104 protein-coding genes and 2 pseudogenes (2 of these 106 only partly in view) are annotated in these 115,343 nt (G+C 31.4%); 64 read left to right on the plus strand and 42 right to left on the minus strand.

Translation table 11 applies throughout. From position 1 onward, the window contains the following. The 3 genes from ACJJVO_RS15160 to ACJJVO_RS15170 form a co-directional block, all read left to right on the plus strand. A protein-coding gene (locus ACJJVO_RS15160; RefSeq protein WP_405575622.1) for a sulfatase crosses the window boundary here: on the plus strand, positions 1 to 1,162 show its 3' portion. 677 nt of this gene lie to the left of the window's left edge; 1,162 of the gene's 1,839 nt are visible here — the last part of the coding sequence; its start codon lies off the left edge, out of view; the stop codon is at positions 1,160 to 1,162. Between the two features lie 374 nt (positions 1,163 to 1,536). After that, positions 1,537 to 3,489 (plus strand): T9SS type A sorting domain-containing protein, encoded by a 1,953-nt coding sequence (locus tag ACJJVO_RS15165; protein WP_405575624.1) that lies wholly within the window; start codon positions 1,537 to 1,539, stop codon positions 3,487 to 3,489. Between the two features lie 224 nt (positions 3,490 to 3,713). Beyond that, a complete protein-coding gene (locus tag ACJJVO_RS15170) occupies positions 3,714 to 5,060 on the plus strand; it encodes a sulfatase-like hydrolase/transferase (RefSeq protein WP_405575626.1) in 1,347 nt (448 codons plus the stop codon). Between the two features lie 188 nt (positions 5,061 to 5,248). On the opposite strand, the gene ACJJVO_RS15175 is transcribed toward ACJJVO_RS15170, so the two are convergent. The 4 genes from ACJJVO_RS15175 to ACJJVO_RS15190 form a co-directional block, all read right to left on the minus strand. Further along, positions 5,249 to 5,713 carry a GNAT family N-acetyltransferase gene (locus tag ACJJVO_RS15175; protein ID WP_405575628.1) on the minus strand — a complete coding sequence of 155 codons (465 nt, stop codon included), beginning with the start codon at positions 5,711 to 5,713 and terminating at the stop codon, positions 5,249 to 5,251. Continuing rightward, complete coding sequence (locus ACJJVO_RS15180) at positions 5,714 to 6,571, minus strand: hypothetical protein (protein ID WP_405575630.1); 858 nt, start codon at positions 6,569 to 6,571, stop codon at positions 5,714 to 5,716. It lies immediately after the preceding gene. Between the two features lie 69 nt (positions 6,572 to 6,640). Beyond that, positions 6,641 to 7,453 carry a 3-deoxy-8-phosphooctulonate synthase gene (kdsA, locus tag ACJJVO_RS15185; RefSeq protein ID WP_405575632.1) on the minus strand — a complete coding sequence of 271 codons (813 nt, stop codon included), beginning with the start codon at positions 7,451 to 7,453 and terminating at the stop codon, positions 6,641 to 6,643. A gap of 90 nt (positions 7,454 to 7,543) precedes the next feature. Further along, a complete protein-coding gene (locus ACJJVO_RS15190) occupies positions 7,544 to 7,903 on the minus strand; it encodes a hypothetical protein (RefSeq protein WP_405575634.1) in 360 nt (119 codons plus the stop codon). A 211-nt stretch (positions 7,904 to 8,114) separates the two neighbouring features. Here ACJJVO_RS15190 and typA point away from each other — a divergent pair, with 211 nt between their 5' ends. Then, entirely contained in the window at positions 8,115 to 9,911 is a 1,797-nt protein-coding gene (typA, locus tag ACJJVO_RS15195; protein ID WP_405575636.1) for a translational GTPase TypA, read from the plus strand. A 119-nt stretch (positions 9,912 to 10,030) separates the two neighbouring features. On the opposite strand, the gene ACJJVO_RS15200 is transcribed toward typA, so the two are convergent. After that, positions 10,031 to 10,978, minus strand: a complete 948-nt coding sequence (locus ACJJVO_RS15200; RefSeq protein WP_405575638.1) for a glycosyltransferase family 2 protein — start codon at positions 10,976 to 10,978, stop codon at positions 10,031 to 10,033. 32 nt (positions 10,979 to 11,010) lie between these two features. Further along, positions 11,011 to 12,597: a hypothetical protein gene (locus tag ACJJVO_RS15205; RefSeq protein WP_405575640.1), complete on the minus strand. Its 1,587-nt coding sequence runs from the start codon at positions 12,595 to 12,597 to the stop codon at positions 11,011 to 11,013. A 221-nt stretch (positions 12,598 to 12,818) separates the two neighbouring features. On the opposite strand from ACJJVO_RS15205, the gene ACJJVO_RS15210 reads away from it, so the two are divergent. Then, a complete protein-coding gene (locus tag ACJJVO_RS15210) occupies positions 12,819 to 13,373 on the plus strand; it encodes a methyltransferase domain-containing protein (RefSeq protein WP_405575642.1) in 555 nt (184 codons plus the stop codon). A 4-nt stretch (positions 13,374 to 13,377) separates the two neighbouring features. On the opposite strand, the gene ACJJVO_RS15215 is transcribed toward ACJJVO_RS15210, so the two are convergent. Further along, positions 13,378 to 14,529 (minus strand): glycosyltransferase family 2 protein, encoded by a 1,152-nt coding sequence (locus ACJJVO_RS15215; protein WP_405575644.1) that lies wholly within the window; start codon positions 14,527 to 14,529, stop codon positions 13,378 to 13,380. Continuing rightward, positions 14,519 to 15,823, minus strand: a complete 1,305-nt coding sequence (locus ACJJVO_RS15220) for a hypothetical protein (RefSeq protein WP_405575646.1) — start codon at positions 15,821 to 15,823, stop codon at positions 14,519 to 14,521. The genes ACJJVO_RS15215 and ACJJVO_RS15220 overlap by 11 nt, the downstream gene beginning before the upstream one ends. 136 nt (positions 15,824 to 15,959) lie before the next feature. Here ACJJVO_RS15220 and ACJJVO_RS15225 point away from each other — a divergent pair, with 136 nt between their 5' ends. Genes ACJJVO_RS15225 through ACJJVO_RS15240 form a run of 4 tightly spaced genes read left to right on the plus strand, consistent with a single transcriptional unit; the run spans position 15,960 to position 20,642 of the window. After that, complete coding sequence (locus tag ACJJVO_RS15225) at positions 15,960 to 16,937, plus strand: GNAT family N-acetyltransferase (protein WP_405575648.1); 978 nt, start codon at positions 15,960 to 15,962, stop codon at positions 16,935 to 16,937. Then, on the plus strand, positions 16,934 to 18,034 hold the full coding sequence (locus tag ACJJVO_RS15230) for a DegT/DnrJ/EryC1/StrS family aminotransferase (protein ID WP_405575650.1): 1,101 nt from the start codon (positions 16,934 to 16,936) through the stop codon (positions 18,032 to 18,034). The genes ACJJVO_RS15225 and ACJJVO_RS15230 overlap by 4 nt, the downstream gene beginning before the upstream one ends. Next, positions 18,035 to 19,345, plus strand: coding sequence for an O-antigen translocase (locus ACJJVO_RS15235; RefSeq protein WP_405575652.1), 1,311 nt, complete (start codon positions 18,035 to 18,037; stop codon positions 19,343 to 19,345). It abuts the gene before it with no gap. A gap of 10 nt (positions 19,346 to 19,355) precedes the next feature. Next, positions 19,356 to 20,642 carry an O-antigen translocase gene (locus tag ACJJVO_RS15240; RefSeq protein ID WP_405575654.1) on the plus strand — a complete coding sequence of 429 codons (1,287 nt, stop codon included), beginning with the start codon at positions 19,356 to 19,358 and terminating at the stop codon, positions 20,640 to 20,642. Between the two features lies 1 nt (position 20,643). Here ACJJVO_RS15240 and ACJJVO_RS15245 read toward each other — a convergent pair whose 3' ends face one another. After that, positions 20,644 to 21,783 (minus strand): glycosyltransferase, encoded by a 1,140-nt coding sequence (locus ACJJVO_RS15245; RefSeq protein WP_405575656.1) that lies wholly within the window; start codon positions 21,781 to 21,783, stop codon positions 20,644 to 20,646. Between the two features lie 131 nt (positions 21,784 to 21,914). On the opposite strand from ACJJVO_RS15245, the gene ACJJVO_RS15250 reads away from it, so the two are divergent. Beyond that, positions 21,915 to 22,997 carry a glycosyltransferase gene (locus tag ACJJVO_RS15250; protein ID WP_405575658.1) on the plus strand — a complete coding sequence of 361 codons (1,083 nt, stop codon included), beginning with the start codon at positions 21,915 to 21,917 and terminating at the stop codon, positions 22,995 to 22,997. A 9-nt stretch (positions 22,998 to 23,006) separates the two neighbouring features. Continuing rightward, positions 23,007 to 23,414 carry a sugar 3,4-ketoisomerase gene (locus ACJJVO_RS15255; RefSeq protein WP_405575660.1) on the plus strand — a complete coding sequence of 136 codons (408 nt, stop codon included), beginning with the start codon at positions 23,007 to 23,009 and terminating at the stop codon, positions 23,412 to 23,414. On the opposite strand, the gene ACJJVO_RS15260 is transcribed toward ACJJVO_RS15255, so the two are convergent. The 11 genes from ACJJVO_RS15260 to ACJJVO_RS15310 form a co-directional block, all read right to left on the minus strand. Then, positions 23,399 to 24,322, minus strand: a complete 924-nt coding sequence (locus ACJJVO_RS15260; protein WP_405575662.1) for a glycosyltransferase family 2 protein — start codon at positions 24,320 to 24,322, stop codon at positions 23,399 to 23,401. The two genes, ACJJVO_RS15255 and ACJJVO_RS15260, sit on opposite strands and share 16 nt — an antisense overlap. Beyond that, entirely contained in the window at positions 24,322 to 25,212 is an 891-nt protein-coding gene (locus tag ACJJVO_RS15265; protein WP_405575664.1) for a glycosyltransferase family 2 protein, read from the minus strand. Before ACJJVO_RS15265 ends, ACJJVO_RS15260 begins: the two co-directional genes overlap by 1 nt. A 16-nt stretch (positions 25,213 to 25,228) precedes the next feature. Continuing rightward, on the minus strand, positions 25,229 to 25,912 hold the full coding sequence (locus tag ACJJVO_RS15270; RefSeq protein WP_405575666.1) for a cell division ATP-binding protein FtsE: 684 nt from the start codon (positions 25,910 to 25,912) through the stop codon (positions 25,229 to 25,231). Positions 25,913 to 25,987: 75 nt separating this feature from the next. Continuing rightward, positions 25,988 to 27,169: a tryptophan synthase subunit beta gene (gene trpB, locus ACJJVO_RS15275; protein ID WP_405575668.1), complete on the minus strand. Its 1,182-nt coding sequence runs from the start codon at positions 27,167 to 27,169 to the stop codon at positions 25,988 to 25,990. A 242-nt stretch (positions 27,170 to 27,411) separates the two neighbouring features. After that, positions 27,412 to 28,035, minus strand: a complete 624-nt coding sequence (locus tag ACJJVO_RS15280; protein ID WP_405575670.1) for a phosphoribosylanthranilate isomerase — start codon at positions 28,033 to 28,035, stop codon at positions 27,412 to 27,414. Between the two features lie 86 nt (positions 28,036 to 28,121). Then, positions 28,122 to 28,910 carry an indole-3-glycerol phosphate synthase TrpC gene (trpC, locus tag ACJJVO_RS15285; protein ID WP_405575672.1) on the minus strand — a complete coding sequence of 263 codons (789 nt, stop codon included), beginning with the start codon at positions 28,908 to 28,910 and terminating at the stop codon, positions 28,122 to 28,124. Continuing rightward, positions 28,907 to 29,899, minus strand: a complete 993-nt coding sequence (gene trpD / locus ACJJVO_RS15290) for an anthranilate phosphoribosyltransferase (RefSeq protein WP_405575674.1) — start codon at positions 29,897 to 29,899, stop codon at positions 28,907 to 28,909. Before trpD ends, trpC begins: the two co-directional genes overlap by 4 nt. A gap of 2 nt (positions 29,900 to 29,901) precedes the next feature. Next, a complete protein-coding gene (locus ACJJVO_RS15295; protein WP_405575676.1) occupies positions 29,902 to 30,468 on the minus strand; it encodes an anthranilate synthase component II in 567 nt (188 codons plus the stop codon). 1 nt (position 30,469) lies between these two features. Further along, complete coding sequence (locus ACJJVO_RS15300) at positions 30,470 to 31,870, minus strand: anthranilate synthase component I family protein (protein WP_405575678.1); 1,401 nt, start codon at positions 31,868 to 31,870, stop codon at positions 30,470 to 30,472. 290 nt (positions 31,871 to 32,160) lie between these two features. Continuing rightward, on the minus strand, positions 32,161 to 32,730 hold the full coding sequence (locus ACJJVO_RS15305) for a YceI family protein (RefSeq protein WP_405575680.1): 570 nt from the start codon (positions 32,728 to 32,730) through the stop codon (positions 32,161 to 32,163). Positions 32,731 to 32,732: 2 nt separating this feature from the next. Continuing rightward, positions 32,733 to 33,191 (minus strand): MarR family winged helix-turn-helix transcriptional regulator, encoded by a 459-nt coding sequence (locus ACJJVO_RS15310; protein ID WP_405575682.1) that lies wholly within the window; start codon positions 33,189 to 33,191, stop codon positions 32,733 to 32,735. Between the two features lie 102 nt (positions 33,192 to 33,293). On the opposite strand from ACJJVO_RS15310, the gene ACJJVO_RS15315 reads away from it, so the two are divergent. The 6 genes from ACJJVO_RS15315 to ACJJVO_RS15340 all read left to right on the plus strand — a co-directional run bounded on the left by ACJJVO_RS15315 (position 33,294) and on the right by ACJJVO_RS15340 (position 38,398). Next, positions 33,294 to 33,764 carry a TlpA disulfide reductase family protein gene (locus ACJJVO_RS15315; protein WP_405575684.1) on the plus strand — a complete coding sequence of 157 codons (471 nt, stop codon included), beginning with the start codon at positions 33,294 to 33,296 and terminating at the stop codon, positions 33,762 to 33,764. Positions 33,765 to 33,771: 7 nt separating this feature from the next. Next, complete coding sequence (locus ACJJVO_RS15320) at positions 33,772 to 34,383, plus strand: thioredoxin family protein (protein WP_405575686.1); 612 nt, start codon at positions 33,772 to 33,774, stop codon at positions 34,381 to 34,383. Between the two features lie 134 nt (positions 34,384 to 34,517). Beyond that, positions 34,518 to 34,832, plus strand: coding sequence for a rhodanese-like domain-containing protein (locus ACJJVO_RS15325; protein WP_405575688.1), 315 nt, complete (start codon positions 34,518 to 34,520; stop codon positions 34,830 to 34,832). A 13-nt stretch (positions 34,833 to 34,845) separates the two neighbouring features. Further along, positions 34,846 to 35,256 (plus strand): rhodanese-like domain-containing protein, encoded by a 411-nt coding sequence (locus ACJJVO_RS15330; RefSeq protein ID WP_405575690.1) that lies wholly within the window; start codon positions 34,846 to 34,848, stop codon positions 35,254 to 35,256. 155 nt (positions 35,257 to 35,411) lie between these two features. Beyond that, positions 35,412 to 37,808, plus strand: a complete 2,397-nt coding sequence (locus ACJJVO_RS15335; protein ID WP_405575692.1) for a protein-disulfide reductase DsbD domain-containing protein — start codon at positions 35,412 to 35,414, stop codon at positions 37,806 to 37,808. A 161-nt stretch (positions 37,809 to 37,969) separates the two neighbouring features. Beyond that, positions 37,970 to 38,398: a peptidylprolyl isomerase gene (locus tag ACJJVO_RS15340; protein WP_405575694.1), complete on the plus strand. Its 429-nt coding sequence runs from the start codon at positions 37,970 to 37,972 to the stop codon at positions 38,396 to 38,398. 87 nt (positions 38,399 to 38,485) lie between these two features. Here the strand turns inward: ACJJVO_RS15340 and ACJJVO_RS15345 are convergent, their stop codons facing one another. The 3 genes and pseudogenes from ACJJVO_RS15345 to ACJJVO_RS15355 form a co-directional block, all read right to left on the minus strand. Next, positions 38,486 to 40,021: a sulfatase gene (locus ACJJVO_RS15345; RefSeq protein WP_405575696.1), complete on the minus strand. Its 1,536-nt coding sequence runs from the start codon at positions 40,019 to 40,021 to the stop codon at positions 38,486 to 38,488. A 32-nt stretch (positions 40,022 to 40,053) separates the two neighbouring features. Next, positions 40,054 to 40,559 (minus strand): annotated as a pseudogene (locus tag ACJJVO_RS15350) (DeoR/GlpR family DNA-binding transcription regulator). 36 nt (positions 40,560 to 40,595) lie between these two features. Further along, the gene (locus ACJJVO_RS15355) at positions 40,596 to 40,802 is read right to left on the minus strand and encodes a DeoR family transcriptional regulator (protein WP_405575698.1); all 207 of its coding nucleotides are present in this window, start codon (positions 40,800 to 40,802) and stop codon (positions 40,596 to 40,598) included. Between the two features lie 67 nt (positions 40,803 to 40,869). Between ACJJVO_RS15355 and ACJJVO_RS15360 the strand changes: the two are divergent. The 6 genes and pseudogenes from ACJJVO_RS15360 to ACJJVO_RS15385 all read left to right on the plus strand — a co-directional run. Further along, a pseudogene (locus tag ACJJVO_RS15360) lies at positions 40,870 to 41,034 on the plus strand (aquaporin); the annotation flags it as partial. A gap of 28 nt (positions 41,035 to 41,062) precedes the next feature. Further along, positions 41,063 to 43,924, plus strand: a complete 2,862-nt coding sequence (locus ACJJVO_RS15365) for a triple tyrosine motif-containing protein (RefSeq protein WP_405575700.1) — start codon at positions 41,063 to 41,065, stop codon at positions 43,922 to 43,924. Between the two features lie 382 nt (positions 43,925 to 44,306). Then, the gene (locus ACJJVO_RS15370; protein ID WP_405575702.1) at positions 44,307 to 47,321 is read left to right on the plus strand and encodes a SusC/RagA family TonB-linked outer membrane protein; all 3,015 of its coding nucleotides are present in this window, start codon (positions 44,307 to 44,309) and stop codon (positions 47,319 to 47,321) included. 19 nt (positions 47,322 to 47,340) lie between these two features. Continuing rightward, positions 47,341 to 48,954, plus strand: a complete 1,614-nt coding sequence (locus ACJJVO_RS15375) for a RagB/SusD family nutrient uptake outer membrane protein (protein ID WP_405575704.1) — start codon at positions 47,341 to 47,343, stop codon at positions 48,952 to 48,954. Positions 48,955 to 49,038: 84 nt separating this feature from the next. After that, on the plus strand, positions 49,039 to 49,842 hold the full coding sequence (locus ACJJVO_RS15380) for a glycerophosphodiester phosphodiesterase family protein (RefSeq protein WP_405575706.1): 804 nt from the start codon (positions 49,039 to 49,041) through the stop codon (positions 49,840 to 49,842). Between the two features lie 213 nt (positions 49,843 to 50,055). Next, the gene (locus tag ACJJVO_RS15385) at positions 50,056 to 50,889 is read left to right on the plus strand and encodes a universal stress protein (protein WP_405575708.1); all 834 of its coding nucleotides are present in this window, start codon (positions 50,056 to 50,058) and stop codon (positions 50,887 to 50,889) included. A gap of 78 nt (positions 50,890 to 50,967) precedes the next feature. Here the strand turns inward: ACJJVO_RS15385 and ACJJVO_RS15390 are convergent, their stop codons facing one another. The 13 genes from ACJJVO_RS15390 to ACJJVO_RS15450 form a co-directional block, all read right to left on the minus strand. After that, positions 50,968 to 51,417 carry a hypothetical protein gene (locus ACJJVO_RS15390; protein ID WP_405575710.1) on the minus strand — a complete coding sequence of 150 codons (450 nt, stop codon included), beginning with the start codon at positions 51,415 to 51,417 and terminating at the stop codon, positions 50,968 to 50,970. A gap of 125 nt (positions 51,418 to 51,542) precedes the next feature. Next, entirely contained in the window at positions 51,543 to 52,916 is a 1,374-nt protein-coding gene (locus tag ACJJVO_RS15395; RefSeq protein ID WP_405575712.1) for an MBL fold metallo-hydrolase RNA specificity domain-containing protein, read from the minus strand. A gap of 3 nt (positions 52,917 to 52,919) precedes the next feature. Beyond that, complete coding sequence (locus ACJJVO_RS15400) at positions 52,920 to 53,771, minus strand: ATP cone domain-containing protein (protein ID WP_405575714.1); 852 nt, start codon at positions 53,769 to 53,771, stop codon at positions 52,920 to 52,922. Between the two features lie 138 nt (positions 53,772 to 53,909). Beyond that, positions 53,910 to 54,317 carry a hypothetical protein gene (locus tag ACJJVO_RS15405; protein ID WP_405575716.1) on the minus strand — a complete coding sequence of 136 codons (408 nt, stop codon included), beginning with the start codon at positions 54,315 to 54,317 and terminating at the stop codon, positions 53,910 to 53,912. Between the two features lie 47 nt (positions 54,318 to 54,364). Then, on the minus strand, positions 54,365 to 55,219 hold the full coding sequence (locus ACJJVO_RS15410; RefSeq protein WP_405575718.1) for a universal stress protein: 855 nt from the start codon (positions 55,217 to 55,219) through the stop codon (positions 54,365 to 54,367). A 96-nt stretch (positions 55,220 to 55,315) separates the two neighbouring features. Next, positions 55,316 to 56,155 (minus strand): universal stress protein, encoded by an 840-nt coding sequence (locus ACJJVO_RS15415; RefSeq protein WP_405575720.1) that lies wholly within the window; start codon positions 56,153 to 56,155, stop codon positions 55,316 to 55,318. A 68-nt stretch (positions 56,156 to 56,223) separates the two neighbouring features. Beyond that, entirely contained in the window at positions 56,224 to 57,051 is an 828-nt protein-coding gene (locus ACJJVO_RS15420) for a universal stress protein (protein ID WP_405575721.1), read from the minus strand. Between the two features lie 74 nt (positions 57,052 to 57,125). Continuing rightward, positions 57,126 to 57,968: a universal stress protein gene (locus ACJJVO_RS15425; protein WP_405575723.1), complete on the minus strand. Its 843-nt coding sequence runs from the start codon at positions 57,966 to 57,968 to the stop codon at positions 57,126 to 57,128. A 15-nt stretch (positions 57,969 to 57,983) separates the two neighbouring features. Then, positions 57,984 to 58,832 (minus strand): universal stress protein, encoded by an 849-nt coding sequence (locus ACJJVO_RS15430; protein WP_405575725.1) that lies wholly within the window; start codon positions 58,830 to 58,832, stop codon positions 57,984 to 57,986. A gap of 375 nt (positions 58,833 to 59,207) precedes the next feature. Further along, positions 59,208 to 59,594, minus strand: a complete 387-nt coding sequence (locus ACJJVO_RS15435; RefSeq protein WP_405575727.1) for a hypothetical protein — start codon at positions 59,592 to 59,594, stop codon at positions 59,208 to 59,210. A 6-nt stretch (positions 59,595 to 59,600) separates the two neighbouring features. Beyond that, entirely contained in the window at positions 59,601 to 60,449 is an 849-nt protein-coding gene (locus ACJJVO_RS15440) for a universal stress protein (protein WP_405575729.1), read from the minus strand. An 87-nt stretch (positions 60,450 to 60,536) separates the two neighbouring features. Further along, positions 60,537 to 61,580: a response regulator gene (locus tag ACJJVO_RS15445; protein WP_405575731.1), complete on the minus strand. Its 1,044-nt coding sequence runs from the start codon at positions 61,578 to 61,580 to the stop codon at positions 60,537 to 60,539. After that, the gene (locus tag ACJJVO_RS15450; protein WP_405575733.1) at positions 61,577 to 63,082 is read right to left on the minus strand and encodes a PAS domain S-box protein; all 1,506 of its coding nucleotides are present in this window, start codon (positions 63,080 to 63,082) and stop codon (positions 61,577 to 61,579) included. Before ACJJVO_RS15450 ends, ACJJVO_RS15445 begins: the two co-directional genes overlap by 4 nt. 155 nt (positions 63,083 to 63,237) lie before the next feature. Between ACJJVO_RS15450 and ACJJVO_RS15455 the strand changes: the two genes are divergently transcribed. From ACJJVO_RS15455 to ACJJVO_RS15505, 11 genes are all read left to right on the plus strand, one after another. Beyond that, a complete protein-coding gene (locus tag ACJJVO_RS15455; protein ID WP_405575734.1) occupies positions 63,238 to 63,648 on the plus strand; it encodes a hypothetical protein in 411 nt (136 codons plus the stop codon). A 102-nt stretch (positions 63,649 to 63,750) separates the two neighbouring features. Beyond that, positions 63,751 to 64,365: a WG repeat-containing protein gene (locus tag ACJJVO_RS15460; RefSeq protein WP_405575736.1), complete on the plus strand. Its 615-nt coding sequence runs from the start codon at positions 63,751 to 63,753 to the stop codon at positions 64,363 to 64,365. 36 nt (positions 64,366 to 64,401) lie between these two features. Continuing rightward, positions 64,402 to 65,517: an efflux RND transporter periplasmic adaptor subunit gene (locus tag ACJJVO_RS15465; protein ID WP_405575737.1), complete on the plus strand. Its 1,116-nt coding sequence runs from the start codon at positions 64,402 to 64,404 to the stop codon at positions 65,515 to 65,517. Further along, entirely contained in the window at positions 65,517 to 66,779 is a 1,263-nt protein-coding gene (locus tag ACJJVO_RS15470; RefSeq protein ID WP_405575739.1) for an ABC transporter permease, read from the plus strand. Before ACJJVO_RS15465 ends, ACJJVO_RS15470 begins: the two co-directional genes overlap by 1 nt. A 1-nt stretch (position 66,780) precedes the next feature. Then, positions 66,781 to 67,455, plus strand: a complete 675-nt coding sequence (locus ACJJVO_RS15475) for an ABC transporter ATP-binding protein (RefSeq protein ID WP_405575740.1) — start codon at positions 66,781 to 66,783, stop codon at positions 67,453 to 67,455. A gap of 84 nt (positions 67,456 to 67,539) precedes the next feature. Continuing rightward, complete coding sequence (locus ACJJVO_RS15480) at positions 67,540 to 67,752, plus strand: hypothetical protein (RefSeq protein WP_405575742.1); 213 nt, start codon at positions 67,540 to 67,542, stop codon at positions 67,750 to 67,752. Beyond that, the gene (locus tag ACJJVO_RS15485; RefSeq protein WP_405575744.1) at positions 67,752 to 68,636 is read left to right on the plus strand and encodes a DnaJ C-terminal domain-containing protein; all 885 of its coding nucleotides are present in this window, start codon (positions 67,752 to 67,754) and stop codon (positions 68,634 to 68,636) included. Before ACJJVO_RS15480 ends, ACJJVO_RS15485 begins: the two co-directional genes overlap by 1 nt. 1 nt (position 68,637) lies before the next feature. After that, positions 68,638 to 68,934, plus strand: a complete 297-nt coding sequence (locus ACJJVO_RS15490) for a chaperone modulator CbpM (RefSeq protein WP_405575746.1) — start codon at positions 68,638 to 68,640, stop codon at positions 68,932 to 68,934. Positions 68,935 to 68,944: 10 nt separating this feature from the next. Continuing rightward, positions 68,945 to 69,865: a mechanosensitive ion channel family protein gene (locus tag ACJJVO_RS15495; RefSeq protein WP_405575748.1), complete on the plus strand. Its 921-nt coding sequence runs from the start codon at positions 68,945 to 68,947 to the stop codon at positions 69,863 to 69,865. A gap of 11 nt (positions 69,866 to 69,876) precedes the next feature. After that, positions 69,877 to 71,838: a heavy metal translocating P-type ATPase gene (locus ACJJVO_RS15500; protein WP_405575749.1), complete on the plus strand. Its 1,962-nt coding sequence runs from the start codon at positions 69,877 to 69,879 to the stop codon at positions 71,836 to 71,838. Between the two features lie 124 nt (positions 71,839 to 71,962). Then, a complete protein-coding gene (locus ACJJVO_RS15505) occupies positions 71,963 to 72,433 on the plus strand; it encodes a pyridoxamine 5'-phosphate oxidase family protein (protein WP_405575751.1) in 471 nt (156 codons plus the stop codon). A 218-nt stretch (positions 72,434 to 72,651) separates the two neighbouring features. Here the strand turns inward: ACJJVO_RS15505 and ACJJVO_RS15510 are convergent, their stop codons facing one another. The 3 genes from ACJJVO_RS15510 to ACJJVO_RS15520 are packed head-to-tail and all read right to left on the minus strand — an operon-like array spanning position 72,652 to position 75,190. Then, positions 72,652 to 73,644, minus strand: a complete 993-nt coding sequence (locus ACJJVO_RS15510; RefSeq protein WP_405575753.1) for an MlaD family protein — start codon at positions 73,642 to 73,644, stop codon at positions 72,652 to 72,654. Next, positions 73,641 to 74,411: an ABC transporter ATP-binding protein gene (locus ACJJVO_RS15515; protein WP_405575755.1), complete on the minus strand. Its 771-nt coding sequence runs from the start codon at positions 74,409 to 74,411 to the stop codon at positions 73,641 to 73,643. Before ACJJVO_RS15515 ends, ACJJVO_RS15510 begins: the two co-directional genes overlap by 4 nt. Beyond that, complete coding sequence (locus ACJJVO_RS15520; protein ID WP_405575757.1) at positions 74,408 to 75,190, minus strand: MlaE family ABC transporter permease; 783 nt, start codon at positions 75,188 to 75,190, stop codon at positions 74,408 to 74,410. Before ACJJVO_RS15520 ends, ACJJVO_RS15515 begins: the two co-directional genes overlap by 4 nt. 241 nt (positions 75,191 to 75,431) lie before the next feature. On the opposite strand from ACJJVO_RS15520, the gene ACJJVO_RS15525 reads away from it, so the two are divergent. The 15 genes from ACJJVO_RS15525 (at position 75,432) to ACJJVO_RS15595 (ending at position 97,415) form a co-directional block, all read left to right on the plus strand. Then, the gene (locus ACJJVO_RS15525; RefSeq protein ID WP_405575758.1) at positions 75,432 to 75,641 is read left to right on the plus strand and encodes a hypothetical protein; all 210 of its coding nucleotides are present in this window, start codon (positions 75,432 to 75,434) and stop codon (positions 75,639 to 75,641) included. Between the two features lie 82 nt (positions 75,642 to 75,723). Continuing rightward, a complete protein-coding gene (locus tag ACJJVO_RS15530; protein ID WP_405575760.1) occupies positions 75,724 to 78,060 on the plus strand; it encodes a chondroitinase-B domain-containing protein in 2,337 nt (778 codons plus the stop codon). 26 nt (positions 78,061 to 78,086) lie between these two features. Further along, positions 78,087 to 79,109, plus strand: a complete 1,023-nt coding sequence (locus ACJJVO_RS15535; protein ID WP_405575762.1) for a polysaccharide lyase family 7 protein — start codon at positions 78,087 to 78,089, stop codon at positions 79,107 to 79,109. Between the two features lie 9 nt (positions 79,110 to 79,118). Then, positions 79,119 to 81,002, plus strand: a complete 1,884-nt coding sequence (gene gndA / locus ACJJVO_RS15540; RefSeq protein WP_405575764.1) for an NADP-dependent phosphogluconate dehydrogenase — start codon at positions 79,119 to 79,121, stop codon at positions 81,000 to 81,002. A gap of 31 nt (positions 81,003 to 81,033) precedes the next feature. Further along, a complete protein-coding gene (locus ACJJVO_RS15545; RefSeq protein ID WP_405575766.1) occupies positions 81,034 to 82,308 on the plus strand; it encodes an Nramp family divalent metal transporter in 1,275 nt (424 codons plus the stop codon). 119 nt (positions 82,309 to 82,427) lie between these two features. Continuing rightward, complete coding sequence (locus ACJJVO_RS15550) at positions 82,428 to 84,773, plus strand: polysaccharide lyase 6 family protein (protein WP_405575768.1); 2,346 nt, start codon at positions 82,428 to 82,430, stop codon at positions 84,771 to 84,773. Positions 84,774 to 84,775: 2 nt separating this feature from the next. Then, positions 84,776 to 87,055, plus strand: coding sequence for an alginate lyase family protein (locus ACJJVO_RS15555; protein WP_405575769.1), 2,280 nt, complete (start codon positions 84,776 to 84,778; stop codon positions 87,053 to 87,055). A gap of 107 nt (positions 87,056 to 87,162) precedes the next feature. Continuing rightward, positions 87,163 to 87,537, plus strand: coding sequence for a cupin domain-containing protein (locus ACJJVO_RS15560; RefSeq protein WP_405575770.1), 375 nt, complete (start codon positions 87,163 to 87,165; stop codon positions 87,535 to 87,537). Between the two features lie 303 nt (positions 87,538 to 87,840). Beyond that, positions 87,841 to 90,927 (plus strand): SusC/RagA family TonB-linked outer membrane protein, encoded by a 3,087-nt coding sequence (locus ACJJVO_RS15565; RefSeq protein ID WP_405575772.1) that lies wholly within the window; start codon positions 87,841 to 87,843, stop codon positions 90,925 to 90,927. 22 nt (positions 90,928 to 90,949) lie between these two features. Further along, entirely contained in the window at positions 90,950 to 92,371 is a 1,422-nt protein-coding gene (locus tag ACJJVO_RS15570; protein WP_405575774.1) for a RagB/SusD family nutrient uptake outer membrane protein, read from the plus strand. Positions 92,372 to 92,386: 15 nt separating this feature from the next. Then, positions 92,387 to 93,403 carry a PKD domain-containing protein gene (locus tag ACJJVO_RS15575; RefSeq protein ID WP_405575776.1) on the plus strand — a complete coding sequence of 339 codons (1,017 nt, stop codon included), beginning with the start codon at positions 92,387 to 92,389 and terminating at the stop codon, positions 93,401 to 93,403. A gap of 9 nt (positions 93,404 to 93,412) precedes the next feature. Next, positions 93,413 to 94,342 (plus strand): polysaccharide lyase family 7 protein, encoded by a 930-nt coding sequence (locus ACJJVO_RS15580; protein WP_405575778.1) that lies wholly within the window; start codon positions 93,413 to 93,415, stop codon positions 94,340 to 94,342. Between the two features lie 164 nt (positions 94,343 to 94,506). After that, entirely contained in the window at positions 94,507 to 95,220 is a 714-nt protein-coding gene (locus tag ACJJVO_RS15585; protein WP_405575779.1) for a FadR/GntR family transcriptional regulator, read from the plus strand. 10 nt (positions 95,221 to 95,230) lie between these two features. Then, on the plus strand, positions 95,231 to 96,625 hold the full coding sequence (locus tag ACJJVO_RS15590) for an MFS transporter (RefSeq protein ID WP_405575781.1): 1,395 nt from the start codon (positions 95,231 to 95,233) through the stop codon (positions 96,623 to 96,625). Between the two features lie 28 nt (positions 96,626 to 96,653). After that, entirely contained in the window at positions 96,654 to 97,415 is a 762-nt protein-coding gene (locus tag ACJJVO_RS15595; RefSeq protein ID WP_405575783.1) for an SDR family NAD(P)-dependent oxidoreductase, read from the plus strand. 57 nt (positions 97,416 to 97,472) lie between these two features. Here the strand turns inward: ACJJVO_RS15595 and ACJJVO_RS15600 are convergent, their stop codons facing one another. Beyond that, a complete protein-coding gene (locus tag ACJJVO_RS15600; protein WP_405575784.1) occupies positions 97,473 to 98,492 on the minus strand; it encodes a LacI family DNA-binding transcriptional regulator in 1,020 nt (339 codons plus the stop codon). Positions 98,493 to 98,639: 147 nt separating this feature from the next. Between ACJJVO_RS15600 and ACJJVO_RS15605 the strand changes: the two genes are divergently transcribed. The 4 genes from ACJJVO_RS15605 to ACJJVO_RS15620 are packed head-to-tail and all read left to right on the plus strand — an operon-like array spanning position 98,640 to position 101,764. Continuing rightward, positions 98,640 to 99,686, plus strand: a complete 1,047-nt coding sequence (locus ACJJVO_RS15605) for a PfkB family carbohydrate kinase (RefSeq protein WP_405575786.1) — start codon at positions 98,640 to 98,642, stop codon at positions 99,684 to 99,686. A gap of 3 nt (positions 99,687 to 99,689) precedes the next feature. After that, positions 99,690 to 100,358 carry a bifunctional 4-hydroxy-2-oxoglutarate aldolase/2-dehydro-3-deoxy-phosphogluconate aldolase gene (locus ACJJVO_RS15610; RefSeq protein WP_405575787.1) on the plus strand — a complete coding sequence of 223 codons (669 nt, stop codon included), beginning with the start codon at positions 99,690 to 99,692 and terminating at the stop codon, positions 100,356 to 100,358. A gap of 3 nt (positions 100,359 to 100,361) precedes the next feature. Further along, positions 100,362 to 100,877: a LacI family DNA-binding transcriptional regulator gene (locus ACJJVO_RS15615; protein ID WP_405575789.1), complete on the plus strand. Its 516-nt coding sequence runs from the start codon at positions 100,362 to 100,364 to the stop codon at positions 100,875 to 100,877. A 44-nt stretch (positions 100,878 to 100,921) separates the two neighbouring features. After that, a complete protein-coding gene (locus tag ACJJVO_RS15620; protein ID WP_405575790.1) occupies positions 100,922 to 101,764 on the plus strand; it encodes a DMT family transporter in 843 nt (280 codons plus the stop codon). A gap of 16 nt (positions 101,765 to 101,780) precedes the next feature. Here the strand turns inward: ACJJVO_RS15620 and ACJJVO_RS15625 are convergent, their stop codons facing one another. Further along, positions 101,781 to 102,674: an AraC family transcriptional regulator gene (locus ACJJVO_RS15625; RefSeq protein WP_405575792.1), complete on the minus strand. Its 894-nt coding sequence runs from the start codon at positions 102,672 to 102,674 to the stop codon at positions 101,781 to 101,783. A 186-nt stretch (positions 102,675 to 102,860) separates the two neighbouring features. Here ACJJVO_RS15625 and ACJJVO_RS15630 point away from each other — a divergent pair, with 186 nt between their 5' ends. The 6 genes from ACJJVO_RS15630 to ACJJVO_RS15655 all read left to right on the plus strand — a co-directional run bounded on the left by ACJJVO_RS15630 (position 102,861) and on the right by ACJJVO_RS15655 (position 109,073). After that, positions 102,861 to 104,345 carry a BCCT family transporter gene (locus tag ACJJVO_RS15630; protein WP_405575794.1) on the plus strand — a complete coding sequence of 495 codons (1,485 nt, stop codon included), beginning with the start codon at positions 102,861 to 102,863 and terminating at the stop codon, positions 104,343 to 104,345. 206 nt (positions 104,346 to 104,551) lie between these two features. Then, entirely contained in the window at positions 104,552 to 105,211 is a 660-nt protein-coding gene (gene nfsB, locus ACJJVO_RS15635; protein ID WP_405575795.1) for an oxygen-insensitive NAD(P)H nitroreductase, read from the plus strand. Positions 105,212 to 105,238: 27 nt separating this feature from the next. Further along, positions 105,239 to 106,078, plus strand: coding sequence for a DUF4437 domain-containing protein (locus ACJJVO_RS15640; protein ID WP_405575797.1), 840 nt, complete (start codon positions 105,239 to 105,241; stop codon positions 106,076 to 106,078). Between the two features lie 114 nt (positions 106,079 to 106,192). Next, positions 106,193 to 107,056 carry an AraC family transcriptional regulator gene (locus ACJJVO_RS15645; protein ID WP_405575798.1) on the plus strand — a complete coding sequence of 288 codons (864 nt, stop codon included), beginning with the start codon at positions 106,193 to 106,195 and terminating at the stop codon, positions 107,054 to 107,056. A 128-nt stretch (positions 107,057 to 107,184) separates the two neighbouring features. Continuing rightward, complete coding sequence (locus ACJJVO_RS15650; protein ID WP_405575800.1) at positions 107,185 to 108,147, plus strand: 2OG-Fe(II) oxygenase; 963 nt, start codon at positions 107,185 to 107,187, stop codon at positions 108,145 to 108,147. 134 nt (positions 108,148 to 108,281) lie between these two features. Next, a complete protein-coding gene (locus tag ACJJVO_RS15655; RefSeq protein ID WP_405575802.1) occupies positions 108,282 to 109,073 on the plus strand; it encodes an SDR family NAD(P)-dependent oxidoreductase in 792 nt (263 codons plus the stop codon). A 53-nt stretch (positions 109,074 to 109,126) separates the two neighbouring features. Here ACJJVO_RS15655 and ACJJVO_RS15660 read toward each other — a convergent pair whose 3' ends face one another. Continuing rightward, a complete protein-coding gene (locus ACJJVO_RS15660) occupies positions 109,127 to 109,510 on the minus strand; it encodes a winged helix-turn-helix transcriptional regulator (RefSeq protein ID WP_405575803.1) in 384 nt (127 codons plus the stop codon). Between the two features lie 225 nt (positions 109,511 to 109,735). Between ACJJVO_RS15660 and nfsB (ACJJVO_RS15665) the strand changes: the two genes are divergently transcribed. The 5 genes in view from nfsB (ACJJVO_RS15665) to ACJJVO_RS15685 are tightly spaced (at most 32 nt apart) and all read left to right on the plus strand, a layout consistent with a single transcriptional unit that may run on beyond the window. Then, on the plus strand, positions 109,736 to 110,389 hold the full coding sequence (nfsB, locus tag ACJJVO_RS15665; RefSeq protein ID WP_405575804.1) for an oxygen-insensitive NAD(P)H nitroreductase: 654 nt from the start codon (positions 109,736 to 109,738) through the stop codon (positions 110,387 to 110,389). Positions 110,390 to 110,412: 23 nt separating this feature from the next. Beyond that, positions 110,413 to 112,194 carry an alpha/beta fold hydrolase gene (locus tag ACJJVO_RS15670; protein ID WP_405575806.1) on the plus strand — a complete coding sequence of 594 codons (1,782 nt, stop codon included), beginning with the start codon at positions 110,413 to 110,415 and terminating at the stop codon, positions 112,192 to 112,194. Positions 112,195 to 112,223: 29 nt separating this feature from the next. After that, positions 112,224 to 112,847, plus strand: a complete 624-nt coding sequence (locus ACJJVO_RS15675; RefSeq protein WP_405575808.1) for a putative quinol monooxygenase — start codon at positions 112,224 to 112,226, stop codon at positions 112,845 to 112,847. 32 nt (positions 112,848 to 112,879) lie between these two features. Beyond that, a complete protein-coding gene (locus ACJJVO_RS15680) occupies positions 112,880 to 114,451 on the plus strand; it encodes a carboxymuconolactone decarboxylase family protein (protein ID WP_405575810.1) in 1,572 nt (523 codons plus the stop codon). A gap of 18 nt (positions 114,452 to 114,469) precedes the next feature. Beyond that, positions 114,470 to 115,343: the 5' portion of an NADP-dependent oxidoreductase gene (locus ACJJVO_RS15685; RefSeq protein ID WP_405575811.1), read on the plus strand. It continues 65 nt past the right edge of the window; 874 of the gene's 939 nt are visible here — the first part of the coding sequence; it begins with the start codon at positions 114,470 to 114,472; the stop codon falls past the right edge of the window.

A 115,343-nucleotide genomic window follows, 5' to 3' on the forward strand; every position in this document is an offset into this window, starting at 1 on the left:
TCGATTAGTACACACGCCTATTCAAACACGTAGTGAAGCTTTATTGCGTAAATACTATGATAAATTAGGTTTAGAGTACCCAAAAAAGAATGATATGTGGGACGAAAAGGGTCAAAAAAATGCCTATTATGCTGCTATGGTAGAAATGATAGATCATTACACTGGTCAACTGATTACATATCTTGAAGAAACAGAAGATCCAAGATGGCCAGGACATATGTTAATCGAAAATACCTATGTTATTTTTACTTCAGATAATGGTGGTATGGAACAACATACAAAAGAAATTATTACAGACAACTATCCTTTAGACAAAGGAAAGATAAATGCAAAAGAAGGTGGTGTAAGAGTACCACTAATCATAACAGGACCAAATATTGCTGCAAATACAGAATCTAATGTTATGGTAAATGGTGTGGATTTCTATCCTACGATACTAAGTTGGACAAACACTCCAAAAGATGCAAATCAAATATTCGATGGTGCTGATTTGTCTACATTACTAGATAAAGACCCAACAGATGCTAAATTAGTTTTAGATCCTGAAACCGGAAAACCAAGAAATACGATGATGTGGCACTTTCCAAACAGCGCTATGCAATCTACATTACGAATTGGAGATTTTAAACTTGTACGTGAATATAAGGCTACTAAAGAAAAAACAGATTTAGCCTTATATCAATTGTACGAAAATGGTTCTAAACGTGTGGATATTGAAGAATCTCAAAATCTAGCAGAAAAAATGCCAGAGAAAACAGAAGAGATGAATCGTCTTTTAACAGAACGATTAGAAAAACTAAATGCAAGATATCCTTATTTAAATCCAACTGGTAAATCTGCGTTACCTAATAAATCTAAAATACCTACTGTTGTTGAGCATGGCATAGATGGTAAAAATGTTTGGTTAAAATATAAAAACAATGGAGCTAAGGTGGTAAAAGCAGAATTAATTTATACAACTAATGGTGGTGTACGTGGTGAAATTTGGTTTCCTGTTTCTATGAATCTTAGAGATGATAATGTTTCTGTAACTTTACCAAAAGGCACAACGCACTATGTTTTTAATTTAATTGACGAAAACAATTACTTAATAGGTTATCCTGATGGTGGCTACCAAAAAACTACTAAAGTATTTGCAACTAAAGCAATTGCCGTTAAATAATTAAAATTATTTCTTATTTAAAGAAGCACCATAGGATTTAATTCTATAGTGCTTCTTTTGTTATTTATTCATATTACCTCAACTATATCATTACTAAAACGCAATTCAGAGGCTATTGAAACCACTATGCAAATCTGCTTAATTTAAATAAATGGTCGATTTAAGTCTCGCTTTGGTTAAAGGGTTGAATTAAAATACTATATATAAATAATAGCACTATTCCACTGTATAACGTAAAATTGGTAGTATAGAGCAATGATTTAGTGAATGAGAGAAAATGTAGTTAAGTCTCTAATCTTATTTTTACATGGTCTTCAAACTATGAAAATGATGATTTATTTGGAGGCTATTAAATAAATTAAGCAATTACCGTTATGTCAAAGTTTTTATATTTTTTTTTATTTTCAATATCATTTGTACAGATTTCTAATGCACAATTTTTGTGGTTAGAAGATGAAACTAATACGCGTAAAATTGAGTTTAAAGCCGAAGAAGATGTACCTACAAATTTAACAGGAAACATTCCAAACCCTAATACTTCAGGAATTAATACACACACTATTGTCTCTAAATTTAATAGAGTTGAAGGTACACAAGATTTTTTGGAATTTAATTTATTCAATTACGTAACAGATTTAACCGATTATACAGTTACGTTTAAAGCCTATATTGATATACCTACTGAAGATCTAACTACAAACAATTCAAAATTAAGAGTGTTTTTTGATAGTTCTGATGAAGGACAACGTGTTTTTGAACAACTAAATTTTACAGTTGGACAAGAATGGGAAACGTTTACGTTTCATTTTGAAAATGTTGTGGTTCCACATGTTGATGGCTATGATCTTATGACAATAGGTTTTGCTAATGGTAGTGTAGAAGAACCAGCCATGACTTACTATATTGATGAGATATACGGATCAACAGATCAAACCGCTACCGTAGGAAATCATCCAGCTGCTTGGTTACAAGGTTCATGGGGAGTTACATTTCCTGTTTTTGGTGGTGAAAGGTTAGATGGAGAAGTTGCTACAGGCCATGACCCATTAGGAGGTGCGCAAGAGGTTGTTGCTGAACTTCCAGCTGCAGGGCACGTTATTACAAACCTTAGTTATTTTGCACACTCTCATTATTTTACAATGAGAGATAATACTAATGTAGATGTAGCTACAGAGATACACGAAAGTTTAGTTCCTAGTGCAGAGAATCAACAAATCATGCTGGACGTCTTGCAAACATTTAAAGATGCAGATAAGAAGATTATTTTGTACATATCTTCAAACTATTTAGATAGAGCAAGTGATGAAACGAAAGCGGCTTGGGTAGATTATTATACAGCTAATTTTAATGGAGATGAATATTTAGCTTACAGAGATTTAGTTCAAGGATTTATTCCTGCGATAGCAGAGTATGCTGATGGATATTGGTTTGATACAACAGGCGCACTTCTTGACGATGGAAATTTAGAAGATTTTGTTCAAATGTTTAAAGATGCCGATCCCGGAGCTGCTATGTCAGTATCTGAGTTTGGTCATAAGCATTATATAGATGGCGTATTAGTTGCCGTTGATTCTGATGGATTTGATGATGAAGATGAAAGCGACTATGATGTATCAAACTTCAGAGGAAACAATACTTCTCAAGATTTTACAAGAGGACATGTCTCTGCGTTAGCTGGTGGTGCTCCGCCAAATTCTTGGGGATACGAAGAGTTTACATTACCTGCTATGGTTGGTAATCCTTGGTCAATGTATGAAAAAAAACAAGTATTAAAACATGCATGGTTTCCCATTAGAGATAAATGGCATGTTAGTTCCGCAAATTTAATATTTGGAATAGAAGATGCTTACAGATTTACTAAAATTCTAATAGATGCTCAAGCAGGCGTTACATTTGCAACTACAATATCTAATGCTAATGCTGATGAAGGCCATATGATGGCTGATGAAATGCTTATTATGAAAGCAATTAACGATAGACTTCTTTCTAGCCCTGTACCCGATTTTGAACCATATGTAAGACCTGATGGGGCTTATCTAGTCGGTGAAACGCTAAGCACTAATTCATATGATTTTACTAATCAATCGGATGTTAAGTTGTATCCCAACCCAGTAGCTGATCGACTCACAATTTCTAGAACAACTACAGATATAAATAACATAACGGTCCTAAACGTACTAGGAACTAAAGTACTGAATAAAACATGGACTAATGGAACGACGACCACGCAATTAGATGTATCTACTTTAAATTCAGGAATTTACTTTGTTAAACTATCGAATGGGAATAATTATAGCATCACTCGAAAAATAATAGTATCCAATTAAAAATAAGTAATACCAAATGAATTATAAAATGAGACTAAAATAATTTGGATTATAGCGTTCACAGACGATTAATAAAATCTAAGCATAGCCATAAGTCTACGGTTCTATTTTATTATGAAGTATGTGAGTGATAGAAGCAAATTATTAGGCTTATTTTATGGTTTATTTGGTATAATCGCAACTAATATAATTTTTGATAAAACTTTTTTAAATAAACTAATTTTATGATGAGAAACACAACACTACTTTTATTATTCAGCATTCTTTTTTTAACACAAATAAATGGTCAAGAGATAATTAAACCAAATATTGTTTTTATTTATGCAGATGATTTAGGCTGGCAGGACACTCAGTTGAATGATGTTGGGGATGTTGTTCCTTGGGAAACACCTAATATGTTAGCATTGGCTGAGGATGGAGCTAATTTTTCACAAGCCTATGCTTCAGCACCAACTTGTGCACCGTCAAGAGGAGGTACAATGAGTGGTAGAATGCCTCTTAAAACCAAAATGACTCATGTCGCAGGAGGTCAAATACCTAAAGTGAAACTTACAAATAAAACTATCGAGTCGTATTATCCTGGTAGATTACAACTCGATGAAGTTACCATAGCTGAAGCATTAAATCCTTTAGGATATGTATCTGGTCATATTGGCAAATGGCATATGGCAGCTAATCACAATATTTATCCAGAAGCTGTAGATCAAGGGTTTGATTACCAAGACACTGATAGAGGAATTACGAGATCCATGGGAGACCGATCAGTTGATTTTGCTACAGATGCTGTAGATGATCCTTATCGGTTAGATGCAGATGGAAGACCTTATGACGCTGTAACAGAACTAGCATTGGATTTTATGGATGATAACAAAGAGGAACCCTTTTTTCTATACATGGCTCACTGGTTAGTTCACTCACCAATACAAACAAGAGATTTAGCATTACTAGAATATTATTGTGATAAATTAGGAATTCCTGTGCCTACAACCGATGCAAATATTACCACTCCAGGCCAAACAAATCCCTATTACGGAGCGATGATTGCGAGTTTAGATTGGAGTTTAGGGAGAGTAGTAGATTATTTAAAAGTTACTGATGATCCAAGAAATCCAGGGATGAAATTATTTGATACAACGTATATCATATTTGCGTCAGATAATGGAGGTGCAGAAAATCATGGATCAGAAATTATAACAGATAACTTTCCTTTAGATTTAGGGAAAACCCACACCAAAGAAGGCGGTTTGCGTACGCCATTTGTTATAACTGGACCTGGTATTGTAGAAAATCAAGTATATGATAACATAGTTTCTCATTTAGATTTTTATCCTACAATTATGGAGGTTAATGAAACTTGGAACATAGAAGGTATTGGAAGTAATGCAAAAATTTATATATTTGACCGTTATGGAAAGCTGTTGAAACAATTGAGTCCTGATGGAAACGGTTGGGACGGTACCTACAATGGTAATGCAATGCCAACCAGTGGCTATTGGTTTACAGTAGAGTATGACGAACCTTTAACAGGAGTCCGTAAAGAATTTAAAGCCCATTTCACCTTGAAACGATAAAGAGGTGAATTTCTAAAATAGAAAGCCTGAGCATATTAATATGCTCAGGCTTTTTTTTATATGTTTTTTTGAACTCAGTTAAATAATAATGGTCAAGAAGACTATTCTGAGTTTCAGAATGAAATAATTATTAGAATAAATATTAAGGAGGATTTTTGAATTTATATAAAATCCATATGTAGTGTTATTTAAAACACTTTCTCTACTAAATAATTTTCAAAAGTAAGACCTTTAAAATTCTTCTTTTGTTTCTTTATTATTTCATAATACTTATTGTCAAAAAACGGTAAAGCTGTTTTGCTTACATCAGATTTTATAACTTCAAAATCATTCATCATAACTTGAGATTCTATGATGCGCAATAGTTTAGAACCAATACCTTGACGTTGGTAGTCTTTGTGAACAAATAAGCCATCAAAATAATTACCATTTTTTAAATAGGCAAAACCAACTATTGTTGCGCCAATTTCAGCAAGAATAAAATATTGTTTGTTAATTCGTGTTTCCCATACGTCAATATCATCAGCTTCAGAAGCCCAAATACTGATATGTTTTTCTGAGTAATCTTTGGTATTAATATGTGTAATTGTATTTCTGAAAAGTGCTGTAATTTCTGGAATGTCTGTTATTTCAGCTTGTCTAATTTGTATCATTTATAATTTAAAAATACCACCAAATGAAATGACACGTTGAAAAAAGTAAAAGCTTTGCTCTGCGTGCTCTGATGTGTTGCTTGTTGTTCTTATGTCTTGCATGTTTATGTAGCCTCCTTTAGCATCTAATTGGATGAAAAAATGCTTTAGTACCAAAAGGTTTAATCCAATATTTGCAGATAATCCATAGCCAGATACATGGAACTCGTCGTATCTCTCTTTTTCTAAAAGTGTCGTATTTGTTTTTGGATATAATACTCCAGCTCCAAGGCCTTCTGTTATATTTATTTGAAAAACATCTGTATTTTGAATTCCGAATATTGAAGAAATATCATCAAATCTGGCAAACTCCGCATAAACATAATTAAGACCATTTGTGTGTTCAAATTTTAACATATCCGAAGAGATAAAAACGGGTTCATTATTATACACACCATTATAAATGCTTCCAGATTCATCCGTAGGCAAATCAATATAGCCATTAATAGTTCTATTTCTATTTCTATGCATTACATATTTCATATGATCTACTCCGAACGCTACAGTGTAATGATCTGATATAAAATAACCAAGTTTAAAATTCGTTTGCGGAATGGTCATCCTAGTTGGATTTATATAATCTACATGCCAACCTTTTGGTTTATCTTTTGCAGTTGCATCTTTAATTGTAAAGTCGTAACCGTCTCCTTTAAACCTTATATCTGATTTTGAATAAGAATCCCTATTGCCACCCCAACTAACAAAGAATTTACCTTTGTTGGAAGATGTGTACTTTAAAGTTTCTTGTGCTTGAGCATATGAAATTGACGAAAAAAACGCGAGTCCTAATACTAGGATAATCTTAATATATTGAGTCATATTTATCTTATGAAAAACTAACAGACGTAAGAGTAATTACTTACTTACATAATAGATCTAGAAAAAATATTAAAATGAATTAATTGTTTTTCTTATGGCAACTAAATTGGTGAGTAAACTTTCCAAGTTATCTAAATGTAACATATTGGCACCATCGCTTTTTGCGTTTGCAGGATCAAAGTGTGTTTCTATAAATAAACCATCAACGTTATTAACTATTCCAGCTCTTGCTATAGTTTCTATCATATCAGGTCGTCCACCAGTAACTCCAATGCTTTGATTTGGCTGTTGTAAAGAATGGGTGACATCTAAGATGGTTGGAGCATATTTACGCATTGTTGGGATGCCTCTAAAGTCTACAATCATATCTTGGTAGCCAAACATGGTGCCTCTATCTGTAATCCATGCTTTTTCGTTACCAGCATCTTTTACTTTTTGTACAGCATGTTTCATTGCTTCAGGACTCATGAATTGTCCTTTCTTTAAATTAACAACTTTGCCAGTTTCAGCAGCAGCAACTACCAAATCGGTTTGTCTTACTAAAAATGCAGGAATTTGTAACACATCTACATATTCTGCAGCCATTGCCGCATCAGATGCTTCGTGTATGTCTGTCACTGTAGGTAGGTCAAAAGTTTCAGAAACTTTTCTTAATATTTTTAAAGCTTTTTCATTGCCAATACCAGTAAAACTATCAATTCTACTTCGGTTGGCTTTTTTAAAACTGCCTTTAAATATGTATGGAATTTCGAGTTTATCGGTAATCGTTATTACTTTTTCAGCAATACGTAATGCCATGTCTTCGCCTTCAATGGCACATGGACCACAAAGTAGAAAGAAGTTATTAGATTCGGTGTGTTTTAATTTTGGGATAGTAATCAAAGTTTCTGACTTAAATTGTTAGGCCGCAAAGATACAATTATCAAAGCTTAGTTGAAACAATGTTTTATATATTCAGTTTTCTATTTGATTTTAAAACAACTTTCTAATACTATTTCGCACCATCCACAGGGACATTATAAAATTTCCTACAACTAAAATTCCACCAAAGAACAATATTTTTTTTGATGATTCTGTCCAATGAATGATGTTTAATAAATCAAATAAATAGGCTAGAATTAAGTAAGACGATAAGCAAACAAAAACAATTCCTAAAGAAAAATTTAATTTTCTGCTTGGCTTAATTAATTGCCACAAAAATGGAATTCCAAATAATAATATAGGATAAGCTGAAATACCTTCGAGTTTATTTATAGTTGTAAACCAATATGTAATTACCGACAAAAAATAGAGGTAAGGGATAAACTTCGTGTATTTGCTAATGGTATGCATCTGCTAATTATTAAGGGTTCAGATTGGTCTGCAAAAAATAAAGTTGTAACAGCTAATTAGAGTTGAATTTTTTAAATATACTTTGCGCTATGTATCAATAATTTAACGAAAGATACAAACTGAAATTACTTGAAAATGAAATAATAACATATTTTTAACGTAAAAAGAAGAATAAGACGTACATTTGCACGCTTAAAAATCAGCATCAGTTATGGCTAATATTAAAAATATTGCAATTATTGCACACGTCGATCACGGAAAGACAACATTGGTAGATAAGATTATGTATCACTGTCAATTATTTCGTGAAAACGAAAATCAAGGAGATTTAATTCTTGATAATAACGACTTAGAAAGAGAAAGAGGTATTACCATAACTTCTAAAAATGTTTCTGTAGTATATAAAGGTACTAAAATTAACATCATTGATACTCCTGGTCACGCCGATTTTGGTGGTGAAGTAGAACGTGTATTAAACATGGCAGATGGTGTTGTATTATTGGTAGATGCCTTTGAAGGACCTATGCCACAAACACGTTTTGTATTACAAAAAGCGATTGATTTAGGTTTAAAACCTTGTGTGGTTATCAATAAGGTAGACAAAGAAAACTGTACTCCAGATGAAGTACATGAAAAAGTTTTTGATCTTATGTTTGAGCTTGGTGCTGAAGAATGGCAATTAGATTTCCCAACCGTTTACGGTTCTGCTAAGCACAACTGGATGAGTGACGATTGGAAAAACGTAACTGACAATGTTGAACCATTATTAGATATGGTTATTGAGCATGTTCCAACTCCTGTTTTTGAGGAAGGAACAACACAAATGTTAATTACATCTTTAGATTTTTCTTCATTCACTGGTCGTATTGCAATTGGTAGAGTGCAAAGAGGAAACATTGTAGAAGGACAACAAATCGCTTTAGTAAAAAGAGATGGAACGGTTATAAAAAGTAGAGTGAAAGAAGTGTTTATTTTTGAAGGTTTAGGACGTAAGAAAGTAGAACGCGTTGAAACGGGTGATATATGTGCCCTTGTTGGTATAGAAGGCTTTGAGATTGGAGATACTGTTTCTGATATAGATAACCCTGAAGGTTTAAAATCTATTGCGATTGATGAGCCTACAATGAGTATGTTATTTACAATTAATGATTCTCCTTTCTTTGGAAAAGATGGGAAATATGTAACATCTCGTCATATTAAAGATCGTTTAGAAAAAGAATTAGAAAAGAACTTAGCATTGCGTTTAGGAGAAACTGAAACAGCAGATAAGTTTATGGTTTTTGGTCGTGGTGTATTACACTTATCGGTTTTAATTGAAACGATGCGTCGTGAAGGTTATGAATTACAAATTGGACAACCACAAGTTATCATCAAAGAAATTGACGGTGTAAAATGTGAACCAATTGAAGAATTAACAATTGATTTACCTGAAACTGTTTCTGGTAAAGCTGTAGAGTTTGTAACAAAGCGTAAAGGTGAGTTACTAAGTATGGTGACTAAAGGAGAGCGTATGGTATGTGAATTTATGATTCCTTCTCGTGGTATTATTGGTTTACGTAACCAATTACTAACAGCAACTGCTGGTGAGGCAATTATGGCACACCGTTTTAAAGAATATCAACCTCTTAAAGGTGAAATTCCTGGACGTATTTCTGGATCATTAATATCTATGGAAAACGGAACAGCTATTCCTTACTCAATTGATAAGTTACAAGATAGAGGTAAGTTTTTCGTTGAGCCAGGTGAAAATATTTATGAAGGTCAAGTAATTGGTGAGAACTCTCGTCAAGATGATATGTCTGTAAACATTACAAAAGCTAAAAAGCAAAGTAATGTACGTAGTTCTGGTGCAGATGATAAAGCTAAAATTGTACCTGCAATTAAGTTTTCATTAGAAGAGGCTTTAGAATATATTCAAAAAGATGAATATGTTGAAGTAACACCAAACTCTTTAAGACTGCGTAAAATTTACTTAAAAGAAGTAGATCGTAAGCGTAATAAATTTTAAGCGTAAGTTTAATTTATAATATTATAAAAAGAGAAATACTGAAAAGTGTTTCTCTTTTTTTGTTTAATAGTTTAAGAATAAATTCGCTTTAATTTCAAATTTCAGAAACAGTATAATATTTAATTTTTATAACTGGTAATTTCTCTGATTTTGTAAGGACGAGCATTTTGAGTCTCGTAATACGTGCGCATTTGTAAATCTATTACAATCCCAGTTGTAAATAATTGAATGCCCACAAGAACAAATAACACTCCTAAAATTAATATGGGTCTATCACCAATGTCATTTCCCATAATTTTTTCGATTAATAAATACACATTAATTATAGCACCTAATGCAAAAAAGAAAATACCAATGTTTCCTAATAAATATAATGGCTTTTGAAGGTAGTTTCTTTGAAATAAGATAAGTAAAATATCATTGAAAACTTTAAATGTTCTGCCTAAACCATATTTAGATTTACCATAAATTCGAGGATGATGCTTTACGTTCATTTCCCCAACTCGTGCACCATTAAGATATGCCAGTAGACTTATAAACCTATGCATTTCTCCGTAGAGATTTAGTTCTTTTGCTATGTCTTTCTTAAAAACCTTTAAAGCACAACCATGATCTTTGATATTTAGTTTGGTTGCTTTTCTAATTAAAAAATTGGCAATTTTTGAGGGTAGTTTTTTTATGAAATTGTCTTTTCTTTTGTTTCGTATGCCTACAACAACATCCCAGTTTTCGGTTTGTAGTTTTTGAAGCATTGGTAATATATCTGTTGGGTCATTTTGTAAATCACCATCTAGTGTTATAATAAACTCACCTTCAGCATTGTCAAATCCTGCTGCCAAAGCTGAACTTTGACCATAATTTTTACGAAATTCAATAAGTTTTACCTTAGGGTGATTTAGCTTTTTTATTTCGTTAACTGTTTTATCAGTAGAAAAATCATCTACAAGAATAATTTCAAATTCATGCTCCTTTAAGGCTTCATCAATATTTTTAAGTAAGAGTTGTATATTTTCTTCTTCATTAAAAAGAGGTATGACTAAAGAAAGTAAAGTGTCTTGAAAATTCATAATTAAACTTGTGTTACAAAGCTATCATTTTTTTACTTGGGTTGTTGATAAACTCTAAAGTGTTCTTGTTTTTCCACAAGCTTCCAATGTTTTACCACGTACATAGTAAGTAATGAAGTTTCTTCGTAGTTGTCTTGATGGTTTTCAAAATTCTCAATAAAAATAGTCAAGTTTTTATCCCTTAACATTTGCTCATATTTTTCTAAATTGTCTGCCAGATGATGATTAAAAACCCAATCAACACCAATTGGATTTACTGTATTTGTTATATAATGCCCTAAAGTCATTGATGGTAGAATAGTATAATTATCATATTTATTAGACAATGCTTTCAGTGCTATATATTTGTCAAACGTTTTTTTGTTTGTTTTGATGGTTTTTAAACGCGGAAAAACATCACCTAAAGGATAAATTAGTTTGGATCTTGGTTGTTCTCGATACGGAAATTGGTATCCATAATAGAAAGTACCAACATATAGGCTAGTTATTAATAAAGCTGTCCATTTTCTTATTGAGAAAGTTTCTCCTAGGCATATTAATGCTACAACTAAAATTGATGGTGTTGAAAAATCTATTGGTGTATTATAACCATTACTTATAGAAGCACACCAAGACAATGAAAAGAGCAATATTAAAATAGTATACTTTTTATCTTGTAGAGATTTTATTAAAGAAAAGAGAAAACCTAATATCCATAATAGGTGAATGATACCATATTTTACAGGTTTGTATATACTTTGGTATTTATAGTATAGCCAAACAAGTACTAAAACGATTAATACATTTGTTATTAAAAAGGTGATATGTTTTGAAGTATATTTTTTTGCAAACCAAAAGGCTATTATCGCGACGACTATATATAGAATATGAAATTTAACAGCTAAATAATACGATTTTATACCTGTCTTTACTAAACTAGAACCTGAAGTAAAGCTAAACATTTGGTCAATAAAGGGCTGTAATGCATCTTGTGACCAGAAAAATAAGATATAGAGTGAAGTAAATAATAGTCCGCTAACGGTTAATGTTAAAAAGGCTTTTGTCTCTTTTCTGTAGATAAGAAATAACCCTACAAGTGGTGGGAAAAAATAAAAAGATTGTTTGCATAAGGCTCCTAGGAAAAGGAAAAATGTTCCAATTACGATCCATTTCCATTCTTTAAAGTTTTTAGTAATAAAAAGCAAACCTAAAATACTAAAGAAAAGACCATCAACAGTATTCCAAGGCATTGGCGGATAATTATGAATAGAAACTAAGGCTCCAATAATTGCAATAAAATAAATATATTTCTTAGGCAATTTTAAAAACCTAAAGGCTATTATACTAGCCCAATAAGAATATGTAAATACTTGAAAAAAATATAAGTATCTATTAATTAAATACGCATAATCCTCAGTTAAATAGAGTGGTAGAGAGTGAAAAAATGGGGAAAGAGCAGGTTTTATATATACAAAGTCTCTATGTGGAAAATAACCATTATACATGCTCCAAGATATACCAAAAATGGAACCCATGTCTCCTTCTTCAATGCCATATGGTCCATATACCAAAATGTAAAAAAGTATTAATGCAAAAAAAAGGTACTTAAAAGGATTCTTATAAATTTCAGTAAGTAACACAGGATTTATTTTCTGCTAATATAAAATATTAAGCAGAATTAATTGAAAATAGTTCTAGACATTAAGTTTGTGATTTTATTTAAATATATTGGATAAAAGACTTTATGACTTGTCTTAGAGATATATTTATAATTTTTATTTTTAGTAAGATTCATTATGTTTTAAAAAAGATAAATTACTTTTTTATTGTATTATTGGAGTTGACACAATTTTAAATAGAGATGAAATTTATAGACCGTTTTTTAAGAAATTGGAGAATTAAAATGGTCAAGCCCTATATCAGAGCTAATGATAGTGTTTTAGATATTGGTTGCTTTGATGAAACTTTATTTGAGAAATTGAAAACAAAACCAATTTTATCGAGTATAGGAATAGATCCACTATTACCCCAACCTATAGAAGGTGAAAATTACACTTTGTTACCAGGTAAGTTTCCAGATGATTTAAAGAAAAAGCAGACCTTTGATAGCATTACGATGCTTGCTGTTTTAGAACATATTCCTACAGATGAGCAAGTTCAGCTTAGAGATAATTGTTGCCAATATTTAAATACAAAAGGTAGAATAATTATTACAGTTCCTTCTCCTTTTGTAGATCATATTCTTTGGATTTTGACAAAGTTGAAATTAATAGACGGAATGTCTTTAGAAGAACATTATGGCTTTAAGGTTAAGGATGTTCCTGTAATATTTAATTCTGAACAACTAAGACTTATAAAGCATAAGAGATTTCAATTGGGCTTAAATAATTTGTTCGTTTTTGAAAAAATAAGATGATTTTTTACTTTTTTAAACCCAAAACACTAAAGAAAAAACTAAACAATATGGTTTGAATACCAAGTTGTAAGGAAGTTATAGCAGGAATTATTATTCGTAAAGTGGTACTTTTATCTAAGTGACCAAATTCTGTGTCTTCCCACGACTCTAAACCTTTGAAGCTTAAAAATACGCCTATAATTAAAAGTATAAATCCAAAGATTAATCCTTTTTCGAGATTAATAAATTTAAAAAGTTTATTGTATCGATTAGACTTTGGAAGTAACTCGTTTTCAACTGCAAAAACTTTAGTTAAGCCATAGAAAATAATAAATTGAATTCCCACTAAAAGAAATGCAGAAGTATAAAGTAAAGTGTGTATGTCTAATGTAAAATGGCTAAATTCAATAGGATTTATAACGAGGATAATAGACATTACAAGTCCAATTACAGCCAACAACATTCCTGGATATAAAAACAACCAATTTGGTGCATACAGCATTAAAAAACGCAAATGTCGCCACCCATCGCTCCATGTTTTTAGATGAGGAGCTCTTGTTCTACCATCTTTATGTAGTTTTGTTGGGACTTCAGCAATTGATAAATTATTCAGTTTGGTTTTTACCACCATTTCTGAAGCAAACTCCATACCTGAGGTTTTTAAATTCATGGTTTTATAAGCTTTTTTAGAAAAACCTCTTAAGCCACAATGAAAATCACCAATATTAATTTTAAAGAATAATCGCCCAATAAAAGATAATATAGGATTGCCTAAATATTTATGTAAAAATGGCATCGCGTCTTTTTCAATGCCACCTTTAAAACGGTTTCCCATCACTAAGTCCTTGCCATTTCTCAGCTCTGTCAAATAAGGCATTAGGTTAGAAAAATCATAGCTATCATCTGCATCTCCCATTATAACATACTTACCGCTTGCTGCTGTAATTCCAGCTTTTAAGGCACTTCCATAGCCTTTCTGTTCAGCATTAATAACAATAGCACTAAGAGATGTCGCAATTGAAATAGAACCATCTGTACTGCCGTTGTCTGCAACAATAATTTCTCCAATTATCTGGTTTTTATTAAGAAAAGATTGTGCTTTGTTAATGCAAATAGCAAGTGTTTCCGCTTCGTTTAAGCATGGCATTACAATTGAAAGTTCTATATTATTGCTCACGTTTTAATAGTTTGAGTGTACTAATAAACAACAAAAATAATAAAGCATAGTTGTAAAATAAATAACGTTGTATAGAATGGCTAGCAAAAGCAATAAAAAGGGCATTAGATAAAATAAGCGACGATAATAAAAATAGAATTGCATATTTTTTCTGATAGTAAAATGTTGTTTTTATTAAGCTGAAAAAGAATATTATTACCACAAAAAATAGAAGTAATGGGGAATAAAAACCGTAAGTAAGATTAGTGTAAAAAAGCCGAACCCATTTATTGAAATGAGCTTTAATTAAAGTAAAGGTGTAAACTTTACAAGCTGCTTCAGTTTCAAAAAAAGGATAAGAATTTGCTTGGTTTTCACTCCAGTCCTTAGGTACAGTTTTTTTAAAGTAATATGAAACACCTTCTTCTCTAACGGTTTGGTTGCATATTTTGGGTAAATTTTTATGAAAGAACACATAGTCTTCTTCTGGTGTTTGATTTGGTTTTAATAGAAGATCTTTTTTTGTTAACGTGCTATAACTCATTTTAAGAATTTCACGATAATCTTTTTGATCAATAAGTAAATAATCTGTAGTGTCAGAAATATAAATAGGTGCCGTAGATGCGCTAGTGAAACCTAAAGGTGTGGGTTTAAAAAAACCATCTTTTAGTTTATGATAGGTACGTTCAGAAATGCTTGCAACAAGTATGATACCACAAAATACAGTAATAGTTAATATATGTTTTTTTTGAAAAAGTGATTTCCTATACATTAAAAAGTAGACGCCAGCGAAAATTAAAGTAGAGATTAAGAATTGACTTCTTATTGACACTAATAGAAGAAATATAATGACATAGAGTTTAATGTCTTTTCGTTTGTTTTTAAAAAGAATATTTAAACCAATAGCTATAAATAAAAGATATAACCCATAACCTAATCCTTCTGAACATAAATTATTTGCTATGAGTAAAGGTGGAAAAAAAGGAATCAATAAAATTCCAACTAAAATAAACTTTAAGACTTTGTTTAAATTAAAGATGGATGAAACTTGTTTATAAAAATAATGAACACCAAACAAACTTACTATAGCATGGACGAATACTACAAATTCTTCAAAATATGACCCGAAAACATAACTAAAACTTTTTATAAAAACCACATAGCCCATTTGTCTATATGGCATGGCTCTTAAGTAGCTGTAGGTGTCAAATGAATAGATGTAATCACTAAAAAGGCAAAAGATTAAAACGCAAAAATAAATAACCAATAATAAAAGGTTTTCTGTACTTAGTTGCTTAAATTGTTTAGATAACATTAATGGTTTGAGAAAATTAAAGTTGCAAAAGTAAATCTAAATAATTTAATCATTAATAGTTAGATATATTAAAGTCTTTAAAGAATTTTTCTTCGCTATAAATGGCTTAATAGAAAATTAGGATTATTTTTGATTGATGTCAGATTATAAAGTCACCTTATATAAATCTTCAGATAAAGAACTCTGGAATGATTTTGCCCTAAAAAGCAATCAAGATACCTTTTTGTTTCAAAGAGATTTTATGGATTATCATAGCCATACATTTCAAGATTTTTCATTAATGGTTTCTAAAAAAGGAAAACTATTGGCTTTATTACCAGCTAATTTAGTTGAACAATCGTTGTATTCGCATCAAGGATTAACTTATGGAAGTCTCATGTATTCTAAAGGATTTAAAACTATAGACTTCATTCATGTATTTAAAGCTATTTTAGAATTTTTAGATCAAAAAGAAATCAAGTCTTTAACCATTAAAGAGCTTCCAGCGATATATCTGCATAACGAAAGCAATAATTCATTAGTCTATTTATTATTTAAATTAAAAGCGGAGTTGTTGAGAACAGATTTACATTCTGTGGTAAACATGAAGTATAGAGCCTATTCAAATAGTAGAAAAGAAGGTGTGAAAAGAGCCATTAAATCGAATTTAAGAGTTGAAGAATCGCAAAGCTTTGAATTATTTTGGAATTCCATTTTAATTCCAAATTTAGAAATTAAACATCAAGTTAAACCCGTGCATAGTTTAGAGGAAATCACACTTTTAAAATCTAGATTCCCAAATAATATTAGACAGTTTAATGTGTTTTATAAAGATAAAATTGTTGGTGGAACTACCATTTTTGAAACTCAGAATGTGGCGCATTGCCAATATATATCTGGCAATCAAGATAAAAACGAACTAGGAAGTTTAGATTTTTTGCATCATTATCTAATTGAAGATGTGTTTGCCAATAAGCCTTATTTTGATTTTGGAACTTCCAATATTAATTTAGGCCAACAGATAAACGAAGGGTTGCTTTTTTGGAAAGAAGGTTTTGGAGCTCGGTCCATTCCTCAAGGTTTCTATAAAATTGCAACAGAAAATTATAATTTATTAGATACTATTTTGGTATGATAAAATTTTTAGACCTTCATAAAATTAATAACCGTTTTAGAGAAGAATTTCAAACCTCATTTAGCAAATCGTTGGATGATGCTCACTTTATCCTAGGTGATAATGTTACCAATTTTGAAAATGAATTTGCAGCATACTGTGGTACAAAATTTTGTGTTGGTACTGCAAATGGGCTAGATGCACTGACGCTGATCTTAAAAGGCTATATTCAACTTGGAAAATTAAAAAAAGGAGACAAAGTTATTGTTCCTGCTAATACGTTTATTGCGACAATTTTGTCAGTTCTTCATGCAGAGTTAGTACCTGTTTTAGTAGAACCCGATCCTAAAACTTATAATATTTCTATAGATACAAATAAAACTATATTTGTTGATGCTAAAGCTATTATTATGGTTCACTTATATGGCCAATTAGCAGATGCAGAAAACTTCAAAAAAATAGCAAAAGAATTTAATTGCCTTTTAATAGAAGATGCTGCTCAGGCACATGGTGGTGTTTCTAATGTTATGAACTTAAAAGCAGGGAATCTGTCAGATGCAGCTGCATTTAGTTTTTATCCAAGTAAAAATTTAGGAGCGCTTGGTGATGGAGGAGCGGTAACTACAAATGATAAAAAACTCGTTGAGGCACTAAAGTTATTACGCAATTACGGAAGTAAAGAAAAGTATAACAATAAAATTATTGGTTTTAATAGCCGTTTAGATGATATGCAAGCGGCTTTTTTAAGTATAAAATTAAAGACTTTAGATGCAGATAACGATATACGTAGAGGTATAGCAAAAGCCTACTTAAACGGTATTAATAATATTAAAATAAAACTTCCATTTTATGACGGATCTAAGAATCATATATTTTATGCTTTTGTTGTAGAAGTTGATGATAGAGCAGATTTTACCAAGTTTCTTAAAAAGAACGACATAGAATATTTAATTCATTATCCAATTCCACCACACAAACAGGAGGCATTACAATCATTTTCGTATTTTAATTTGCCGCTTACGGAAAAGATTCATAAAAGAATTATAAGTTTGCCAATGAGTCCTGTGATGATTGAAGAGGATATTCAAACAGTAATTAGAATTTTAAACTCCTACTAATTGAAAAAATTTTTTAATTACATAAATAACGAAGTTTTAATTAAAGCAGCGAATCTAAACATGGCTAATCTTAGCCTTAGAATTGTAGCCGGAATTTTAATTTCTAAGTTTATTGCTATTTACATTGGGCCACAAGGGATGGCACTTGTTGGGAATTTGCGAAATTTTTTAAGTGTCTTACAAAGCATAGCTATTTCTGGGCTTTACAAAGGAGTGGTACGAACTGTAAGTCAGGTTAAGGATAATGCCATTGAGCTCACCAAAACCTTATCTACTGTTTTTTACTTCGGCTTTTTCTCATCTGTTTTCTTAGCGTTTTTGTGTTATTACAATGCAGAGTTTATTAACGATCTTATTTTTTCTTCAAATTACAATTATAGCTATATCATTGAAACGTTCGCTATTGTCTTGCCTTTCTATGCTTTAAATATGTTTGCATTTTCCATTATGAATGGATTTTCTAAACACAAATATTTATTGCTTATTAACATATTAGGTCAAATTTTAGGCCTTTTGGTAACTTTACTTCTTATTTATCAAGAAAATATTGATGGAGCATTGTTGGGTATTGTTATTACACCAGCACTTAATTTGCTTATTACTATAGTTGGTATTGCATTTAGAAAAAGTTTGATATCATCTATTAAAATTACACAGATTAGTTTAGAGGTCTTAAATAAGCTAAGTCCTAATATGATAATGGCATTAGTAAGCGCTATTGCCATGCCAATTGTTATGATTATTATTAGAAACTATCTTATTGATGAAATAGGAATAAAAGCGGCAGGTTATTGGACGGCTATGACAAGAGTTTCTGATTATTACCTTATGTTTTTTAACTCATTAATGGCACTTTATATCTTACCTCGTTTTTCTGAAATAAATACCAAAAGTGCATTTAGAAAAGAAGTATTTAGTTTTTATAAAACCATTATGCCTGTGTTTTTAGTCTTATTGTTAATTATATATTTAAGTAGATCGTTGCTTATAAATGTATTGTTCACTGAAGATTTTAGGCCTGTTGAAAATTTATTTGGTTATCAAATATTAGGAGATATTGCTCGTGTACTCTCTATGGTTATTGCTTACCAGTTTTTAGCTAAAAAGATGTTTACACATTTTATAATATTAGAAGTGTTCTTGTTCATTATTATGTATTTCTCTAGTATTTACCTCATAGATGACTTTGGACTTAAAGGAGCCGTAATGGGTCATTGTTTAAGTTATTTTATGTACTTCGGGATAATATTATTACTATTTAGTAGTTCTTTATTTGGCGTTCTCACAGAAGAAGGTGCTAACGATAATTAAAAATTAATACGTGAAGCTTCCAAAATTTATTAGTAATAATATAGTGCTTAAAATTACGTCGCTTAATGCGGTTGTTATTACTATTAGATTAGTTATTTCTGGGTTTATACAATGGTTGCTTGCTACTACAGTTGGTGCAGCTGGTATTGCTAACATTGGACAAATTAGAAACGTAATTCAAATGCTTACAAGCACATCTACGCTTGGAACATTTAATGGTGTAGTAAAATATGTGGCTGAATTTAAAAAGGATCGGCCAGAACTTTCTAAACTGTTTTCTACAGTTACTATTTTTATTGGTATTGGGTCGTTTATTTCTGCGGCTGTACTATTTTTTGGAGCCTCTTTTTTTTCAGATTACCTTTTTAGTTCACAAGACTATATTTATATATTTCGACTCTTAGCTGTTATCGTTCCTTTTGTTGGAGTTAATCGCGTAATTGGAGGTGTCGTTAGTGGTATATCCGATTACAAGCGGTATGCAAAGATTGAGTTGATCACTTATATCCTAGCGACTTCAGCAATTGCTATAGGTCTCTATTATTTCGATTTAAAAGGTGTAATCATCGCCATTGCAATTGCACCAGTGATTCAGTTGCTAGTTGTTATTACTGTATTCGGAAAAACTTTAAAAACGTATCTAAATTTTAAGTCTCTCAGCTTAAATCTTAATTATAAAAATAAGCTATTAGCTTTTGGCTTAATGTCTTTTATTTCTACTTTTCTTCTTAGTTTTATTGAGTTAGATATAAGGACTTTAATTTCTGAAGAAATAAATATAAATGAAGCTGGTTATTGGACAGCCATTACCTTTATTTCTAAAAATTATATGGTATTTGCCTCAGGATTATTCACTTTATACGTATTACCAAAATTTGCTAGTATACATGCTAGCGATGAATTTAAGAATGAAGTTTTTAATATTTATAAAACGATTCTTCCCATTTTTGGATTGGGAATGGTATTAGTTTATTTGATAAGAAATTATATCATTCAAATTATTTATCCAGAATTTACAGGAATGGAGCCTTTGTTTAAATGGCAATTGTTAGGAGATTTTATTAGATTAGGTGCTCTTGTTTTATCGCATCAGTTTTTAGCGAAAAGTATGGTGAAAAGTTTCGTGATTACAGAAGTGATCTCTTTAGCTTTGTTTTTTATATTATCTAAAGTATTTATTCAATATTATGGTACAGAAGGTATTGTGATTGCTCATTTTGTGAGGTATGTTATTTACTTTATAGTCGTTGCTTTTATGATAAAAGTGTACTATAACAAATCGGCTAGAGAACAATAAATTAGGTGTGTTCCTCCCAAGTTTTTAAATACATTTGAGCACAAGAGATATAATTGTGATGTCGCTCTACAAATTGTCTGGCATTAGACGAAATTTCTATGATTTTATCAGGATTTAAAATTAGCCATTCTAACTTACCTGCAATTTTTTTAGCGTCTGGTAGTGCATTAATAGCAATAGTATCTTCTTCAATATTATAGTATTCTAACCATTCTTTTTCTGCACCTGTAAAAACGACTTTCCCTTTTGCCATAGCCTCTAATGCATTAAAACCTTGGTCGTATGCATAGATTTGGTCTAGCATAATGTGAGCTTCGTTATACGTTTTTATATATTGATCATATGGTAGACTACGTACAGTGATAATTTTTATTTTGTTTGCATACTTTTGGTTGATAATAGCTAAGGCATCTTCAAAAATATCATTCCCTTTTTTAAAGTAGTTGTTGGAGTTAATACCGTGAAATATTACAATTTTATCTTCAATATCTAATTTTTTAAATTCTAATTGTTCAGTATTTATGGGATTTGGAATAAGTCCTAAATACTTAGGATGATTTAATAAAGGCAAATGATAATCTAAATCTGAAGCAATAACACCTTTAATAGATTTATAAATATGATGGTGAAGTGCTTTAAAATCGGGTTCTAAGAATTTTAAACCATAACTGCTTATAAATTGATCTTTTCCATTTAAATAAGGAGTAAGAATTGAATATTTCAGTTTCTGATCATGAGCATATTTTACACTAATGTAATCTGTACCACAAGACAAAAGGAAGACGTTTTTGTTCCAACTAGATATTAAATCGAAAATTGTTTTCTCAATATCTGGAGTACATAAAAATGAAGTTTCGTTAATAAATTGAACCACATCAAATCCATTAAGTTGTGGTTTTAAATCAATAATTTGCTTTTTTACATAAAGAGATTCAAGATCAATTTTTGTGAATCTATAAATAAGATTCTTCAATTTTTTTAATAATCCTTTTGTGTGTCTTTTGTTAATAGGTAAATCCACATCGTAATTTTTGAAACCATCTTTTGCGGCTACAATTGTGACGTCGTGGTTTAGGTATTCTAATCCTTCTTTTAAAGAATTGTGAAGCCTACTATATTCACCTACTAATAAAATTTTCATGTGCTAAAGCTAAAAACTTATTTTTTAAAATGGAGACATGGAATAATTAGTTAATAATATTATTCTGCGCGTGTGTTCCAAATATAGATGTTTCATTTATATTATTACATTTGTCTCAAAGATACTTGTTAATGATAAAAGCCAACAAAAAAAAGATTTGCATTGTAGTTTCTTCCTTGGGTAAAGGAGGTGCACAACGCTCTTCTGGCTTGTTGTCTCAGATGTTATACGATGTTGGTTTTGATGTGCATGTGGTTAGTGTACTTAATAACATTGAGTTTCCGTACAAAGGGAAATTGCTCAATTTAGGAGAGTTAAAAGATAAAGATAATTCTGCTTTAGGACGTTTTAAGAGGTTACGTGTTTTAAAGGCCTATTTTAAGAAACATAATTTTGATTATGTTATTGATAATAGAACGAGAATAGGTTTTTTAAAAGAATTTATAATCTCTAAATTTATCTTCACACCAAAAAAAACGATTTACTGTATCCGTAGTTTTAAAACAGATAGTTATATCAATTCTAATCCATTTTTAGGGAGGCTTTTATATGGTAATGCCTATAAAATGGTTGGTGTTTCTAAAGTTATCGTAGAAAAAGTAAAAGAGATTTATAATTTTGAAAACGTCACTTCAATTTATAATGCTATTTCTGCGGAAGATGATCATTTAAAAACTGAAACTAATGATACTTACATTTTATTTTTTGGAAGATTAGATGATGATGTTAAAAATATTTCATTGTTGCTAGAGGGCTATTCAAAATCTATATTACCAAGTAAGAATATTAAACTCAAAATTTTAGGAGAAGGAAAGGATTTAGAAATGTTGAAATTGAAATCAAATGATTTAAAGTTAGCTTCTAATGTTCAATTTTTAGGACATTTGTCTAATCCTTCGGCATTAGTAAAATCGGCTTTGTTTACAGTTTTAACAAGTAAATATGAAGGTTTTCCTAGATCTATTATAGAATCCTTAGCGCTTGGAACACCTGTAATTTCAGTAGATTGTAAATCTGGACCAAATGAAATTATTACGCATAATACCAATGGATTTTTAATAGAAAATAATAATCCTAAAGCAATAGCCGAAGCAATGAATCGTTTTATTGAAGATAAAGAATTATACTTACAATGTAAAAGCAATGCTAAAGGCAGTGTTGCTCATTTTTCTGAAGCCAATATTGTAAAAGAATGGCAAGCACTTTTAAAGTAAAAACGGAGTATGAATACTATAAACAACGTTAAATTAATAGACATCCCAAAGGTTCACGACGAACGTGGTTTTCTAGCTGTCATTGAGAAAAGCACTATTCCATTTACCATAAAACGTGTCTATTATTTATACGATGTGCCAACAGAAAGTAGTAGAGGAGGACACGCTCACAAAAATCAACAATCCATTATTATTGCACTTAGCGGAAGCTTTGAAGTTATTGTAGATGATGGCAATTCTAAGAAACGCATAATGCTCAATAAACCAAATCAAGGATTATACATTCCAACTCATATTTGGCGAGAAATAGAAAACTTTTCTTCGGGTTCTGTATGTTTAGTTTTAGCTTCTACGGAATATGACGAGGCAGAATATATTAGAGATTATGAGGTGTTTAGATCTCAACTATTGGGATAGTATATTTTCTCACCTTTTAGAGATTTTATTTTAAGAAATAATCTCAATAACCATTTAGGACTTTTCAATAATAGATTTTGTTTTAGGTTTAAATTATCAGTATTTAAATGAGATGTATAATAGGCGAAATGCTTTTTATCATTTTGTAACTTACTTAGTAATGCCATTGAATATCTATTTTTGTCTAAAAAGGCTTTTAAATCTTTGTTTTCTTTTTCTTCATTTAGATATTTATCAAACTTAGATTTCTTGCTTAGTTCAAATGTAGTGTTAGACAAGCTTGAGGCATAGAAATTATAATTAGCCAATTGTTTATTGATAAATACAATATCAAAATACAACCCAAAGCGAATCCACATATCAGTATCCTGTCCTGATACAATTGACGTATCAAAAAGACCAGTTTTAGCTAAAACAGATTTATTAAAGACAATGCTTGAGCTATGAATTAATGAGTACGCCTTACTTGCCTCAAAATAATTGTAAGTTCCGTAAAGTTCTTTTTGATTAAAACTATAATTTACAGGGACAATTTTAGATTCATATCTCTGCGCGAGACCAGCCGTAAAAATTTTTATATTTGGGAAATTACAAATGGCATCATACATAAATTGTAGATATGTTGTTTCCCAGGAGTCATCACCATCTAATAATGCAAGATAATTTGCTGATGCTTCATTTATTCCAATATTTCGGGCATTTGAAACACCTTGATTTTCAATTGTTATGAGTTTAATACGTTGGTCATTAATTGTTTTAATAATGCCTTCGCTAGAATCTGTAGAACCATCATTAACAATGATAATTTCAAAATCCTTATAGGTCTGATTTAAAACACTGTTAATTGTGTTTTTAATGTATTCTGCTTTATTGTATACTGTTATTATGACTGAAAAATAAGGCTTCATTATTTGCTAATAGTTAAAGTGCAAAGGTAGCCCAATTTATAGAATTGAAGCAACGTTAAGTTTGGGTTACCGCTTAAAAGTTGCTTTTTTATAGATGTATTTGATAGCTTAAATAGACCACCAATTATTTTTGTTAATCTAAAAGATGCAAGTTTTCTATAGAATTCTAATAAACTATTATCAGTGACAATAGTTTTGTGTTTTAGATTGAATTCATAAAGGGTTTTTACAGCTTTTTCTGTTTTATTTAAAAATGTAATGTTGTCGTCTAAACCTATATGCGTCGCATTATTATTAATATGGATTATTTTTATGTGATTAGCTTTCATAAAGGCAGCAACATAATTATCATAACCATACCCTTCGTTTTCTACTTTAGAATTGATATCTATAAAGGTTGTTTTTTTTATTAGAAAATTCCCAGAAATAGCCACTTTATAAGGTGATTTATTTCTTAGTTTGGCATCAACGTTTTCATAATTTTTGCCGTATTTCCAGCGTAAAATATATTGTTTATCTGGTTGTTTTATAGCATAACTACAACCACCATAAATAGCATCATAATCAGAGTTGATGAATTTTATATAATCTGAAATAAAGGTAGAACTCTCAGGTATTACATCAGCATCTAGAAATAGAAGCCAATCGTATTTTGCCATTTCAGCAAGCGATTGTCTTGTCGTAATTCTTCCTCTATTAACTTTTGATATTACATGTTTAGCTTCACTAATTGTACTAATTACGAGGCTGTTGTCTTCAATGTGTTTGGTAGAGCCATCTTCGTAGCAAATAATTTCAAAATCCGTAGAGATAGATGTTAGCTCTAGTTTTAAAGCTTGAAAAAGTAGATTAACATTGTAGTTGTATGTTGGTATTAAAATGGAAATCACATTAAATGTCTAGATTTTAGTTTTTCCTTTGTACAACTTCAAACACCTTGTTTTCGTCACATTTTAAAGTTTTACTTGGATATTTTAGAAGCAAAGCATAATCATGAGTTGCCATTAAAATGGTATTCCCATTTTTATTAATGTCTTGAAGAACTTCCATGACTTCAATACTGGTTTGAGGATCTAAATTTCCTGTAGGTTCATCTGCCAATATAAGTTCAGGATCATTTAATAAAGCACGTGCTATAGCAATACGCTGTTGCTCTCCACCAGAAAGCTCATGAGGATATTTAAAGCCTTTAGTTTTCATGGCTACTTTATCTAAAACCGTTTCAATTCTATCTTTAATACGGTCTTTTTCTTTCCAACCAGTAGCTTTTAAGACAAATTCTAGATTGCCATTAATAGTTCTATCTGGCAACAATTTAAAATCTTGAAATACAACACCCAACTTTCGTCTTAAAAAAGGAATGTCTTTCTCTTTCATGGCTCTTAAATTATAATCAACTACAGAGCCTTCACCTTCAGTTAATTGTAAATCACCATAAAGTGTTTTCATAAAACTACTTTTTCCGCTTCCTGTCTTTCCAATAAGATAAACAAAATCGCCCTTTTGCATTTCAAAATTTACTTTAGAAAGCACCATACTTTCACCTTGATAAATTGTAGCATCTTTAAGCTCTAAAACCGTTTCGGACATATTATGAAGTATAAAATAATTTGGTATGTGTAAATGTATTGCTTAAAATTTCAAATGGCAAATTCTAAAAGCTAATTACAACTTAAAATAATCAATATAATTCTGTAAATCTTTGTCTCCTCGTCCAGATAAATTTAGAACTACGATATCGTCTGGTTTGAATGTCTTATGCTCAAAAACAGCTAGTGCATGAGAGCTTTCTATTGCAGGAATAATACCTTCTAGTTTACATAAATCTAGTCCAGCTTTCATGGCATCGTCATCTGTAATGGCAATAAATTCTGCACGACCAGTTTTATATAAATTGGCATGCATTGGACCAACACCAGGATAATCTAAACCTGCAGATATTGAATATGGTTCTGTAATTTGGCCATCATTAGTTTGCATTAATAGGGTTTTACTACCATGAATAATCCCTTCTTTACCTAAAACAGAAGTGGCAGCACTTTCTCCAGAATCTACTCCTAATCCAGCAGCTTCTACTGCAATGATATTTACATCTTCGTTATCTAGGTAATGATAATAAGTACCTGCAGCATTACTGCCTCCACCTACACAAGCGACCAAATATGTTGGGTCTTCTGTACCTTCTTTTTCTAAAAGTTGGCTTTTTATTTCTTCTGAAACTACAGCCTGAAACTTTGCAACCATATCAGGATAAGGATGAGGACCAACCACACTGCCAATAATATAATGTGTATTCACAGGATTATTAATCCAATCTCTGATAGCTTCATTAGTAGCATCTTTTAATGTTCTACTGCCAGATAAAGCAGGAATCACAGTTGCGCCTAACATTTTCATACGTGCGACGTTTGGTGCTTGGCGTGCGATATCAATTTCTCCCATATACACGATGCATTCTATTCCCATTAACGCGCAAACGGTTGCTGTTGCCACACCATGCTGACCTGCTCCCGTTTCGGCAATAATTCTATTTTTACCAAGACGCTTTGCCATTAGGATTTGACCAATAGTATTATTGATTTTGTGTGCTCCTGTATGGTTGAGGTCTTCACGCTTTAAATATATTTTTGTGTTATATTTTTCTGAAAGACGTTTGGCAAAATAGAGAGGTGAAGGTCTGCCAACATAATCTTTTAATAAGGCATTAAACTCTTCTTGAAATGAAGGTTCTGCCATTATTTTTAAATAGTTCTGACGTAATTCTTCTACGTTTGGATAAAGCATTTCTGGTATGTATGCACCTCCAAATTCTCCGTAGTAGCCTTTTTCGTTGATGTTGTAACTCATTGTTTTTTGTTTATTATTTTCTATTCTTTGTTCATTTTGTCTTGATACAAAACGAACCAAAAAATCACAATCAAAATTAGGAAATTGCTAAAGCAACATTCTCTTTCAGAACTTCGTGCTTAAGGCTTCGCCTCGCATCTTCGTTCTTTCGTTCATTATTTCTGAATTTTGATGTTTTCCGACTATGTCGAAATTTGGGACATTCATATTTACTAAACCTTGTTTTTATCCCAATTTGTTTTTCATTTTTTGCTAACTGCTAATTTGTTTTTAAACGTGTTCAATCCCTTAATATTCTTTAAACCAGGTTCTATTTCAAATTTACTATTGACATCTAAAGCATAGCAGTATTTTGAAGCCGAACTTTCTTTAAATTCTTTTATTTTTTCAATTTCATTTAATCCAATTCCTCCACTTAAAAAATAAGGTTTTGTTGAAGGGTAGTGGTTTAGCACATTCCAATTAAAAGTATAGCCATTTCCTCCTGGTAATTTTCCTTTGGTATCAAATAAATAATAATCGCAAACTGTTTCATAAGGTTGAAGTATATCAAAATTAAATTCGTTTTTAATACTGAATACTTTAATCACTTCAACATTGTTTATTTTTCCACAATATTCTGGTGATTCATTTCCATGAAGTTGAACGGCTTGCAAATTAAACTGTTTTATTTTTTCTAAAACGATATCTAATTCTTCATCAACAAAAACACCAACCTTTTTTATAGAATTTGGGATTTCTGGTATTATTGAATCAAAATATCTCGCAGATTTATCGTAGAATATAAAGCCCAAATAGTCTGGCTGCAGATTTGCAACAGCTTCTATATTGTCTTTATATTTCATGCCACAGACTTTTAGTTTCATTTTATTCTCGCGAAAGCGAGAATCTCATCTCGCATTCGACTTTTAAAATTAATCTTTTTCTCTTTCAATTTTAGATCTGCTAGGTTTTATAAACCTGCTAGTTCTTTTATAAATTTCGCAGCACTTTCTCCAGGATTATCCGTTTTCATAAAATTTTCACCAATTAAAAAGCCTTTATAACCATAAGGTTGTAGCTCTTTAATCGCCTCAACAGAGCTGATGCCGCTTTCTGATACTTTTACAAAATCGTTAGGAATTAATTGACTCAATTGTTTTGAAGTGTCTAAACTGACTTCAAACGTTTTTAAATTCCTATTGTTTACGCCTAACATATCTAATGAAGGCATAATAGATTTGTGTAATTCTTCTTCGTTGTGTACTTCTAATAAAACATCGAGATTTAAGCTTTTTGCTAATTCTGAAAATTGCTTTATTTCTGCTCTGGTGAGAATAGCTGCAATTAATAAAATAACGTCTGCACCATAGGCTTTAGCTTCAAAAATTTGATATTCATCTATAATAAATTCTTTTCTTAAAAGTGGAAGATTACAGCTTGCTCTTGCTAACAATAAATCGTCGATGGCTCCTCCAAAATATTTTACATCAGTTAAAACAGACATTCCGCAAACGCCTGCATTTTCATAGCCACTAGCAACATCTTGAACATTTAAACCTTGATTAATAACTGATTTTGAAGGTGAACGTCTTTTGTGTTCTGCTATTATACCTGTGTTACTTGCTTTTAAATTTTGGGCAAGAGAATTGGTTTTTCGTTCAAATAGAACAGATTGTTCTAATTGATATACAGGAATTAAAGATTTACGTAAATCAACTTCTTTACGTTTGTCTATTACTATTTTGTCTAAAATATTCATTTACTAAGTTCTATAAGTTGGTCTAAAGATGCTTTTGCTTTTCCGCTCAAAAGCGATTCTTTGGCTAACTGAAATCCTTCTTTATGAGGAATTTGCTTTGCGGTAGCAATCGCTAGTCCTGCATTAGCATAAACGACATTGTTTTGTGCTTCTGAGCCTTTTCCGTCTATTATTTTAACGAATAATTTTGCAGCTTGTTTTACTGTGTTTCCACCAAAAATTGCAGATTGTTCAATTTGATCTACGTCTAAATCAATAGGTTCAAATAAGGTTTCGGAAGTATTGGTAATTACTTTAGTTTTTCCTGTTAATGAAATTTCATCATAACCATCTAAAGCATGAACGACAGCATAGTTTTTATCAGTTTCTTGATATAAATAACCGTAAAGTCTTAACAATTCGAGATTAAAAACTCCTACCATTTGGTTTTTTGGAAATGCGGGATTTACCATTGGTCCTAGCATATTAAAAAAGGTTTTTACACCTAATTCTTTTCTAATTGGTGCAACGTTTTTCATTGCAGGATGAAATAATGGTGCATGCAACACACAAATGCCAGCTTTGTCTATACTTCGTTTTAAAAAATCAATATCGTTAGTGAACTTAATACCTAAGCTTTCCATAACATTAGAAGAACCACAGGCTGATGATACACCATAATTACCATGTTTTGTAACGTGGACTCCTGCACCAGCTGTTACAAAAGAGGATAATGTAGAAATATTAAAAGTGTCTTTTCCGTCGCCTCCTGTGCCGCATAAATCTATGGTATTATAGTCGTCTAAATCTACAGGAACACAAAGTTCTAACAATGCATCTCTAAAGCCTCTTAGCTCATCTAAAGTGATGCTTCGCATCATATAAACGGTTAAGAAAGATGCTATTTGACTTTGGTTATATTGACCAGCTGAAATGTTTACCAAGACATTTTTTGCTTCTTCACTAGAGATGCTTTCTTGGTTAATGAGTCTGTTTAGTAATGCCTTCATACTTAAGAATTAATCCAGTTTTTAAGAATGGTTTTACCGTTTGGTGTTAAAACGGATTCAGGGTGATATTGCACACCTTTTACGTCATAAACTTTATGTCTTAATGACATTATTTGACCATTTTCATCAAAAGAAGTGGCTTCTAAACTATCTGGAAGGTTAGAATTTACAACCCAAGAGTGATAACGACCAACTTCAAAGGTTTCTCCTAATCCATCAAATAAAGATTCGTCATCAACTGATAATTTAATTTCGGTTGCAACACCATGATATACATTGTCCAAATTTTCTAATGTGCCACCAAAAACTTCGCCAATAGCTTGTTGTCCTAAACATACGCCTAAGATGCTTTTTGTTGGTGCATAAGTTGCAATGATTTGCTTTAATAAACCTGCTTCATCAGGAATTCCTGGTCCTGGTGATAACACTATTTTATCAAATGCATCTACTTCGTCTAGTGTCAATTTATCATTTCGTTTTACAATAACTTCACAATCTAAATCCTCTAAATAGTGGACTAAATTATATGTGAAACTGTCGTAATTATCTATAACTAATACTTTTTTCATGTTAAATATCTTTTGCCAATTCAATAGCATTGGTTAAGGCTCCAAGTTTATTGTAAACCTCTTGTAATTCACTTTCAGGATTTGATTTAGCGACCAATCCGGCTCCTGCTTGCCAGAATAATTTATGATTCTGACTTAGAAATGTTCTAATCATAATAGCATGATTAAAATTGCCGTTAAAATCCATAAATCCAATAGCTCCACCATAATACCCTCTACTGGTTTTTTCGTATTTCTCTATCAGTTGCATCGCTTTATGCTTTGGAGCACCACTCAATGTACCTGCCGGAAATGTATCTGCAACCACTTGCATAGTATCTGTGTTTTTATGTATGGTTCCGGTTACTTTACTGACTAAATGAATCACGTGAGAGAAAAATTGAACTTCTCTGTAATTCTCTACTGTTACGTTGCTACCGTTTCTACTTAAGTCGTTTCGGGCTAAATCAACTAACATAACGTGTTCGCTATTCTCTTTATCGTCTTTTATTAATTCTTCAGCAAGTTCTGCATCCTTAAGGTCATTTCCACTTCGCTTAAATGTGCCTGCAATTGGGTGTATTTCTGCTTTTCCATCACTGACAACAAGTTGCGCTTCTGGCGAACTTCCAAATATTTTAAAATTCCCGTAGTCGAAATAAAACAGATAGGGTGAAGGGTTGATACTTCTTAGGGCTCTATATACATTAAATTCATCACCACTAAATTTTTGTGAAAATTGTTTTGATAATACCAATTGAAAGACGTCTCCTCTGCCACAGTGTTTTTTTGCTAATTCTACATGTTCTTTATATTCTTCATCGGTAAGATTAGATTCAATATCACCTTTGGTATTGAAGTCGTAAGAAGCATATTGTCTGGTCTGAATTAATTGTAGAATATCATCAATGTTATTTTCAGTATCAAAACAATGAGCAAAAATATAGGCTTCGTTTTTAAAATGATTTATGGCAATGATGTTTTGATAAACTGCATAGTACACATCTGGTATGTTTACTGAATTTTCTTTTTTTGAGATGTCTATATCTTCAAAATACTTTACAGCATCATAAGATGTGTAACCAAAAATACCATTATTTATAAACTTGAATTCTTCATTGGTATCTACTTTAAAACGTTGTGTGAATTTGTGAATTTCTTCAACGACACCTACAGTATCTACAAAATTAGATTTAGAACTACCATCAGGATAGGTTTGATAAATGGTATCTCCTTCTACTTTAATAGAAGCAATAGGATTACAGCAGATGTAGGAAAAACTATTATCATTGGCATGATAATCACTACTTTCTAACAGAATACTATTAGGGAATTTATCTCTAATCTTTAGATAGATGCTAACAGGTGTTATAGTGTCTGCTAAAATCTTTTTATAATGTGTGTATAAACTAAATGTTTTCATTGTTACTGAATTTATTTTCAGAATCTTATTAATACAAAAAAGGCTTGTCGTGAATGACAAGCCTTTTTTCTATATGATTACATACCAAGGATTATTTCACGAACATGAGTTTGAGAAATTCCACCACCAAATATGATTTGTTATTGTTTTCATTTGAATGTCAAATATAGAAATGAAAAGTTGGATTACAAATTAATTAAGATAAATTTAAAAAAAGATTCCTGTAAAAGTGAATTTTCACAAAAGCAGGAATCCTAATCTAAACGTTGTTATTAATAGTTATTAGGGTATTAAAACTCTAATGTTACATTTAAATCGAAGTTGTCATAAATCGCTTTGTCTTTTAAGTCATCAAAAAAGCTAGAAGAACCATATTTAATATCATATTCTGTTCTATCAACTTCTAAGTTGGCAGTTGCAATATTTTCTTTAACAGTCATTGAAAATTCAACAGCTTTAGTGGTTTCTTTAATTGTTAAGTTCGCTTTAATTTTATAAGAACCATCTTTTCCTGAAACGTTTATAAATTCTAGTTTAGCAGTAGGGAATTTTTCTACACCAAAGAAATCAGCAGATTTTAAATGGCCATCTAATTTCCCTTTGTATTCTCCTTCTAAATCTGTGCTGCTAATTGAAGTCATATCCATTATAAATGATCCACCTGTTAAAGTTTTATCATCAAAAGTTAACGTACCACTTTTTAAGTTTATGGTACCCTCATGCTGACCTGTTACTTTGTAACCTTTCCAGATAACTTTACTTTTTTCAATACTTACTTCTTTTTCTGTTAAAGCTGTAAATGACATTAGCGATACAGCTAAAATTAAAAGCATGCCGATTTTTGAATTTTTCTTTTTCATAATTATTTCTTTTTTAGTTTTATTAAAAGGGTGTTTAATTGCATTAACTCATCTTGAGTTAAGTTTTTTGTGATATTTTTTTCTGTATTATCTATTATTGGATCAATTGTTTCTAAAGCTTCTAAGCCTAAATTTGTTATTATAATTTCTACTTTTCTTCTGTTTGTTTTACAAATAGTACGTTTTACAAATTTTTTTTTAATCAACTTATCTACTAGTCGAGTGGTATTGCTCATTTTACTGATCATACGTTCTTGTATGTCTTGTAGATTAATGGCATTTCCTTTTTGACCTCTCAAAATTCTAAGAACATTAAATTGTTCTAAGGATAAATCATAAGGTTTAAGTTGTAATAAGAAATCATCTTTAATCCATATGCCTGTATGAAAAATGTTTATCACAGTCGCTTGTGGTAAAGATAAATTAGCTTTTGTTTTTAATATTTTATTTAACTCTTTCATATACAATAATTGTATATACAAATGTATATGTTTTATTATAACAAGAAATTAATGTTTTGTTAAAATTTTAGAGTTGAAGCTTTTGATCAATAAATTTATAGAATGAAACAAATGCTAGTTATCTTTTTAATTACAGTACTTACATATCAAAGCAATAAACTTGAGGTTTATGATTATGATGGTTTAGAGCCTTTAATAAATAAAAAAGATGATAAAGTGCATGTTGTAAATTTTTGGGCTACTTGGTGTGGACCATGTGTAAAAGAGTTGCCTTATTTTGAAGCTATTAACTATAAATATAAAAACGAGAATGTAGAAGTGCTTTTAGTGAGTTTAGATTTTCCTAGTAAATATGATTCTGCATTAAAGCCTTTTATAAAAAACAATAATTTAAAATCTAAGGTAGTTGCCTTAAATGACACGGATCAGAATCGTTGGATTCCGGCAATAAACGAAAATTGGTCTGGTGCCTTACCAGCTACTATTATTTATAACGGAGATAAAAGGCTATTTTATGAGCGCTCTTTTACAAAAGAAGAGTTAGAAAATGAACTAAAACAATTTTTAAATTAAAATGATTATGAAAAATGTAAAATTACTTGTTGTGATGGTGTTGTTATTTTCACTGTCTGCTTTTACAAACTATACCAATGATAAAGGTTATAAAATAGGTGATATTGCCACAGATTTTAATTTAGAAAATATAGATGGTAAGATGGTGTCTTTAGCAAATTACAAAAAAGCTAAGGGTTTTATAGTTGTGTTTACTTGCAATACTTGTCCTTATGCTGTGGCTTATGAAGATAGGATAGAGGCCTTAAATCAAAAATATGTAGATAAAGGATATCCGGTAATTGCTATAATGCCAAATAATACGGATGTTAAGCCAGGCGACAATATGGAAGCAATGCGAGAAAGAGCAAAAACTAAAGATTTTTCATTTCCTTATTTAATGGATAAAGATCAGCAGATTTATCCTCAGTATGGAGCAACTAAAACTCCCCATATTTATTTACTCCAAAAAACAGATAAAGGAAATGAGGTAAAATATATTGGAGCTATTGATGATAATTATCAAGATGCTGAGTCGGTAAAAGTAAAGTATGTAGAAGATGCTGTAGATGCGTTATTAGAAGGTAAGACTATTAAAGTTACAGAAACAAAAGCTATAGGTTGCTCTATAAAAGTATAGTCCTATGTATTATATGCTGAACTGAGTTCAGATTAAAAATGTTAAAAAATGACCCGTTGTGTAACACTTCGGGTTTTTTTTCGTCTATATGATAAGGAAATGTTAATTTTACAAAAAAAATAATAAGACAACATATGGCAGATTTATCGCAAGACGAATGGACAAAGCAACTTGAATCAGATAATAATTCAGTGATTTTAGATGTTAGAACACAAGATGAGGTTGATGAAGGTATGATTCCTAATGCTATAAATATAGATATTTATAAAGGTCAAGGTTTTGTATCTGAGCTAGAAGAGTTAGATAAAACCAAAAACTACTATGTGTATTGTAGATCTGGTGCTAGAAGTGGACAAGCCTGTGGAATAATGAATCAATTGGGTTTTAAAAACGCTTATAATTTAGTAGGTGGTTTTATGGCATGGCAAGGTGAGGTTGTACAGCAATAAAAAACTAATAATTATGAGAAAATTATTTATAATCTGTTGTCTTTCTATTGGGATAGGCTTAAGTACAAGTTGTGCAGATGGTACAACAGATTCTGATGACGTTAAATTAATAACAGCAGCAGAAATGCAGTCTATTTTAGAGATAGAAGAAGTGCAGTTAGTGGATGTGCGTACACCAAAGGAGCATGAAGAAATTCATATTGTAAACTCACAAAACATAGATTTTAAGTCTCCTACTTTTGATGATGATATTTCAAAATTAGATAAGAAAAAACCTGTTATTTTATATTGTAAATCTGGTAGAAGAAGCTCAAAGTGTGCTAAAAAGATGAAAGACGCAGGATTCGAAAAAATATATGATTTAGAAGGTGGTATTTCAAAGTGGAAACATTCCGATAAATTAAATATTAAAGTTAAATCGTAATTACTGATACATTCTTAATAAAAAAACCGAACATAATGTTCGGTTTTTTTATTGCCATAATTCATTTCTTAAACTCCTAAGGTTTTTATAAATTAGGCGTCTGTTAACTAAAAACAGAAACACATCTATTACATTTGTAAATTAACATGCTGTTTATGACTTTAAAAAAAGTACTCTTGCTATGTCTTTTGGCATTTTCTTTTTCTTTCAATTTAAATGCTCAAGTATTTGATCCTGTAAAATGGGAAACCAAAACTGAAAAAATTTCGGATACAGAATACGATTTAGTTTCTATTGCAACCATTGATGCTGGTTGGCATTTGTATTCTCAAGATGTGCCAGAGGGTGGTCCAATTGCTACAGGTTTTACTTATAAAACAAATAAAGGTGTTGAGCTAGTTGGTGAAACTTTAGAAGAAGATGGTCATGTAATTGATGACCCTGTTTTTGAAATGAAAATTAAATTTTTTGAAAACAAAGCAGAATTTAGACAGCGTATTAAGATTCTAAATAAAGAATTATCTATTGTTGAAGGAGAAGTGGAATTCATGGTCTGCGACGATGAAAAGTGCATGCCTCCAAATTTCATTGATCTTCAATTTAATTTAAAAGATGCTAAGCTAGTAAAAGAGGATTCTTCATCAACTACTTTGAATTTTGGTAACACTGAATCAAAAATATTCGAACCTGTTAAATGGGATACTTCAGTTGAAAAAATTAGCGATTTAGAATATATTCTTGTTTCTAAAGCGACTATAGATGAAGGTTGGAAGTTGTATTCGCAAAAAGTACCTGAAGGTGGTCCAATCCCAACAGGATTTGAATATGCAACTGATAATGGTGTTGAATTAATTGGAAGCACTATAGAAGAAAAAGGAAAAGAAGTTATGGATAAGGTCTTTGAGATGAAGATCAAATTCTTTAAGAATACTGCTGAGTTTAGACAGAAAATAAAAATTTCAGATATAAACATATCCAAAACTTCGTCTGAAGTTAGTTTTATGGCATGTAATGATGAACGTTGTTTAGCACCAACATATTTCGATTTAGAATTCGATTTAACTAAAAGCGTTGCTGTAAAAAAAAACGTAAATAATTCTGATTCTGAAAAAGAAGGAGAAAGTAAAGGACTCTGGTCTATCTTTTTTATTGCTTTTTTATCTGGTTTCGTAGCTTTGTTAACACCTTGTGTATTTCCAATGATACCAATGACGGTGAGTTTCTTTATAAAACAAAGTCAATCTAAAGCTAAAGGAATCCGAAATGCAATTATTTATGGGTTGTCAATTATAGTAATCTATGTTTTATTAGGTACAATTATAACCGCCATTTTTGGTGCAGATGCATTAAATGCTTTAGCCACCAATGTGTGGTTTAATCTCATTTTCTTTTTGTTATTAATTGTGTTTGCCATGTCATTTTTGGGTGCTTTCGAAATTGTTTTACCAAATTCTTGGGCAAATAAAGCCGACAGACAAGCAGATAGAGGAGGTCTTGTAGGGATCTTTTTTATGGCATTAGCATTGGCTATTGTATCTTTCTCATGTACAGGTCCTATAGTGGGAACTATTTTAGTAGAGGCAGCTTCTAAAGGTGGTGTTGCTCCAGTTATTGGTATGTTAGGTTTTTCATCTGCAATTGCATTACCATTTGCTTTATTTGCAGCTTTTCCTGGATGGTTAAATTCGCTACCAAAATCTGGTGGTTGGTTAAATACAGTAAAAGTAGTTTTAGGATTTTTAGAATTAGCCTTAGCATTTAAATTTTTATCTCAAGCGGACTTAGTATTGCAACTTCATTTTTTAGAAAGAGAAGTGTTTATTGCGATTTGGATAGCTGTATTTGGAGCATTAACATTATATCTTTTTGGAAAAATTCAATTACCACACGATTCCCCTTTAAATCATATTTCAGTAGGTCGATTAATGTTTGGTTTAATGACTCTAACATTTACTATTTATATGATTCCCGGACTTTGGGGAGCGCCTTTAAATTTAATAAGCGCATTTCCACCACCTTTAGATTATTCTGAATCACCTTATGGTGTCGGTAATGCAAAAGGAGGAAGTTCTGCAAGTCATTCAGATTTACCAGAAGGCGCACATTTATTAGCTCCTCACGACATTTTAGCCTTTAACGATTATGACCTAGGCTTGGCTTATGCTAAAAAGGTCGGTAAGCCTGTGATGTTAGATTTTACAGGTTGGGCTTGTGTAAATTGCCGTAAGATGGAACAAAATGTTTGGGTAGAACCTACTGTGTTATCCAAGTTGAAGAATGATGTTGTTTTAATTTCATTGTATGTAGATGAACAAATTGATTTTCCGGAAGGCGAAGCACCAGATTCAAAATTAAGACCAGGAAAAAAACTAAGAAATAAAGGGCAGAAGTGGAGCGAGATGCAGACTATTCGCTATAAAACAAATACGCAGCCATATTATGTGCTAATGGATCATAATGAAGTCAATCTAAATGAACCTGTAGCATATACACCCAATTATGAAGAATATAATAGTTGGTTAAAAGAAGGTATTAGTAATTTTAGCAACTAGATCTTTATCAATTGCATATATTACTCAGCTAAAATTGTTTTCTTTATTTTTTTAATCCAAGTTAAGTTTTTCTTAAATACTCAGGAAAGTTGAGTTATCATTCTTTATTCTCTGTTATAAATAATAAGTTTGCAACTTATTTAAAATGAAATCAGAAATTTATGAGTCAAGTAAAAGAAAATGATACGGTAAAAGTACATTATATAGGAAAATTAAAAAGCGGACAAATCTTCGATAGTTCTTTAGAGCGTGAGCCTTTAGAATTCACTTTAGGACAAGGTATGTTGATTCCTGGTTTTGAAAAAGCAGTTATCGATATGAAAGTGAATGATAAAAAAACTGTTGATATTCCTGTAGCTGAAGCTTATGGAGATGTTATTAAGGAATTATTTCATAAAGTTGAAAAAACACAATTGCCACCAGAAATGGAACCAGCAGTTGGTTTAGGTTTAGCATCTAGAGATGAAAAAGGAAATGAGCATCAGTTTAGAATTGTTGAGGTAAATGAAGATCATGTTATATTAGATGGAAACCATCCTTTGGCAGGTCAGGAACTAGTTTTTGAATTAGAATTAGTAGAGATAAAATAATTGAATTATCGCTTAAAGTAAAAACCTGTGAAATTAATTTCACAGGTTTTTTTATGTTTTAAAATTAGTATTAATTAAATGTGGTAATTAATGGTCTTCAAGGTCTTCGGTGCTCTGATTAGTTTCTTTTAATATGTTGGCATCACACCAAGCGTTGTAAGCTTCTTGTAATTCTTTTACTTTGTTAGGGAATTTTGAAGACAGGTCATTACGTTCTCCTGGATCAGCTTCAATATCAAATAACTTTATAGTTAAATCGTCTCTAATTGGAGCTAAATACTGTGCAGAAGGGTCGCTCTTCCAATGGTTTTCTTTGGCGTTGGTAATTTTCCATTTTCCTTTTCGTGCAGCCCATGTTTTTTGCCATTTCCAAACTAATAATCGTTCTTCATTTGGTTCAAATAAATCAATACCATCAATATTATTATCAGTAATTGTTATTCCTGCAACTTTAGCTAGTGTTGGTAAAATATCAGTAGCAGAGACATAACGATTCTCAATAGTGTTAGGTTCAATATTTCCAAGCCAACTTACAGCCATTGGGACACGTATACCTCCTTCCCATAGGGAATATTTTCCACCTGTTAAAGGTGCATTATTAGAGCCATTTAAAGGTGAGCCACCATTATCTGATATAAATACTATTAAGGTGTTTTTGTCTAGTTCAGTTTCTTTTAAAACATCTAAAACACGTCCAATATTATCATCTAAACAATTCAAATTAGCGAGGTAATATTTTCTTAAGTCGCTTGTGTTTATAGCACCAACTCTAGAGTATTTATCGTAGTAAGCCGAGTAGCTTCCTTCTTTATGGTTGCCGTAAGCCACTAAGCTGTCTGGATCGTAATTGGCGATTTCCTTTACATTATACTTATCCAAATATTTTTTTGGTACTTCGTGGATTAAATGATGCACAGAACTATATGCTAATGTTAAAAAGAAAGGTTTATCATGTTTTCGCTTTAGGTAGTCAATAGATTCATTTGTTAAGATATCGGTAAGGTAGCCTTCTTCATAACTTTTTTCACCCATATTATGCATCAATGGACCTAACAATGCACTAGTGCCATATGGATCTGGTGTACGATCTTTTATACTTTGTGAATTAGCCCAATAATCATGTGCATGAGCAGAAAACCCTAAGAATTCATCATAACCATGATTTAATGGGTATTCTCTAACGTCATTTTTATGAAAATTCTGGCCTAGATCGTTTTTACCAATACGCGCAGTGTGATAACCAGCTTCTTTAAGATATTCTGGAATTGTTTTTACATCATCTGGTAATCCTGGTCCCCAACTTGCTGGTTTGTCCCAACGAAATTGATTTTTTCCTGTGATAATACCAGCACGAGATGGGCTACAAACTGGTGCTGTGACATAAGCTTGTGTGAACACTTTACCAGATTTTCCTAAACGCTGAATATTTGGAGTAGACACAGTTTTATCGTGATTTTTAAAAGGTGTAAAATCAGCATAGCCTTGATCGTCAATAACAATTAAAAGAATATTTGGTTTTTCGCTTAGTGCTGTGTTTTTATCGATTGAAGTTTCGCTTTTCTTTTTTTCAGAATTGCAGGACAGCATTAAAGTAAAGGTCAACAAAATTAAAAGATGTTTCATAGAATAAATGCTTGTGTTATTCAATTTTAGAGTTAGTTAACAATGGTTACTTTTATCTCTTTTTCTTCCAGTTTTTTTCGTTTTATTTCAGAGATCCCTTTATCGGTAATTATTTTATTAACCTGAGAAAGGTCACATATTCTGGCAAAACTCTTTTTGCTAAATTTTGAAGAATCTGCTAGTATAATAACTTTTTGTGCAGCATTTTTTGATTGAGTTCAGCTTCTTCTAAATTTGTAGTTGAAAGGCTGTATTCTAAGTCAATCCCATCAACATCTAAAAATAATTTACTGCAAGATACATTTTTTAAAATGTATTCTGAGTAATTCCCGATAACTGAAGCTGAACTATGTCTTATATAACCACTAAGTTGAAGAATTTCAATATTCTTATCATTTAAAAGACGCAACACTACATGCAGAGAAGAAGTGATAACAGTTAATTTGTTTTTTGCTTTAATGTATTTAGAAAAGGCTTGAACGGTTGTTCCTGAGGTAATTAAAATAGAGTCGTTTTGTACAATGCGCGTAGCTGCCAATTGTGCAATGCCATTTTTCTCTTCAACAGAATTTTTTTATTTATCTAAATCGTTACGTTCATTTATGTAAGGGTTTTCTAATGAAGCGCCTCCGTGCGTTCTGTGTAATAACCCTTTTTGTTCTAAAAGCTTTAGGTCTTTTCTGATGGTTACTGCAGAAACATTTAGAATTTCACATAGTTCTAGAACTTTAAGGTGCTTTTCTTTGTCTAATTTGTCTAGTATGTCTTGGTGTCTCTTCATGCTTTGTTTTTTCAAAACTAATTTTTAGGAGTTTAGAGCTTAAGGTTAAGAAATATAGCAAAACGGAGGTTATGCTATTAATCCTGCAAGAGATTTAGGTCCAAGAATTATGCATGCTATTTTAGCTATAAAAAATAAAGCCAAAAGTGATTGGTCTTATGCTTAGATTCCAGTATTTAGACCATTGGTTGGTGGTGCTTTAGCAGCGTTATTGGTGCTTGTGTTATCATAGCTTGTACATGTAACATTTTACAGATCAAATGCCAATTCAGTTAGAATTGGCATTTTGCTTATTTTATAATGCCATTTATTTTTATTTTAAGAAGAAATGGTATAATATTATCTTTATGACACTGATGAAAAATATTCTATCCATATTAAGTTTGTTTTTAGTCTTGATTTTGCAAAGTCAAGAGTTGCCTCCAATTGAAACATTTACAACTTCAGATTATAATGGTGAGAATCAAAATTGGATGATTTCTCAGGATTCTAATAATTATATCTATGTTGCCAATAGCTTGGGTTTGCTTGAGTTTAATGGTTCAGAATGGATACCATATAGATCGCCAAATAATACTATTTTAAGGGCTGTAAAGGTTATTGGAGATAAAATTTATTCTGGTTGTTATGAGGAATTTGGTTATTGGGAACGTAATGAATTTGGTCAGTTAGATTATACGTCTCTAATACCAGAATTAGGAAATAAAATCTTGAATGATGATCAGATATGGAACATAATAAGCTATGATGATTGGGTGCTGTTTCAAGCAGGTCATGCTTTATATTTCTACAATAAAACATCAAAAAAATTTAAAACTATCATTTCTAAAAACATTATTTACAAAGTGTTTAATGTAAATAATAGAATTTATTATCATGTAGATAATGAAGGTATATATGTTTTAGAGGAGGGAAAGCCAAAATTAATGGTTAATGATAGTACTGTTTTGGAAGATAGAGTGATCGGTATTTTTCAAAATGAAGATAAACTAATTATGCTTTCTCGTAATTCTGGTTTTTTTGAACTATATGATAATAACATACAAGAATGGAATGTAGCTTCAAATGAAAGGCTTAAGGCGTTAAATGTTTTTAGTAGTATTCAATTAAAAGATGGAAGTTTTGTTTTAGGAACAATTTCTAATGGTTTGGTGAAAATAAATAGAAATGGAGAGATTGAATATGAAATAAATCAAAAGAAAGGTTTAGCTAATAATACGGTTCTTTCGTTATTTGAGGATAGAAAAAGCAATGTATGGACGGGTTTAGACAATGGTGTAAATTGTATAAATGTAAATTCGGCTATAAATACATTTATAGATTATAATGGTGATATTGGTACTGTTTATACCACTTTAATTTTTAATAATTTTCTTTATGTTGGTACAAATCAAGGGTTGTTTTATAGATCGTTAGATTCAAAAAATCAAGATTTTAAGTTTGTAAAAGGTACAGCAGGTCAGGTTTGGAGTTTATTTAATGACAATGATGGAAACTTGTTTTGCGGACATCATTTAGGAACATTTTTAATTGAAGAAGATCAGTCAAAAAGTATCAGTTCTATCTTAGGCGCCTGGAATTTTAAAACAGTGCCTAATCATAGCGAGCTTTTACTTCAAGGTAACTATGATGGTTTATATGTGCTTCAAAAAAAAGATAATTCTTGGGAGGTAAGAAACAAAATAGAAGGCTTTAAAAATTCATCACGTTTTTTTGAAATCAACGATATTAATCAAATTTTAGTTAATCATGAATATAAAGGAGTTTTTAGAATACAGTTAGACAGTACATTGCACAAGGTAATTGACATAAAGCCGCAGTCTGAATTAGCTTTAGGGAAAAACTCAGGATTAATTACTTATAAAGATCAAATTATATATACTTCTGAAGATGGTGTATTTAATTACATTAAAAGTGAAGAAAAATTTGAAAAAGACGTTGCCTTAAGTGAGAAGGTTTCACCATATAAATCTGTAAAAATGGTTGTAGATCAGACAGGGAAATTATGGTTGTTTTCAGAACATAATATTAGTTATATAGATAATGATAATCTCACAAATCAACTAGAGATAACAACCATTTCAATTCCGGCGAGTCTAAGAAATGGAGTACTAGGTTTTGAGAACATTCAGCATATTGAAAAAGAAAAATATGTTATAGGTACGTCTAATGGTTACTTAACTATGGATTTATCTCAACTACAGAATACATCTGAATATGCTATTCATTTAAATTCAGCAAAAATTATAGACTTTAATGATAACATTACAGATTTACCAATTAGGGTTGAAGGTGATTTTAAGCACAAAGAAGGCTTGTTAGTTTTTGATTATTCCGTGCCAGAATATAATAAGTTTCTAGATGTTAATTATCAGTACAAATTAAAGGGGAAAATGGATCGATGGAGTGCTTGGTCAAAACAATCAAGTATTCAGTTTGAAAATCTATCTTTTGGAGATTATACCTTAGAGGTTAGAGCTAAAGTTGGTAATAAAGTAACCGAAAACAACGTTAATTATCATTTTAATATTAATAGACCATGGTATTTCTCTAATGTAGCTATTTTATTTTATGTATTACTACTTGTGATTATTGGGTTATTAATTCATAGAGCTTATAAGTTTTATTACGAACGGATCTTAAAGCACGAGCATATAAAAAGTGAGCGCGCTTTTATTCAAATTAAAAATGAAAAACTAAATCAAGATATAGAAGGTAAAAATAGAGAGTTGGCCATTTCTACAATGAGCATTATAAAGAAAAATGAGCTGCTTCGTAAGATTAAGAAAGAGTTAAAAACAACAAAAAACAAAGAAGATGTTGCAAGTGCTATAAATCTAATTGATACTAATTTAAATAACAATAAAGACTGGAAATTCTTTAAAGAGGCTTTTAATAATGCAGATAAAGATTTTATGGATAAAATAAAGGCTGCACATCCTGACTTAACACCTAATGATTTAAAGTTTTGTGCCTATTTAAGGTTGAATTTGTCTTCTAAAGAAATGGCACCATTACTTAACATATCTATTAAAAGTGTCGAAACAAAACGTTATCGCTTACGCAAAAGATTACAATTACATCATGATGATTCATTAGTTAATTATATCTTAAAATTCTAACACCTCGACATCCTTCTGTTTTACCACGACTTTACCACGACAGATGCTGTAACACCCCTAAATTAGGGCTTTTTTTTGCGAATTATGCAATTCATTAGAAGTATAGTGTTTGTAGTGTTTACCGTTGTTTTTTTTACACTACAATTTATTAAATTTTACGATGTTGGTTTTTTATCGAGGTGATAATTATCATATTAACAATTTGTTAGGATTAAATTTACAATAACTTAAAATTGCAGAGGCTTAAGTGAAATTAAGTATTCTATAATTTTGGTGACTAAATAAATAATTAATCAAACCAATATTTATGAAATTAAAATTTCAAAGATCAAGAATTGAAATATTCTTTTGTCTTTTTTTATTGTGTAGTTCGTTCGCCCTCATGGCTCAAACCACAATGAAAGGAAAAGTGCTTTCTGGCTCAGACAATATGCCTTTACCAGGTGCGTCTGTTATTGAAAAAGGAACAACCAACGGAACGCAAACAGATTTTGATGGTGCATTTGCTCTAAATGTATCAAGCGAGTCTTCTGTAATCGTTGTCTCTTATGTGGGATTTAAAACAAAAGAGGTTGCGTATAAAGCAGGTGACATCATTGTTATTTTAGAAGACGACAACGCTTTATCAGAAGTGGTAGTAGTAGGTTATGGTACACAGAAGAAAAGTGATATTGTAAATGCTGTTGCAACTACAGATTTAGATAAGGCAACATTGTCACCTACATCTGATGTTAATGAAATGTTACGTGGTAGAATAGCTGGTTTACAAGTAGACGTAGGAGGAGGAACATTAAGACCAGGTGGAACTTCAGAAATTCTATTTAGAGGTAGAGGTTCTATTGAAGGTAATACTAGTGCTATTTACGTTGTAGATGGTATTGTTAGAGAAGGTGGTATTGAAGATATTGATGCAGATGATATACAGTCTGTAGAATTTTTAAAAGATGCTTCGGCTCAAGCTATTTATGGTACTAGAGGCGCTAATGGTGTTGTTTTAGTTACAACTAAAAGAGGAAAAGCAGGTAGTTTAAGTGTTAGTTATCATGGTTTTTTAACAACAAAAAAGATTGAACGAAATTTTGATGTTTATAGTGGTCAAGAATTTGCGCAGTTAAGAAGAGAAGCTGTGAGATCTACAAGATTTGATGATAGTTATGCAGATGATGTTATTGATAATGTATTCACAGCAATTGAATTAGATAATATTAATAATAATCGTTTTGTAGATTGGGAAGATGAGTTAATGAGAAATGGTGTAGTAAATAGCCAATCTATTAGTATCAGTGGTGGTACAGATATGACTAAGGTTTTTGGTAGTCTTAATTACTTTAAAGAGGATGGTATAATACCAACTTCTAATTATACTAGAAAAACATTTCGTTTAAATGTAGATCAAAAGATTTCTGATAAGTTTTCAGTAAACTTTGACCTGAATTTTTTAAATGACGATACTGATAGAGCTGCTAATGTAAATGTAATTACAACATCTCCTTTAGGAAGTGCTTACAATGATGATGGAAGTATTACAAGGTTTCCAAGTGGTGAAGAATTATCTGCTGTAAATCCATTATGGAATCTTCGTGAGCAAAATAATGAAGAAAAAGGAAATGACTTTGTGGTTAACATAACTCCTATTTGGCAAATCACAAATGATTTACAATACCAATTAAAAGCTAACTTTAGTAGAAAAACATCTGAAAGAGGTCAGTATTTATCTTCATTAAGTTCTGCAGGTGATGATGTAAGAGGTATTGCAAGAATTGAAAATCAATTAACAGAAGGTTATTTAGTAGAAAACATTTTAACTTACGATAAGACTTTAGGTGATAAACATAAAGTTAATGCGACGTTAGTTCAGTCAATTCAAGAGCATAGATATAGTCGTACATTTACTGAAGGACAAGGTTTTGGTAGTGATGATCTTGGTTATGAAGGTATAGATTATGCTATTGGTAATATTACTGTAGACAGAAGTGAATCCCCATTTAATTTAGCTTCATTTATGGCTAGGGTTCGTTATGGTTTTATGGATAAGTACTTGTTTACTGGTACTGTAAGAGGTGATGCTTCTTCTACACTTGGTGAAGGGAAAAATGGTGATGATAAAAAATGGATTTGGAATCCAGCAGGATCTTTTGCATGGAAAATTCATAATGAAAGTTTTTTAGAAGATGTTAATTCTATACAAGAATTAAAATTTAGAGCGAGTTATGGTTCTTTAGCTAATGCACCAAGTGGTCCTTTTAGATCTTTGTTTTTAGCACAAGGTGAACCATATATATTTGATGGAGAAACGGCATCAGGAAATTCGCCTTCAACCATTTTACCTAATCCAGATTTAAAATTTGAGAGAATAACAACGTTAAACTTTGGTTTAGATTTCTCAATATTAAATAGAACATTTGTAGGTAATATTAACTGGTACGATGCTAGAACTAATGATTTGTTATTAAAAAGAGGAGTACCTTCTACAACAGGTTATTCATTTTCTTATTTTAATGCAGGTGAAATGCAAAATACAGGTTTAGAATTAGGTTTAACTGCTAATATCATTAATACCGATGATTTAAAATGGTCTGTATCTACTAACTGGTCTAATAACAAAAATGAAATATTAGAACTATATAATGATGGTGAAGGTAATGCTGTTACTGAGGATAATACATATAATTACTATGTAGGGCAACCAGTGGGAGTTATTTACCAATATGAGTTTGATGGTATTTGGCAAGAAGGTGAAGATTTTGCAGGTTCTGCTCAAGCAGATCCAGAATCAGCATTACCGCAACCAGATTTAAGAGCAGGTGATATTAAAATTAAGGATGTTAATAGTGTAGATGAAGATGGAAATGTAACCAAGGGTCCAGATGGTAAAATTACTCAAGAAGATCGTGTTTTTATAGATCCTAATCCAGATTGGTTTGGGTCATTATCTACAACTATAGAATATAAAGGATTCGATTTACTTTTAGATTTCTATATTGTTGAAGGAGCTACAAAAGTGAATCCATTTTTAAATAGTTACAATAATGGTGGAACATTACAAGGTAAATTAAATGGTGTTAAAGTAGATTATTACACCCCAGAGAATCCATCAAATTCATTTCCAAGACCAAATTTTGAAGCACCAGATCAGTATTTAAATTCTTTAGCAGTAAAAGATGCCTCTTATGTAAGATTAAGAACAGTAAGTTTAGGGTATACGTTATCTGATAATATAGTTTCTAAATTTAATTTCGATCAGATTAGATTTTATGTAACTGCAACTAATGTGTTTACAGATACAGATTATATAGGTTATAGTCCTGAAGTAAATATTAGAGATACTTTTTCTAGTGCAGATACAGGTTATCCAGATGCAAAGTCATTCACATTTGGTGTAAGAGTTAAATTTTAATTAAAAAAAGAATAATATTATGAAAACGAAGTTTTTTTATTCAAAAATAAAGGGGAGTCTGCTTCTATGTATGGCGTTACTCTTCGTAGTGACTTCTTGTGAAGATTACTTAAAAGAGGAGCCTAGTACATTTATTGATGCAGATTACATTTTTACTACTGAGGAAGGTTTAAAGTCTGGTGTGGTAGCTTTATATAAATTTGAAAGAGACCGTTATGATAACAGTACTGAAGATTTTATGGGATCAGTACTAATGTCATCTAGAAGTGATTTGGTTTTTTCGAGATCTGGTTACACAGGTTTAATGGGACGTTACGAAAGAGGTACTTCTCCAGTAGATCAAGGCTCTAACTTTGCATCGACATTATTTTGGAAGCATTTCTATAATATGACTAATAAAGCAACTGCTATTATTAACGCTGCTGATGAAATAGAAGGCATCGATGAAGATGCAAGAAAGAAAGTATTAGCTGAAGCTAAATATTTTAGAGCACATTCTTATTTTTATTTATACAGAATGTATAATAATATATTTGTAACTACAGAAACGGTTACAGTAGACAATGCATTTAATGTAGTAAACGATAGGTCAACTGATGCAGAAATATTTGGACTTATTAATAGTGATCTTGATTACGCTATTGAAAATTTAGATTGGATAGATACTTTTGGGCGTGTTACTAAAGGTACAGCAAAACATGTGAAAGCAAAAGTGGCTATGTGGCAAGGTGATTGGACAGAAGCTAAAAATCAAGCGTTAGATGTTATAGAAGGACCTGGTTCACCTCACAGTTTAGTGTCTAGTACGGCAGATGTTTTTGCAGGTGATAGAAATAATTCAGAAGCTTTATTCGTAATTCAATCTCAAGACGATGTACTTGGTGGTGGTAATACAACTATGATGAATGCAAATTATGTGACGCAATATTTTAATATTTCTGGTATAGAATCTAATAATGAGCAAGGAGGTCGAGGCTTTTCTAGAATTTTACCAAACCTATATTTGTTAAACCTTATAGCTGAGGATCCAAATGACACAAGAGATGATGACACTTACTTTAGGTTGAAATATTATTATACTTCAGGTGACCGAATTGGAGAGGAAGTAGATAATTATGCGCCTATTACAGATTTAAACAATCCAAGTAGTAATTATGCAACATATTACCAAAGGATGCATCCATCATGTATTAAGTTTTCACAAGAGGATGGTAATGCAGATTCTTATTTAATAAGAGGTAATGTAATGGTTTATAGATTAGCCGAGACGTATTTAATAGCAGCAGAAGCTATTATGAGATCTTCAGGAGATCCATTACCTTATATTAATGCTGTAAGAACTAGAGCAGGTGCTGCACCAGTGACTAGTGTAAATCAACAAACTATTTTAGACGAGCGTGCAAGAGAGTTAGCTTTTGAAGGGCAACGTTGGTTTACCTTAAAAAGAATGGGCCAAGATGTAATTGATTTTCAAATAACAAATTATGCAGGTGACGGAGAATATTTCCCTGCAAATTTAGGTTCTAAAGATCCTAGAGAAAATTGGCAATCATATTATATCAACTGGCCAATTGCTCAAAGAGATTTAGATTTGTTAGGCCCAGATTATCCTCAGAATAATGGATATAATTAATTGTAAGAGTTAGTTTTTTTATATGCAAAATGGGCAAGTTCTCTTGCCCTTTTGTTTTTTATTTTGCCTTTAATATATTTACCTATGCGTTACTTAATTATTTTATTTATGTGTATTGGATTGGCGTCATGCAATTCAAATTCAAAAAAATCAGAAATTGTTTTTGCTGATAATCCAGTAATTGCGCACAGAGGTGCGTGGAAAGCTAAAGGCTTACCAAAAAATTCTATAGCAGCTTTAAAAGAAGCTATACACCAAAAATGTACTGGCTCAGAATTTGATGTTCGAATGACCTCAGATGAAGTACTAATCGTTACTCACGATGCAGATTTCGGAGGTTTAGATATTGAATCTTCTACTTACAAAGAGCTAGCAAAACACAAATTATCTAATGGAGAAACACTACCAACTTTAAACGATTTTATTTTAGCAGGTATAACTGATAATACATCAACGGGTTTAGTTTGTGAAATAAAGTCTTCAAAAATAGAGGGTCGTAATATACGTATTGCAGATAAGGCTGTGGCAACAGTAAAAGAGCTAAAAGCGGAAGCTTATATCGCTTACTATATTAGTTTTAGTTACGACGTTGTAAAACACATTAAAAAAATTGATCCTAATTCTAAAGTCTTATATCTCGATGGTTCTAAATCTCCAGGTGAATTAAAAAATGATAATATAAACGGTTTAGATTATTTAGTATGGAAACTAAAGCAGAAACCAGAATGGATTAAGGAAGCCAAAGATTTAGGTCTTAAATTAAACGCATGGACAGCAAATAAGCAAGAAGATATTGATTGGTTATTAAGCAACAATTTTGATTATATTACTACTGATGAACCAGAATTGACTTTTGAAAGATTTAAAACATCGTCAGCTAACCAGTAATTTATTTGAATTTTTACGGTTAATAGTTTAATGATTGAATAGGGTGGCGTGTGAATAACATAGAGAATAATTTCTAAAACAAAGTGTGAAAAAAAAATCATAGTCATTAATGAAAAACAAAATTTTGTTTTTTAATTAAAGCATGAAAAAGTGTATGATTTTAATCATTTTGAGACTCATTGATTTTGGTTAATTTTATACAAATCAAAAACGATGAAACAGATTCTCTTACTCACAGATTTCTCTAAAAATTCTCTAAACGCCATACATTATGCTTTAAATTTATTTAAAGAAGATAATTGTAACTTCTATATTTTACATGTAGAAAATTCTAAGGCATATATAAGTGATGACTTAGTAATGGGAGGAGGTCAAAGTATTTATGATTCTATTGTCAAAAAATCTAAAAATAGATTATTAGAACTCATAGATCACCTTAAGTCTGAGTTTCATAATGCCAAATTTACGTTTCAAGAAATCATAGATTTTGATGGTTTAACGGAAGCCATAAACCAAGTTACAACATCTAACCATATCGATTTAATCGTTATGGGAAGCAATGGAGTAACTGGAGCAAAAGAGATTGTTTTTGGTAGTAATACCATCAATGTTATCAGAAACGTGTATTGCCCAACTTTAATTGTTCCTGAGGGATTTTCATATATAAAACCATTAGAGGTATTATTACCTTTAGATTTAGATGATACATTAAATAGCAATGCATTTTCAGAACTGCTAAAGTTTACCGAAAGGTTCAGTGATAAATTACATTTGTTAAGAATGATTCCTAGTGATGAGGTTTCTCAAGAATTAGAAAATGACACAAAGTATATTGGTGCTTTTATAAAAGGTTTAGATTATGCTTATCATGTTATTGAAGAGGTGCCTATGGATTATACGGTAAGTTGTTACACGCAAACTCATCCTATTACCTTAACCGCATTATTGGTTCAGAAAGAACGTTTTTTTGAACGTTTTTTTACAAGTTCTTCCACCTCTAAAATAAGTAATAAGTTGAGAGTGCCTTTATTAGTCTTTCATTCTTAAATGTACAATCAATAATTTTAGACATAGAAATTCAAATCAAATCTAATTAATAGACATGTTTAAATAATAGCATTTATATTATTTGTTGTCTAACAAATGATTCCTTTTGTCTTCTTTTTTAATATTTTTTATAATATCAAAAAGTTGAGTTTTTAGGTTTCTATAATTAGTTTGAAATTCTTTAATTTCACTAACTAAGCCTTTATGCGAATCTCTATATGCCTTTTCTTCTTTAAGTTGATTAACACCATCTACAATGATCTGAAGCTCATTTTCGTGAACCTTTATGGCTTCAATCAATAAATTATTTCGCTTTTGAGATCTATTGAGTACATCGATAACTTCTATGTTGTCTGAAAATTTTTCAGGTTCAATGAGCTGTAGTGTATAAGATTTAATTAAATCTTCAAAAAAAAGATGTTCATCTCTAATAAATAGTAACTCTGAGAGCCATTCTTTAGATGCTTCATGCATTTCTTCTGCACTTAGCCATTCTACATATTTTGAATTTGTTTGTGTTGTTTTCATGATATTAGGATTTAAGTGATAACGAAGATTAAAATAAGGTTATGCTGCTTATTTAATTCTCTTAGACTAAAAATATAAATAACCACTATATTTTGAAATGATATAGGTCATTTTTTCAAACGCTTTTAAAGCACTATTTTTTCTACATCTGTAATTTTAGGGATGGTAACATTCCAATGATATGTGTCTTTTATTTTTACTCTAAAAGCATCTAAAGCTGCTGGTTCACCATGAATTAAATATACATTTTCGGGTATATTTTTAATGTTGCTCATCCAATTAATTAAATCATGTTGATCTGCATGTGCAGATAAACTTGCTATGTTTTTAATTGTAGCTTTTACAGGATAATATTTTCCAAAAAATCGAATTTCGTGCACGCCATCTTGTAATTGTCTACCACGTGTGCCTTCTGCTTGGTAGCCTACTAATAATACCGTTGTAGAAGGTTCGTCTATAAGTTGTTTTAAATACGTGAGTACACGTCCTCCGGTGACCATTCCGCTACCAGCAATAATAATTTTAGAGCGATTATCATCAATGGTTTCCCAGGTTTCTTTATAAGATGCTACAATGTTTACATGTTTGCACATGGCATTATAATCTTCATCAGATAATTTATGCCATTTTGGAAAACGTTTAAATACACTTAATACATTATTGCCCATAGGACTATCAACAAAAACAGGTATGTTAGGAATTTTGTTTTTTTTGTACAACTGCCATAAAATATACATTAAGGTTTGTAAACGTTCTACAGCAAAACTAGGAATGATTAAGTTTCCTTTTTTTTCTAAGGTTTCAAGAATTATGTCAGTTAATATACCTTCAACATCTTCTTTTGGGTGTAGTTTATCTCCATAGGTACTTTCTATAAATAGAAAATCTGCCCATTCTGGTCGTTTTGGATCATTAAGTAAATAATCATTAGATCTGCCAATATCTCCCGAAAACACAAAGCGTTTACTATTAATGTCTAATTCAATAAATGTAGCACCAATAATATGGCCATTATATTGAAATCTATATGAAATATGTTCAGACAGTATTATCCATTTATCTGGTAATTGCGCCTCAAATAATGCTATTGTTTTTTCTGCTTCTTTTACAGTGTAGAAAGGAAGTGCTGGGTTGTGCTTGCTATACTTTTCTTTATTAGCTTTTTCAGCTTCTTCTTCATGTATTTTTGCACTATCTTTTAGTATTATTTCAGCAATAGCAAGTGTTGGTGCTGTTCCTATTATTTTACCACTGAAACCTTGTTTTAATAATCTTGGTAAGTAACCAACATGGTCTAAATGGCCATGTGTTAATAAAACCACATCAATAGATGAAACATCTACAGGAAGATCACTCCAGTTGAGTTCGCGTAGTTCTTTTAAACCCTGAAACATTCCACAATCTATAAGAATGTTTTTTTCTGAAGTTTCAATAAGAAACTTGGAACCTGTAACCACACCAGAAGCTCCTAAGAAATTTATTTTTGCGAAATTTTCCATGATTTATAAGTTTTTATTTGGACATAATTGCGTTATTTCATCCAAAATTTTTTTCTTTCTAACTTCAGAAATACCTAAATGATCTAGATAAAATTTATCGTGTATCAGTTGTCTGCAAAGCACTACGTCTCTACTTAATAAAAATTGTTTTTCTCTATTGGTCAATAAAGTAGATACGGTAATAGGATAGAGGCCTAATCGGTCTATTCTATCTTTTAAACCATCATTATTAGGATAGTCCCAACTCAATAAATAGAGTCCGCAGCATTTGCCGTATTGAATAGCATCTTCTGTAAATCTTGTATTGGTAACTACCCAACCTTCTGTTAATGTTGTATCATTTTTTGGATTAGCATCCCAATGTGTTTTTACATCTTTGTATCTGGAGTTGATGTATAACGGAATTTTCACATTGCAATTAAGTCCTTGTTCATTATGAAATTTACACTCTATTAAACTTGTTTTATTGCCTTTATGTGCAATCACATCGATTTCATGTTTTACACATTTACCTTGCAAAATTTGTCCAACATCGGTTTTGTAACCAGAGTATTTTAGAAGTTCACTTATAAAGCGTTCAAACGGAAAACCAGTAGGGCCTAATTCATAAATGGCTTTTTTTAGTTTGTATTTTGATGCAAAATAACTCTTCTTTTTTTTGAGTAAAGCGAAAGCTCTATTGTAAATTTCTTTGGTAGAAATCCCTTGGTATAATTCATCTCTAACTTTGTCAATAATTTGATCGATGGTCTCTTTATCTGCTCCAGTTTTATGCAATGAAGCACGCAACTTGTCTATTGAAAATTTTACACTTTCACCAGAGGATTTAATGATATTGTAATTTTTAGTTTTCATATGCGATTATTTTAAAAACTATCAAAATATCAATCATTTTGAGCGCTTTATTTAATACCATCTATGGATTTAGATGACCAAAGCAACATTATTTTATTTACAGTAGTTTCAACTTGTAATGGGTAAAATTGTTACAATCTAATTGGACTTAAAGTAGTCTCTAACCCATGCTTTTACTTGATTCTCGGTCATGCTATCAGCTTTTTCTACTCCTTTTATTTTTGTGCTTAAGCTGTTATAGTGCTTATGTAACTCTTTGCTAAACTTCTCATTGGTGTCAGCTGGTCCAAAAAGTACCAAAGCATTGGTGTCATTTATTTGCGACGCGATGTCTTTAAAATAAAGTTTTAATTGCTGTTTTTCGCGCTCTAAATATTTGCTGTCTTGTATAACGTCTTGTGGTCCACCTTTTAATTTTGTGCCAGAACCACCATGAGATTTAAAGTGCTCAATGTTAGATGAAACAGTTTGAAATGTTTCATTTTCATTCTCTATGCTTACGATATAAGCATTATCAATATCCATCCAAATGCTTGTGTTTTTCATTATAAATTTATTTATAACTCTCATAGAAATGAGAATCTAGTTAATACTTAATTTTTGAAATCGTGCATTGCTAATATGGGAACATTTAAGTGAAATGAAATCTCCTTTACCATTGGGTTACTTAATATACTTCCGAAAAAAGCATGTTTTTTATTAATAAAAGCAACCATGTCACTTGATCTGCTTTCTACAAAAATATTAACTGCAGATTGTATAGAATGGTGAGATAAGGTGTGAAAAGAGTAGTTAACACCTTCTAATATTTCTTTGAGTAATTCTTTGTTTTCTTTTTGATCTTTGTCTAATTTTTCTTCTATACTTATATGAAGTATTGCGATATTTGCCTCACTCTTTTTTGCTATTTCAGAGAGGTAAATGAGTTCTCTTCTTTTAAATGGAATTGTATAATTTGTAGGAAAAACAATCTCTTTTGGTAATTCTATTTTTGCGTTATGTGGAACTACTAATACCGGACAGTTTCTTACCTTTTCCATAACGTTAATTGCAGTACTGCCAAAGGCTGTGGCTCTAGAATGGGTTTGTCCTTTAGTACCCATTACTATCATTTCAATGTCTTTTTTGTCTACAAATTGTCTAATGGATTCAATGATATTATTAAATTCGGAAAACACCTCAAAATGATGCTTTGGATTATATGAGTCGCTCATGGTAATCATATCAAAAACCTTAGCTAATCCGTTTTCTGAATTTAGTTTTGCAGTTTCGTAAAGCGCGCTTCCAGGTTCTAAGTTTAAAAGACTTTCTAAAATATTACCTGTAGCTGAGAATACATTTAGGACATAAAAATCGCAATGGTCGTTTTTGTATAATTCCCTAGCATAATTAATCGCTCTAATTGAGTTTTTAGAAAAATCGGTAGGCAATAAAATTTTATGTCTCATGATTAACTCAAATTAATTTGTTGAATTAAATATAGTTACATAACTAAAATTGCCAAATGATGTGCGTCAGCTAAACCAATTGATTTTTAAGATTTTTTAAGGATTATGACAAGGTATTACCATAAATGGTACCACAGGATGAAATCCTATTTTCTTAATAACAGGTTCTTTGGTTATGTTTTCTATAAAGCCGTGTTTGTAGTTTATCATAGTAAGTATATTGATATCAAATTCTTCTATGAAATCTTTAATACATTGTTCTTTTGTTCCAAAATCTGGCATCCAATGTACACTACTTTTGTAATCTTCTAAATATGCTTTTAGCATCGCCAAATTATAATTTTGCTTTTCAGATAATTGATCGTTTTGATTAATATGTACAATTCTTATCTTAGAGTTATATAACTTAGATAATTGCTTGATGTATGCTAATTCTTCGCCATAAAAATGATTAAAATCAGTAGGGAAAGCAATTTCTTTAGGTGCTACAAAATTAAAAGCATCTGGTATTACCAAAATTGGGCAAAGCTTTATTTTATTAATAATGTCTACAGTATTGCTGCCAAAAAGGAATTCTTTAGCACCTGTAGCTCCTTTTGTACCCATTATTATTAGATTAATTTTTTCATTTTTAATGGTTTTTTTAATCGCAGGTAATAATGGATCTGTACTATAAATAATTTCAAATTTGTGATGATCATTAGTGGTCTCGGCCTCTAGTTTAACCTTTAACTCCTCTAATTTCTGTTTTTGTTCTTCTTTTAAATTATCTAAATAAGTTGAGGTTATATAGGTTCTAGACCCAGAACTTGAAAACGTCCAAGAGTGAAGTAAGTAAAAAGTACTGGCTTCATTAGAATATAGCTTTAAGGCATATTGCGCTGCGCTATATGCGTTATCAGAAAAATCCGTAGGTATTAAAATATGATTGTTCATCGTGTTTTATTTTTTCTAAAGAATAAATTTAATGTAATATCTCTAGATTTAAAATGATATATGTCAGCTTAGTCAGGTATTACTAAAAATGGTATGGTTGGCTGAAAGCCTAATTTTTTAATAACAGGCTCTTTAATAAGGTTTTCTATTAAGCTATGTTTATAGTTAATCATTACTAAAATGTTGATATTTAATTCATCAATAAAATCCTTTATAGCTTCATCTTTTTTGCTGTAATCTGGCATCCAATGAAAGCTATAGTCATAATTTTCTAAGGCTACTTTTAAGAGGTCTAGGTTATAGTCTTGCGCTTCAGAAATACTGTCTTCTTTGTTGATGTGAAGTATTCTTATTTTTGAATTATAAAGGTCAGCTAAATCCAATAACGGTTGTAATTCAGCACCATATAGCCTATTAAAATCTGTAGGAAATGCTATTTGTTCTGGTATTACAAAATCAAATTCATCAGGAACAGCCAATACAGGACAGTTTTTTATTTTCTTTATGCTTTTTACTGTATTGCTACCAAAAATAATTTCTTTGGCTCCTGTAGCTCCTTTGGTACCCATAACAACCATGTCTATATTATTTTTTTCTATGATGGTATCCATAGATTGATGCAAATCATTAGAGCTTAATATAATTTCAAAACTATGGTTGGCATTAGCGTTAGAGGTTTCAGCCAATTCTTTTAATTCAGAAAGCTCATTTTTAGCATTTTCTGCCATAACACGAAGCAATTTATTAGACATGTTAGACATGGTTGAAACTTTCATTTTAATTGAATGCAAAAAGTAAAATGTGCAGAGTTCCTCTTCGTATAACTTTAATGCGTAGACCACTGCACTCCATGCATTATCTGAAAAATCTGTCGGTAAAAGAATATTCTTTTTCATGGAAATTGTTTTTAATTAATGAATGCTTAAAATTAAAAATTTAAACTAATCTAGTCAATGATGTGAATCAGTGTTTATATAGCTGGTATTACTAAAAATGGCACTTTTAAATGAAAACCAATTTGGTTAAGAGTTGATCTAAAGAATAGGTTTTCAAAAAATGAATGTTTGTTATTTATCATAGCTAGCAGATTAATCTTTGCTTTTATCTGAAAACGATCAATGGCTTGAGTTACGTTCATACTATCATAATGGTGAAATAAATACGAAGTCCCTTTAAATTGAGATTCTAGTTTTATTTGATTGTTTACTTGAGTAAATGATAAATCCTTTCCTGTAGAAACATGTAAAGCATTAATCCGAGAATTATGATGAGCGGCAATCTGTTTTAATACATCTATTTGAAAAGTATTGTAATCTACTTCGAGATCTGTAGGGAACAATATTTCTTGAGGTTTTTCATATTCAAAATCTGAAGGAATTGCTAAAACCGGGCATTTAATTTCCTTAAATGTATGTACCGTATTAGAGCCAAATAATACTTCTTTAGCTCCTGTAGCACCTTTTGTTCCCATAATAATGAGATATGTTTCGGTTTCCGTTATAAATTCTTTTATGCCAGAAACCAAGGTGTCAAATCGAGATAAGGCTGTAAACTTGTGTTTCGGGTTTTTTTCAAATGTTTTTGAGATTTTTTCAATAATCTCATCCAAGTTTTCTTGAGAGGTGTTTCTAATAGCATCACCTAAGCCAAATTGAGCAGGATAGCCTAATACGTATTCTACATTGTAGATGACTGGAGTATAGGTGTTCAATAAGTGAAATGTACAAGTTTCATCTTTAAAAAGTTGAATTGCATACTTTATAGCATTCCATGAATTATCTGAAAAATCGGTGGGCAGAAGTATATGTTTCATGATTCATTTATTTAGTTAATTTCGTGTTGTATTTTGCATCGCTAAAAGCGGAATTTCTAAGCCTAGGCTTACCTTGTCTATTGTAGATGGAAATAGCATGTCTTCTAAAAACGAATGTTGCGTATTTACCATTGTTATCATATCTATATCTTTTTCTTCAATTTCAGATTTTATAGTTTCAGTAATTTTTTTACTGCTTTTTATACTAAAATTCACTTTGTTAACCAATAGTGCATCTTTAATAAATGCCTGGTTGTCCTCTTGTCTTATAGATAATTTATTGCTTGTAGAAATGTAAATGACATCAATATAACTTCTATAAGATCTTGCTAAAACAGAGAGTAATTTTAACTCTCGTCTCTTATAAGGAATTAGATAATCTGTAGGGAACAAGATGCGTTTTGGTTGTGTGTTTTTGTAATTTGAAGGAATTGCCAAAACAGGGCATTCTACATACTTTAAAACCTGAAACGTTTGACTTCCAAATATAATATTACTGTCATTAGATTTACCTTTTGTACCCATTACAATTAAGTCTATGTTCTGCTTGTTTACGACCTCATTAGCTTCTTCTACAAGTGTATTATATGCAGAAATACTATGGTATGTGTATCTAGGATTGGGTGCTATTTTATTTGCCTTTTTTAATAGGTTGTTTAGATTGGTTTCAGATTCGGTTTTTACTTTTTCTAAAACCTCTTCAAACACCTCACGAGACACTAAATCATCATGGTCGTAAAACTCATTTCTATACGCATGCATAAAATAGAATTGTACTTTTTGATATTTAAAAAATTCTAATGCATAATTAATAGCATTCATTGAATTTTCGGAAAAATCGGTAGGTAGAAGAATAGATAACATAATCATCTGGTTTTAATGTGGATTATAAAGCTAAGTACTTAATCTATTAAAAACTATGATATATATCAGATTGATTGCTATAGAGTTGTAGGAGTAGTATTGCAATCAATTAACAAAAAAGAGACAGCCTAAAAAAACGTAAAATTTGTTAAGTATTTTTTAGCCTTAATTTAAATAACTTATGAAATATGTCTAAATTAAATTTAGACACTAATCAACCAACCAACCAAAGTTCTACAAGTTAAAGAAATTAGCTATAAAAACTTAGACAGATAATCCATTAGACTGTCTCTTTCTGATTAATAGCAAACCATTTTAAAATGGTATTATAATATTAAAACTATTTATTATTTAAAACTATGACATTTGTCAGTTTTAAATTAAAACAATTCCATATGCCATGTTTAGTAAATAAATACCTAGGAAAAATAATAAGGTATAAATCACTTGCACCAGCTTAATATTGGTTAATGCTAAAAATGAAACGGTTTTTTTAGGAAAAGAAAATAGAGCCAATCCTATAAAAAGAGACGTCCAGCCAATTAGTGTGATAATTAGCTTGTAACTAGGTTCCCAAATGTTATGAAATATAATATTAAGTAAGCCGACTACAATAGCTATAAATGCCGTTATAATCAGAAACTTTTGGTCGTATAAGTCATCAAAGACTTGTTTAATTCGTTTGGGATTAACACTCAATATAAAGAAAAAAATAAGTAAATACCAACCCCAAAATTTTGCTAAGAATATTGAATTATCCATAATGTTTTAGTTTTTTTCGTGTAAGACCAAAAATGGAATATTTACATGATAACTAATGTTTTCCACTTTTGAATGAAATAATATTTGTTGAAAATAATGTATGTTTTTTGCGACCATACAAACCATGTTTATAGCTCTACTTTCTATAAAACACTGAACCGCGTCCTCTACTTTTTTATTAGTTAGGTTATGGAAACTGTATGGGTAAGGGTTAAAAAAATCTTCTAGCAATTCTTTGTTTTGCTTTTCGTCTTCATTAAGCTCCATTTTGCGCTTACTAATATGTATAATGCGTAACGACGCTTTAAATCGTTCTATAATTTCTGCTACAGGTTGAAGTACTTGCAAGTTGTGTGATAACGAAAAATCGGTAGGATAGGCAATCTCAGTTGGTACGGTAAATGTAGCATTCTCTGGGATTATTAAAGTGTTACACTTTACTTTAGTAATGACGTCTGCAGCATTAGAACCTAAGATTATTTTCTCTAATCCAGACGCTCCTTTGGTGCCCATTATTATTAAATCTATTTGTTTTTCTTCAATGTTTTTGCGTATGCCATCAATAAAAAAGTTTTCTTCAATGATGGTGTAAAAATGATGGTTAAGTTTGTTTGTAGATAATTCTATAACACGCTTTAAAAGTTTACGTAGTTCTTGTTTTATAGGTTTTACGTCTAATAAATCTATATCACTTTGAATCATTATAAGTGGATCATCATTAAACTCAATAGTACGTATGGGCTTAACGTGTAAAAGATAAAAGTTGCAGTCTTGATTTTCAAAAAAACTAATGGCGTACTTAATAGCATTCCATGAGTTTTCTGAAAAATCAGTAGGTAATAATATATTTTTCATCAAACAATAACATTAGGATAACAAAGCTAAAGTTTAGATGCTGTCTTTAAAATGATATTGGTCACCTTAAGTATATTATTTAATAACTTATTGGATGTGCTTAAGTTTTTCTATGTCTAAAACCCTAATAGTTCTACCATCCGATCCAATTATGCCTTGTTTTTTAAAACTGGCTAAGGTTCTTATTAAAGTTTCTGTTGCAATACCAGCTACGCTTGCCAAGTCACTGCGCGAAATGTTTATAGGATCTTCAGGTTTTCTATTAATTTTTTCAGCAAATTTTAGAATGGTGTCTGCTGTTTTTTTGTTTACAGAACTATAAGCCATTTCTAATAACTGATCTTTTACATATAATAAATCATTAGATAATAATTGAATAAGCTCTATGGCTAATTTAGGATTATCATTTAAAATTTGATTAAATTCATTGGTAGAAATTCCAGATAAACTAGTGGTTTCTATAGCTGTTGCTGTTTCCTTATGTGGCATATTACTTGTAAAAGATGTGTAGCCAAATAAATCATCTTCTTTATATAATCCGGTAACTAATTCTTTACCTTGGTTGTCAATTTGATGGCATTTTACAATACCTTTATTTATAAGATAAACATAATTAGAGTGCTCAGCTTCTTCATAGATTGTGGTATCTTTTTTAGCTGTAAATGATGTGCCGTTATCATCAAAATAGATTTTTAAATCATTTAAGGTTTTAATAAGTTGCCCTGCTGTCTCTTCGGTGTTGTTTTTAGCTTCTTTAAGAATCGCTACTTTAGCTAGGCGACTTTCTATAGCGCTAATCAGTTCATTTTCTGTAAAGGGTTTTGTGATGTAGTCGTCAGCACCTAAATTCATGCCTTTTCTTACATCTCCACGTTCTGTTTTTGCAGACAAAAATATAAACGGAATATGTTTTGTTGCTTGGTGTTGTGATAGTGATTTTAGAGTTTCATATCCATCAAGTTCTGGCATCATTATATCGCAAATTATAATATCAGGAATGTGCTCTTTTGCCATGGAAACACCAATTTTTCCATTGGCTGCAGTTAAGACTTTGTATTCGGAGAGTTCTAAGATTTCAGCAGTGTTTTCTCTTAAAATCATATCGTCTTCTATAAGTAATATATTTGTCATTGTGCAGCTGAGTTTGGAAGTGTTATTGTGAATGTGGTACCTATTTGTTCTTCACTTTCAAAGGTAATGTTACCACCTAAATTTTCTATATGATTTTTTACGATATTTAGACCAATACCTGTACCTTGAATGTTACTAACGTTTTCTGCTCTATAATAACGATCAAAAATATTTATTTGGTCTTTTTTAGGGATACCTAAACCTTCATCTTTAATTTTAATGATTGTGGTTGTTTCATCTTGAGTTACCATAATAGCAATTGTTTTGTGCTCTAGTGAGTACATTATGGCATTGTTTAAAAGGTTTGAGAGTATTAATACTATTGACTTTTCGTCTTGAAAAAGTGAGAAATCATCAATGTTTTCTGGGTATTTAATGGACTGACCTTCTTTTAAAAGCATATTGGCATTATAAATAACCTCATCAATCACCTTAGAGAGTTTAAAATGCGTAAAATTATAATTGAGTTTACCAGATTCCAAGCGTTCTAAAGACAGAAAGTCATTAAGTATAGAGTTGAGATATTGTACTTTGTCTGCAATAGTTTTAATATGCTTATCGCGTTTATCTTGTTGTTCTGTTAATTTATACTTTTCAAGTAACATTGTAGAGGTTAAAATACCACTTAGAGGTGTTTTAAATTCGTGCGACACTAAAGATAAAAACTTGGTTTTTAGTTCGTTGAGTTCTTGTTCTTTAGCGAGTGCATTTTTTAACTCTATGGTGCGTTTCTCTACAGTGCTTTCTAGTTTTTCGGTGTAATTTTTTCTTTCTGTAATATCTAAAATTACAGCTACAAAAACTTTTTTGTTACCGAGTAAAGACAATTGCAAGTGTATTTCTACAGGGTAAGTTGTACCATCTTTACGTTGGTGAAGTGTTTCAAAAATTAGTTTCTCTTCAAGTCCTTCAACCAGTGGTTTAACTTTTTCTACAAATTGTGCTTTGTTGTAGTGTGGTTTAATGTCTAGAGGTGTCAGTGATTTTAACTCGGTTAAATCATAACCAATGTTTTGTTGTGCACCACGATTTACGTTGACGAAATTATAGGTTTCACAATCAAAAATATAAATCTCATTTAAAGATTCGTTAAAGATATTAGCCCAATGCGACAGCTCTTGTTCTGCTTTTTTACGTTCTGTAATATCTTTTACTAAGGCAAGAACATAAGTGTTTCCATAAATAGTTAGAGGATTTAATCCGACCTCTACCGGAAACGTTACACCACATTTTTTAAGGCCATACAAATCACGACCTACTGCCATTTGTCGTTTAGTAGTGTTTTTTACATAACCTTTAAAATGACCTTCATGAGTTCCATGATAATCTTTTGGAATTAAAATTTCGAGTGTTTGTCCTTCTAACTCACCGTGTTCATAGCCAAAAATGGTATCAGTAGAAGAATTGGTAGCGATAATGGTTTGACTTTTATCAACCAATATGACGCCTTCAGCTAAGGCCTCAGCTAACGTATTAAAGATATCTTGGTTCTGTTGAAACATGTAAAAAAGGTTGGTTTTAAAAGAAGTTAAAGATAATTAAACTTTTCTAAATTTTGACACCTTATAATTTGGGTTTAATTATGTTATGAAACTGATTTATATCATCGGCTTAATGGCCTAATAACTATAAATTTATATTAAAATATATCTGTATTTTGAATTTAGATGCCCAAACTACATATCGATTTTTTCAAAATTTAGGCAAATTGTTTTTTGCTTTTGCTTCTGTAGATAATAATGTAAAAGAAGAAGAGGTAAAGGCAGTAACGCATTTGGTAAAAAGGTATTGGTTAAGTGAAGATGTTATAAATACCATATCAAAAGGTGATGCTGAAGATGCTATTCTAAAAACTTTTGATTGGTTGTGTAAAGATAATGACTACAACTCAGAAGCTTGTTATGATAGTTTTATCAGCTTTAAAAGACAAAACGAATCATTTTTTACAGACCCTATAAATTCACTTATTTTGAAAACGGTTGGTGAAATTACGGCTAGTTTTTCTGGACAAAACAAATCTGAACTTATTCTATTAGCTAAACTGAGTCTAGAATTGAAAAAAGGATAAATATAGCGTTTATATATCCTGTTTTTTGCGTCTGATTTAGATCATTTTATATGAATGATCAGAACACTAGCTTCGTTTATTAATTATTAAAATTTATATATCATGAAAAAGACAGTCGTTTTAGTATTGATTTTAATTGTGTTACCAATTATTGGAATAGCACAAAGTATAGAAAATATTGATTTTATTTCACCTCTTCACAATGAAGTTTCAGCGATTAAAAAGGATGGAAAATGGGCTTTTGTTAACCAAAAAGGAGATTTAATTATTGATTTTAGAACAGATTTGGTAGCAGAGGAAAACGAAGACGGTACTTATCCCGTTTTTTACAATGACAGATGTAAAATTGTTGAAGTCAAAGCGGGAATCTCATATTTTGGATTTATAAACAAATCTGGAGAAACCGTAATAGATCCGCAATTTTTAAATACTACAAATTTTAAAGAAGGTATAGCCATTGCCCTAAAAGTAAATAAACAGGTAATAGGCGAAAATACAGCTTTAGATAAAGAAATGGTTAATCATAGATACTTTGAAGTGCTTATAAATACAGAAGGAAAAGATATTTACTATCTTAATCAAGATGGTGTTAATGTTGTTTTAGATAAAGATTTTTTAATAGGTGTTCCTAATATTATGTCTAAATATATTGCGGAAAATCTTTATGCTGTTAAACAAAAAGATAACACTTGGACACTTGTAAAAGTAAAAATATAAGCTTGAAGAATTAATAGACTTTAAAAGTGAATTTAAATGGTATTTTTAAAAATTGCGGTTACCACATTTGATTTAAAATTTTGGTATTGTTTATGCGTTGGATTGATAATATTTTCTTGTTCTCATAATGAAGATAAAATATTACCAACAGAGCGTTCGCTAACGGAATCTGTATATGCTTCTGCAACGGTACAACCAGATAGTTTGTATCAAGTTTATGCTATAGTTTCAGGACTTATTGATGCTAATTTAGTTGAGGAATGTGATTTGGTTGCCAAGAATGACCATTTGTTTCAAATTATTAATAATACACCAAAACTTAATACTCAAAATGCAAAATTGGCATTAAACTTAGCTCAGAATAATTATAAAGGTAATGCTACAGTTTTAAGTAGCATAGAAAGCGAGATTTATGCGGCAAAATTGAAGTTTAAAAATGATTCTATAAATTATTTTAGACAAAAAAGACTTTGGGACCAAAACATAGGTTCTAAGGCGCAATATGATACTCAAAAATTAAATTATGAGTTAGCTTCTAATCAATTAGAGGTACTTCAAAATAAATTAGATAGAACAAAAAATGAACTTAAAACTACCGTTCAACAAGCGCAAAATTATTACCAAACGACTGCAATTACAACAAAAGATTTTACAATAAATAGTAAGATTAATGGTAAAGTCTATGCTGTTTTTAAAGAGCCAGGAGAGGTGGTGTCTAGTATGGAGCCTTTAGCTACTATAGGTAGTGAAAATCATTTTATTATTGAGCTGTTAGTTGATGAGGTAGATATTGTAAAAATTAAAAAATCTCAAGAAGTATTAATTAATTTAGATGCTTATAATGACAAAGTTTTTAAAGCAAAAGTTTCTAAAATTTATCCTAAAAAAGACGAGCGTAATCAGACCTTTTTGGTAGAAGCACTTTTTAATAAACCACCAGAAATATTGTATCCTGGTTTATCTGGTGAAGCCAACATTGTTATTTCTAAAAAAGCCAATGTGTTAACAATTCCAATAGCTTATTTAACTAGTGATAATAAAGTAAAAACAGATGATGGGCTCGTATTTGTAAAAACAGGATTACAAAATATGGACTATGTAGAAATCTTATCTGGTATTAGCAAAGAGACTTACATCTATAAACCAGAATAATGGCAAACTGGACCGTTATATTAAATATAGCAAAAACACATTTGCTCACTAAATTAAAGTCAACTTCAATTGCTGCTTTAGGTGTAACTTTTGGTATTGGGTCTTACATTACTTTGGTAAGTTTTATGACAGGTTTAAACACTATGTTAGATGACCTTATGTTAAATCAAACACCTCATATTCATGTTTATAATGAGATAGAACCATCAAAAGAGCAACCCATTTCGCTTTACGATAAGTTTAGTAAAGGTTTCAATATTGTGCATTCTATTAAACCAAAAATGAGTCAAAAGAAGATTCATAATGCCTTACCAATTATAACTTATTTAGAAAGTGATGAAAACGTACGAGGCGCACTTCCAAGAATTGAAACACAAATTTTTTATCTGGCAGGTTCTATAGAGTTGGGAGGAAGTCTTACAGGTATTAACCCAATTGATGAGGCGAAGCTTTTTAATATGAGTGATTATATTGTTGAGGGTTCTGCAGAAGCATTACAAAATACTGATAATAGTATTCTTTTGGGCATTGGTATTGCAAAGAAAATGGCTTTAAAAATTGGTGATCGTGTACAAATAAGCCCAATAAGTGGAGGTGTATTTCCGTTGAAAATTGTGGGTTTTTATCAAAGTGGTATTTCAGATTTAGATGCTATGCAAAGTTTTTCAACCATAAAAACAGTACAGCGTATATTGGGTGAAGCTAATAATTATATTACCGATATTAATGTAAAGTTGTACGATATAGAAGAAGCTGTGCCATTGTCTAAAAAGATTGAGCAGCAATTTAACCTTAAAGCCGTTGATATTAAGACCGCTAATGCTCAGTTCGATACTGGTACATCTGTGAGAAACTTAATTACTTATGCGGTTTCCGTAGCACTTTTAATAGTGGCAGGTTTTGGAATTTATAACATATTGAATATGCTTATTTATGAAAAAATGAATGATATCGCCATATTAAAAGCTATTGGCTTTTCAGGTACAGATGTTCAGCTCATTTTTATGAGTCAAGCCATGATTATTGGTTTTGTTGGTGGTGTTTTAGGCTTAATAGTTGGTTATGGGTTGGCGAGTTTAATTTCCACAATTCCTTTTGAAACAGAAGCGTTGCCAACCGTTGAAACCTATCCTATAAATATAGATCCTATGTTTTTTGTTATTGGTTTTACGTTTGCTATCGTTTCAACATTTTTAGCAGGCTATTTGCCCTCTAAGAAAGCAAAAAAAATAGATCCAGTTAAAATTATAAGAGGGCAATAAGATGAGTAACGTATTAGAAGCAAAACATATTAATAAATATTTTAAAAAACCTGTGTTATTTCATGTCTTGAAGGATATCAATTTTGAAATTAAAAAAGGTGAATTTACTTCGATTATGGGAAAATCGGGTTGTGGAAAATCGACTTTACTTTATATTCTTTCTACAATGGATACCGATTATGAAGGTGAGTTGTATTTAAATAACCAACTTATTACAGATAAGGATGCTAATCATTTATCACGTCTACGGAATGAGAACATTGGTTTTGTATTTCAATTTCATTATTTATTGGCAGAATTTACAGTATTAGAAAACGTAATGCTTCCTGCTAAGAAATTAGCTAAAAAAACGATTGAAGAAATAGAACAAGATGCTTTAGATAAATTAAAAATTCTAAACATAGAGCATTTGGCACATAAGCGAGCGTCTCAAGTTTCTGGTGGTGAAAAACAACGTGTTGCTATCGCTAGAGCATTAATAAATAATCCATCTATAATTATGGGAGATGAGCCTACAGGGAATTTAGATAGCCATAATGCAGAGAATGTGTTTAATATTTTTAAGAAATTAAGTGTAGAGGAAGGCCTGTCTTTACTCATTGTAACACACGATGAGGATTTTGCTAATAAAACGGATAGAATTATACAAATGGAAGATGGTAGAATTATAACTTAAGCTTTTAGTAATGATGATATTAATCATTTTAAGTGATTCTATTTATAGCTAACTTTAGTAATTAATAATATTAATACTGACGTTATGAAAACACTTCAAGATATAGAAAATCAAATTATAAGGCTTACCACAAGTATAGAAGTAAATTATCCAGAACTTTATGAAACGTTAGACGAGAATCCGGTTACAATTCCTTCAAAAGTTCATCCAGATATAAATATTAAGATAATGGAAGATTATCTAGAAAGTCTTAAACAAATTTTAAAGCAATACACTAAAACTCACAATAAACAATAATGGCATTTATAGATTATTATAAAGTATTAGGTATCTCAAAAACGGCTTCTGCAAACGATATAAAAAAAGCATATCGAAAGTTGGCGCGTAAATACCATCCAGACCTTAACCCAAATGATAAGGAAGCTGAGCAAAAGTTTAAACAGGCTAATGAAGCTAACGAGGTATTGAGTGATCCAGAAAATCGTAAAAAATACGATGAATATGGTGAGCATTGGCAACACGCTGAAGAGTATGAAAAAGCAAAACAGCAAGAGCAATATCAGCGCAGTACAAGCAATCAATATGGTGGTTATTCAGAGGAGGATTATTCAGATTTCTTCGGGTCTATGTTTGGAGGGCAATCATCGCAATCTCGTGGTCAGCACGTAAAGTTTAAAGGCCAAGATTTTAATGCAAAATTAGAGTTAAACCTTAAAGATGTTTACACGTCGCATAAACGTACATTAACTGTTAATAATAAGAATATCCGAATTACAATTCCGGCAGGAATAGAGAATGGTCAGGTGATTAAAATTAAAGGCCATGGTGGTAAAGGTGTTAATAATGGTCCAAATGGTGACTTGTATATTGAGTTTTCAATACGGAATAATACGGCTTTTAAAAGAGATGGAGATAACCTCTATGTTTCTGTAGATTTAGATTTGTACAAAGCACTTTTAGGAGGAGAAATAACTGTAGATACTTTTGATGGTAAAGTGAAATTAACGGTTAAACCAGTAACTCAAAACGGAACAAAAGTTAAACTTAAGGGTAAAGGGTTTCCTAAGTATAAAAAAGAGGGACAGTTTGGAGATTTATATGTGACTTATAATCTAAAAACACCAATAAAACTTACAGAAAAAGAAAAAGAACTCTTTACAGAATTATCAAAATTAAGATAACATGGAAACGACAGAACTTATATCAATCACTCAATTTTGTACAAATTATAATGTTCCAGTGAGTTTTATTAATGCATTGCAAGAGTATGAATTGATTGAAATAACAATTTCAGAAAGTGATAATTATTTACAAACAAATCAGCTTAATGATGTTGAAAAAATGATGCGTCTACATTATGATTTAGATATTAATTTTGAAGGTATCGATGCAATTTATAATTTATTAAAACAGGTTGAAAGTCTTCAATCTGAAATTACAACACTCAGAAATAAATTGAACTTTTACGAAAAGCTATAAAGCCATTAAAATGACAGAAATAGAGCTATTAAAGGAATGGGTTAGTGCTAATCCTTTAGCAATGAGTGTTATTAAGTTTGTAATAGTGCTGTTGGTTGTTTTATTTGCAATTCAATTAATAAGACGTTATTTAAAAAAGAAGATAGCTAACACTGTAATTCGGTATAAAGCTCAAAAAGGAATAGAGATTCTAGGTTACACTTTGTTAGTGATTTTGGCAATCATTTATTTTTCTGGCTCAATAAAAGATTTCACCATTATTATAGGGCTCTTTACTGCCGGAATGGCTTTTACGCTACAAGAACTAATTTTAAGTATTGCAGGTTCAATTTATATATTTTTAGTGAAAGTTTATCAGCCTGGTGATCGTATTGAAATTAACGGAATTAAAGGTGATGTTATAGATGTTGATAGTATTTATACAACCATGATGGAAATAGGAGAATGGGTAAGTAGCGATAATTATACAGGTAGAATTGTTAAGCTGAGTAATGCGTTTGTTTTTAAAGGGCCTATTTATAATTACTCACAAGATTTTCCTTTTATCTGGGACGAGTTTAATTTACCAATTCGGTATGGGTCTGATATCGATTTAGCCAAATCAATTATTATAAAAATAGCTTCAGAAACGCTTTCAGAATATACTGCTAATTCAAAACACGACTGGGAAAAGGTAGTTAACAAGTATTATATTGAAGATGCAGAAATAGACCCAACTTTAGCCATTTCACTTACAGATAATTGGATTCAGTTTAATCTTAGATATATAGTCGATTTTAAAAAGCGACGCTATATAAAGCATCTTTTAAATGATAAAATAAGAGTAGAAATTGAAAACACGAATGGTAAAATAATTTTAGCATCTGCTACCGTAGAACTTATTAAAATTCCGGATTTAAATGTTAACGTAGATAATAAGAACAAGATTTAGAAAGTGAAATAATGGAAAAAGTAGATATTCATGAACACAAAGGTATTTTTGGAAATAAAACAGAACTCTATTTTGCAATACTTTGTGGTGTTTTTCTCGTCGCTACTTTTTTAATCGAAAAATTGAGTCCATTGCCCAATTGGGTTTCGTTAATAGGTTATTGTGTGTCTTATTTTTTTGGTGGTTATTTTATTACTATCGAAGCTTCTAAGAAAATTGTTAAAGGTGGTTTTGATATCGATTTTTTAATGATTGCTGCGGCTGTAGGTGCTGCATATATTGGTAGTTGGGCAGAAGGCTCATTATTGCTTTTTCTATTTAGTTTAGGGCATGCATTAGAGCATTTCGCTATGAATAAAGCCAAAAAATCGATTGAAGCTCTAAATGATTTATCGCCCAAAACTGCTTTAGTTAAAAAAGAAGGTAAATTAAAAGAAATAGCTATAGATGAATTAAAAATAGGAGATGTTATTGTTGTAAAACCAAATACAAAAATTGCTGCAGATGGTGCAATAATTAGTGGTAGCAGCAGTATTAACCAAGCACCAATAACAGGAGAAAGTATACCTGTAGATAAAACCTTTATTACAAGCACTATTAATTTACCTGAGTTTACACAAATTGATAAAAAACATATCGTATTTACTGGGACAATTAATGGTGATAGTAATCTTGAAGTTTTAGTATTAAAACTGAGTAAAGATTCTTCAGTATCTCGTTTGATAAAAATGGTGAGTGAAGTAGAAACTCAAAAATCCCCAACACAACGTTTAACTAAAAAGTTCGAAAAATGGTATGTGCCAATAGTCATCATAGTTGTTTTTTTATTATGCTTCGCTTATTTGGTAATTGATGAAAGTTTTAATAATAGCCTTTATAGAGCCATAACCGTTTTGGTTGCTGCAAGTCCATGTGCTTTGGCTATTTCTACACCAAGTGCAGTGTTAAGTGGTATTGCAAGAGCTGCACAAAAAGGCGTACTTATAAAAGGCGGAAAAGCTTTAGAAGACTTAGGCGAAATAACCACTATGGCTTTTGATAAAACAGGGACATTAACAGAAGGTAAACCTAAACTGACTAATGTAATCCCAATCAATAACTGCGATGAAAAAGAATTGATAAGGATAGTATTAGAAGTCGAAAGTTTAAGTAATCATCCATTAGCTAAAGCTATAGCCAAAGACATTGAAGCAAAATATAAGGTTGAAGCTCAAAATAAAGCAGTCAATGTAAATGCTATACAAGGCAAAGGAATACAAGCACAATACAATGGAGATGCTGTTTTTATTGGTAATGTAAAACTGATGGAAGACAAAGGGATTAAGGTAGATATAACAATCACTAATAAAATGAAAGGTCTTCTAGATGTTGGCCAAACCGTAATGATTGTAGCTTACAGAAATGAAATTATTGGTTTAGTCAGTGTTATGGATTTACCAAGAGAGACAGCGGCAAAAACCTTACATCAGTTAAAGGATATTGGTATAAAACATATGGTAATGCTTACAGGCGATCATCAAAATGTAGGAGATGCTATTGCCAAACAAATTGGTTTAACAGAAGCTAAAGGAAATTTGTTGCCAGAAGATAAAGTCACTGAAGTTAAAAAATTAATTAATAGTTACGGTAAAATAGCCATGGTTGGTGATGGTGTTAATGATGCACCTGCAATGGCATTAAGTACAGTAAGTATTGCAATGGGAGCAGCAGGAAGTGATGTCGCATTAGAAACTGCAGATGTTGCATTAATGTCTGATAAAATTGAAAATTTACCATACCTCATAGGTCTGAGTAGGCAATCTAAAAGGATTATAAAACAGAACATTTTTATCAGTTTGGGTGTTGTGGCTGTGTTAGTACCAGTGACTATTTTAGGACTTACTAATATTGGTTTAGCAGTTGCTTTTCATGAAGGATCAACTATAGTTGTGGTTTTAAATGCATTGAGATTATTGCAGTATGATTTAAAATGAAATTTTCGTTAATAGCTTGGTCTTCAAAATATATTATGAAATTTTTAATATAGTCAACTGATTTAAATCATAATTTTTTTCATCAATGATGACTAACTTGGTACAAACGTAAAATATTAGCGCCATGTTTAGAGTATTAAATGAAAAGGAATCAATTGCACTTCTTATGTTAAATTATATTGGTAATATATCATATATTTATAGAGAGAAGCCTTTTGTGGTGCCAATTACATATTTCTTCGATTTTGCAAATAATGTAATCATAGGTTATTCTGCAGAAGGTCATAAAATTAATGCGATGCGAAAAAATAATCATGTGTCACTTATTGTTTCTGATGTAGAATCTATAAACGATTGGAAATCGGTATTAGCACATGGAACGTTTCAAGAATTATCTGGTAGTGCTGCTAAAGCAAAATTACATCAATTCTCACTTGGTGTTAAAGATTTAATTATTAACAAAGAGCATAGGAAATTAGATTATTTAAGCGAATTTTCAAGTAAAATTGATAAGAATAAAATGCCTGTTGTTTTTCAAATTAATGTAAATGAGATAACAGGTAGAATGAGAATGCATCATACTACAGAAGATTAAACACAACCTTATTAAAGAAGAAAATATAACGTCGCGTGTTGACGTGCGTCATTGTACGTAAAATCTTATTATTGTAAATTAATAGTACAAATAACGTGCTATTATGAAAATCCAAATAAAATTTATTATTGCTGTTTTAATTCTTATCGTAAGTACTATTTTACTCTTGTAAAAACGAGTTTACGGAATAAGTTAAATTAGTTGTAGAGCTACTTTTTTTATTCTTTGGTATTATCTGCTGCTTTTTTTTCTTGTCGTTCTAGTTTTTTAAAATAGCCTCTAGTTAGAAAATTATGTTTTAAAGCTTCCATATTTTGGTTGAATTTATCTGATCCTTCATTAATATGTTCTAAGGTAGATTTTAAACTATTTACCATCGAGGTATCTTTAACAATATAGTTATAAGTGCCTTCGCTAGTTTCAAAATTAGTTACAATGGTATTAATGTTTCTAACTACGCTGTCTATTTGTGTGCTCGAAGTTTCAAGGTGACTAATGATGTTTTTTAATTTACTGCCAGAAATGGTATCGTTTAATAACATGCCTAAAACAGACGTATCGTTGGTCTTTAATTCTTTTAGTATTTCATTAATTTCTCCAACAGAATTTGAAGCGCCATAACTTACATTTTTAAGATTTGTAATTGTTAGTTTTAAGTCCTTTGCCATAATAGTATCGTTGAGTAATACGCCTATGGTACCTTTTCCCTTGGTAATGTTTTTGGTTATTTTTAGAAGATCAGTAGTTAAAATTGCAGCATTTTCTGAACTGGTGTTTAATGTGTTCAAAATATCATCAGTCCCTATTTTACTATAAGATGAAATATGATCACCATTGCTAATAGCTTCCATAGTGCCTTTACCAGGTACAATATTAACTATCATATTGCCTACCAATCCGTCAGAGCCTATGGTTGCAATAGCATCTTTTTTAATATGTGAAATTATTTTTTCATCAATGCTCATATCTATTTTAATGGTAGAATCATTAACCATTGTAATACCTTTTACTGTACCAATATTAATACCCGCAAAACGAACGTTGTTGCCTTTTTGTAATCCATTCACATTCTGAAAAAAAGCGCTTACAGTAAACGTTTTCTTGAACATATCTTGGCGCTGGCCAATGAAGTAAACTGCAGCAATAAAAAGCAAAGTGCCAATAATGATAAAGAGGCCTAGGTTGAACTTTTGTGAATCTGTTTGTTTCATGTTGTTTTATTTTTAAAGAAAGCTTTTATTTTAGGATCTTTTTGTTTGGATAGTTCTGCAAATGTACCAACCACATAATCCTTACCATCTATGAGCAATACCATTCGATCAGAAATGACACGAGCACAATCAACATCATGAGTAATGATAAGAGAAGAGGTGCCGTATTTTTTTTGAATGGTTTGCATAAGTAAAATAATTTCTTTCGCAGTAATAGGGTCTAAGCCGCTTGTAGGTTCGTCATAGAGCATTATTTTTGGTTTTAAGATCAATGTTCTGGCAATAGCAATACGTTTTTTCATTCCGCCAGACAATTCAGATGGCATTAAGTCAATAGCGTCTCTTAAGCCAACACTATCTAAAGCTTCAATAACTAATGATTCTGTGTCAGTGGTATGGTCAAATCTTTTGGTATGTCGTCTAAGCGGAAATTCTAAATTTTCTCTTACCGTCATAGAATCGTACAAGGCGCTACCTTGAAATAGAAACCCAATATCAGCACGTAACGTATCTAATGCAGTTTGGTTTAGTTTTGTAATATCATTTTGCATTACTGATATAGAACCACTATCTGCTTCCATAAGACCAACTAAGCACTTAATCATTACAGATTTTCCTGAACCCGATTTACCCATAATTACTAAATTCTCACCTTGATAGAGTTTTAAGTTAAAACCGTTGAGCACATGGTTATTTCCAAAGCTCTTATAAAGATCTTTGATTTCTAGTACAACGTTCTGTTTGTTAATGTCCTTGTTACTTGTCATAATTCAAAAAATATGTCGGTTACAAAAACGGCGATGAAATCTATTATAAATAACAATAAAGATGAAACAACAACCGCTGAGTTGGCTGCTTTACCTACGCCTGCAGTTCCTTTTTTACAGTAATAGCCTTTATAGCAACCTACTAATCCAATAGCTAAACCAAAAAAGACAGATTTAATAGTTGCTGGTAAAATATCCCCAAATTCTAAGGCATCAAAAACTTGATTAAAATAAAGCGTAAAAGAGACATTTCCTTTACTGTTTTCAATTAAATAGGACCCAAATAATGCAATAGCATCACTAATTATAACTAACAAAGGAAGCATTAAGGTTACTGCTAAAACACGGGTTACCACTAAAAAATTAAAGGGATTTGTGCCAGAAACTTCCATAGCATCAATTTGTTCAGTAACACGCATAGATCCTATCTCTGCACCAATACCAGAGCCAATTCTACCAGCACATACTAAAGCTGTAATAATTGGACCAATTTCTCGCACAATGGATATGCTTACCATAGATGGCATCCAGCTTACTGCACCAAATTCTAATAGAGTTGGTCTTGTTTGTATGGTTAAAACCAAACCAATAATAAAGCCTGTGATTCCTACTAAAAAAAGTGATCTATTGCCCATGTAGTAGCATTGGCGTATCAGTTCTTTTAATTCATACGGAGGCTTAAATGCTATTTTAAAAAATCGAGCAGTAAAATAAGAAAGTTCCCCAATTTCAATAAAAAAGGATTTTAACGAAGATTTTATATAGGTTAAAACTGACATTTTTAATTGTTAGTGTACTCAAAAGTAGAAGTTTAAAGAGCCATTTAAAATGATAAGCATCATTTTGTCTACACTAAAATGGTGTTGACCTAGAAAAAATGTTTTTAACAATACTATAGTCTTACTTTATTATATTTGTTTGTATAATTAACTCAATTGTATGCAGAATTATCGTATTTCCTTTTTGTAATTTGAAAAATTACGCTATTTTTGGTTAACCAATCTGGTTAACCAATTAATAATGAAGCAGGTAATTAAATTGAAATCTATCTTTTTATTCTTAATTAAGCTTAACATGGGTTGTTTTGGTTTTGACGCGTTTCAATTCAGAATTACTTCATCATATTTAAGATTAGAATTACAATTTAATGATAATGTGTCTTTAGTTTATCAAGATGTTAGTATAGATAAATGGCCTCATGAAAATTATTTTAAAGTGGAAACTATTTAGGCTCAGTAGCAGATGAAGCTTTTGCTAAAGTGAATTATTACGAACTCTAAGTGACCCACTAAAATTATAAAAGAATACTAAAATGAAAAATTGTTTATTAGCTATCAGTTTATTAGTCATGTTTTTTTCTTGTAATGAGAATTCAAAAACAAAAACGGAATCCAGTGCATTAATTTCTAATGTACAAGATTTAAATGAGGCCATTAAAAACGCACAACCAGGTGATGATATTGTGCTTAAAAATGGTACTTATAAAGATGTTGAAATTAAATTTAGAGGAAAAGGAACAAAAGATAGTCCCATTACCTTAAAAGCTGAAACTGCTGGTAAAGTTATTATTGAAGGCAAATCTTATTTGAAATTTGGTGGTGAATATTTAGTGGTTGATGGCTTACATTTTAAAAACGGATTTTCACCTTCTAGTGCAGTTGTAGACTTTAAAATAAGCCATAAGGATACACTAGACGAAATAGCATATTATTGTAAGTTAACCAATAGTGTTATAGAAGATTTTAATAAACCAAAACGAGACAATAGCGATTTATGGGTTCAATTTTGGGGAAGACATAATGAATTAAGCAACTGTTATATCGCAGGTAAAACAAACAGAGGTCCAACAGTAAGAGTAAGTATAGAAGGCATTGAAAGTATTAATAATTACCACCAAATTGTAAATAATCATTTTGGCCCAAGACCTGTAAAAGGTGGACCAAGTGGAGAGACTATTCAGTTAGGAAACAGTTACACGTCAATGTCACCAAGTCATACTTTTGTAGCTAATAATTTATTTGAAGAATGTAATGGTGAAGTTGAGGTAATTTCGAGTAAAACAAACTTTAACGAATTTAGAAACAACGTATTCTATAAGAGTGAAGGCTCTTTAGTAACACGTCACGGAAATTATTGTACCATAGATGGTAACTATTTTATTGGTGATGGTGTTAACAAAAATGTTGGTGGCATCAGAATTATTAATACAGGTCATTGGGTTACTAATAACTATTTCTACAATTTAATAGGAACTAGTTTTAGAAGTCCATTAGCAGTTATGAATGGTATTCCAAAATCACCATTAAATCGCTACAACCAAGTCACAGATGTGGTTGTTGCTTATAACACATACGTAAACTGTAGTTCGCCATGGCAATTTGGTGTAGGTACAAACATTGCGCAAGCAGATGTACTACCAAAATCCGAAATTCGTTCTGCAAGAGCGATTAGAACAACGGTTGCTAATAATGTTATTTATAATAAAAAAGGTTTAGAAAGTATTGTTGTTGAAAATGATAAAGCAGATGGTGTAACCTTTAAGAACAATATCGTAGATAATCAAGGTATGAATTTTAAAGACTTTGATGGCGGAATTATATCGGCATCATTAGAGTTGAAAAAAGTGTCTGATAACATTTTTATTCCAATAGGAATTCCTAATGATGTTGAAGCTTACAATGGATTCGATTTTAATACCATCGAAAAAGATTTATTTGGTAATTCTAGAAAAGACAGTAAAAGTATTGGTGCAGTTGTAGGAGTAGATGTTGCTAACCCTAATATTTTGGATAAATCTAAATATGGTACATCTTGGTATTCAAACATAGTGGAAGCTAAAGAACCAACAACACATGCGGTAACTAAAGCAGAAGACTTACAAACTAAAATAAACGAAGCTGTAAATGGAGATATTATCGCTATAGCCGAAGGTGTTTATAATCTAAGTAAATCTCTAGTAATTAATAAAACTGTTACTATTCAATCGGAAGGAAATGCAAAAGCACAACTTGTTTTTTCTGGTGAACCAAACACACCATTGTTTTCATTAGAATCTAAAGGCAAGCTAACAGTTAACAATATAATTTTAAAAGGAAATGCTTCAAATTATGCCTTTGCAAGTTTAAAAGAAAACATGGCGAATCATTTTGGTTTAACCGTTTCTAATACTGAAATCAGTGATTTTAATTATGTGTTAAAAGTGTATAAAGAATCATTTTCAGAGCGGATTACTTTTAAAAACACATCGATTGCAAACTGTGAAAATGGTATAGAATTATCTGAAGAAACAAATGACAAAGGAGATTATAACACAGAATATTTAACGATAAACAACTGTAACTTTACTAACGTAAAACAAAATGTTATTGATTATTACAGAGGTGGTTATGATGAGTCTACAATTGGTGGAAATCTTTTAGTAACCAATAGTACATTTACTAATTGTGGAGCAAAAGAGCAGAACAAACGACTATTAAATCATAATGGAATTGTAAATGTAAACATTAGTAAAAACACATTTAAAAATAATCCAGTACAATTTGTATCTATTCTTTGGGGTGCAAAAAATAATGTAGAATCAGAAAATACAATAGTTAATTCAGGACAAATTAAGACGGAAGAAAATTTAGTTATGAAACTAATGTACTAATCCAAACGCAATAAATTAATCAATAAATGAAAAAATCACTATTTACAATTTTCATCCTTTTGCTAATCTTTGGGTGTAAAGATAATACCAAAACAAATCCGGAAGTAACAGTTAAAAACGAAGCGGAAACGCAAATAAAATACCCAAGTGATGTGATTCCGTTTATGGACAAATGGAAAATTCTTTTAGGAGATGGCACTAGGTCTGAAGACTTGGTAGGTTTTCAAAAAGAAGATTTCTTTTACGTTGAAAACGATGGAAAAACGGATTGGGTAGTTTATAAAACACCAAACTCTGGTGTTACTTCAAGAACATCAAGTAATACTAGAACTGAACTTGGTGAAAAAGAACATTGGATTCCAGAAACAGGAGGAAAACTAACAGGTACATTAAAAGTACAACATGTTTCAACTACAGGAGATGCAAATATATCTTCCTCATATTCTGTTGTTGTTGGACAAATTCATAGCGATGAAGGTCATGAAAATGAGCCTCTAAAAATCTTCTATAAAAAATTTCCAGGTCATACAAAAGGTTCTGTGTTTTGGAATTACGAAATAAATACTGAAGGAGATAATTCTGGTAGATGGGATTTTTCTACAGCAGTTTGGGGATATGATTTTTCAGTAGTTGGTGATAATGCCACTACTAGTCCTGCAGAACCAGAAGATGGTATCGCTTTAGGTGAAGAGTTTAGTTACGAGGTAAACGTACACAAAGGCATTATGTATTTAACCTTTACAAGCGAAGGTCATGAAACTATAAAGTTTACTAAGAACTTATTAAAGTCAGATTTTGCCACAAAACAAGCTATTCCGCAACAAATAATAGATGTGTATTCATCTAGGAGAACAGTAGGAGTAGAACGCGAAATTGCTTATGCAGGTGAGATAAATTACTTTAAGCAAGGAGCTTATAATCAAGCTAATATTAAAACAGGCTCTAAAACATACGACGGTGATATCGTAAAACAATATGCAAACGGAAGCTATGCAGAAGTTTGGTTTAAAGAGGCTACTGTTGGCGCATCTACTGATCCTAATAAATAAAAAATGACGTTGAAAAAAGTAATATTTATAATGGGTGTTTCTGGTTGTGGTAAAAGCACTATTGGTAAACTATTAGCTCAAGAATTAGATATTCCTTTTTTTGATGGAGACGATTTTCATCCAGAAAGTAACATTCAAAAAATGTCTAACGGACAAGCTTTAAATGATGAAGCTAGGCAAGGTTGGTTAGAAACATTAAATGATTTAGCAAAACAACAGCTAGCTAAAAATAGTTGTGTTATTGTGTGTTCTGCTTTAAAGCAGAAATATAGAGACATATTAAGTTTTGATATTAAAGCAGAAACTAATTGGGTATATTTATCTGGATCTTTTAATCAGATTTTTGATAGACTCAACAGTAGAGAAGGTCACTTTATGCCTTCCGAATTATTGATATCACAATTTGAGACGTTAGAAGAACCTAAAGATGCGTTAAAAATTGATATTGCCTTTACGCCAGAAATTATTATAAAAACAATAAAAAACGGATTAATGAATACTTCAGAATTTGGATTATTTGGTTTAGGAGTAATGGGGAAAAGCCTATGTAGAAATTTAGCCAATAATGGTTTTAAAATTTCTATGTTCAATAGGCATGTTGATGGCGTTGAGGTAGATGTTGCTAAAAACTTTAAAGCAGAATATTCAGAATTATCTCAAGCTCAGGCTTTTGATGATATTGCAGCTTTTGTAAACTCATTACAACAACCAAGGCGTATTATGCTTATGGTAAATGCAGGGAAAACTATAGATTATGTTATTGAAGATTTATTACCTCATTTGTCTGAAAATGATATCATAATTGATGGCGGAAATTCAAACTATAAAAAAACTAAAGAGCGTAACGCTTATTTAAAAACAAAGGGCATTCATTTTATTGGTACAGGTGTTTCTGGAGGTGAGGAAGGAGCATTAAAAGGGCCATCAATAATGCCAAGTGGAGATAAACAAGCTTACGAAAAAGTGGCTCGGTTTTTAGAAACTATTTCTGCTAAAGATAAAAATGGTTTGCCTTGCTGTACGTATGTTGGACCAGAAGGAAGTGGTCAATTTATTAAAATGGTACACAATGGTGTAGAGTATGTAGAAATGCAATTATTAGCAGAAGTATCTACAATTTTGGAGGGTTTAGGTCAAAATCCAGATGATATTGCAAATACTTTAGAAAGTTGGAAAGACACAGCAAATAGTTATTTGTTAGAAATTACAGCTACTATTTTTAGAAAAAAAGAAGGCAACGATTGGTTAGTTAACAAAATATTAGACAAAGCAGGAAATAAAGGAACAGGAAACTGGACCACCATTGCTTCCGCAGAACTTGGAGTGCCTAGCACGTTAATAGCATCAGCTTTGTTTTCAAGATATATTTCTTTTTACAAAGAAGAACGAGTACAATTAAATAAGAATTTTGAGCACTCAAATACTTCTGAATTAAACATGACTACGAATGATATTTTAGAAGCTTATCAGTTTGCTAGAATTATAAACCATTATCAAGGTTTTAAATTAATTTCAGAAGCTTCAAATAAATTTGAGTGGCATCTTAATTTAAGTGAAATAGCTAGAATCTGGACTAATGGCTGTATTATTAGATCTACATTAATGGAAGATTTGGTGGTTGTTTTTAAACACACAACAAACATTTTAACCAATTCAGAATTAATAAATACAGTTAATAAATATAAGCCATCAGCAAAAAAGGTAGTGTCGCAATGCATACTTAACGATGTAACAACACCAGCGCTGGCTGAAGCTATTCAATTTTTAAACGGAATTACAACAAAATATACGTCTGCTAATATTATTCAAGCGCAACGCGATTATTTTGGAGCGCATACCTATCAAAGACTTGATGATGATTCTGGAAAAAGTTACCATACAAATTGGAACTAGAAACTAATAACCAAATTAACTAACTCATATTATGGATGTAACCACACCAAAGAAATCATTTCTCAATAAGATAATAGCATTAATATTAGGGTTTGGTCCAGGTATTTTTGCTATTGGTTATACAATTGGTACAGGTAGTGTAACATCTATGATTGTTGCAGGTAGTAAATTTAATATGCAATTATTATGGGTACTTTTAATAAGCTGCCTCTTTTCGGGAATTTTAATGTTTGCTTACGGAAATTATGCTTTAATTACAGGTGAAACGGCACTCTTTGGTTTTAAAAAGCATTTTAAATACGGTAAAATTTTAGCGATACTAATTATAGTAGGCATAACGTTTGGGCAATGGAACTCTTTGATGGGTATCTTAGGAATTTCTTCAAATATTATTTATGAAATTTTAGTGTTAAATTTTCAAGGATTAGCAGACTTTAAATATGAAACTGTATTAGTAACTGCTATTGTTATTATCGTTACATTTTACTTATTAATGTTGGTAGGGAAGTACACTTTTTTCGAAAAAATACTTGTCATTTTTGTAACCTTAATGGGATTGTCTTTTGTACTGTCGTTATGTTTTGTACAACCACTTTCTGTAGATGTTGTAAAGGGATTGATACCTACCATTCCAGATGTGCCAGGAGGTAAAATGTTAGTCGCTGCCTTTGTTGGTACTACTATGGCTTCTGCAACATTTTTATCAAGACCATTATTTGTAAAAGGCAAAGGATGGACCATTAAAAATTTAGGGCAACAAAAAAGAGATTCAATAACAGCTGCGATTTTAATATTTGTTATTAGTGGAGTTATTATGGCTGTAGCAGCTGGTGCTTTGTATTATCAAGGTAAAGAAGTTACGCAGGTTTTAGATATGGCAAATACATTAGAGCCAGTTGCAGGTAAATGGGCTGTTACTATATTCTTTTTTGGAGCATTAAGTGCTGGGTTGTCGTCTATTTTTCCATGTTTATTAATTGCACCTTTATTAATCGCAGATTATCAATCGGGAGAGTTAGATACCAATTCAAAGCAATTTAGAATTATAACATTTGTAGCTTGTTTGGTAGCATTAATAGGACCTGCTTTTGGAGCTAATCCTATTGAGATTCAAATTCTTTCTCAAGTGTTTAATGTGTTTGTATTACCTGTTGTTATTTTAGGTATTATAATGATTGTGAATAGTAAAAAGATTATGAAAGGTTACAAAACAAGTACTTTTGTAAACGTTGGTTTATATGCATCACTTCTTTTTGCTTGTATCATTTCTTATAATGGCATACTGGCACTAATGGAATATTTTTAACCATGTTTTTTTAGTTTTGTAGTTAATATAGCACAGCTTTGAGATAAATATCTATATATTTTTTGGTTACTTCCAAAAATCGCGTATATTGGTAAACCAATCTGGTAAACCAATTTATTATGATAAATAAACGATCTCTAAGTCTTGTATCAATGTTTATTTTATTGCTTCTTACACTTTCTTTTAAAGGTGCTGAGCCTAGTGTTTTATTAGTAAAGAATGTATCTGAGTTTAACGATGCTGTAAACAACGCAAAACCAGGTGATGTTATTACATTAGCCAATGGTGTTTGGCAAAATGCTGAACTCGTTTTTGAAGGTAATGGGACAGCAAAAGATCCAATAAAACTAACAGTTGAGACTAAAGGAAAAGTAACTTTAGAAGGTGCTTCAAATTTACAATTGGCTGGTGAGCATTTAATTGTTGAAGGTCTTGTTTTTAAAAACGGATACACACCAACAAATGCTGTTATTTCTTTCAGAAAAAATAGAGAGGAAATGGCGAGTAACACAAGATTAACAGAATGTGTTATTGATAATTATAACAATCCAGAACGTCAAGTTCAAGATTATTGGATTACTATCTACGGAAAAAATAATCGAATAGATCATAATCACATCGTTGGTAAAAAGAATTTAGGAGTTACCATGATAGTTGGTTTAGATACTAAAGAAAGTGTACAGAATAATCACAAAATTGACCATAATTATTTTGGTCCTCGTCCTACTTATGGAAACAACGGAGGAGAAACGCTTAGAATTGGTACCAGCCATACAGCATTAGAAAATTCGAATACATTAGTAGAATCAAATTATTTTGATAGAACTAACGGAGAGCACGAAATTATTTCTAACAAATCATGTCAAAATACATTTAAGTACAATACTTTTTTTGAATGTACAGGCACATTAACAATGCGTCATGGAAATGAAACATTAGTAGATGGAAATGTATTTATTGGAAACGGAAAGCCAAGTACTGGTGGTGTGAGAATTATTAATGAAAGTCAAACCGTAATTAATAATTATCACATAGGATTAACTGGTTACCGTTTTAGAGGAGCATTTGTTATGATGAATGGCGTGCCAAACTCACCACCAAATCGATATGTTCCTGTTATAAATTCAAAGGCAAATAATAATACGTTTATTGATTGCGATCATATTCTTTTTGGAGCCGGAAATGATTCAGAAAGAAGTCAAGCACCAAGAACCTCTGAGTTTTCTAGAAATATTATTTATAACAAAAACAAGAAAGACATTTTTACTATTGATGCAGATATAAGTGGCATTACCTTTAAAGATAACTTACTCGGACAAAATGGAGAAACATCTATAAATAAAGGTTTTAAAAATGCAGACATTAAATTAGTTAAAAACGAACAAGGGTTTTTAATTCCTACATCAAATAAAATAAAAACAAAAGTGACTATTAGTCCAAAGATAGCAACTAAAGAAAATACTGGCACCACTTGGTATTCTAAGGCAGATAATAGTGTTGCTCTAAATTCTGGTAAAACAATTAAAGTTAAAGCAGGAATTAATACACTATTTGAAATAGTTAAAGGGTCTAAAGCCGGAGATATTATAGAATTAGAGGAAGGCGGAATTTATTTATTAACTAAAGCGGTTCAAATTAAACATCCACTAACTTTTAAAACTTCAGGAACAAAAAAAGCAACTGTTTTATTTGAACGTATGATGGCTTTCGAAATTCAAAATGGAGGAAGTTTAGCCTTAGAGAATATCATTTTTGATGGTACAAAATCACCAGATTATGCAGGTAATTCTGTAATAAGTACAAGTAAAAATTCAATGCTAGATAATTATAAATTGTTTATTGATAACTGTGAGTTTAAAGATATGGTGGTCAATCATTCGTTTGATGTGCTAAGAGTTTCTAAAGGAACATTTGCAGATACTATAAGTATTCAGAATTCAACATTTAAAAATATTTCAGGTCATATTGCGGCATTAGATAAAGAAACAGATGATATTGGTGCATATAATGTGGAATATATGATTATGAAAAACAATATAGTTACTGATTTGCAAGGAGCAGCTTTAAGATTGTATAGAGGTGGAAGAGATGAAAGTACATTTGGTCCTTTTTTAGAAGTAGATCACAACGTATTTAATAATGTAGGTTTCGGTAAAAAGAACAAATATGGAGTAGCTATGTCTTTATATGGAGTTCAGGTTAACGATATTCAAAATAATAATTTCAATAACACTAAAGGTTTAAATATGCATTTGGTTGTTGGTGAACCTATTGTTAATGTGGTGAATAATAACTATTACAAATCTGGTAAAATTGAAGTAACTGGAGATGAAAAATATAATGTTCAAAATCTTTATAATATTGAGTCTACTTTTAAAGAAGGGACTTTTCTATTGCCTGAAAACTCTAATTTAAGAGGGAAAGCAACAGACAAAAAAGACATAGGAATTATTGTTAAAAACTAAACATGACCATAATTAAAAATTTCATAATCAAATTTGCTTTAGTCGCAATTGTATTCACTGCGTTTTCTTGTAAAAAAGAAAACGCAGCTGTTACAAATACTCAAAGTGAACCAACATCATTACAAGAACATCCTAGCTTAATTTTAACAGCACAAGGTGTTAAAGATATTAGAGCACAATTAGGAAGTATTCCAGTTTTTGATAACACATTAAAAGCTGTTCAAGAGGAAATTGATGCAGAAATTGCTTTAGGGATAGATACACCAATACCAGTAGATTATTCTGGTGGTTATACACATGTACGTCATAAACGCAATATGATAGTATTGCAAAAAGCAGGAGTTTTATACCAGATTTTAGATGATGAAAAATATGCGAAATATGTAAAAGACATGTTCATGCAATATGAGGCGATGTATAAAACATTACCACTGCATCCTAAAACAAGATCTTATGCAAGAGGTAAATTATTTTGGCAATGTTTAAACGATTCTAATTGGTTGGTATATGCAAGTCAGGCTTATGATTGTGTGTATAATTATTTATCTGAAGATGAACGCAACACGCTAGAAACAAATTTATTTAAACCATTTGCAGATCATATTTCAATAGATAGTCCGCAATTTTACCAACGAGTACATAATCATAGTACTTGGGGAAATGCAGCAGTTGGCATGATTGGCTTAGTAATGGATGATCAAAAATTAATCGATCGTGCTTTGTATGGTATTAAAGATTTAAAATTAGATACTAAAGAAAAAGATGATGATGGTGGTTTTTTAAATAAAGATGGAAAAGCTGGTTTTCTGGCAAATATAGAAGAGCCTTTTTCTCCAGATGGTTATTATAACGAAGGACCATATTACCAACGTTACGCTATGTACCCATTTTTAATTTTTGCAGAAGGATTGCATAATGTAAAACCAGAATTAAAAATATTTGAATATAAAGAAGGAGTACTTTTAAAATCAATAAATGCCTTGTTAAATTTATCGGATGCAGATGGTGAATTCTTTCCGCTTAACGATGGCCAAAAAGGAATGTCTTATTATAATGACGCTTTAGTTACTGCAGTAGATATTTCTTATTATTTCGGGACACAAGATCCAGGTTTATTGAGTATTGCTAAAGAACAAAATAAAGTTTTATTAGACGATTCTGGTTTGGCGGTTGCACTTGGAATAAAGAATGGAAATGAAAAACCTTTTAATAAAAAATCAATTAATTTATCAGATGGCCCAGATGGAGCACAAGGTGGTGTTGCTATCTTGCGAAATGAAGATATAGAACTCGTATTTAAGTATGCTGCACAAGGCTCTAGTCATGGTCACTATGATAAGTTATCTTATTCATCATACGAAAAAGGTGAGGAAATTCTTCAAGATTACGGTTTAGCACGATTTGTAAATATTGAACAAAAAGGTGGTGGAAATTACTTAAAGGAAAACAAAACGTGGGCAAAACAAACAATTGCACATAATACAGTTACTCAAAATGAAACGTCTCATTTTAATGCGAAGTATGATATAGGAAGTCAGCATCATTCGGTACTAAATTATTTTTCTTCAGAAAATGCAAGCGTACAAGTAGCAAGTGCAAAAGAAAGTAATGCCTACCCAGGTACAGAGCTATTGCGTACTATGGTAATAATAAAAGATGAAAATTTTGAAAAGCCATATATGTTAGATCTTATGAAGGTGACTTCAAACAAAGCTAATCAATATGATTTTCCATATTATTTCTTAGGACAGGTTGTGCAAACAAATTTTGATTACCAAACACCAAAATCATTAAATCCTTTAGGAACCAAAAATGGATATCAACACCTGTTTGTTGAAGGAACGGCAAAAGCATCTAGTGATAATAGTAAATTGTCATGGTTAAATAAAGGGAAGTTTTACACCTTAACATCGGCTACCAATACTAATGATGAGTTGCTGTTTACTAGAATTGGAGCAAATGATCCAGAATTTAATTTAAGACGAGAAGCTGCTTTAATGTTAAGACGAAAAAACACTAAAAATACGCTCTTTGTTTCGGCTATAGAATCACATGGTAGTTATAGTCCTGTTTCAGAATCTGCAGTAAATTCAAATAGCAGTATTAAAGAGTTGAAAGTGGTTTTAGATACTGAAGCTTATACTGCAGTACAAATCACCCATATAAATGGTAATGCAAAATTGTTTATAACAGTAAATGCGGATGCTTCAAAAGAAGCAAAACATAGTGTAAAAATTAACGATAAGAATTACGAATGGTCGGGTTCTTATTATTTCAAATAAAATAAAACTATTAAAATCATAAAAACGAGCTAGTTCAAAATTTTATCATTCATAGGATTGATTTATGGAGAACAGCATTTTAACATAAAAAATATAAATAAAAACTTATGAAAAGATTTAGCGAAAAGTACGTCATTACAAAAGATATGGAATGGGAAGAACTTGGTGGAGGAGTATCCAGAAAGTTTTTAGGTTACGATAACCAAATCATGATGGTAAGAGTAAAATTTGATAAAGGAGCATTAGGTTCTCCACACCAACATTTTCATACACAGGCGACTTACTGTGTTTCAGGGAAGTTTGAATTTGAAATAGATGGTGTAAAGCAAATTGTAGAAGCTGGAGATGGTGTATATATTGAGCCTAATTTATTGCATAGCGCAGTTTGTCTAGAGGAAGGTGAGCTAATAGATACATTTAGTCCTGTGAGAGAAGATTTCTTAAGTGGAGGAGGAGTATCTTATTTTGGAGACAAAAAGTAATATGGGAAAATATTACTCTTATAATATTTGAAGACTTTATGAAGTCGTAATGCAATTCTTACTTACAATATAGATGTTTGCTATTTTAACCCAAACATTTGCTTTATTAACATATAAAATTTACGAAAACGTTATAATTAACAAAATTTTATATATATTTGGTAAACCAAATTGGTCAACCAGTTTGGTTTACCAAAATAAATAGCACAAAGTTTGCCCTAATTTATCGTGTTAAAATAAACCTATAGTGGTGTAAATAAGAAATTATAATTTAAAAACTAATCTAACTCTAAACAATGAATTATGAATTTAAAAGTTAAACTCATTACAGTTGTTGCACTATTCTTTAGTGTAATGATATTTGCTCAAGATGGTTATACCATAAAAGGTACTGTAACCTCTGCGGCTGATAATATGCCCATACCAGGTGCCAATATTATAATTTTAGAAACTACCAGAGGTACTTCTACTGATTTCGATGGAAACTATCAGTTGACTGTAAATAAAGGAGAAGTAATTCAATTCTCTTATATTGGTTATGTCACACAAACAGTGGTAGTTGATAGTCAAACAACTTTAAATATTTCTTTAGTTGAAGATTCAAATACTTTAAGTGAGGTTGTAGTAGTTGGTTATGGAACACAAAAGAAAAGCCATTTAACTGGTGCGATTTCGAAGGTTGTTAATGAAGATTTAGACCAAATAGCTGTTGCTCGTGTTGATGATGCGCTTGTAGGTCAAGTTTCTGGTGTAAATATTCAGGCAACAGAAGGTGAGGCTGGTTCTGCTCCAACAATTACAATTCGTGGTGCTGGTTCAATAACAGGTAATTCTACACCTTTAATCGTTGTAGATGGTTTAGTGGTGGATTCGGATTATTTAGGATCTTTAGATATGAATGATGTTGCATCTTTTGAAGTATTAAAAGATGCTGCTTCAACTTCCATTTATGGATCACGTGGTTCAAACGGTATTATAATGATTACTACTAAAGATGGTAAGGAAGGAAAAACAAAATTTAGCATCAATTCATTTCTTGGTGTTAAAGAAGCTAGACATAGTGATGCTTATACTTTTTCTGTAGCAAAAACTGCTGCAGCTGAATTAGCAGCTACAGGAACAAATTCAGATAGAACAAAATACAAACAATTATTAGGAGATAATACTAATTGGCAAGATGTAATTTTTGATGGTGGGATTATTACTAGTCACTCATTTTCAGCAAGAGGTGGAAGTAAAAAAACAAAATTTAGTACAGCTTTAAGCTACTTGCATGATGAAGGTGTATTATTAACAGATGATTATAAAAAGTATAGCCTTAAATTAAAGGTGGATACTCAGTTGAATGATAAATTTGCGTTTGGAGTTAATTTAACCCCTTCCATATCTGACACACGTCGTTTTGATGGTTCAACACACGATATTTTACGTCAACCTTCCTGGTTACCTGTATATTTAGATGAACGAAATATTCAATTTGTAAATAGACTAAGAGATGGAGGTGTTTATGCAAATGCTCAAATTGGTGATTATGCTGTGCAACGTATGTTTGATAATTACGATTTAGATACCATGTCACCATTAGCTAGTGGTGGTACAAGTATCAGTAACACATCTAATACAAATCCTGCGGCAAAAATATTAGAACGTGACCGTACTGATAATAAATTCAAAATTTTTGGAAGTGTTTATGGAAAGTATGATATCAGTGAAGCTTTAAGTTTTAAAGTTACTGCAGGTGGGGATCTTCAATATACTAAAAGAAGAAGATGGCAAGGTGTGTTAGCAAGTAGAAATGGAGCTTCTGCGGCACAATTAGATTTGTTTAATGAAAAAAGAGTTCACGGATCTTTAGATGGTTATTTTGCATATGACAAAACTTTTGATAAGCATAGTATATCTGCTATCGCGGGTTTAGCTACTGAGAGCTGGAAATTTAGTAATGATTACGTTTCTGGAAACGGTTATACATCAGATAAGCTGCAAACTATATCGGCAGCTACCACTATTATAGACTTTGGGTCTGAAGAATATGAGGAAACGTTATTTTCAATGTTTGCAAGAGCAAATTATGTTTATGATGATAAATATTTAGCATCAGTTAGTTTTAGACGAGATGGGTCTTCTAGATTTGGAGCAAATAATAAATATGGTAATTTCCCGGCTTTTTCTGCTGGTTGGATAGTAAGTAATGAAGACTTTTTAGAAGAAAGCAATATAATTAGTAAGCTGAAATTAAGAGTTAGTTACGGTTTTACAGGAAGTAATGTTTTAGATACTAGTAGTAATCAAATTGATTTCTACCCTTCATATTCTTTGATAGATCCTTCAACAGCTGTTGTTAATGGAGGAGTAGTAAATGGTTATAATCCTTTAAATATTTCCAATGAAGATTTACAATGGGAGCGATTAAGAGAGATTAATCCAGGTATAGATTTTGGTTTTGCAAATAATGTTATTACAGGTTCTTTAGATTATTATGATAGAACAAGTGATCAATTATTATTAAATAATCCTATATCTTCAACTACTGGTTTTACTGATGCTTTAGTAAATCTAGGTAAAGTAAAAAATAGTGGTTTTGAAATAGAGTTACGTTCTCGTAATGTCTCTAAAGAGAATTTCTCTTGGAATACTACCTTAATTGCATCTCGTAATAAAAATGAGTTAATTGATTTTGCGGATTCTAATGGTCAGATTCAAAATGTAGATTCTAAAAGAGCTGCAGAATGGATCAATCTTGAAGGAAACCCAATATCTTCTTTTTACGGTTGGGTTGTAGATACAGAAATTCCTTTAGAATATATTTCTAATCCTTATCATCCAATTGGAGGTCAAGCTCAAGATGTATATGTAAAAGATTTAAATGGAGATGGTTTAATTGATGATGATGATAAAACAATATTAGGTAACCCTTATCCAGAATTAGTATGGAGTTTGTCAAATGATTTTAAAATTTACGATTTTGATTTCTCTTTTATGTTCCAAGGTAGTCATGGTGCAGAAGTAAGAAATATGGCAGATCAGTATATATTCAATCAATTCAATTCTTCTCAAGATTATATTTCTACTACTCCTAATCAAGGATTTATTAAAGAGAAAATATTTACGAATTCAATTATTCAAGATGCTTCTTATGTAGCATTAAGAACAGTGAGTCTTGGATATACGTTACCAAATAGTTTTGCTGAAAAAATACATGTTAACAAACTTAGGTTATATGTGTCAGGTCAAAATCTATTGTATTTCACAGCTGATGGATATACAGGTTGGAATCCAGAATCAATCTATCATACGTCAGGAACTCAGTTATCTACTACATACGGATATCAAAGAGGTGGTTCACCTATAAATCAAACTATTTCATTAGGTTTAAACGTAGAATTTTAAAAAAAATAAAATGAAAAATAAAATGAAAAACTTAAAAGTAATAATAGTATTAGGCATTTTGCTTTCTACTATAACCTCTTGCGAGGATTATTTGACTCCTGCACCATCTTCGGTATTAAATGGTGTAACATTTTTTGAAAATGATGAAGATTTAGAAGCAGCTCTAATTAATATGTACGATGGAATTCAAGGTGTTAATTCTACTAGTACGAATGATAATCATGCTTTACAGTATGAATTCTATATAACAGAAATGCGTAGCGATAATACTAGAACAAAAAGTAATGAAGGTGAAGCTGCTCAATTTGAGTTTTATACTATTACAGCGACAAATGGTATAGTTGCGGATTATTACATAAGTTTTTATAACGTAATTTTTAGAGCAAATACAGTATTGGCAAATTTAGATGTCGCTTCTGATGAAAATAGAGCGAAAATTGAAGGTGAAGCAAAGTTTGTACGAGCTTATGCCTATTTTAATTTAGTACGCTTATATGGAGATATTCCTTTGGTTCAATCAGTAATCTCTCCAGGAGATACAAATGTGCAATATACAAGGGTGGCAAGTTCTGAAGTTTATGACTTGATTGAGAGTGATTTACTAACAGCGATAGATGGATTAGATAATACATATAAATCTCGAGGATCTAAAGCTGCTGCACAAGCATTATTGGCTAAAGTGTATCTTACAGAAGGTACTAATTATTTAGAAGCACAAATTTTGTGTGAAGAAGTTATGGGAAGTGGGTTTATGTTAGAACCAAATTTTAAAGATGTATTTTATAATGAGTTGAATAATGAAATAATTTTTGCTATTGGTTACTTAGAAGATTCACAAGATAGTCAAAACTTTTCTGCAGAATGGCTTAATGCTGTTGGTAGAACGAGTGGTGTAAATTATACTACTGCCGACGTAAGAGCTGTAATAGACGAACTAGGAGGTGATAGAAAACCATATTCTTATCGTGTAGATATTGAACAACCAACACAGTTCCAAGTTGTGAAATTTTTGCCTGAATCGGATGATTCATTGGGTATAACTTCTACGGTAACAGATAGAACTAAAGCAGGTAATGATTGGATTGTATTGCGTTATGCAGATGTATTATTAATGCACGTTGAAGCAATTATGGCAGGTGGAAATAGCACTTCTGCTCAGTCGGCTCTAGATTCTTTTGAAGAAATAAGATTAAGAGCTGGTTTACTAGGTGATGATGATGGTACAATTACTAAACAAGAATTGTTAGACGAAAGACGTGTAGAACTTGCTTTTGAAAATCAAAGATTTTTTGACTTAGTTCGTTTCGGAGAAGCACAGAGTGTATTGTCAGCATTTTCTACTGCAACAGGAGGAAGTTTTACTGCTACAGACCTTTTATTACCTATACCACAAAGAGAAATTAACCTTAGTAATGGAGTTTTGACACAAAACCCTGGTTACTAATAAAATATATAAACAATGAAAAAACAATTAAAAAATAGTTTTTTGGTTTTCGCTGCGATAGCAACTATGACCATGTTTAATAGCTGTGAGGATTTAGAGCTGTTTGAGCCATTAGGTGAAAATTCAATTGCAGATGCTACACCACCAAGTGCCAATTTTTCTTACTCACAAGGAGCTGGCTTAGATGATGCGTGGAAAGTGTATACATTTGCAAACGGATCAACTAGTGCAACAGCTTATACTTGGGATTTTGGTGATGGTAACACATACACATCAATAGACGTAGATGATGCAGATGCTGTAAATACTTATCCAGGAGAAGGAACTTATGTTGTAACACTCACTGCCTCTGATGATTTAGGCGCTGTTAGTGTTTTTTCAGAAACTATTATGGTAGTTGAACCAGAAGAACCAGACGTTCCAGACCCAATATTAGTAAATGCAGATTTTGATAAACTTCCTAAGTCTTCAGGTTCTGATTGTTCATGTTCTGGTTGGATTAATAAAAGTATAGGTGATCAAGGTGAATCTAGTTCCGGTAATGGAGGTTCAGATAATGTTGTTAAATTTGATAATAATGAGCCTGATGCTGTCTATCAAGAATTCGAAGTTGTACCAAATGCAGATTACTCAATACAAATAGTTACATCTTTCAGTAGTCTTGCTGGTGGTTCGTTTCCAAGCATGCTTGAATTAAGAGTTTTAAAAGGTTCTGGTTATTCAAGTGGTTATACTCCAGCTTATTACACAGATACTACGGCTATGCCACAAGATGATTGGGGATATGAATCTATAACTCAAGTTGAAGATGCTGCAAATAATCTTTTAGTTGAAGTACAAACTAATCCATCTGATGATGAATATTTCACTTATACTTATTCATTTAATTCAGGTGCTAATAATAGTGTAGCATTATTTATTAGAGGTATTGGTGGACCTGCAACTGGAGGTGGTGGTACCGAATTAGGCTATAATAGTGGTGACGAAGAAATTAGAGCTGATGTTATTACTATTACTGCAATTAATAATTAATCTATAATAATGAAAAAATTCCGAAAAGAAATATTGGTTTTTTTACTGATAGCATTTATATCTGTTAACGTTACTTCTCAAAATGTGGGAAGTAACGTTACAGAATCGGATAATAAAATAGAAAAGAAAAAGAGCAAAAAGAAGAAGAAAGGAAGAAAAAAGAAAGTAAAGCTCCCAAAAATAGATTTAAGTCACTGGAAAGTGACATTACCGATAGCAAATGAGAAGGGTAAACCTTATGAAATAGATCCACCTGAAATCTTAAATTTTGCTAACATCGAAGTTGCCAAACCTTACATGTATATAGATTCTACTAAAGGAGCAATTGTCTTTCATGCCATGCCAACAGACTCTAAGACTAAAAACACAAAATATACAAGGTCAGAGTTAAGAGAGCAAATGGTACCTGGAGATAATAATACCAATTGGACCTTTAAGCAAGGAGGAACCATGAAGGGGAAAATTGCAATGGAGGAGGTAACTCGAGATTCAGATGGTAAATATCATCGTGTTATTATTATGCAAATTCATGGTAGATTAACTAATGAACAGCGTGATTTAATAGGCGAAGATGATAATAATGCACCACCTATATTAAAGATCTATTGGGATAAAGGTAAGATAAGAGTAAAAACTAAAGTCTTAAAAAACTTAAATGCTTCAGAAACAGAATTGCTTCATGAAGATGCATGGGATAATGATGAAGGATTTAATTTTGAACAAGAAGTAGGTTTTAAAAAGTTTACTTTAGAAGTTCAAGTTTCTGATGGAAAAATGCTAATTATTTTAAATAATAATGAGTATAAATCTTATGAAAGTATTCACATTAAAAAATGGGGAATATTTGAGAATTATTTTAAGGCAGGAAATTACTTTCAATCAAGAGATGAAGGATCCTTTGCTAAAGTGAAATTTTATGAATTAGAAGTAAGTCATTAAAAGTATATTTGAGTTAGTCGCTTATTGAATTCTACTGTTGTTTAGTCCTATAAGTAGAATTCTTTAAGCACTAATAAATAGTAATAGCTTTTATTAGTATTTGTTTAATATTTATATAACTTTATCAGGTCAAAACTGGGTAACCAATTTATAAATTTTAAGATATGAAGTTAGAAATTTTATCAAAATCAGAAAGTCTTGATTCACAAAAGACAATCATTTCTAAAATAGGAGATCTTATAAATTATAAAAATTTAGAACCTGGCGATAAATTGCCTTCAGAAAGAACGTTATCAGAAAAATTTGGAGTCACAAGAAGTAATGTTAGGGACGCAATTCAAAAATTAGAATTATATGGATTGTTAGATTCAATTCCGCAAAGCGGAACTTTTGTCGCTAATATTGGTGTTACGGCTATGAACGGAATGATTGAAGATATTTTAAGATTAGAAGATCCAGATTTTAAAACCTTGGTTGAAACAAGAATCTTATTAGAGCTTAAAACCGTAAGATTAGCTGCTTTAAGGAGATCTGATGAGGATTTAGAAAAAATAAAAACTGCTTTAGATGCCTATTCAAAAAAAGTTTTAAAAGGTGAAGATGCAGTGCAAGAAGATTTGTTATTTCATTTAGCAATAGCAAAAGCAAGCGGTAATAGTACTATGAATAATTTTATGTTATTAATTACACCAAAAATTATTACCAATTTTGAAAAGTATCATGTTTGTGATAAAAATTTAGCGAATCAAGGTATAGACGAACATATGGCAATTTATAAAGCTATTAAAAGTCAAAACCCAAAATTAGCAAAACAAAAAATGAAAGACCATTTTAATGTGTTGTATCAATATTGTTACAATATTAAAAAGTCATCTTAATTGAATTTAAATGAAAAAAACAGGTAGAAAATTAAAAGGATTAAGATGGTGGGTTGTAGCGTTGATAGCTATTGCAACCATTATTAATTATATAGATCGTACTTCGTTAAGTGTTCTTTGGCCAGAAATTGCCAAAGATTTGTATCCTGGACACACAGCTGATGAAACAAAGGAAATTTATGCATTAATTTCAATTATTTTTGTTTTTTCTTATGCTTTTGGACAAGCAATATTTGGGAAAATTTTTGATTGGGTTGGTACACGAATGGGATTTGTACTTTCAATTGGAGTTTGGTCTATTGCAACAGCATTACATGCTTTTGCAAATGGTATTTTAAGTTTCGGAATATTTCGTGCAATATTAGGAATATCTGAAGCTGGGAACTGGCCAGGTGCAACTAAAGGAAATGCAGAATGGTTTCCTACCAAAGAGCGTGCGCTCGCACAGGGAATTTTTAACTCTGGAGCTGCTATTGGAGGAATTGTATCTATTCCATTAATCGCAACTTTATCAATATACTTTGATTGGAAAGCGATATTTATTTTTATAGGTTTAGCAGGTTTGCTTTGGTTAATACCTTGGTGGATTTTAGTAAAATCAGCACCAAAAGATCACCCTTGGATTACAGAAGAGGAACGTGAATATATTTTAACAGGGCAAAAAAATGAAGATTTTGATGGAGATGGAGTAGAGGATCAAGAATATGACCCTAATACCGGAGAATTACTTGGACATAAACAAAGTTGGGGTGTAATTTTAGCCTCAGCAGCAATAGATCCTATTTGGTGGTTATTTGTTTTTTGGATACCTATTTATCTAAATGAGGTTTTTGCGATGGACGTTAAGTCAATGGCATTATATGGCTGGGTGCCATATGCAGGTGCAATGATAGGTGCTTATTATGGTGGTATTTTAGCACGAAATAAACTGAAAAAAGGATGGAGTGTTGATAAAACGCGTAAAATGGTAATAACCCTTGGTTGTGGAATAATGTTGCCAGCATTATTGGCAATGGCAAATCCTCTTGGTATTGAAAAAGCTGTGATTAGTTTTTTGAATAGTGTTGGAGCGATAGATATGACTATAACAGACATGCAAAATCCGGGAGCAACAACAGCTGTAATATTAATGGCGATAATCTTATTTGGTTTTCAATCTGCAATAGGGAATGTTCAAACATTACCAAGTGATCTTTTTAGTGGAAAAACAGTGGGTTCTTTAGCAGGTTTTTCTGGTATGGCAGCTAAATTAACAGCAGCAGGTTTAACCTATTTAGTACCATGGTTAACAAGTGGAGGAAATTATACACCTGCTTTTATTATTGGAGCAACTTTATCGTTGTTGACCGTAGCAAGTGTTTGGATATTTATTCCAAAAGTTAAACCAGTGACAAAAAAAGTATAACATAATTATATATATTAAATTAATAAAGATGAGTAATAAAGGAAAAGTAGCAGTAGTTACAGGCGCAACAGGTGGAATAGGATTTGCTGTAGCAGAAAGATTAGGTAAAGATGGATATACTGTAATTTTAAATGGTATTGAAGATGAAGCAGGAGCTGAAAGAGTAAAACAACTTGCAGCACAGGGAATTACAGCAGAATATTATGGTTTTGATGTTACTAAAGAAGATGAAGTAGCTTCAAACATCAAAAAGATTGGTGATAAATACGGTAGAATTGATGTGCTAGTAAATAATGCTGGTGGATTAGGAGGAAGATCTCGATTTGAAGAAATGACAACTGATTTTTACAGATTTGTTATGGCACTTAATCTTGATTCTGTATTTTTTGCATCTAGAGCTGCAATACCTTATTTGAAGAAAGGAGAACACCCTTCTATAATAAACTATACCTCTAACGCAGGATGGACTGCAGGTGGTCCTGGAGCTGGTATCTATGGTACATCTAAAGCAGGTGTTCATGCGATGACTAGAGCATTAGCAAAAGATTTAGCAGAATATGGAATTAGAGTAAACGCAGTATCACCAGGTACTATTGATACACCATTTCACGCTCAAATTAAAGCGACTAAGCCAGAAGTTTTTGCTTCATGGGCAAATAATATTATGTTAGGAAGATTAGGTCAGCCAGAAGATGTTGCTGGTGTTATTTCATTCTTAGCAAGTAAAGATGCAGGATTTATTACTGCAGAAACTATCCAAATTGGTGGTGGACAAGCTTTAGGTATCTAAAACTTAAGATAAAATTATATTAATTATGCGTTATTGTAGACATACAATAACGCATTTTTATTTCGATGAATCTCTAATAATTAATTCAGCATTCAAAATTATTTTATTCAAGCTTTGTTTTAATTCAGGTTGTTCAACACGTTTAAGAAATGTTTCGGCAGCAAGACGACCAATGTCTTTACTGTGTTGTTTTATACTCGATATTGAAGGAGTGACTAACGAAGTAAAAGGTTCATTTCCAAAACCAATTAACCGAATATCTTCTGGTACTTTAACCTCGTTTTCATTAAGAATTTGTAAAGCACCTAAAGCAGCATAATCACTTGCAATATATACAGCATCTGGTCTGTTTTTTAATTTTAATAATCGTTCCATTTCACGTCTGCCATCTTCAAGTGTTAAAGCGCTTTCAATAATTAAACTAGCGTCTATTGGTAGGTTGTTTTTCTCTAATGCATCAACATAGCCTCTAATTCTATTATTAAAGATACGAGTTCGTCTGTATCCACCAATATGTGCAATCCGCTTACAGCCTTTTTCAACTAAATGTTCAACAATCATATGGCTACTATCATAATCATTGATACCTATATAATCCACATTCAAGTCATTTTCACCTCTATCAAAAAGTATCAGAGGGATTCCTTTAGATTTTATTTTTTCGTAATGAGACAAATCAACGGTTTCATTGGCCATAGAGGCAATAATACCATCAACTTGAGTGAATAATAAAGTATCTATATTTTTACATTCCTTTTCAAAAGACTCATTAGATTGTGTGATAATGATGTTATATCCAGCTTTGTTAAGCACAGATTCCATGTTTTCTAATACAGAAGAAAAGAAATTACTATTAGTTCTAGGCACAATGACGCCTACTAAGTTACTCTTTCCTTTTCGTAAAGCGCTAGCCAAATGATTAGGTTGGTAATCTAATTCTTTAGCAATTCGTTTAACAGCTTTCTTAGTTTTATCACTGATGCGCGAATCATCATGCATCGCTTTAGAAACAGCAGCAGGTGAGATGTTTAAAGCATTTGCAATGTCTTTTAGGGTAGTTCTTTTTTTATTCGCCAAGTTTTTATATATTTGCTTAATCGATTAAGCAAATATAATAGTTTTAACTAAAAGAATCAAAGCTAGACCGTTTTGATTTATTTTTAAAGCATATGGTTAATCGATTAAGCAAACAACAATTTATAACTAATTAAACTAATATATAGAATGAAAAAAGTAGTCACTTTTGGAGAGATAATGCTAAGATTAGCACCTCAAGGTTTTTTAAGGTTTTCACAAGCTAATAATTTTGACGCTATTTATGGTGGTGGAGAGTCTAACGTTGCTGTTTCATTAGCAAACTATGGCGTACCTGTTGATTTTGTAACACGTTTACCAAAAAATGATATTGGAGAATGTGCTATGATGGAAATGCGTAAAAGAGGAGTAGGAGTTGATAAAATCATCTATGGTGGTGACCGTTTAGGAATTTATTTCTTAGAAACAGGTGCTGTAAGTAGAGGTAGTAAAGTCGTTTATGATAGAGCACATTCTGCAATTTCTGAAATTAAACCAGGTATGGTAGATTGGAAAGCTGTTTTTAAAGATGTCGCTTGGTTTCACTGGACAGGTATTACACCAGCAATTTCTCAAGGTGCAGCAGATGCATGTTTAGAAGCTGTAAAAGTGGCTAGCGAAATGGGAGTAACTATTTCTACAGATTTAAATTATAGAGCGAAACTTTGGACGTTCTGCGATGATGCACATAGAGAAAAAATAATGACTGAATTAACATCGTATTGTGATGTTGTTTTAGGAAATGAAGAAGATGCAGAAAAGCATTTTGGTATTCATCCTGAAGGTTTAGATGTTCATAAACATGGACACGACGTAAAAGCAGAAGCTTTCTTATCTGTTTGTAAGCAAATGATGGAGAAATTTCCAAGAGCTAAAAAAGTAATTACAACTTTGAGAGGTTCTATTTCAGCATCTCATAATACTTGGGCTGGTGTTTTATACGATGGTAAAAAAATGTACGAAACGCGTCAGTATCAAATTACAGATATCGTTGATCGTGTTGGTGGTGGTGATTCATTTATGGGTGGATTAATCTACGGATTATTAAAATATCCTGAAGATGATCAGAATGCATTGGATTTTGCAGTTGCAGCTTCTTGCTTAAAACATACTATTAAAGGAGATGCCAACTTAGTAACAGTTTCAGAAGTAGAAAAATTAATGGGAGGTGATGCCTCAGGACGTGTAGCAAGATAAGTTATGGCAAATTATACAAGAATAGAAGTCGCAAATGTTATGAAACAAACCGGAATGGTGCCATTGTTTTATAATTCAGATTTAGAAATTGGTAAAAAAGTAATCAAAGCTACCTATGATGGTGGTGCACGATTATTAGAATTTACAGCAAGAGGAGATTTTGCTCACGAAGTTTTTGGAGAGCTTAATAAATGGGTCCTTAAGGAATTACCAGGAATGATTATGGGTGTTGGTTCTGTTACAGATGCAGCATCAGCGTCTCGTTTTATGGCCTTAGGAGCTAATTTTATTGTAACTCCTGTTTTAAGAGAAGATATCGCAATAGTTTGTAATAGACGTAAAGTTGCTTGGTCTCCAGGTTGTGGTTCTTTAACCGAAATTTGTAGAGCTGAAGAACTTGGATGTGAAGTTGTAAAATTATTTCCAGGTGGTATTTATGGTCCTGATTTTGTTAAGGCTATCCGTGGCCCTCAGCCTTGGACTAGCATTATGCCAACAGGTGGAGTTTCTCCAACTAAAGAAAATCTTGAAGGTTGGTTTAAAGCCGGAGTAACTTGTGTTGGAATGGGTTCTAAACTTATTGCAAAAGGGGCAGATGGTAATTATGATTTGGCAAAAATTGAATCAGATACTAGAAATGCATTGCAAATTATTAGTGATCTAAAATCATAACTATTGAAATCGTCAGCTGTAACTATAAAACAACTTTCATTTTTATCAGGATATTCAATATCTACGGTATCTAAAGCTTTAAATAATAAGCATGAAATTAGTAAAGCGACACGCGATACAATTAAAACTATAGCAAAACAGCATAATTATGTTCCAAATAATTATGCTGTTTCACTTAGAATGCAAAAAACGGGTTCAATAGCTGTTATCATACCCGAAATTACTGAAATATGTTTTAGCCATTCTCTTAGTCATTTGCAAAAATCTGCGGAAAGTTTTGGATATAGAATACTGTTTTATCAATCTTTTAATTCTAGTAGTAAAGAGTTAAATTACATAAAGAGCCTCAGCGATGGCTCAATCGATGGTATTATCGTTGTTTCTTCAGAAATTAAACATAAATCACATCATACGAGTACTTCATTTCCTATTGAATTTATCAGTATTGATGATAGTCAATCTCTTGATGAGATAAAACGGCTATCTTATAATAGTTTATTAAATGTTTTGAAGAGTTAATTTAACTAAGAAATTACTCTACATTGCGCTATTAAAAATTTAAGATGCTGAAAAAAGCAATACAATACATGGTGGTAAGTGCTTTAGCATTTACACTTCTTAACGTGTTTGTGAAATCATTGAACAGTTTTAACGTCTATCAAATTGTATTTTTTAGATCGTTAGGTTCTTTGTTTTTTACTCTGCCTTTTTTACTAAAAAATAGAATATCTCTATTAGGTAATAAAAAAGGATTACTGATTCTTCGTAGTGTATTTGGGCTTATTTCAATGACCTTATTCTTTTTGTCTTTAAAATATATAGCCATGGGAACTGCAGTTTCTATTAGATATATTGCTCCAATTTTTGCAGCGTTTTTTGCTTTACTATTTCTTAAAGAGAAAGTGAAACCCATACAATGGCTATTTTTTGGTATTGCATTTTTAGGTGTTTTAATATTAAAAGGGTTTGATGCAAAACTACAATTTGATGAGGGTATGTTATTTGCACTTATATCTTCCTTATTTGCCGGCTTAGTATATATAACAATTAGAAAAATCGGTAATGAAGATCACCCTGTAGTTGTAGTTAACTATTTTATGATTATATCAACAGTAATAGGTGGACTTTTAGCTATAAATGGTTGGGTAAATCCTGTTGGAAAAGAGTGGTTGGTACTTATGAGCTTAGGAGTTTTTGGGTATTTTGCACAATTATATATGACTAAAGCGATGCAGGTAGGTGAAACTAATGAAATTGCTCCTTTTAAATACTTGGAAGTTATTTTCACAATAATTATTGGCTTAATTTGGTTTAAAGAAGTTTATACACTGTGGAGCTTAATAGGAATATTACTTATCATATTAGGATTAACACTTAATATTACCATCAAAAAGGCGAAAAAATAACACGTCATTTCTATCTTTAAACATTCATACGAGGAGCACAAGTACCTCTTTTTAGCATCATATATTCTCCGTTGTTTTTAAATTCGCGTATAGATTGTCCTGCATACCGTTTAAAAGTTTTAGATAAGTGACTTACATCAGTAAAACCGAGTTCATCAGCAATTTGAGTTAAAGTAAAATCGGAATTTAATAAACGAATTTCCACTAATTTCAATTTTGCTTTAATAATGTACTCACGCAAAGACATGTGGACTTGTTTTTTAAAGTATTCACTAACATAAGTTGAAGACAGCATAAAGACTTCTGCTAAATTTTCAACTTTTAGTAATTCTGTTTTATCTATGTTTTCATTAATATAAGTGAGCATTTTGGTAATTCTTTCATCATTATTATTCGGAATCTCAAAATAATTACTCTTTTTTATATTTCTAATAAGTATTTCTAAAACACTCGTCATAAGACTTGTAACGAGATTTATGGATGATTCGCTATAACTTCTAGATTCTTGTAAAATCATCTCTATTAAACTTGCTAAATGAGTTCTGTCGATGTCATTTTTTATAATGTCACCTGGTAACTGGTTGTAGTTAGATAAGATGTAAGAAGCTTCTTTAAACCATTCGTTTCTATCAATAGTAATTCTGTTTACATTTTTAAAAAATGAATCCGTAAACTTTAGAAATACAAATTTGGTAGATTTTTCTATGTTGAATGAATGACATTTTAATGGAGGCAGTAAAAAGATACTGCCTTTGTTATAATGGACTTCATTATAGTTAATACATTGTGTGCCTTCACCATCTTTTATTAAGACCAATTCGAAAAAGTTATTTTTAACAGGCCGTTGTTTCCAAGCGGTTAATTCTATTTCTTGTATTTCAAAAGGTTTAAAAGCTTCAATAACTTGCATTGTGGTGTGTATTTACGACAATTTAAAGCAAATTTAGACGAAAAAGAATTATAAAGATATGATTTCACATCAGAAACCTCTTAAAGTACATGATTATCCGTTTTAGATACAAATTATACTCTCAGAGTTGGTAGTCTTAGGATTTATATTCTAATCCCTATTTTTGTCTCAATCAAAATTCTTTTAATGTTAAAGCACCTTCAAAAACATGCCATTTTATCTATTTCTGTAAGTATCTTATTTACGTGTAGTCTAATCGTGTTTTTTGCAACTGAAGCCAGTTATAGTGCCATTGAAAGTACTTCCTTATGGGTTAGAAATTATTTTGGTTATTTCTACCTCTTCTTGGGTTTTGGTTGTGTTTTGGCATTATTATTCATTGCTTTTTCTAAATACGGAAATATAAAACTTGGTAAACCATCCTCTAAACCAGAATATTCACTTTGGTCTTGGATAGCCATGTTGTATAGCGCAGGCATGGGATCTGGTATTTTATTAAGAGCAGTGCAAGAGCCCGTTTTTATGCAACAAAATCCACCTTATGCATCTGAATTATCACCAAATATTTTAGCATTAGAGTTTACCTTTTATCAATGGGGATTAACAGCTTGGGCATTTTATGGCCTTTTTGCAATGGTTGTTGGCTATGCGCTGCACGTTAAAAAAAAGAAAGTCAGAATTAGTGCTACTATTAACGATCATATAAAAAGCAAATTTTTAAAAAATGGAGTAGATGTTATTACAATTATAACAACTGTTTTTGGACTTATTGCAGCAATTGGGCTTGGAACAACTCAAATTAATGGAGGTCTCAACCATATTTCAGATTATAATTTTGGACTTACAACAACTATAAGCCTTTGTGTCTTTATTTCTATCGTTGCATGTTATTCTGCATGGCAAGGAGTAAATAAAGGGATTAAAATATTTTCTAAGCTAAATATCATTGTCACCTTAGCTATTTTGATGTTTGTTTTTACAACAAGTGATATGGCTGCTATATTGGTTTCGTTTGCTAAAGCGACTTGGTATTATCTCATAGACTTTGCTCCCATGAGTTTAGCCATGGGATCTTATAATCCTGGTTTAGAGTTTTTAACCGATTGGACCTTTTATTATTGGGCCTTTTGGTTAGCTTGGGCACCGTTTACAGGAATATTTATTGCACGCATATCTAAAGGTCGTACCATAAGACAATTATTATTAGGTGTTTTAATTATTCCCTCTTTAGGTACCTTTTTTTGGTTTTCTGTTTTTGGAACTTCTGCATTCAGTTTAATAGAAGAATGGGGAGTTTACAATGACCAATTTAGTAATGTATTTGCTTCCATATTTGTGTTCTTTGAACACTATCCTTATGCAACGGTTTTAAATATTACATCAATTTTTCTGTTAATTAGCTTTTTAATAACGTCTGTCGATTCAGCTGTATTTGTATTGAGTATGTTTACAGATAAAGGCTCTAAAAACCCAAGTAAAACACACCGTGTTATTTGGTCCGTTTTTATTTTGTTGGCAACAATAGCTTTAATTCTTTTAGGTAATTCTAAAGCAAACATCAATGTTTTAGAAGCTGTTCAGCGGTTGTTAATTATTACCTCGTTACCATTTTCTTTTTTCATTATCATCATGTTGGGCTATTTTATTAAGGATATCTACAAAAAGTATTAGTGGTATGAATAAAGGTTAATCACTTACTTGAAGTACATTTAAGCGTAAAAAACCAGTGTTGCCCATATTTTTTAGGAAAATTTTAAGATTACAACTTGAATAAACCTTTTTTTATACCTGTATTACCTTTTTTTGTACAAAAAAAAATGAAGTGTGGGTATATACCTTTGTAGCGTAATTAAGAATCAACTCAAAAACATAAACAAATGAATTTATCTGAAACATTAAACTGGAGATACACAACTAAAGAATTTGACCCAACCAAAAAAATATCTGAAGCAGATATGGCAGAAGTCAAAAACTTATTAAGAATGAGCCCATCGAGTGTAAACTTGCAACCGTGGCATTTTATAGTTGCTGAAACTACAGAAGGCAAAGCACGTATGGCAAAAGGAACTCAAGGTTTCTTTCATTTTAATGAGCCTAAAATGACTAATGCTTCTGCAGTTGTTTTATTCTGTTCAAAAATTGATGCAGATGATAGTTATTTTCAGCACATTGCAGATACTGAAGATAAAAATGGAAGATTTCCAAATGAAGACATAAAAAACGGATTCCTAGGTGCAGTAAAAGCGTTTGCAGGGATTCATAAATACGATTTAAAAGATTTACAGCACTGGATGGAAAAACAAGTATACTTAAATATAGGAAGCTTTTTACTAGGTGTAGCGAGTTTAGGTATAGATGCAACTCCAATGGAAGGTATAGATGTAAAAGCATTAGATGAAGAATTTGGTTTAAGAGAAAAAGGTTTTACAGCTTTAGTTGCTGTTTCTATAGGATACAGAGCAGAATCTGATTTTAATTCCACAGATAAAACACCAAAATCTAGGTTGCCAGAAAGTGAATTATTCACTGAAATATAATTAGTATTTCTCTTGAAATTTAATGTCATGAAAAAATATATATTATTCGCATTAGCACTAGTAGCAGGTATTTTTGCAAAAGCGCAAACACCAACAACAGACGATATTAAGTCTGTAAACGAAGTAGTAACTGCAGATAATGTAGAATGGGGTTGGTTAAATCCGTTACGAGGCGATAAAAGTCCAGCTGCAGGAAAACTTTGGGGAGACAGAACCAAAAACGAACCAGCAGGTTTTTTAGTAAAATTCAATAAAGGGTTTTCTTCGCCACCACACATTCACAACATTACGTATCGTGGTGTGGTCATTAAAGGTTTATTGCATAATGATGATGAAAAAGCCGAAAAACAATGGCTACCAGCTGGATCTTATTGGCAGCAACCAGCAGGAGAAGCACATATTACTGCTGCAGATGGTGAAGAAAATATGGCATTTTTAGATATACAGGAAGGACCATATTTAGTACAACCAACAGACGAAGCTTTTGATAATGGGGAACGACCAATTAATGTAGATAAAACCAATTTAGTATGGTTAAACGCTAAGGATATAGAATGGGTTTCAGAAAAAAGTAATGTAGAAACTGCTTATTTATGGGGAAGCCATGAAAAAAATCAATTACGTGCAACACTTTTAAAACTACCAGCTGGTTTCAATGGGAAAATTAAAAATTTAAGTCCAAATTTTAGAGCAGTTGTAATTTCTGGTGGAATTTCACACCAGTTTTCTAAAAAAGAAGATAAAATGGAATTAAACGCACCATCATATTTCGGAGCAGAAGAAAATGCAACTTCAATCATTTCAGCAGAAAAAGAAACAGTGCTTTATATTAGAAGTAATGGGAATTATAAAGTGATTTCAAAATAAATATTGAATTAAGAAAATAGTTGAATCCCTAATTATTGATTAATAGCAAGAAGAAGTCACCATGTTGTGGCTTCTTCTATTTTAAATATTTAGTACCTTTAAAAAAAGATTTACATGCCAAGAACGATTATCGAAAATATTGTCATTGCGCAATACAAAGACCAAACATTTTTTGAATTTTGTAAATACACAACCATTCGTTTTTTCGAAATTCTTTATTTTGAAAAAGGTACAGGAACCATAAAAATTAATGGTAAAACGGTAAATTACACACCAAATAGTGTCTTTGTTTTTATTCCAGATGATATTTATATCGTTAATGCCGAATCGGCTACAACTACAGTAGCTATAAAGTTTTTAAAGAGTTTTTTTAGAAAAACAAGTTCGCAAAACTCGACTCTTCCAGTAAACGATTGGTTTCGTAAAATTGAGGAAATTCTAAATAGCGAAAGTCACGAACTACGTGAAATGCAATTCGAAACCGATGCAGACAGATCGCATTTAGTATCCTTAATTAATATGGTGGCTACCGAATATTTAAACAAACAATCTTTCGATATTTTTATTATTGAAAATTCATTGTCTGTTATTTTGCATCTTATTGCTAGAAATATTCAGTTTATAAATACTTCAGATTCGGTAAAGGAAGTAAAGTCTTCAAAAATTCAACAAATCATCAATTATATTCATTCTAATATTTATAATTCAGACGTATTATCTACTAAAAGTTTAGCAGAAGAATTTCATATGGCAGATAATTACATCAGTGAATATTTTAAAAAACATACCGATGTGTCGTTAAAAAAATACATTATCAACTACAAATTAAAACTTGTTGAGACTAGATTGAAGTATACCGATTTACAATATTCTGAAATTGCTGCAGAACTCGGTTTTACAGATTCTAGTCATTTAAACAAAACCTTTCAAGCCTATAAAGGCACAAGTTTAAGTGCTTTTAAAGCGAGTTTGAACTAGTTTTTAGCTTAGTTTTTTATAAGAAACCTCTTTTTTTACTAATACCACTTTGTTTTCTACCAAATAAAATGGTGGTGTCTAAAATATCTTTGTATTGTAAATAATTTATTATTAAGAAAAAATAAATCATGAAAACAATAACAAATACAAATGCACTAGAACAAGCACGTGCACTTACACAACCAACTCGTGAAGCTTCATTAAAACGTGAACCTTCTGTATCTCATTTTTGGAATAGCAACAGAAAATTATTGGAAGAAGCATGGGCAACATGGGAAATGGAAAACAAAGACAATTTACTAATTCCTGATGAATCGCTGCTTGATCCAAAATTGCGAAAAGCAATAAATGACGCTTGGGAAAACCCAGAAAAAGAAAATGCTGTTGCCGATTTATGGGAAGAAATTATTCCAGGTGTTTATGTAGCACAATTTTTTGATATAGAACGCTTAGCGGAATTCCGTAAGTATTTAGAAGATGCAGTAAATTCTGAAATTCCTAAGCGTGCACCTTATGGCATACAATTAAATCGTTATGGAATGATGTTAGATGAGCGTTCTGAAGGTCATTTAGCTGCACCAAGTTTCCAAGCCTTTTATAACGACATGATGGATCGTTATATGCGTCCAATTGCACGTTTATTGCTTGGTACTTATGGTTACGATAACCAAACTTTTGGTTTTTCAATTCAATATAATCCAGATAAGGATAAAGATTTACATGCACACACAGATGCTTCAGCAGCTACTTTAAATATTAATATTAACTTACCTGATGAAGTATTTTCAGGATCTGAAGTTGATTTTTATGATAAAGCTTCAGGAAATACAGTGCAAACCATTTTTGAACCAGGAAAAGCAATCCTGCACAGAGGTAATGTGCCACATGCTACACATCCAATTACTAGCGGACAACGTAGTAACCTGGTAGTTTGGTTATACGGAGATCAAATGCAAATTCCTCGTGGTAGCACTAGTAGCTACGGAAATATCAGTAGTAACACAATCAAAGATGTTGCACTAGAAAGCGTTACAGCGCGCCAACGTTGGAGCTTACCAGATGGACCAAAAGATACAGCTGCACCGTTTTAAAAAGAATAAAAAATAGAATACATTGCAATAAAAGCAGAATGTCAGTTCGAGTGATTTTTCTTCAGAAGAATTTCTGAAGAAAAATAGTATCGAGAACTTCTCTCTAATTGACATTTCAATAAAACACAACAAAAATGAAAACCATATTAATCACAGGAAGTACAGACGGTATAGGAAAACTTACTGCTCTAAAACTTGCCAAAGAAGGGCATGAAGTATATGTTCATGGTAGAAGCAAAGCTAAAGTAGACAGTGTTATTGCCGAAATTAAAAATGCTTCAAACAACGAAAATATAAAAGGATTTGTTGCCGATTTTTCAGATTTAAATGCTGTAAAACAACTAGCAGCACAAATTAAAAATGAAGTATCAAGTTTAGATATTTTAATTAATAATGCAGGAATACTTAAAACGTCTTCGGAAAAAACAAAGGAGGGATTAGATATTAGAATGTCCGTTAACTATTTAGCGCCTTATATTTTAACGGAGTCTATTTTGCCTCTTTTAGAAAAAGGTTCAGAAACCAGAATTGTCAATTTAAGTTCTGCCGCACAGTCTACGGTTCAAAAAGGGGTATTAACAGGTGATGCTACTGTAAATGATAGCGAAAGCTATGCACAAAGTAAATTAGCATTAACCATGTGGAGTTTTTATTTTGCTAAGCAACACCCTAATATCACTACAATTGCTGTAAATCCAGGTTCATTATTAAATACAAAAATGGCGAAAGAAGCTTATGGACAACATTGGTCACCAGCAGAAAAAGGTGTAGATATCCTTTATGATTTAGCCATGTCTGAGGCAAATAAAAACGAGTCCGGTAAGTATTTTGATAATGATAAAGGTGGCTTTAGTAATGCACACCCAGATGCTTATGATGATAGTAAAGTTGAACAATTATTAAGTATTACCAAAAGTATCATATAAGTTTATTTAATTCGGTATAGAAAAGGGAGCCTATTGGTTGCCTTTTCTTATTTCTATTCTTCAAATAAAAATTCCCCTTTTGTTTCTGCTGCGTGTAATCCCCAATCAACAATTAGGTTTAGAATTGGAACTAATGTTTGTCCAAACGCTGTAAGTGTATATTCTACTTTTAAAGGTGGTTTTTTGGTAAACACTTTTCTGTTTACCATACCATCCGCTTCTAATTGTTTTAACTGTAAACTCAACGTACGCTCAGTAATACCAGGGATTTCCTTGCGTAATTCATTATACCGTTTTTTGTCGCCTATTAAATGGGTTAGTATAACACTCTTCCATTTACCACCAATCAATTCCATTGCTGCGCTCGTTGGGCAGTAAGATATTTTATCGTTGATTTTAATTTTTGGTTTCTTTTCAAACAGTTCTTTTCTGTCCATTTCTTAAATATTAAATATCTGACAAAGATATAAAGCTTTACTATAGTATGCAACTATACTTTTTATAGTAAAATATTATGTATTTAAATAATTGATATTCAATTAACTAAATGTTATTTTATATACTATACTTATTGACCGTTATTGACACGTATCAACTCTATATTTATATTTGTACTATAATTTTGATAGTATTAATAATCAACAGGTTAAAAAAATAATAAAATGAATCTAACAGAAATATTAAACAACCGCTACTCAGCAAAAGAATTTGATGCCACTAAGAAAATATCAGATTCTGATTTTCAACAAATAAAAGATGTATTGCGTTTAAGTCCTTCTAGTGTAAACCTACAACCTTGGCATTTTTTAATCGCAGATACTCAAGAAGGTAAAGAGCGAATTGTAAAAGGGACACAAGGGTTTTTCAAATTCAACACACCAAAAGTTTTAGACGCATCTCACGTAATTGTTATTGCAGCTCGCACAGATGCAGACGAAGACTATATGAATAGCATTTTGGAGCAAGAAGACCAAGATAGTCGCTTTGCAGCACAAGAGTTTAAAGATCAAATGCACGGTGGTCGTATGTTATTTGCAAACATTCACCGCTACGACCTTAAAGATTTACCACACTGGATGGAAAAGCAAGTGTATTTAAATATGGGCGCACTTCTATTAGGTGCAGCTGCCTTAGGTATTGATGCTTGCCCAATGGAAGGTGTTGATGTAAAAGCCTTAGATGAAGAGTTTGGCTTACGTGAAAAAGGCTTCACCGCTCTAGCGGTTGTGTCTTTAGGTTATAGAAAAGACAGTGACTTTAATGCAAAATTACCGAAATCTAGATTTCCTGAAGAAACAGTTATTACTCAGTTATAATCAAATTTAAAACTCTAGAAACTATGAAGAAGCTTTTAAAAATAATTGGAGGAATTATTGGAATATTAGTGATTGCTGTAGCGATCATATATTTCTTCTTTCCAAAAGTGTTGGTAGATCAAACTAATGCAAGTTATGCTAGTGCTGCAAACTTGGAAAAGAAAACGGTAGAAGTAAATGGATACACCGTACATTTTTATGAAAGTGAAGGGAAAGGTGATAAGCCAGACTTTATTCTTGTTCACGGTATGGGAGATGATAAAAGTAGCTTTTTACAAACTGCAAAATTCTTATCTAATGAGTATCATTTAATTCTTCCTGATTTGGCTGGACACGGCGATAATGAAAGAAAAGAAGGACTTGATTATTCGATAGACGGTCAAGCAACTTTTCTGAAGTCCTTTTTAGAAAAACTTGGTGTAAATCAATTTAACCTTGTAGGTAACTCAATGGGCGGACATACTGCTGCAGCATATGCTATTAAATATCCTAATGACCTTACCAATCTGATCTTACTAGATGCTGCGGGTATTAAAATAGATGACCATGTGGTTTACAGCGGTTTTGGTAAAGAAATTGAGAATAAAGAAGAGCTGAATGCGGTGCTTTCACGTGTGTTTTACAAAGTACCGGATCTACCAGGTCCAATAGCAGATTATATGATTGAAACGGTTAACAACAGTAAAGACTTTGTTGATGGTTCTTTAATTCCTGCAATTAAAAACGGAAAATATTTCAATCTTAAAGATGATGTACAATCTATAAAAGCACCCACATTAGTCTTGCAAGGTAGACACGATGAAGTGGTAAAGTTTAATGTGGCAGAGTACTACAGAGATCATATACCCAATGCGAAGTTAGTCGTTATTGAAAACGCATCGCACTCTCCACAATTAGAAGTTCCGGAAGAAGTAGCCAATGATATTAAAAAATTCATTTCTAAGACTAAATATATTATGAAAACAAACACAAAAATTATTCACGCAGCTATCGTACAATATCACCGTTGGTATCTTTTTTATGAACGTGATATTGAAAATAAACAGCGACTAGAAAATCAGTTAGAAATTTTAGCAGATGATATAAAAATGAAATCTGCAGCTGGAGAAATGCAAGGCAAAGAAAATTATCCTGAAAGATTAAAAGTTTATAAAGGATGGAAGAATGCGCATCATATTCAAAATATAGAAGTTAATAAATTAGAGAACGGTTCTATTAATTTAGAAGCTGATATTATATATCAAAATTTAAAGTCAGACGGTTCTAATGATAGTTATCCTTTGCATTACAGCACATTTTTAAAAGAGGTTCCTGGTGCGCTTTTACCTGTATTTACAGAAATCAATATTAAGCCTACTAGCGAGATTAAAGATCCAACGTTTGAGGATGCGTATCCAGAAAACCGAATGTTATCTCTTATGCACTATTGGCTCTTAAATATGGAACAGTTAGATGGTAATGTTGCGCCTTTCAAAGAGGTATTAGCAGATGGATTTAAACTTAATTTTTCAACAAATAGCGAACCTATTGTCACCATAGAGCAATTAGAACAATGGTTAAACGGAACGCCAAAACAATTGAAGGAAAGCAGTCATTTTCCGGAGAACTTTACTGTAAATGTAATTTCAGAAAACGAATATGAAGTCAAGGTAGATTTTGTTTGGAAAGGGATAACAAAAGAGGGACAAAAATTAACAGCAACTACTTCTCACCATTGGATTGTAAAGGATAATAAAAATGACAGGTTTGCAAAAATAAAAGAGGTTACAATCATTCAAAAAGTACCACTTACTCCATTAAAATAAAAGGTACTTCAATTTTAAAGAACATTATTATGAAAAGTACAATAGTAAAATTTACAGCAAAACCAGAACACAAAGACACGTTTGCAGCAACGCTTAAAGAAGCACAAGCAGCAACCCAAAAAGAGACTGGTAATAAAGAGATTAGAGTATTTGTATCTAAAGCAGAAGACAATGTGTTTTTTGTTTACGAACGTTGGGCAGACAAAGCTGCTATTAAATCTCACGATAACGAACCACATACCAAGAAGTTAATGGAAGTAGGACAGACCGCCTTACAGTCGGCTCCTGATTTCTACTTTTTAGGCGATACAAATCCGCTTCCAGACCATTCTAAATCTGCAAATCCTGAAGATGAAGTATTCATTATTTTCTTCATTTTTAAACTAAAAACTGAATTTAGAGAAGCACTTCTTGATCAGTTTGAAGATCACATTACCCACACAAGAAAAGAGGAAGAAGGCAACATCCTTTTTGATTTATATACAGTAGATAATCAAGAAAATACCCTAGCAGTTTACGAGCATTGGAGAAAAGAATCTGATGTTTGGGACATTCACTTTAATCAACCTTATGCAGTAAAAACAGGCAAACTAATGGAAGATGCTGTCATTGGTGATTTAAAGCAGTATATGAATTTCGTTAGAGAAATTTAAAAGATAACCCAACTTTATAAAGAATAAATATTATGAAAAAGGAATTGATTTTATTATTCACTTTAGTTTTAGCTTACTCCAGTAATGCGCAAAACACAAAAGAAGACAACTATAAAACAGGCGTAAAAATTGTAAACGAGGTTAATGGAGAAGGCGCTGCAAAAGGATTAGAAGCAGCTTTTAAAAGTGTCTCTCCAGATATGGCAGATTATATTATTCGCTATGGTTTTGGAGAAATTTATAACAGAAAAGGCATAGATTTTAAAACCAAAGAATTATTAATAATAGCTAGTCTTACTACACAAGCTAATGCGAAATCGCAATTAAAATCACATATAAAGGCTGCCTTAAATTTAGGTGTTACGCCAAATGAGATTTCAGAAACTATGATTTTATTAAGCTTGTATACGGGCTTTCCTGCTGCAAATAATGGCATTTTTACTTTAAAGGAAGTTTTAGAAGAAACAAACTATATGGCATCTAAACACATAAATACAACACAACAATTAGTTAAAAACTGGGAGTTAGATGGCTTTTCTATGCCTGAGTCTATTGTGGCATCACCAACAGAGAATTGGTTATATGTTTCTAACGTAAATCAAAATAACAAAGGGTATATAAGTAGAATTTCAAAGGACGGAAAAGTTGATAATTATAAATGGGTAACTGGTTTAAATTCGCCAGCAGGTTTAGCATTTTATCAAGACAAATTATACGTTGGCGATGGTAAGGAGCTACATATTATCAATGTTAAAAATGGTAAAGTCGTAAATAGCATTACTTCTCCAGATGTTGTGTCATTAAATGATGTCGTGGTTTCTAAAAACGGACAAGTTTTTATCTCTGATATAGCAAGTGGTAAAATTTTCACATTAGTAAATAACAAATTAGAGGTTTGGTTTCAATCCCCAGAAATTAAGCATCCAAACGGACTTTATCTTCAAAATGAAGACTTAGTTATTGCAAATTTTGGTGAAGAATTGACTTTAGAAATTTCACCAGATAAGTTTGGCAGTCTATATAAAGTTAACCTAAAAGATAAAACGATAACACGGTTTAAAAGCAGTTATCAACTAGGAGCTTTAGACGGTTTAACTGCTGTTAATGATGGATTTTTAGTAACAGGAGGTACGGTTAGTGATTTGTTTTTTATAAATGAAAATACGCGACAATTAATTGGAAACTTCCCGAAAGGTTTAGCAGATATTACTATAGAAAACAATGTGTTATTTACTCCGGTTCTATTTAATAATTCAATAGCATCTTACACACTTCCATCAACGATTAGTGAAGCTATACCTGTAGATGAAAATTGGAAAAGAATAAACACAAAAGAAGAATATTTAAAGATAGCTGCCGATAATTTTTATGGTGACAAAGACGGGCAATCTGTTGCTACTCACGACGGACAAATATTTGGAGTTTTTGGAGGTAAAGTATTGACAGGTACTTGGGATTGGAAAAATAATTTCTTCACCAGAACAAGTAAAATCGGAGATATGGATTTAGGGTATGATGAACTTGTAATTGAAGTTACAGATACCAAAATGCGCTTAACACTTAAGCAAGGTAAGGGAATGACCATTGTCTACAATAAAAAATAATTTAAAAATAGAAACTCTATGAAAGCAATAGTATTAGAAAAAGCAGGAGGACCAGAAAACCTTCATTTAGCAGAATTAGCAAAACCAAGCATAAAAGATAACGAAGTATTAGTAGCGGTAAAGGCTATTTCATTAAACCCGGCAGACGTAAAACCAAAGTATCAAGATAAGATGCTGAATATGATGTACGGTGAAAAACGACCTGTTATTTTAGGCTGGGACATAGCGGGAACAGTTACTGAAGTTGGTGCTAATGTTACCAATTTTAAAGTAGGCGACAAGGTCTTTGGTATGGTGAATTTTCCTGGTGTAGGTAACGCTTACGCGGAATTTGTTGCTGCACCAGAAGCACATTTAGCTATAATACCAGGCAACGTCTCTTTTGAAGAAGCTGCAGCCACAACGTTAGCAGCTCTAACTGCACTGCAAATCTTAGAAGGAAGAATTAATAAAGGTGATAAAGTACTAATACAAGCAGGTTCTGGTGGTGTTGGTCATTTTGCTATTCAAATAGCAAAAGCAATGGGAGCTTTTGTAAACACAACTGCTTCGGCAAAAAATAGTAATTTTGTAAAGTCTATTGGAGCAGATAATGCAATTGATTATCATACTCAAAAGTTTGAAGAAATTCTATTTGATATCGACTTTGTGTTAGACACACAAGGTGGTGAAGTATTAGAAAATTCCGTAAAAGTTTTAAAAAGCGGTGGTACAGCCTACACAACAGTAGGTATGGACTTAGATGACTTAAAAGCATCAGCTAAAAAGGAGAACAAAACCGTTTCAGACATTTTAGTACACTCTAGTGCTGAAGATATGAACACCTTAAAAGGAATGTTAGAAAACGGTAGCATTAAACCAAACATTTACAAAACGTTTGCTTTTGAAGATA

Origin of the sequence: Winogradskyella sp. Asnod2-B02-A (assembly GCF_045063645.1) — a bacterium.
In the GTDB taxonomy this organism is placed as follows: domain Bacteria; phylum Bacteroidota; class Bacteroidia; order Flavobacteriales; family Flavobacteriaceae; genus Winogradskyella.

Bases quoted from the DNA above. Each gene is read 5' to 3' on its own strand.
- ACJJVO_RS15625 (WP_405575792.1), bottom strand. From the start codon at position 102,674: ATGCAAGTTATTGAAGCTTTTAAACCTTTTGAAATACAAGAAATAGAA.
- ACJJVO_RS15425 (WP_405575723.1), bottom strand. From the start codon at position 57,968: ATGAAACATATACTTCTGCCCACCGATTTTTCAGATAATTCATGGAAT.
- ACJJVO_RS15410 (WP_405575718.1), bottom strand. From the start codon at position 55,219: ATGAGACATAAAATTTTATTGCCTACCGATTTTTCTAAAAACTCAATT.
- ACJJVO_RS15655 (WP_405575802.1), top strand. From the start codon at position 108,282: ATGAAAACCATATTAATCACAGGAAGTACAGACGGTATAGGAAAACTT.
- ACJJVO_RS15315 (WP_405575684.1), top strand. From the start codon at position 33,294: ATGAAACAAATGCTAGTTATCTTTTTAATTACAGTACTTACATATCAA.
- ACJJVO_RS15550 (WP_405575768.1), top strand. From the start codon at position 82,428: ATGATAAATAAACGATCTCTAAGTCTTGTATCAATGTTTATTTTATTG.
- ACJJVO_RS15575 (WP_405575776.1), top strand. From the start codon at position 92,387: ATGAAAAAACAATTAAAAAATAGTTTTTTGGTTTTCGCTGCGATAGCA.
- trpB (WP_405575668.1), bottom strand. From the start codon at position 27,169: ATGAGTTACAACATCAACGAAAAAGGCTACTACGGAGAATTTGGAGGT.
- ACJJVO_RS15595 (WP_405575783.1), top strand. From the start codon at position 96,654: ATGAGTAATAAAGGAAAAGTAGCAGTAGTTACAGGCGCAACAGGTGGA.
- ACJJVO_RS15390 (WP_405575710.1), bottom strand. From the start codon at position 51,417: ATGAAAACAACACAAACAAATTCAAAATATGTAGAATGGCTAAGTGCA.
- ACJJVO_RS15555 (WP_405575769.1), top strand. From the start codon at position 84,776: ATGACCATAATTAAAAATTTCATAATCAAATTTGCTTTAGTCGCAATT.
- ACJJVO_RS15300 (WP_405575678.1), bottom strand. From the start codon at position 31,870: ATGAAAACATTTAGTTTATACACACATTATAAAAAGATTTTAGCAGAC.
- ACJJVO_RS15545 (WP_405575766.1), top strand. From the start codon at position 81,034: ATGGATGTAACCACACCAAAGAAATCATTTCTCAATAAGATAATAGCA.
- ACJJVO_RS15610 (WP_405575787.1), top strand. From the start codon at position 99,690: ATGGCAAATTATACAAGAATAGAAGTCGCAAATGTTATGAAACAAACC.
- ACJJVO_RS15450 (WP_405575733.1), bottom strand. From the start codon at position 63,082: ATGTTTCAACAGAACCAAGATATCTTTAATACGTTAGCTGAGGCCTTA.
- ACJJVO_RS15605 (WP_405575786.1), top strand. From the start codon at position 98,640: ATGAAAAAAGTAGTCACTTTTGGAGAGATAATGCTAAGATTAGCACCT.
- ACJJVO_RS15245 (WP_405575656.1), bottom strand. From the start codon at position 21,783: ATGAAAATTTTATTAGTAGGTGAATATAGTAGGCTTCACAATTCTTTA.
- ACJJVO_RS15650 (WP_405575800.1), top strand. From the start codon at position 107,185: ATGAAAACAATAACAAATACAAATGCACTAGAACAAGCACGTGCACTT.
- ACJJVO_RS15560 (WP_405575770.1), top strand. From the start codon at position 87,163: ATGAAAAGATTTAGCGAAAAGTACGTCATTACAAAAGATATGGAATGG.
- ACJJVO_RS15495 (WP_405575748.1), top strand. From the start codon at position 68,945: ATGACAGAAATAGAGCTATTAAAGGAATGGGTTAGTGCTAATCCTTTA.
- ACJJVO_RS15320 (WP_405575686.1), top strand. From the start codon at position 33,772: ATGAAAAATGTAAAATTACTTGTTGTGATGGTGTTGTTATTTTCACTG.
- ACJJVO_RS15220 (WP_405575646.1), bottom strand. From the start codon at position 15,823: ATGTTATCTAAACAATTTAAGCAACTAAGTACAGAAAACCTTTTATTA.
- ACJJVO_RS15620 (WP_405575790.1), top strand. From the start codon at position 100,922: ATGCTGAAAAAAGCAATACAATACATGGTGGTAAGTGCTTTAGCATTT.
- ACJJVO_RS15255 (WP_405575660.1), top strand. From the start codon at position 23,007: ATGAATACTATAAACAACGTTAAATTAATAGACATCCCAAAGGTTCAC.
- ACJJVO_RS15385 (WP_405575708.1), top strand. From the start codon at position 50,056: ATGAAACAGATTCTCTTACTCACAGATTTCTCTAAAAATTCTCTAAAC.
- ACJJVO_RS15430 (WP_405575725.1), bottom strand. From the start codon at position 58,832: ATGTTATCTATTCTTCTACCTACCGATTTTTCCGAAAATTCAATGAAT.
- ACJJVO_RS15165 (WP_405575624.1), top strand. From the start codon at position 1,537: ATGTCAAAGTTTTTATATTTTTTTTTATTTTCAATATCATTTGTACAG.
- ACJJVO_RS15440 (WP_405575729.1), bottom strand. From the start codon at position 60,449: ATGAAAAATATATTATTACCTACTGATTTTTCAGAAAACTCATGGAAT.
- ACJJVO_RS15490 (WP_405575746.1), top strand. From the start codon at position 68,638: ATGGAAACGACAGAACTTATATCAATCACTCAATTTTGTACAAATTAT.
- ACJJVO_RS15645 (WP_405575798.1), top strand. From the start codon at position 106,193: ATGCCAAGAACGATTATCGAAAATATTGTCATTGCGCAATACAAAGAC.
- ACJJVO_RS15375 (WP_405575704.1), top strand. From the start codon at position 47,341: ATGAAAACGAAGTTTTTTTATTCAAAAATAAAGGGGAGTCTGCTTCTA.
- ACJJVO_RS15590 (WP_405575781.1), top strand. From the start codon at position 95,231: ATGAAAAAAACAGGTAGAAAATTAAAAGGATTAAGATGGTGGGTTGTA.
- ACJJVO_RS15365 (WP_405575700.1), top strand. From the start codon at position 41,063: ATGCCAATTCAGTTAGAATTGGCATTTTGCTTATTTTATAATGCCATT.
- ACJJVO_RS15400 (WP_405575714.1), bottom strand. From the start codon at position 53,771: ATGAAAACTAAAAATTACAATATCATTAAATCCTCTGGTGAAAGTGTA.
- ACJJVO_RS15225 (WP_405575648.1), top strand. From the start codon at position 15,960: ATGTCAGATTATAAAGTCACCTTATATAAATCTTCAGATAAAGAACTC.
- ACJJVO_RS15310 (WP_405575682.1), bottom strand. From the start codon at position 33,191: ATGAAAGAGTTAAATAAAATATTAAAAACAAAAGCTAATTTATCTTTA.
- ACJJVO_RS15190 (WP_405575634.1), bottom strand. From the start codon at position 7,903: ATGCATACCATTAGCAAATACACGAAGTTTATCCCTTACCTCTATTTT.
- ACJJVO_RS15460 (WP_405575736.1), top strand. From the start codon at position 63,751: ATGAAAAAGACAGTCGTTTTAGTATTGATTTTAATTGTGTTACCAATT.
- ACJJVO_RS15380 (WP_405575706.1), top strand. From the start codon at position 49,039: ATGCGTTACTTAATTATTTTATTTATGTGTATTGGATTGGCGTCATGC.
- ACJJVO_RS15260 (WP_405575662.1), bottom strand. From the start codon at position 24,322: ATGAAGCCTTATTTTTCAGTCATAATAACAGTATACAATAAAGCAGAA.
- ACJJVO_RS15630 (WP_405575794.1), top strand. From the start codon at position 102,861: ATGTTAAAGCACCTTCAAAAACATGCCATTTTATCTATTTCTGTAAGT.
- ACJJVO_RS15510 (WP_405575753.1), bottom strand. From the start codon at position 73,644: ATGAAACAAACAGATTCACAAAAGTTCAACCTAGGCCTCTTTATCATT.
- ACJJVO_RS15485 (WP_405575744.1), top strand. From the start codon at position 67,752: ATGGCATTTATAGATTATTATAAAGTATTAGGTATCTCAAAAACGGCT.
- ACJJVO_RS15200 (WP_405575638.1), bottom strand. From the start codon at position 10,978: ATGAATTTTCAAGACACTTTACTTTCTTTAGTCATACCTCTTTTTAAT.
- trpC (WP_405575672.1), bottom strand. From the start codon at position 28,910: ATGAATATTTTAGACAAAATAGTAATAGACAAACGTAAAGAAGTTGAT.
- ACJJVO_RS15435 (WP_405575727.1), bottom strand. From the start codon at position 59,594: ATGGATAATTCAATATTCTTAGCAAAATTTTGGGGTTGGTATTTACTT.
- ACJJVO_RS15330 (WP_405575690.1), top strand. From the start codon at position 34,846: ATGAGAAAATTATTTATAATCTGTTGTCTTTCTATTGGGATAGGCTTA.
- ACJJVO_RS15395 (WP_405575712.1), bottom strand. From the start codon at position 52,916: ATGGAAAATTTCGCAAAAATAAATTTCTTAGGAGCTTCTGGTGTGGTT.
- ACJJVO_RS15210 (WP_405575642.1), top strand. From the start codon at position 12,819: ATGAAATTTATAGACCGTTTTTTAAGAAATTGGAGAATTAAAATGGTC.
- ACJJVO_RS15675 (WP_405575808.1), top strand. From the start codon at position 112,224: ATGAAAAGTACAATAGTAAAATTTACAGCAAAACCAGAACACAAAGAC.
- ACJJVO_RS15475 (WP_405575740.1), top strand. From the start codon at position 66,781: ATGAGTAACGTATTAGAAGCAAAACATATTAATAAATATTTTAAAAAA.
- ACJJVO_RS15175 (WP_405575628.1), bottom strand. From the start codon at position 5,713: ATGATACAAATTAGACAAGCTGAAATAACAGACATTCCAGAAATTACA.
- ACJJVO_RS15640 (WP_405575797.1), top strand. From the start codon at position 105,239: ATGAAAAAATATATATTATTCGCATTAGCACTAGTAGCAGGTATTTTT.
- nfsB (WP_405575795.1), top strand. From the start codon at position 104,552: ATGAATTTATCTGAAACATTAAACTGGAGATACACAACTAAAGAATTT.
- ACJJVO_RS15180 (WP_405575630.1), bottom strand. From the start codon at position 6,571: ATGACTCAATATATTAAGATTATCCTAGTATTAGGACTCGCGTTTTTT.
- ACJJVO_RS15670 (WP_405575806.1), top strand. From the start codon at position 110,413: ATGAAGAAGCTTTTAAAAATAATTGGAGGAATTATTGGAATATTAGTG.
- ACJJVO_RS15520 (WP_405575757.1), bottom strand. From the start codon at position 75,190: ATGTCAGTTTTAACCTATATAAAATCTTCGTTAAAATCCTTTTTTATT.
- ACJJVO_RS15415 (WP_405575720.1), bottom strand. From the start codon at position 56,155: ATGAACAATCATATTTTAATACCTACGGATTTTTCTGATAACGCATAT.
- ACJJVO_RS15660 (WP_405575803.1), bottom strand. From the start codon at position 109,510: ATGGACAGAAAAGAACTGTTTGAAAAGAAACCAAAAATTAAAATCAAC.
- ACJJVO_RS15340 (WP_405575694.1), top strand. From the start codon at position 37,970: ATGAGTCAAGTAAAAGAAAATGATACGGTAAAAGTACATTATATAGGA.
- typA (WP_405575636.1), top strand. From the start codon at position 8,115: ATGGCTAATATTAAAAATATTGCAATTATTGCACACGTCGATCACGGA.
- ACJJVO_RS15295 (WP_405575676.1), bottom strand. From the start codon at position 30,468: ATGAAAAAAGTATTAGTTATAGATAATTACGACAGTTTCACATATAAT.
- ACJJVO_RS15465 (WP_405575737.1), top strand. From the start codon at position 64,402: ATGGTATTTTTAAAAATTGCGGTTACCACATTTGATTTAAAATTTTGG.
- ACJJVO_RS15305 (WP_405575680.1), bottom strand. From the start codon at position 32,730: ATGAAAAAGAAAAATTCAAAAATCGGCATGCTTTTAATTTTAGCTGTA.
- ACJJVO_RS15170 (WP_405575626.1), top strand. From the start codon at position 3,714: ATGATGAGAAACACAACACTACTTTTATTATTCAGCATTCTTTTTTTA.
- ACJJVO_RS15505 (WP_405575751.1), top strand. From the start codon at position 71,963: ATGTTTAGAGTATTAAATGAAAAGGAATCAATTGCACTTCTTATGTTA.
- ACJJVO_RS15420 (WP_405575721.1), bottom strand. From the start codon at position 57,051: ATGAAAAAGAATATTCTTTTACCGACAGATTTTTCAGATAATGCATGG.
- ACJJVO_RS15565 (WP_405575772.1), top strand. From the start codon at position 87,841: ATGAATTTAAAAGTTAAACTCATTACAGTTGTTGCACTATTCTTTAGT.
- ACJJVO_RS15405 (WP_405575716.1), bottom strand. From the start codon at position 54,317: ATGAAAAACACAAGCATTTGGATGGATATTGATAATGCTTATATCGTA.
- ACJJVO_RS15230 (WP_405575650.1), top strand. From the start codon at position 16,934: ATGATAAAATTTTTAGACCTTCATAAAATTAATAACCGTTTTAGAGAA.
- ACJJVO_RS15445 (WP_405575731.1), bottom strand. From the start codon at position 61,580: ATGACAAATATATTACTTATAGAAGACGATATGATTTTAAGAGAAAAC.
- ACJJVO_RS15680 (WP_405575810.1), top strand. From the start codon at position 112,880: ATGAAAAAGGAATTGATTTTATTATTCACTTTAGTTTTAGCTTACTCC.
- ACJJVO_RS15580 (WP_405575778.1), top strand. From the start codon at position 93,413: ATGAAAAAATTCCGAAAAGAAATATTGGTTTTTTTACTGATAGCATTT.
- ACJJVO_RS15480 (WP_405575742.1), top strand. From the start codon at position 67,540: ATGAAAACACTTCAAGATATAGAAAATCAAATTATAAGGCTTACCACA.
- ACJJVO_RS15250 (WP_405575658.1), top strand. From the start codon at position 21,915: ATGATAAAAGCCAACAAAAAAAAGATTTGCATTGTAGTTTCTTCCTTG.
- ACJJVO_RS15335 (WP_405575692.1), top strand. From the start codon at position 35,412: ATGACTTTAAAAAAAGTACTCTTGCTATGTCTTTTGGCATTTTCTTTT.
- ACJJVO_RS15535 (WP_405575762.1), top strand. From the start codon at position 78,087: ATGAAAAAATCACTATTTACAATTTTCATCCTTTTGCTAATCTTTGGG.
- ACJJVO_RS15515 (WP_405575755.1), bottom strand. From the start codon at position 74,411: ATGACAAGTAACAAGGACATTAACAAACAGAACGTTGTACTAGAAATC.
- ACJJVO_RS15325 (WP_405575688.1), top strand. From the start codon at position 34,518: ATGGCAGATTTATCGCAAGACGAATGGACAAAGCAACTTGAATCAGAT.
- trpD (WP_405575674.1), bottom strand. From the start codon at position 29,899: ATGAAGGCATTACTAAACAGACTCATTAACCAAGAAAGCATCTCTAGT.
- ACJJVO_RS15500 (WP_405575749.1), top strand. From the start codon at position 69,877: ATGGAAAAAGTAGATATTCATGAACACAAAGGTATTTTTGGAAATAAA.
- ACJJVO_RS15525 (WP_405575758.1), top strand. From the start codon at position 75,432: ATGAAGCAGGTAATTAAATTGAAATCTATCTTTTTATTCTTAATTAAG.
- ACJJVO_RS15345 (WP_405575696.1), bottom strand. From the start codon at position 40,021: ATGAAACATCTTTTAATTTTGTTGACCTTTACTTTAATGCTGTCCTGC.
- ACJJVO_RS15530 (WP_405575760.1), top strand. From the start codon at position 75,724: ATGAAAAATTGTTTATTAGCTATCAGTTTATTAGTCATGTTTTTTTCT.
- ACJJVO_RS15570 (WP_405575774.1), top strand. From the start codon at position 90,950: ATGAAAAACTTAAAAGTAATAATAGTATTAGGCATTTTGCTTTCTACT.
- ACJJVO_RS15280 (WP_405575670.1), bottom strand. From the start codon at position 28,035: ATGAAACTAAAAGTCTGTGGCATGAAATATAAAGACAATATAGAAGCT.
- ACJJVO_RS15355 (WP_405575698.1), bottom strand. From the start codon at position 40,802: ATGAAGAGACACCAAGACATACTAGACAAATTAGACAAAGAAAAGCAC.
- ACJJVO_RS15585 (WP_405575779.1), top strand. From the start codon at position 94,507: ATGAAGTTAGAAATTTTATCAAAATCAGAAAGTCTTGATTCACAAAAG.
- ACJJVO_RS15370 (WP_405575702.1), top strand. From the start codon at position 44,307: ATGGCTCAAACCACAATGAAAGGAAAAGTGCTTTCTGGCTCAGACAAT.
- ACJJVO_RS15270 (WP_405575666.1), bottom strand. From the start codon at position 25,912: ATGTCCGAAACGGTTTTAGAGCTTAAAGATGCTACAATTTATCAAGGT.
- nfsB (WP_405575804.1), top strand. From the start codon at position 109,736: ATGAATCTAACAGAAATATTAAACAACCGCTACTCAGCAAAAGAATTT.
- ACJJVO_RS15470 (WP_405575739.1), top strand. From the start codon at position 65,517: ATGGCAAACTGGACCGTTATATTAAATATAGCAAAAACACATTTGCTC.